The organism is Mesorhizobium sp. WSM4836 (genome assembly GCF_055811815.1).
This window is the reverse complement of sequence record NZ_JBVVQF010000014.1, coordinates 1-115,343: the sequence shown is the minus strand read 5'-3', so window position 1 is coordinate 115,343 and position 115,343 is coordinate 1. Positions and strand designations below refer to the sequence as shown.

At 59.2% G+C, this 115,343-nt stretch carries 99 protein-coding genes and 11 pseudogenes (1 of these 110 running past the window's edge); 42 read left to right on the top strand and 68 right to left on the bottom strand.

What is annotated here, in order from left to right; genetic code table 11:
- The 3 genes from eglC to AC0L2P_RS17950 all read left to right on the top strand — a co-directional run.
- Positions 1-1,253: the 3' portion of an endo-1,3-1,4-beta-glycanase EglC gene (gene eglC, locus AC0L2P_RS17960; RefSeq protein ID WP_473502644.1), read on the top strand. Its footprint begins 139 nt before the window's first position; only the last 1,253 of its 1,392 coding nucleotides appear in the window; its start codon lies off the left edge, out of view; it ends in the stop codon at positions 1,251-1,253.
- Between the two features lie 100 nt (positions 1,254-1,353).
- Complete coding sequence (locus AC0L2P_RS17955; RefSeq protein ID WP_473502643.1) at positions 1,354-3,099, top strand: type I secretion system permease/ATPase; 1,746 nt, start codon at positions 1,354-1,356, stop codon at positions 3,097-3,099.
- Positions 3,099-4,409 carry an HlyD family type I secretion periplasmic adaptor subunit gene (locus tag AC0L2P_RS17950; RefSeq protein WP_473502642.1) on the top strand — a complete coding sequence of 437 codons (1,311 nt, stop codon included), beginning with the start codon at positions 3,099-3,101 and terminating at the stop codon, positions 4,407-4,409. The genes AC0L2P_RS17955 and AC0L2P_RS17950 overlap by 1 nt, the downstream gene beginning before the upstream one ends.
- A 133-nt stretch (positions 4,410-4,542) precedes the next feature.
- Here AC0L2P_RS17950 and nadE read toward each other — a convergent pair whose 3' ends face one another.
- Together nadE and xth are read right to left on the bottom strand one after the other, a co-directional pair.
- Positions 4,543-5,391, bottom strand: coding sequence for an ammonia-dependent NAD(+) synthetase (nadE, locus tag AC0L2P_RS17945; RefSeq protein WP_473502641.1), 849 nt, complete (start codon positions 5,389-5,391; stop codon positions 4,543-4,545).
- 441 nt (positions 5,392-5,832) lie between these two features.
- Positions 5,833-6,615 (bottom strand): exodeoxyribonuclease III, encoded by a 783-nt coding sequence (xth, locus tag AC0L2P_RS17940; RefSeq protein WP_473502640.1) that lies wholly within the window; start codon positions 6,613-6,615, stop codon positions 5,833-5,835.
- Between the two features lie 760 nt (positions 6,616-7,375).
- Here xth and AC0L2P_RS17935 point away from each other — a divergent pair.
- Entirely contained in the window at positions 7,376-7,579 is a 204-nt protein-coding gene (locus AC0L2P_RS17935; protein ID WP_473502639.1) for a CsbD family protein, read from the top strand.
- Positions 7,580-8,345: 766 nt separating this feature from the next.
- Positions 8,346-8,876, top strand: a complete 531-nt coding sequence (locus tag AC0L2P_RS17930; RefSeq protein WP_473502638.1) for a Ros/MucR family transcriptional regulator — start codon at positions 8,346-8,348, stop codon at positions 8,874-8,876.
- A 315-nt stretch (positions 8,877-9,191) separates the two neighbouring features.
- Here AC0L2P_RS17930 and AC0L2P_RS17925 read toward each other — a convergent pair whose 3' ends face one another.
- A complete protein-coding gene (locus AC0L2P_RS17925) occupies positions 9,192-11,024 on the bottom strand; it encodes an adenylate/guanylate cyclase domain-containing protein (RefSeq protein ID WP_473502637.1) in 1,833 nt (610 codons plus the stop codon).
- 548 nt (positions 11,025-11,572) lie between these two features.
- On the bottom strand, positions 11,573-14,998 hold the full coding sequence (locus AC0L2P_RS17920) for an acyl-[ACP]--phospholipid O-acyltransferase (protein ID WP_473502636.1): 3,426 nt from the start codon (positions 14,996-14,998) through the stop codon (positions 11,573-11,575).
- Positions 14,999-16,191: 1,193 nt separating this feature from the next.
- On the opposite strand from AC0L2P_RS17920, the pseudogene AC0L2P_RS17915 reads away from it, so the two are divergent.
- Positions 16,192-16,731, top strand: a pseudogene (locus AC0L2P_RS17915) (type 1 periplasmic-binding domain-containing protein); the annotation flags it as partial.
- A 250-nt stretch (positions 16,732-16,981) separates the two neighbouring features.
- A pseudogene (locus tag AC0L2P_RS17910) lies at positions 16,982-17,158 on the top strand (NAD(P)-binding protein); the annotation flags it as partial.
- Here AC0L2P_RS17910 and AC0L2P_RS17905 read toward each other — a convergent pair.
- Positions 17,084-17,533: a S26 family signal peptidase gene (locus AC0L2P_RS17905; protein ID WP_473502705.1), complete on the bottom strand. Its 450-nt coding sequence runs from the start codon at positions 17,531-17,533 to the stop codon at positions 17,084-17,086. The pseudogene AC0L2P_RS17910 and the gene AC0L2P_RS17905 overlap by 75 nt on opposite strands.
- Positions 17,534-17,573: 40 nt before the next feature.
- A complete protein-coding gene (locus AC0L2P_RS17900; protein ID WP_473502710.1) occupies positions 17,574-17,756 on the bottom strand; it encodes a hypothetical protein in 183 nt (60 codons plus the stop codon).
- A gap of 7 nt (positions 17,757-17,763) precedes the next feature.
- Between AC0L2P_RS17900 and AC0L2P_RS17895 the strand changes: the two are divergent.
- Positions 17,764-17,891 (top strand): annotated as a pseudogene (locus AC0L2P_RS17895) (Tn3 family transposase); the annotation flags it as partial.
- 406 nt (positions 17,892-18,297) lie between these two features.
- On the opposite strand, the gene AC0L2P_RS17890 reads toward AC0L2P_RS17895, so the two are convergent.
- The gene (locus tag AC0L2P_RS17890; RefSeq protein WP_473502635.1) at positions 18,298-20,025 is read right to left on the bottom strand and encodes a tetratricopeptide repeat protein; all 1,728 of its coding nucleotides are present in this window, start codon (positions 20,023-20,025) and stop codon (positions 18,298-18,300) included.
- Positions 20,026-20,409: 384 nt separating this feature from the next.
- Between AC0L2P_RS17890 and AC0L2P_RS17885 the strand changes: the two genes are divergently transcribed.
- The gene (locus tag AC0L2P_RS17885) at positions 20,410-21,069 is read left to right on the top strand and encodes a response regulator transcription factor (RefSeq protein WP_473502634.1); all 660 of its coding nucleotides are present in this window, start codon (positions 20,410-20,412) and stop codon (positions 21,067-21,069) included.
- 33 nt (positions 21,070-21,102) lie between these two features.
- On the opposite strand, the gene AC0L2P_RS17880 is transcribed toward AC0L2P_RS17885, so the two are convergent.
- A complete protein-coding gene (locus AC0L2P_RS17880) occupies positions 21,103-22,941 on the bottom strand; it encodes a sensor histidine kinase (protein WP_473502633.1) in 1,839 nt (612 codons plus the stop codon).
- A 361-nt stretch (positions 22,942-23,302) separates the two neighbouring features.
- Between AC0L2P_RS17880 and AC0L2P_RS17875 the strand changes: the two genes are divergently transcribed.
- Positions 23,303-23,674, top strand: a complete 372-nt coding sequence (locus AC0L2P_RS17875; RefSeq protein WP_473502632.1) for a response regulator transcription factor — start codon at positions 23,303-23,305, stop codon at positions 23,672-23,674.
- A 132-nt stretch (positions 23,675-23,806) separates the two neighbouring features.
- Positions 23,807-24,052, top strand: coding sequence for a hypothetical protein (locus AC0L2P_RS17870; protein ID WP_473502631.1), 246 nt, complete (start codon positions 23,807-23,809; stop codon positions 24,050-24,052).
- A gap of 480 nt (positions 24,053-24,532) precedes the next feature.
- Here the strand turns inward: AC0L2P_RS17870 and AC0L2P_RS17865 are convergent, their stop codons facing one another.
- The 4 genes from AC0L2P_RS17865 to AC0L2P_RS17850 form a co-directional block, all read right to left on the bottom strand.
- Positions 24,533-25,789: an MFS transporter gene (locus AC0L2P_RS17865; RefSeq protein ID WP_473502630.1), complete on the bottom strand. Its 1,257-nt coding sequence runs from the start codon at positions 25,787-25,789 to the stop codon at positions 24,533-24,535.
- A 91-nt stretch (positions 25,790-25,880) separates the two neighbouring features.
- Positions 25,881-26,285 (bottom strand): hypothetical protein, encoded by a 405-nt coding sequence (locus AC0L2P_RS17860; RefSeq protein ID WP_473502629.1) that lies wholly within the window; start codon positions 26,283-26,285, stop codon positions 25,881-25,883.
- Positions 26,286-26,382: 97 nt separating this feature from the next.
- Positions 26,383-27,618, bottom strand: a complete 1,236-nt coding sequence (locus AC0L2P_RS17855; RefSeq protein ID WP_473502628.1) for an HlyD family secretion protein — start codon at positions 27,616-27,618, stop codon at positions 26,383-26,385.
- 15 nt (positions 27,619-27,633) lie between these two features.
- Positions 27,634-28,233 carry a hypothetical protein gene (locus tag AC0L2P_RS17850; protein ID WP_473502627.1) on the bottom strand — a complete coding sequence of 200 codons (600 nt, stop codon included), beginning with the start codon at positions 28,231-28,233 and terminating at the stop codon, positions 27,634-27,636.
- A 475-nt stretch (positions 28,234-28,708) separates the two neighbouring features.
- Here AC0L2P_RS17850 and AC0L2P_RS17845 point away from each other — a divergent pair, with 475 nt between their 5' ends.
- Entirely contained in the window at positions 28,709-29,098 is a 390-nt protein-coding gene (locus tag AC0L2P_RS17845; RefSeq protein WP_473502626.1) for an AI-2E family transporter, read from the top strand.
- A 447-nt stretch (positions 29,099-29,545) separates the two neighbouring features.
- Here the strand turns inward: AC0L2P_RS17845 and AC0L2P_RS17840 are convergent.
- Positions 29,546-30,476 (bottom strand): annotated as a pseudogene (locus AC0L2P_RS17840) (Tn3 family transposase); the annotation flags it as partial.
- 139 nt (positions 30,477-30,615) lie between these two features.
- Entirely contained in the window at positions 30,616-31,863 is a 1,248-nt protein-coding gene (locus AC0L2P_RS17835; RefSeq protein ID WP_473502704.1) for an alpha/beta hydrolase, read from the bottom strand.
- Between the two features lie 556 nt (positions 31,864-32,419).
- Between AC0L2P_RS17835 and AC0L2P_RS17830 the strand changes: the two genes are divergently transcribed.
- A complete protein-coding gene (locus tag AC0L2P_RS17830; RefSeq protein ID WP_473502625.1) occupies positions 32,420-32,908 on the top strand; it encodes a pentapeptide repeat-containing protein in 489 nt (162 codons plus the stop codon).
- A 283-nt stretch (positions 32,909-33,191) separates the two neighbouring features.
- Here the strand turns inward: AC0L2P_RS17830 and AC0L2P_RS17825 are convergent, their stop codons facing one another.
- Entirely contained in the window at positions 33,192-33,371 is a 180-nt protein-coding gene (locus AC0L2P_RS17825; protein WP_473502624.1) for a hypothetical protein, read from the bottom strand.
- A gap of 478 nt (positions 33,372-33,849) precedes the next feature.
- On the opposite strand from AC0L2P_RS17825, the gene AC0L2P_RS17820 reads away from it, so the two are divergent.
- Positions 33,850-34,377, top strand: a complete 528-nt coding sequence (locus AC0L2P_RS17820; RefSeq protein WP_473502623.1) for a hypothetical protein — start codon at positions 33,850-33,852, stop codon at positions 34,375-34,377.
- Between the two features lie 50 nt (positions 34,378-34,427).
- Here the strand turns inward: AC0L2P_RS17820 and AC0L2P_RS17815 are convergent, their stop codons facing one another.
- Complete coding sequence (locus tag AC0L2P_RS17815; RefSeq protein ID WP_473502622.1) at positions 34,428-34,580, bottom strand: hypothetical protein; 153 nt, start codon at positions 34,578-34,580, stop codon at positions 34,428-34,430.
- Between the two features lie 658 nt (positions 34,581-35,238).
- Between AC0L2P_RS17815 and AC0L2P_RS17810 the strand changes: the two genes are divergently transcribed.
- Both AC0L2P_RS17810 and AC0L2P_RS17805 read left to right on the top strand, forming a co-directional pair.
- On the top strand, positions 35,239-36,978 hold the full coding sequence (locus tag AC0L2P_RS17810; RefSeq protein ID WP_473502703.1) for a mechanosensitive ion channel family protein: 1,740 nt from the start codon (positions 35,239-35,241) through the stop codon (positions 36,976-36,978).
- 287 nt (positions 36,979-37,265) lie between these two features.
- Positions 37,266-37,406: a hypothetical protein gene (locus AC0L2P_RS17805; protein ID WP_473502621.1), complete on the top strand. Its 141-nt coding sequence runs from the start codon at positions 37,266-37,268 to the stop codon at positions 37,404-37,406.
- Between the two features lie 212 nt (positions 37,407-37,618).
- Here the strand turns inward: AC0L2P_RS17805 and AC0L2P_RS17800 are convergent, their stop codons facing one another.
- From AC0L2P_RS17800 to AC0L2P_RS17775, 6 genes are all read right to left on the bottom strand, one after another.
- On the bottom strand, positions 37,619-38,509 hold the full coding sequence (locus AC0L2P_RS17800) for an SDR family NAD(P)-dependent oxidoreductase (protein WP_473502620.1): 891 nt from the start codon (positions 38,507-38,509) through the stop codon (positions 37,619-37,621).
- Positions 38,506-39,285, bottom strand: coding sequence for a hypothetical protein (locus AC0L2P_RS17795; RefSeq protein ID WP_473502619.1), 780 nt, complete (start codon positions 39,283-39,285; stop codon positions 38,506-38,508). Before AC0L2P_RS17795 ends, AC0L2P_RS17800 begins: the two co-directional genes overlap by 4 nt.
- An 11-nt stretch (positions 39,286-39,296) precedes the next feature.
- Positions 39,297-39,884, bottom strand: a complete 588-nt coding sequence (locus tag AC0L2P_RS17790) for a protein-S-isoprenylcysteine O-methyltransferase (protein WP_473502702.1) — start codon at positions 39,882-39,884, stop codon at positions 39,297-39,299.
- Between the two features lie 200 nt (positions 39,885-40,084).
- Positions 40,085-40,657: a hypothetical protein gene (locus tag AC0L2P_RS17785; protein ID WP_473502701.1), complete on the bottom strand. Its 573-nt coding sequence runs from the start codon at positions 40,655-40,657 to the stop codon at positions 40,085-40,087.
- Between the two features lie 148 nt (positions 40,658-40,805).
- A complete protein-coding gene (locus AC0L2P_RS17780) occupies positions 40,806-40,940 on the bottom strand; it encodes an ABC transporter (protein WP_473502618.1) in 135 nt (44 codons plus the stop codon).
- Between the two features lie 194 nt (positions 40,941-41,134).
- Positions 41,135-41,707, bottom strand: coding sequence for a L,D-transpeptidase (locus tag AC0L2P_RS17775; protein ID WP_473502617.1), 573 nt, complete (start codon positions 41,705-41,707; stop codon positions 41,135-41,137).
- 188 nt (positions 41,708-41,895) lie between these two features.
- On the opposite strand from AC0L2P_RS17775, the gene AC0L2P_RS17770 reads away from it, so the two are divergent.
- From AC0L2P_RS17770 to AC0L2P_RS17760, 3 genes are all read left to right on the top strand, one after another.
- A complete protein-coding gene (locus AC0L2P_RS17770) occupies positions 41,896-42,651 on the top strand; it encodes an SDR family NAD(P)-dependent oxidoreductase (protein WP_473502616.1) in 756 nt (251 codons plus the stop codon).
- A gap of 854 nt (positions 42,652-43,505) precedes the next feature.
- Entirely contained in the window at positions 43,506-43,703 is a 198-nt protein-coding gene (locus tag AC0L2P_RS17765; protein ID WP_473502615.1) for a hypothetical protein, read from the top strand.
- Positions 43,703-43,918, top strand: a complete 216-nt coding sequence (locus AC0L2P_RS17760) for a hypothetical protein (RefSeq protein ID WP_473502614.1) — start codon at positions 43,703-43,705, stop codon at positions 43,916-43,918. Before AC0L2P_RS17765 ends, AC0L2P_RS17760 begins: the two co-directional genes overlap by 1 nt.
- Before the next feature lie 440 nt (positions 43,919-44,358).
- Here AC0L2P_RS17760 and AC0L2P_RS17755 read toward each other — a convergent pair whose 3' ends face one another.
- The 5 genes from AC0L2P_RS17755 to AC0L2P_RS17735 form a co-directional block, all read right to left on the bottom strand.
- Positions 44,359-45,141 carry an amino acid ABC transporter ATP-binding protein gene (locus AC0L2P_RS17755; RefSeq protein WP_473502613.1) on the bottom strand — a complete coding sequence of 261 codons (783 nt, stop codon included), beginning with the start codon at positions 45,139-45,141 and terminating at the stop codon, positions 44,359-44,361.
- An 11-nt stretch (positions 45,142-45,152) separates the two neighbouring features.
- Complete coding sequence (locus tag AC0L2P_RS17750; protein ID WP_473502612.1) at positions 45,153-46,244, bottom strand: amino acid ABC transporter permease; 1,092 nt, start codon at positions 46,242-46,244, stop codon at positions 45,153-45,155.
- Between the two features lie 3 nt (positions 46,245-46,247).
- Positions 46,248-47,363 carry an ABC transporter permease subunit gene (locus AC0L2P_RS17745; RefSeq protein WP_473502611.1) on the bottom strand — a complete coding sequence of 372 codons (1,116 nt, stop codon included), beginning with the start codon at positions 47,361-47,363 and terminating at the stop codon, positions 46,248-46,250.
- Between the two features lie 68 nt (positions 47,364-47,431).
- Complete coding sequence (locus AC0L2P_RS17740) at positions 47,432-48,472, bottom strand: transporter substrate-binding domain-containing protein (protein ID WP_473502610.1); 1,041 nt, start codon at positions 48,470-48,472, stop codon at positions 47,432-47,434.
- Positions 48,473-48,495: 23 nt separating this feature from the next.
- Positions 48,496-49,710 (bottom strand): trans-sulfuration enzyme family protein, encoded by a 1,215-nt coding sequence (locus AC0L2P_RS17735; protein WP_473502609.1) that lies wholly within the window; start codon positions 49,708-49,710, stop codon positions 48,496-48,498.
- Positions 49,711-49,786: 76 nt separating this feature from the next.
- On the opposite strand from AC0L2P_RS17735, the gene AC0L2P_RS17730 reads away from it, so the two are divergent.
- Complete coding sequence (locus AC0L2P_RS17730) at positions 49,787-50,686, top strand: LysR family transcriptional regulator (RefSeq protein WP_473502608.1); 900 nt, start codon at positions 49,787-49,789, stop codon at positions 50,684-50,686.
- Between the two features lie 73 nt (positions 50,687-50,759).
- Here AC0L2P_RS17730 and AC0L2P_RS17725 read toward each other — a convergent pair whose 3' ends face one another.
- Positions 50,760-51,146, bottom strand: a complete 387-nt coding sequence (locus AC0L2P_RS17725) for a hypothetical protein (protein ID WP_473502607.1) — start codon at positions 51,144-51,146, stop codon at positions 50,760-50,762.
- A 456-nt stretch (positions 51,147-51,602) separates the two neighbouring features.
- Between AC0L2P_RS17725 and AC0L2P_RS17720 the strand changes: the two genes are divergently transcribed.
- A complete protein-coding gene (locus tag AC0L2P_RS17720) occupies positions 51,603-51,779 on the top strand; it encodes a hypothetical protein (RefSeq protein WP_473502606.1) in 177 nt (58 codons plus the stop codon).
- 158 nt (positions 51,780-51,937) lie between these two features.
- On the opposite strand, the pseudogene AC0L2P_RS17715 reads toward AC0L2P_RS17720, so the two are convergent.
- Positions 51,938-52,051: pseudogene (locus AC0L2P_RS17715) on the bottom strand (IS481 family transposase); the annotation flags it as partial.
- Positions 52,052-52,295: 244 nt separating this feature from the next.
- Positions 52,296-52,424, bottom strand: a pseudogene (locus AC0L2P_RS17710) (hypothetical protein); the annotation flags it as partial.
- 156 nt (positions 52,425-52,580) lie between these two features.
- Between AC0L2P_RS17710 and AC0L2P_RS17705 the strand changes: the two are divergent.
- Positions 52,581-52,865, top strand: coding sequence for a DUF982 domain-containing protein (locus AC0L2P_RS17705; RefSeq protein ID WP_473502605.1), 285 nt, complete (start codon positions 52,581-52,583; stop codon positions 52,863-52,865).
- Positions 52,866-53,338: 473 nt separating this feature from the next.
- Here AC0L2P_RS17705 and AC0L2P_RS17700 read toward each other — a convergent pair whose 3' ends face one another.
- Positions 53,339-53,704, bottom strand: a complete 366-nt coding sequence (locus AC0L2P_RS17700) for a low affinity iron permease family protein (RefSeq protein ID WP_473502604.1) — start codon at positions 53,702-53,704, stop codon at positions 53,339-53,341.
- A gap of 1,264 nt (positions 53,705-54,968) precedes the next feature.
- On the opposite strand from AC0L2P_RS17700, the gene AC0L2P_RS17695 reads away from it, so the two are divergent.
- The 7 genes from AC0L2P_RS17695 (at position 54,969) to AC0L2P_RS17665 (ending at position 60,910) form a co-directional block, all read left to right on the top strand.
- Complete coding sequence (locus AC0L2P_RS17695) at positions 54,969-55,118, top strand: hypothetical protein (RefSeq protein WP_473502603.1); 150 nt, start codon at positions 54,969-54,971, stop codon at positions 55,116-55,118.
- A 100-nt stretch (positions 55,119-55,218) separates the two neighbouring features.
- Positions 55,219-55,401: a hypothetical protein gene (locus AC0L2P_RS17690; protein WP_023679139.1), complete on the top strand. Its 183-nt coding sequence runs from the start codon at positions 55,219-55,221 to the stop codon at positions 55,399-55,401.
- Positions 55,402-55,618: 217 nt separating this feature from the next.
- A complete protein-coding gene (locus AC0L2P_RS17685; RefSeq protein WP_473502602.1) occupies positions 55,619-56,551 on the top strand; it encodes a sugar ABC transporter substrate-binding protein in 933 nt (310 codons plus the stop codon).
- A gap of 65 nt (positions 56,552-56,616) precedes the next feature.
- Positions 56,617-57,672, top strand: a complete 1,056-nt coding sequence (locus AC0L2P_RS17680; RefSeq protein ID WP_473502601.1) for an ABC transporter permease — start codon at positions 56,617-56,619, stop codon at positions 57,670-57,672.
- Between the two features lie 3 nt (positions 57,673-57,675).
- Positions 57,676-58,455, top strand: a complete 780-nt coding sequence (locus tag AC0L2P_RS17675; protein ID WP_473502600.1) for an ATP-binding cassette domain-containing protein — start codon at positions 57,676-57,678, stop codon at positions 58,453-58,455.
- Positions 58,452-59,411 carry a cyclase family protein gene (locus tag AC0L2P_RS17670; RefSeq protein WP_473502599.1) on the top strand — a complete coding sequence of 320 codons (960 nt, stop codon included), beginning with the start codon at positions 58,452-58,454 and terminating at the stop codon, positions 59,409-59,411. The genes AC0L2P_RS17675 and AC0L2P_RS17670 overlap by 4 nt, the downstream gene beginning before the upstream one ends.
- A 23-nt stretch (positions 59,412-59,434) precedes the next feature.
- Complete coding sequence (locus tag AC0L2P_RS17665) at positions 59,435-60,910, top strand: amidase (protein ID WP_473502598.1); 1,476 nt, start codon at positions 59,435-59,437, stop codon at positions 60,908-60,910.
- Between the two features lie 14 nt (positions 60,911-60,924).
- Here the strand turns inward: AC0L2P_RS17665 and AC0L2P_RS17660 are convergent, their stop codons facing one another.
- Positions 60,925-62,211 carry an ROK family protein gene (locus AC0L2P_RS17660; RefSeq protein WP_473502597.1) on the bottom strand — a complete coding sequence of 429 codons (1,287 nt, stop codon included), beginning with the start codon at positions 62,209-62,211 and terminating at the stop codon, positions 60,925-60,927.
- Between the two features lie 778 nt (positions 62,212-62,989).
- On the opposite strand from AC0L2P_RS17660, the gene AC0L2P_RS17655 reads away from it, so the two are divergent.
- The 8 genes and pseudogenes from AC0L2P_RS17655 (at position 62,990) to AC0L2P_RS17620 (ending at position 69,690) form a co-directional block, all read left to right on the top strand.
- Positions 62,990-63,217: a hypothetical protein gene (locus AC0L2P_RS17655; protein ID WP_473502596.1), complete on the top strand. Its 228-nt coding sequence runs from the start codon at positions 62,990-62,992 to the stop codon at positions 63,215-63,217.
- Positions 63,214-63,609 (top strand): hypothetical protein, encoded by a 396-nt coding sequence (locus tag AC0L2P_RS17650; RefSeq protein WP_473502595.1) that lies wholly within the window; start codon positions 63,214-63,216, stop codon positions 63,607-63,609. Before AC0L2P_RS17655 ends, AC0L2P_RS17650 begins: the two co-directional genes overlap by 4 nt.
- A gap of 670 nt (positions 63,610-64,279) precedes the next feature.
- Positions 64,280-65,113, top strand: a pseudogene (locus AC0L2P_RS17645) (DUF5996 family protein); the annotation flags it as partial.
- Positions 65,114-65,196: 83 nt separating this feature from the next.
- Positions 65,197-66,174: a PA3715 family protein gene (locus AC0L2P_RS17640; protein ID WP_473502594.1), complete on the top strand. Its 978-nt coding sequence runs from the start codon at positions 65,197-65,199 to the stop codon at positions 66,172-66,174.
- Positions 66,175-66,298: 124 nt separating this feature from the next.
- Complete coding sequence (locus AC0L2P_RS17635) at positions 66,299-66,847, top strand: class I SAM-dependent methyltransferase (RefSeq protein ID WP_473502593.1); 549 nt, start codon at positions 66,299-66,301, stop codon at positions 66,845-66,847.
- A 303-nt stretch (positions 66,848-67,150) separates the two neighbouring features.
- Positions 67,151-67,371, top strand: a pseudogene (locus tag AC0L2P_RS17630) (DUF6429 family protein); the annotation flags it as partial.
- A gap of 739 nt (positions 67,372-68,110) precedes the next feature.
- The gene (locus AC0L2P_RS17625) at positions 68,111-68,365 is read left to right on the top strand and encodes a helix-turn-helix domain-containing protein (protein WP_473502592.1); all 255 of its coding nucleotides are present in this window, start codon (positions 68,111-68,113) and stop codon (positions 68,363-68,365) included.
- A complete protein-coding gene (locus AC0L2P_RS17620; RefSeq protein WP_473502591.1) occupies positions 68,365-69,690 on the top strand; it encodes a type II toxin-antitoxin system HipA family toxin in 1,326 nt (441 codons plus the stop codon). The genes AC0L2P_RS17625 and AC0L2P_RS17620 overlap by 1 nt, the downstream gene beginning before the upstream one ends.
- 227 nt (positions 69,691-69,917) lie before the next feature.
- Here AC0L2P_RS17620 and AC0L2P_RS17615 read toward each other — a convergent pair.
- Positions 69,918-70,102: pseudogene (locus AC0L2P_RS17615) on the bottom strand (3'(2'),5'-bisphosphate nucleotidase CysQ); the annotation flags it as partial.
- A gap of 308 nt (positions 70,103-70,410) precedes the next feature.
- Here AC0L2P_RS17615 and AC0L2P_RS17610 point away from each other — a divergent pair.
- Positions 70,411-71,997 (top strand): adenylate/guanylate cyclase domain-containing protein, encoded by a 1,587-nt coding sequence (locus AC0L2P_RS17610; RefSeq protein WP_473502590.1) that lies wholly within the window; start codon positions 70,411-70,413, stop codon positions 71,995-71,997.
- Between the two features lie 194 nt (positions 71,998-72,191).
- Here the strand turns inward: AC0L2P_RS17610 and cysQ are convergent, their stop codons facing one another.
- The 11 genes from cysQ to AC0L2P_RS17555 all read right to left on the bottom strand — a co-directional run bounded on the left by cysQ (position 72,192) and on the right by AC0L2P_RS17555 (position 86,426).
- On the bottom strand, positions 72,192-72,980 hold the full coding sequence (gene cysQ / locus AC0L2P_RS17605; RefSeq protein WP_473502700.1) for a 3'(2'),5'-bisphosphate nucleotidase CysQ: 789 nt from the start codon (positions 72,978-72,980) through the stop codon (positions 72,192-72,194).
- A 10-nt stretch (positions 72,981-72,990) separates the two neighbouring features.
- Entirely contained in the window at positions 72,991-74,928 is a 1,938-nt protein-coding gene (gene cysN, locus AC0L2P_RS17600; protein ID WP_473502589.1) for a sulfate adenylyltransferase subunit CysN, read from the bottom strand.
- 2 nt (positions 74,929-74,930) lie between these two features.
- On the bottom strand, positions 74,931-75,836 hold the full coding sequence (gene cysD, locus AC0L2P_RS17595; protein WP_473502588.1) for a sulfate adenylyltransferase subunit CysD: 906 nt from the start codon (positions 75,834-75,836) through the stop codon (positions 74,931-74,933).
- A 57-nt stretch (positions 75,837-75,893) separates the two neighbouring features.
- Complete coding sequence (locus tag AC0L2P_RS17590; RefSeq protein WP_473502587.1) at positions 75,894-77,459, bottom strand: O-antigen ligase family protein; 1,566 nt, start codon at positions 77,457-77,459, stop codon at positions 75,894-75,896.
- Positions 77,456-78,715 (bottom strand): tetratricopeptide repeat protein, encoded by a 1,260-nt coding sequence (locus AC0L2P_RS17585; protein WP_473502586.1) that lies wholly within the window; start codon positions 78,713-78,715, stop codon positions 77,456-77,458. Before AC0L2P_RS17585 ends, AC0L2P_RS17590 begins: the two co-directional genes overlap by 4 nt.
- Positions 78,603-80,975, bottom strand: coding sequence for a GumC family protein (locus AC0L2P_RS17580; RefSeq protein WP_473502585.1), 2,373 nt, complete (start codon positions 80,973-80,975; stop codon positions 78,603-78,605). The genes AC0L2P_RS17585 and AC0L2P_RS17580 overlap by 113 nt, the downstream gene beginning before the upstream one ends.
- Positions 80,976-81,027: 52 nt before the next feature.
- Positions 81,028-81,819 (bottom strand): polysaccharide biosynthesis/export family protein, encoded by a 792-nt coding sequence (locus tag AC0L2P_RS17575; RefSeq protein WP_473502584.1) that lies wholly within the window; start codon positions 81,817-81,819, stop codon positions 81,028-81,030.
- Positions 81,819-82,628, bottom strand: a complete 810-nt coding sequence (locus tag AC0L2P_RS17570) for a tyrosine-protein phosphatase (protein ID WP_473502583.1) — start codon at positions 82,626-82,628, stop codon at positions 81,819-81,821. Before AC0L2P_RS17570 ends, AC0L2P_RS17575 begins: the two co-directional genes overlap by 1 nt.
- A 374-nt stretch (positions 82,629-83,002) precedes the next feature.
- Complete coding sequence (locus AC0L2P_RS17565; RefSeq protein WP_473502582.1) at positions 83,003-83,494, bottom strand: hypothetical protein; 492 nt, start codon at positions 83,492-83,494, stop codon at positions 83,003-83,005.
- 768 nt (positions 83,495-84,262) lie between these two features.
- Complete coding sequence (locus AC0L2P_RS17560) at positions 84,263-84,736, bottom strand: hypothetical protein (RefSeq protein ID WP_473502581.1); 474 nt, start codon at positions 84,734-84,736, stop codon at positions 84,263-84,265.
- 373 nt (positions 84,737-85,109) lie between these two features.
- Complete coding sequence (locus AC0L2P_RS17555; protein WP_473502580.1) at positions 85,110-86,426, bottom strand: hypothetical protein; 1,317 nt, start codon at positions 86,424-86,426, stop codon at positions 85,110-85,112.
- Positions 86,427-86,623: 197 nt separating this feature from the next.
- Between AC0L2P_RS17555 and AC0L2P_RS17550 the strand changes: the two genes are divergently transcribed.
- Positions 86,624-87,409: a class I SAM-dependent methyltransferase gene (locus AC0L2P_RS17550; protein WP_473502579.1), complete on the top strand. Its 786-nt coding sequence runs from the start codon at positions 86,624-86,626 to the stop codon at positions 87,407-87,409.
- A gap of 29 nt (positions 87,410-87,438) precedes the next feature.
- Here the strand turns inward: AC0L2P_RS17550 and AC0L2P_RS17545 are convergent, their stop codons facing one another.
- From AC0L2P_RS17545 to AC0L2P_RS17460, 18 genes and pseudogenes are all read right to left on the bottom strand, one after another.
- A complete protein-coding gene (locus tag AC0L2P_RS17545; RefSeq protein ID WP_473502578.1) occupies positions 87,439-88,197 on the bottom strand; it encodes an FkbM family methyltransferase in 759 nt (252 codons plus the stop codon).
- A gap of 233 nt (positions 88,198-88,430) precedes the next feature.
- Positions 88,431-89,255 carry a glycosyltransferase family 2 protein gene (locus AC0L2P_RS17540; RefSeq protein WP_473502577.1) on the bottom strand — a complete coding sequence of 275 codons (825 nt, stop codon included), beginning with the start codon at positions 89,253-89,255 and terminating at the stop codon, positions 88,431-88,433.
- Positions 89,256-89,350: 95 nt separating this feature from the next.
- Positions 89,351-89,536, bottom strand: a complete 186-nt coding sequence (locus AC0L2P_RS17535) for a hypothetical protein (RefSeq protein ID WP_473502576.1) — start codon at positions 89,534-89,536, stop codon at positions 89,351-89,353.
- Positions 89,537-89,994: 458 nt separating this feature from the next.
- On the bottom strand, positions 89,995-91,149 hold the full coding sequence (locus tag AC0L2P_RS17530; protein ID WP_473502575.1) for a glycosyltransferase: 1,155 nt from the start codon (positions 91,147-91,149) through the stop codon (positions 89,995-89,997).
- 78 nt (positions 91,150-91,227) lie between these two features.
- Positions 91,228-92,292, bottom strand: coding sequence for a glycosyltransferase (locus AC0L2P_RS17525; protein WP_473502574.1), 1,065 nt, complete (start codon positions 92,290-92,292; stop codon positions 91,228-91,230).
- A 23-nt stretch (positions 92,293-92,315) separates the two neighbouring features.
- Entirely contained in the window at positions 92,316-93,566 is a 1,251-nt protein-coding gene (locus AC0L2P_RS17520) for an O-antigen ligase family protein (protein WP_473502573.1), read from the bottom strand.
- Positions 93,567-93,726: 160 nt separating this feature from the next.
- Complete coding sequence (locus AC0L2P_RS17515) at positions 93,727-94,749, bottom strand: glycosyltransferase family protein (protein ID WP_473502572.1); 1,023 nt, start codon at positions 94,747-94,749, stop codon at positions 93,727-93,729.
- A 121-nt stretch (positions 94,750-94,870) separates the two neighbouring features.
- On the bottom strand, positions 94,871-96,016 hold the full coding sequence (locus AC0L2P_RS17510; RefSeq protein WP_473502571.1) for a polysaccharide pyruvyl transferase family protein: 1,146 nt from the start codon (positions 96,014-96,016) through the stop codon (positions 94,871-94,873).
- Positions 96,017-96,018: 2 nt separating this feature from the next.
- On the bottom strand, positions 96,019-97,107 hold the full coding sequence (locus AC0L2P_RS17505) for a nitroreductase family protein (protein WP_473502570.1): 1,089 nt from the start codon (positions 97,105-97,107) through the stop codon (positions 96,019-96,021).
- Between the two features lie 2 nt (positions 97,108-97,109).
- The gene (locus AC0L2P_RS17500; RefSeq protein ID WP_473502569.1) at positions 97,110-98,426 is read right to left on the bottom strand and encodes a flippase; all 1,317 of its coding nucleotides are present in this window, start codon (positions 98,424-98,426) and stop codon (positions 97,110-97,112) included.
- Positions 98,427-98,578: 152 nt separating this feature from the next.
- Positions 98,579-99,832 (bottom strand): glycosyltransferase, encoded by a 1,254-nt coding sequence (locus tag AC0L2P_RS17495; protein ID WP_473502568.1) that lies wholly within the window; start codon positions 99,830-99,832, stop codon positions 98,579-98,581.
- Positions 99,833-100,103: 271 nt separating this feature from the next.
- Positions 100,104-101,066: a UDP-glucuronic acid decarboxylase family protein gene (locus tag AC0L2P_RS17490; protein ID WP_473502567.1), complete on the bottom strand. Its 963-nt coding sequence runs from the start codon at positions 101,064-101,066 to the stop codon at positions 100,104-100,106.
- A gap of 212 nt (positions 101,067-101,278) precedes the next feature.
- The gene (locus AC0L2P_RS17485) at positions 101,279-102,037 is read right to left on the bottom strand and encodes a glycosyltransferase family 2 protein (protein WP_473502566.1); all 759 of its coding nucleotides are present in this window, start codon (positions 102,035-102,037) and stop codon (positions 101,279-101,281) included.
- Positions 102,034-103,153, bottom strand: a pseudogene (gene gmd, locus AC0L2P_RS17480) (GDP-mannose 4,6-dehydratase). Before gmd ends, AC0L2P_RS17485 begins: the two are co-directional and overlap by 4 nt.
- 158 nt (positions 103,154-103,311) lie before the next feature.
- A complete protein-coding gene (locus tag AC0L2P_RS17475; RefSeq protein ID WP_473502565.1) occupies positions 103,312-104,589 on the bottom strand; it encodes a sugar transferase in 1,278 nt (425 codons plus the stop codon).
- A gap of 28 nt (positions 104,590-104,617) precedes the next feature.
- The gene (locus tag AC0L2P_RS17470; protein WP_473502564.1) at positions 104,618-105,937 is read right to left on the bottom strand and encodes a UDP-glucose dehydrogenase family protein; all 1,320 of its coding nucleotides are present in this window, start codon (positions 105,935-105,937) and stop codon (positions 104,618-104,620) included.
- A gap of 147 nt (positions 105,938-106,084) precedes the next feature.
- Positions 106,085-106,648, bottom strand: a complete 564-nt coding sequence (gene nusG / locus AC0L2P_RS17465; protein WP_473502563.1) for a transcription termination/antitermination protein NusG — start codon at positions 106,646-106,648, stop codon at positions 106,085-106,087.
- A 482-nt stretch (positions 106,649-107,130) separates the two neighbouring features.
- Positions 107,131-107,721, bottom strand: coding sequence for a biotin transporter BioY (locus AC0L2P_RS17460; protein WP_473502562.1), 591 nt, complete (start codon positions 107,719-107,721; stop codon positions 107,131-107,133).
- 114 nt (positions 107,722-107,835) lie between these two features.
- Here AC0L2P_RS17460 and AC0L2P_RS17455 point away from each other — a divergent pair, with 114 nt between their 5' ends.
- A complete protein-coding gene (locus tag AC0L2P_RS17455) occupies positions 107,836-108,744 on the top strand; it encodes an MBL fold metallo-hydrolase (protein WP_473502561.1) in 909 nt (302 codons plus the stop codon).
- A 13-nt stretch (positions 108,745-108,757) separates the two neighbouring features.
- On the opposite strand, the gene AC0L2P_RS17450 is transcribed toward AC0L2P_RS17455, so the two are convergent.
- Together AC0L2P_RS17450 and AC0L2P_RS17445 are read right to left on the bottom strand one after the other, a co-directional pair.
- Positions 108,758-109,543, bottom strand: coding sequence for a DUF1499 domain-containing protein (locus AC0L2P_RS17450; RefSeq protein ID WP_473502699.1), 786 nt, complete (start codon positions 109,541-109,543; stop codon positions 108,758-108,760).
- Between the two features lie 83 nt (positions 109,544-109,626).
- Positions 109,627-111,255: a fatty-acid--CoA ligase gene (locus AC0L2P_RS17445; RefSeq protein ID WP_473502560.1), complete on the bottom strand. Its 1,629-nt coding sequence runs from the start codon at positions 111,253-111,255 to the stop codon at positions 109,627-109,629.
- 178 nt (positions 111,256-111,433) lie between these two features.
- On the opposite strand from AC0L2P_RS17445, the gene AC0L2P_RS17440 reads away from it, so the two are divergent.
- Positions 111,434-111,820, top strand: a complete 387-nt coding sequence (locus AC0L2P_RS17440; RefSeq protein WP_473502698.1) for a hypothetical protein — start codon at positions 111,434-111,436, stop codon at positions 111,818-111,820.
- A 143-nt stretch (positions 111,821-111,963) separates the two neighbouring features.
- On the top strand, positions 111,964-112,353 hold the full coding sequence (locus tag AC0L2P_RS17435) for a DUF427 domain-containing protein (RefSeq protein WP_473502559.1): 390 nt from the start codon (positions 111,964-111,966) through the stop codon (positions 112,351-112,353).
- Here the strand turns inward: AC0L2P_RS17435 and AC0L2P_RS17430 are convergent.
- From AC0L2P_RS17430 to AC0L2P_RS17415, 4 genes and pseudogenes are all read right to left on the bottom strand, one after another.
- Positions 112,354-113,090: pseudogene (locus AC0L2P_RS17430) on the bottom strand (polysaccharide deacetylase family protein).
- A gap of 162 nt (positions 113,091-113,252) precedes the next feature.
- Entirely contained in the window at positions 113,253-114,176 is a 924-nt protein-coding gene (locus AC0L2P_RS17425; RefSeq protein WP_473502558.1) for a glycosyltransferase family 9 protein, read from the bottom strand.
- Positions 114,177-114,645: 469 nt separating this feature from the next.
- Complete coding sequence (locus tag AC0L2P_RS17420; protein ID WP_473502557.1) at positions 114,646-114,819, bottom strand: hypothetical protein; 174 nt, start codon at positions 114,817-114,819, stop codon at positions 114,646-114,648.
- Between the two features lie 161 nt (positions 114,820-114,980).
- Positions 114,981-115,148, bottom strand: a complete 168-nt coding sequence (locus AC0L2P_RS17415; protein WP_473502556.1) for a hypothetical protein — start codon at positions 115,146-115,148, stop codon at positions 114,981-114,983.
- Positions 115,149-115,343: the final 195 nt, after the last annotated feature.

Genomic DNA, 115,343 nt, shown 5'->3' with positions numbered 1-115,343 from the left:
CCGTCACAATGTATGGCGGTAAGGGCGATGATATCTATTATTTGTATTCCTCCAAAAATAGGGCGTTCGAGCTGCCCAACGAGGGTATCGACACCATCTCGACCTGGATGAGCTACAAGCTCCCGGCCAATTTCGAGAACCTGACGGTGACCGGCGACAAACATTTTGCTTTCGGAAACGAGCTAAACAACATCATTACCGGCGGCTCCGGCCAACAGACGCTCGACGGCTTGCGGGGCGACGACGTTCTCAAGGGCGGGTCCGGGGCCGACATTTTCGTCGTGACCCCCGGCAATGGCAGTGACCTGATCCTCGACTTTGGCGCCGACGACACCGCGCGCGTCGGAAGCTACGGCTTCACCTCCTTTGAGGAAGTGCACGCCAGCATGGTGCAGACGGGAGCGAACGTCCGACTCAATCTGTCCGATAGCGAGTTTCTCGTTTTCGCTAATAAGACGATCGACCAGTTCACCCCAGGCCAGTTCGACCTGGCCGTGGACAGGTCGCATCTGGAACTCACTTTTTCGGACGAGTTCAACACGCTGGACCTGTGGAATGGATCGAGCGGCACCTGGGATTCGAACTTCTGGTGGGGCGCCGCGAACGGCAGTTCGCTCACGAGCAACAAGGAGCTTCAATGGTATATCGACACCAACTACGCTCCGACGCGTTCCGTTAATCCGTTCAGCGTTGAGGACGGTGTTCTCACGATTACCGCCGCCCAGGCTCCCGCGGCGGTCCAGCCCTACATAGACAATTACAAATACACGTCAGGTTTGCTGACGACCTATGAATCCTTCGCGCAGACCTACGGCTATTTCGAAATCCGGGCTGACATGCCCGAAAAACAAGGTGTATGGCCGGCCTTCTGGCTTCTCCCGGCGGATGGCTCCTGGCCACCGGAACTGGATGTCGTGGAGATGCTCGGCCAGGATCCAAACAAGCTCATTATGACAAGCCACTCGAACGAGACGGGAACTCATACGATGGTGTCCTCGACGGCCTTTGCCGCGGATACGGGAGGGTTCCACACTTACGGGGTGCTGTGGACGGAAGACGAACTCGTCTGGTATTTCGACGACGTCGAAGTTGCCCGTGCCGCAACGCCTTCCGACATGCACGACCCAATGTATATGCTGGTTGATCTGGCGGTCGGTGGCCTCGCGGGAGCGCCCGCCGACGGGCTTGCGACACCTGCGGAAATGCAGATCGACTACATCCACGCCTACGCGCTGAACGATTGGCATATCTAGCCGCAACATCTGACGACGGCGGTATGCAGACGTTGTCATCGAGCCTGATTTTGGGCACGATCCTTGCGCCGGGGACCGAACTGGAACCGATGTGAAGGCGATGTCGCATTCCCATTCGTCCGAGCCGCCGCGAACAACGCTCGCTGCGGTTTTGGCTTCTTTCCGCCGCGCGATCGCTGGAATTGCCCTGATGAGCGGTGTCGTCAATGTTCTGGCGCTGACGGGCTCGTTCTTCATGCTGCAGGTCTATGATCGGGTCATACCCGGCCGCAGTGTGCCGACACTTGTCGGGCTTGCCGTATTTGCCGGCATGCTGTTCATTTTCCAAGGCGTTCTCGAGCTTATCCGGTCGCGGCTGCTAGTGCGCATCGGCATGGCTTTGGACGCGCGATTGAGCGGGCAAGTCTATACCGCCCTTATGCGTTTGCCGTTGCGCACCAAGCTCCCGGGCGACGGCCTTCAGTCGTTGCGGGATCTTGACCAAGTGCGTTCGTTTCTGTCGAGCACTGGTCCGACTGCGCTTTTCGACCTGCCCTGGATGCCGCTGTATCTGGCAATTTGCTTCCTGTTCCATTTCTGGATCGGCATGACGGCGCTGGCAGGCGCCATCGTTCTCGCCAGCCTCACCCTGCTTACCGAAGTTCGCACGAGGGAGCCTGCGAAAAGGGCAAACAGCCAGGCGGCGGCGCGCAATACGCTTGCGGAGGCGACGCGTCGCAATGCAGAGGCTCTGCAGGCGATGGGGTTTGGCGCGCGCATTGCCGAGCGCTGGGCAGGCGTCAACGCCGATTATCTCAACACCAACGCAACGGCCAGCGACCTGGCTGGCACGCTCGGGACGATCTCGAAGATCCTGCGCATGATGCTGCAATCGGGCATACTGGCGATCGGCGCCTATCTGGTCATTCATCAGCAAGCAACAGCCGGCATCATGATCGCCAGTTCGATTATGATGAGCCGGGCGCTCGCACCGGTCGAACTGGCGATCGCCCATTGGAAGGGTCTTGTCGGCGCTCGCCAGGCATGGACCCGGCTGACTCAGCTTCTAGCCCTGCTTCCTGAAACCACAACAAGTGTCTCGCTGTCGGCGCCGATATCTACTCTTGCCGTCGAAAGCATCAGCGTCACGCCACCCGGCGAGCGTCGTGCGGTTGTGCAGGATGTCGGGTTCGCGCTGCAGAAAGGCGCCGGCCTTGGCATCGTCGGACCGAGCGCGTCTGGAAAATCGTCGCTTGTCCGAGCAATAGCCGGAATATGGCTCCCGATCCGTGGGACGGTCAGGCTCGATGGAGCAACGCTCGACCAGTGGTCGCCGGAGGAGCTGGGCAATCACGTCGGCTATCTGCCGCAGGATGTGCAATTGTTCGACGGCACCATCGCCGAGAACATCGCGCGCTTCGAACCTCAGCCCTCATCGGACAAGATACTGGCGGCTGCGCGAGCCGCCGGCGTTCACGATCTCGTGGTCCATTTGCCTGAAGGCTACGAAACGCGGATAGGCGAAGCCGGTTCGGCGCTTTCGGCGGGCCAGAGACAGCGAGTTGCGCTCGCACGAGCCCTCTACGGCGATCCGTTCCTCGTGATTCTGGACGAGCCCAATTCCAACCTCGATGCCGAAGGGGAGGCCGCGCTGGCGGCGGCAATTGAGGGCGTGCGGGCGCGAGGCGGTATTGCTGTGGTGGTTGCACATCGGCCGAGCGCGCTTGCAAGCCTGGATCAGGTGCTCGTCATGGCGAACGGCCGTGTCCAGGCGTTTGGCCCCAAGAATGAGGTTTTGGGCAAGGTAACCCGTTCAGGCGGCGTTCCCTTAAAGGTCGTCTCCGGCCCTGAGGAGGCGACACACTGATGACGCCACACGCGGCATCCGCGATCGACCGGACCATTCGACGCTATCTCTTCGGCGGTGTCGCGGTCTGCACGCTTCTGGTTGGTGGGGCCGGATGCCTGGCCGCGGTTACGGAGCTTTCCGGAGCCGTCATTGCTTCGGGAAAGCTGGTCGTCGATTCCAGCGTCAAGAAAGTTCAGCACCCGACTGGTGGCGTGGTCGGTCAGATCCTCGTTCGAGAAGGCGATGCGGTGAAGGCGGGCCAGGTTTTGATCCGTCTCGATGAAACCGTGACCCGGGCTGATTTAGCCATCGTCACCAAGAGCCTGGACGAATTCGAGGCCCGTTTGGCCCGCCTTGATGCCGAGCGCGATGGCACTGAAACCATCGCCTTTCCAGCTTCGCTGACCTCGCGGCAGGACGATCCTGAGGTTCGGCGCGCAATGGCCGGCGAGCAGTCCCTGTTCGAGTTTCGTCGCCAGGCACGCGCTGGCCAGAAGGCCCAGTTGAGAGAGCGCATTGCTCAGCTCAGCGAAGAAGTTTCCGGCTTGACCGAGCAAAGGGATGCCAAAAGTCAGGAAATCAAGCTGATCGGGCTTGAGCTCGACGGCATGCGCAAACTCTGGGAACGCAAGCTGGTTTCAATCGATCGCATAACGACGCTTGAGCGTGATGCGGTCCGGCTTGAAGGCGAACATGGCAAGCTGACTGCGGCAATTGCGCAATCGAAGGGCCATACATCCGAAATCCGTTTGCAGATCATTCAGATCGACCAGGATTTGCGCAGCGAGGTGGCCACCGAACTCCGTGACGTCCAGGCAAAGCTCGCCGAGTTGGTCGAGCAAAAGGTCTCTGCCGAAGATCAACTCAGGCGAATCGATATACGCAGCCCGCAAACTGGCATCGTCCATCAGCTTGGCGTGCATACGGTCGGCGGCGTTATATCTGCCGGAGAGCTCATCATGCAGATTGTCCCTGTGACAGACGACCTGACCGTCGAAGCGCGCGTGGCACCGCAGGATATCGATCAGCTGACACCAAGGCAGAGCGCAACCTTGCGGCTTTCGGCCTTCAACCAGCGGATAACGCCTGAGCTAAACGGTGTGGTCACTGAGATCTCCCCCGATCTCAGCATCGATGAACGAAGCGGCACGAGTTTCTATACCGTGCGGGTCACACTGCCGCACACAGAGCTTACACGGCTGAAAGGTCTGACCTTGGCGCCCGGCATGCCTGTCGAGGTGTTCTTCTCGACCGGCAGCCGGACAATGCTGTCCTACCTCGTGAAACCTTTGGAAGATCAAATCCAGCGGGCATTCAGGGAAGAGTGAGTTCGCGCGCCGGCCTCGGCCATACGTGCCGGCACTCTCGACCGCATGACCCATGCGGAGCTGAAAGAGCAACGCATCGCTCCTGCGGAAGTTCAGGCTGCGGCAAGTCCATCGGTCGCATATGTTGAGACGACTATTGCCGATGCGCCAGTGTCGAACCCGTCATGGCAATCGGTGTGACAGGAAGCGCTCGCTTATGGGCTGTGCTGGAATGGGCGTGAAGTATGCGCCTGCGCGCCGCTTCGTTGATCTCCCGGCCTTCTAGGAAGTCGTCAATCTGATCGTATGTGAGACCATATGCATCTTCGTCAGGCCGAAGCGGGACGAGGTTCTCCAGGTCGGCGGTCGGGATCTTGTCAACAAGTTCAGGCGGAGCGCCGAGATGCGCTGCCAAGGCGCGAACCCTGCGTTTGTTCAACCCGGAAAGAGGAAGAATGTCGGCGGCACCGTCACCGAACTTCGTGAAGAAACCCATCAAGGCCTCAGCCGCATGGTCGGTGCCGATGACCAGCCCGCGCGCGGCGCCGGCGAGCGCAAACTCGGCGATCATGCGTTGACGCGCCTTGATGTTGCCAAGCAAGAAATCCTCGCGGCCGGCATCGCCGAGCTCGACCCCGGCCAGCCTGATCGAATCCAGCATCGCGTCGGCAGCAGGCTTGATGTCGACCCGGTGCACTTCATCCGCCGCAATGGCGTCCAAGGCCCGCTGCGCATCATGCTCGTCTGCCTGGGTGCCGTACGGGAGACGAACGGCCAGGAATCTGGCGTCATACCCTGTCGTTCGCACTTCCTCGACGGCGCGTTGAGCCAGAAGGGCGGCGGCGAGTGAATCCACTCCGCCGCTGATCCCCAGCACATAGGTGCTTAAACCCGATGCACGCAGGTAGGTGCTGAGAAAGTCCATGCGCCGGCGCGCTTCCAGCGCGACGTCGAAGCTCGCAGTGACGCCCAACGCTTCGATAATCATTTCCTGTTCCGTCATGCGCAGAGGTGCTCCCGAAGTCACAACATTCCATTCAATCGCGCGGCCACAAGGTCGGCGGTGGTCACTGTCTCGACCTGCAAGCCGCAGCGGCTCTCATGGATCGTCAGCATGCATAGTGAGTCGAGTCAGATCCGGAACATACCGCATCTGCGGCGATGACCACTGGCTTAGACCGAGTGCTACCATCACAGAGGCGAGCACGCGGACCTCCGTTTCCGCGCCCGACACGATGAGTGAATCAATTCCCGCACACTGCAGCCGAGCATGCAGTCACCCGTGCAAGCGGACATACTGTTTGTCCCCAGCAAAGCGGGCGGCACGAACCGCGCCAGCTCCAGGACAAGATCCATCAGGTGAGGACCAAGCCGATCGCGGGCCATCGTCTCCCGCCTTTGGTTCATGTCGGGAATTCCGATCAACCATCTGTACTCCTATCGTTCAATTGAGCTCGATCCAGGCCGGCACATGGTCGCTTGGCTTGTCCCACCCGCGAAGCTCGACATCCACACCGGCATTGCGAAGCCGGTCGGACACGGAGGGACTTACCAGGAGATGGTCCATCCGCAGACCGGAACTCCGATCGTAACCGCCACGGTAGGAGAAATTCCAATAGGTGTAGATGCCCTTCTCCGGATGGATGCGGCGCACGGCATCTATCCAGCCAGCTTGGAGCATTTTGGCGTAGGCTTGCCGACTCTCCGGGAAATAGACCGCATCGCCCAGCCATCGGCTCGGCACCACGGCGTCGATCGGGGTTGGAACGACGTTAAAGTCGCCGCAGAGAACGCTTGGCAGCCGGGCCTGGAGCAAACGCTGGCCGTAGCTGATGAGACGATCGAACCAGCGCAGCTTGTAGTCGAACTTTGGACCAGGCGCTGGATTGCCATTGGGCAGGTAAAGACAGCCCACGACGATCCGATCCACCTCGGCCTCGATATAGCGACTGTGGGTATCGTCTGGATCCCCGGGCAGGCCGCGTCGACGTTCCACCGGCTCGATTCCGCGAGCGAGGATTGCAACACCGTTGTAGGATTTCTGGCCATGCCAGATCGCGCCGTAACCCGCCTCCCTGATCGCTTCGGCAGGAAACTTGTCATCCGACGTCTTCAATTCCTGCAGGCACACGATGTCGCAGTAGCTTTCGCCCAACCACTTCAGGAGCACAGGCAGTCGGCCGTTGACGCCGTTCACATTAAAGGTGGCGATGCGGGTCACGTGCATGCCCTCTCATGACTGCTGGCGGCGGTCGGCGCAGGGGCAACGTGGCCTATGCCCAAGCGCTGAATCTCGAGCTCTTGATTTCGCCCACTTCGCCGGCGGCCTGTGCGGCTGAGGCTCACTTCCTGCCCAGCATGTCTTTGACCTTCTTGCGACCGTTGCCGAGCAATCTCACCGCCGACTTGAGGTCAGCTTTATCGCGCCGGTTTTGCTCGCCTCATACTTCATTTCATGGTCCTGCCCACCAGCGACCCTTGCCCGGTCCTGGTTGCGCCCACGCGTTGTGCCGGTGCTAGCCATTTCTATCTCCAACAATTGCCATTCCAGTATTCCAGTCACCAGACAACGTTGCCGGACTCTTCCGGTTCAATTCCCCGACGCGCGTGGCATGGAGCCAGCTCCCAGGCAGGGCATCGAATGGCCCATGTATTCGGATTCGGCATGTCGCTACCGCGGGCCGGGCCTAGCGGTCCGAAGCCTGGGAGGCTATTTCGACATGGATGATCTTGCGCAGGACAGCCGTGCTCATCTCGCTCAACACGTCAGGCTCCGCTCGTTATTTACGCTCGCCCACGGCGCCGCATCGCTTGTCGACGTGTAGCAAAGACCTTCGTGGGGGAGGTCGACGCATCCCAAAAGGCCCACCATCTCGCAATTGGCGACGTGACCTTTCCAACTGGAGACTGAACATCAGAGATTTTCGTCCCGGAACTCCCAGGCCGGACGACCGTTTCGCCTCATGTAAAACAATGGAGGATATGTCATGGACTGGAATCGGGTCGAAGGAAACTGGAAGCAGGTCAAGGGTAAGATCAAGGAACAGTGGGGCAAACTTACCGATGACGATCTTGATCGCATCGCTGGCAATCGCGATCAGCTCGAAGGCAAGATCCAGGAACGCTACGGTATCGAAAAGGACCGCGTTCGGCAGGATATTAACGACTGGTATGATCGGCAAGTCTGGTAGGATCGCTTTAGGCTGTCATTTATACAACAAGAGGCGCTTTTTACTCAACGGCGCTCATTGGTGCGCTGGCGCACTTGCAATGCCATGGCCAGCTCGTGTTGAGACAGTCAGGGGTCTGACCCACGGCGCCTCGCACGACGGCAATCGGCGTATCGGGTTTCGCTGTCAGTGGTCCCAGAGATCCAAACGGATATCCCTTGGTTAAGTCACCCTCACCTGCTTTGGACAGGCCTGAGGACGAGTGGCAGGACGATGGATTGCCTGGCGGTCTTGGCAGAGGCAGGGGCCGTAACTGCGCTCGAACTGTGGGGTGCGGTAGCGGCTTCGTTTTCGGCGGACGGACCATCGCCCACACTGGCGCCTGTGCTTGTGTCACCAACGTTGCCGCTGGCACTAACGCCTGCGTCCACTGATCCGTCATCTGCACCGACCGAAGCTCCAATATTTGCTCCGCCTACGCCGTCGACGCTCGTGCCCGTCCCCACAGATACGCCTTACACACGGGAATAGGACAGCGCTATCGCCGATGTACAGCTGTCAGCCGCTCGCGTCAGCCGAATAACCTGCTGTTGCCTTATTTAATCGAGCAGGCCGAGCAGGCTGCCGACATCGAGCGCCTCCCAATCTTGTCTGGAGCCGATGAAAGCGAAGCATGCCGGCTTGATATTTGCAACGAATGAGGTTTGTTGGCGGAATAACGAACTATTGCCTGATTGGCATAATGCCCATCCCGTTCAACGCGCGCATTAGACAAGAGGATAGCTCGATGACCGTTTCTCCCGACCAAAGCGACCAGGCCGATCTCGTATCAATTACTGCCGACATCGTTTCCGCTTACGTTTCCAACAATCCACTGCCATCCAGTGAGTTGTCGAAGCTGATCGGGGACACCTACGTCGCTTTGCAAGCGATCGGCACAGCTGTGGCTCCGGCCGCACTCAAGCTGGAACCGGCGGTGTCAATCAAGAAATCAGTGTCACCTGATTTCATCATCTGCCTGGAAGACGGGAAGAAGTTCAAATCCCTCAAGAGGCACATCGGAGTCCATTACAATCTGACGCCCGACGCGTACCGCCAGAAATGGAGCCTGCCGTCCGACTATCCGATGGTGGCACCGAATTATGCGGCCGCTCGCTCGGCCCTGGCAAAATCGATAGGCCTGGGGCGCAAGGCGGCGGCGCCAGTAACAGCTGCGGCGGAAAAACCAAAACGAGCCGCTCGCACGGCGGCAGCGAGGGCAACAACAGCAATCAAGTCTACGCCAAAAAAGGCTCGCAAGGTGTCCGTCAAGGCATAGCCTGCCGCACCTGAGAGAGGATTTCAGGGGACGAACCTCCGTCTTGGGAGGGTTTATAAGCCGAGCACTCGGCAACGCAACGGGCCAGATTTGCGAGAATTACCCTCGGTGTTGGTCTCGACCTGGCTCGCAGGGAGAGACCGTGAAGGGGAGCTTCGCTCTGCGGTAGCGGTCTAGACATGGGAATTGCGGCGAGCATCCTTGCGACTATCAGCTCTGAGCATTTCGATACCTGTTCAGGCCCACTGGACTGCCTTCCAGAAGCGAAGGGGTCAAGGCATGTCGCCTCGCCGGGCATCTTTGCAACCGCGACGATCACTCCGGCACGCCGGAGATGCACAGCGCCTCGACGTAACGCTCAGCGAACACCTCGTCCAGCCAGGGGTTGATCTGTCTCTGCAGGGTGAGCGTGTAGGTCGGGAACGCCTCCATCAGCCGCCGCGCCGCCGCCTGCGCCTCGTCCAGCCGGTTGAGTTTGACCAGCGCCATGATCACCACCCGGTGCGAGGAGCCGTAGTTCGGCATCTCGTGCAGCGCGCGCTCTCCCCATGCCAGCGCTTCCTCGTAGCGCTCGAGCATCAGGTAGCTCATCCCGATGCCGGAGAGCGCGATGCCCTTCTCGGGGTCGACCGGGCTCAGCCGCATTGCCCTGTGAAAGTGCTCGATGGCGACGAGCGGGCGGCTGGAATGTGCGTTCACCCAGCCGCTGCCCGTATGGCCCTGCGCCGAATTGGGGTTGAGCAGCAGGGACCGCTCGATCGTGAGCAGCGCCATCTCGTAGTCCTTCGCGCTGTAGGCGATCACCTGCGCGGCGAAGCGTAGGCTTGTGGGGTCATCGCGCGCTTCCGCCAGTACTTCTCGCGCCATGCGCGCGGCGACACGGATATCGTCGGGCTCGTGCCAGCACTGGCTCACGGACAGGCTGCGGATATAGGCGCCGAGTGCCTTCGCCAAGGTGAAGCCAGGGTCGATGCTGAGCGCCTCGTTGGTGAGCCGGCGCACGTCGGCAAAGCCTTCGCGCGTCATGCTGTAGAAGCGCGGCAGTGCGCGAAGGTAGAGGTCGTAAGCGCTGATGTACTCGGTCGGCTTCATACGCGCCTGCTTGATCTCCTCCAGCCGGATGCTCGGTTCGACTGCGCCGACGACGCTCTCGGTCACCTTGTCCTGCAGGTCGAAGATGTCGCTCACGTCGCCCTCGAAGCGGTTGGTCCAGACATGATGTCCGCTGATCGCGTCCACCAACTGCCCACTGATGCGCACCCGCGATCCTGCTCTGCGGATACTGCCTTCGAGCACGTAGCGGACGCCCAGCTCACGCCCGACCTGGCGCAGGTCCACCGCCCGGCCCTTGTAGGTGAAGGACGAGTTGCGGGCGATTACGAAGAAGGAGTTGACCCGGCTCAATCCCGTGATGATGTCCTCCACCAGCCCGTCCGCGAAGTATTCCTGGTCGGGGTCGCCGCTCATGTTGGTGAAAGGCAGAACCGCGATCGAGGGTTTCTCGGGCAAGGGAGGCGGTGCAGCCACCGAGGCGCCGGCGTCGATCTCGACGCGGTAGGCGCGAACGGGCCGCTCGATGTTCTTGAGGCGCAGGTTGCCCAGCGGCGTGAAGCCGCAATCGAGCTTGCCCTGAAGGTGATCGTAGGCGGTGCCCGAGACGACCACGGTGCCGGGATCGGCGATGCTTTCGAGGCGGGCGGCGATGTTGACGCCGTCGCCGTAGAGGTCGCCGTCCTCCTCGCAGACCACGTCGCCGAGATTGACGCCGATGCGCAAGCGAATCCGCTCTTCCTCGGGCTTCTCCGCCTCGTGTTCTGCCAGGGCTTGCTGGATCGCCATCGCCGAGGTCACCGCGTTAACGACGCTCGCGAACTCGCACAGCATCCCGTCGCCGGTGAGCTTGACAATCCGACCCTGGTGCTCAGTGACCAGCGGTTCGAGGAGGTCCTTGCGGTACATCTTCAGCCGCTCGAGCGTGCCGCGCTCGTCGCGCTCCGTCAGGCGCGAATACCCGACCACGTCGCAAGCCATGATCGCTGCGAGGTGGCGCTGCGTGGTCTCTGCACCGCTCAGCCAAGCGCCTGCACGCGGGCCGCCCCGTGTCCATGTCCTGCCAACTTCCAGACGCCCCATGTGCATGGTATCCATCTCTCCCAGTCGCCGCCCGTCGCCGATACAGAACGGAGAACGCAGCTCGACCTTGCCTTCACGAGACTTCGCTATCCCGCTTGCGAGGCGTGAACCGTTCCAGTCGCCGCGCTAACAGCCAACCGACGACACGCCCACGCAGACTCTGGGGATGCTGACACGCCACTCCCAGAAGGCCGGAGATATTTCCTGCCCTGTGTAACCGGTTGACGCCACCGTGGCGGTGCTTTTGTCACCGCGATGTAACGAGCGAGATGCGCTACGAGCGCGCGCATCAGGCATTACACCAGACGTTCACGCTTGGAGGTGCTGAGGTCGGCAGGTGGCGCGAGCTCGACCTTCAGCATGGTCAGCTGCAATGTCTGCTTTCGGGCGGAGGCAAAACCGCCTCTGCGGCCGACATTGAAACGCAAAACTGGCGTTCACTTCGTGATAGATGTAAGCCGGCTTCGATTCAGAACCGACCTCGGCCAAGGCTACCTTTGAGCCGAGACGACCTTAGTTGAATGTGATTGGGCAAACAGGCCGACTTCCTCAGTAGGCTATTGTCAAGCCGCTTGGGTTTTCATGTGTTCGCCGCTCACCATTTTGGTCACAGCGGAGAAATCGAGCTTGCCTGAGCCGAGGACAGGCACTTTCGCAACGACGCGCACCTCGGCCGGTACCATCAGGTCCATGGCGCCATTGGCCTTGGCGAAGAGCAGGAATTCGGCACGCGTGGCGTTGGCAGCCTCGGTGATGAGGATCAGCTTTTCGCCCTTGCGTGAATCCGGTACGGCGGCGACCGCCGAGAGCGAGCCTTTCCACAATTCGCCCGCCAACACCTCGACGGCGGCCAGCGAGATCATCTCGCCACCGATCTTGGCAAAGCGCTTGGCGCGGCCTCGAATGGTGATGAAGCCGACGTCGTCGACGGCGACGACGTCGCCGGTGTCATGCCACCCGTCTTCGAGCGGCTCGAGCACGCCCGGCTTCTCGGTGCGCAGATAGCCTGCCATGACATTGGGCCCGCGCACGAAAAGCCGTCCGCCATCCTCGACGCCAGGCACCGGGTCCAGGCGATACTCCATACCCGGCATGATTTTGCCGACACTGCCGGAGCGGTTGTACATCGGCGTGTTGATGGAGATCACGGGTGCGGTTTCGGTCACGCCATAGCCTTCGAGGATGCGCAGGCCAAACTTTTCCATATAGGTCGCGCGCGTCGAAGCCTTGACCGGTTCCGCGCCGGCAAAGCAATAGCGCACTGAGCGGAAATCGTAAGGGTGTGCGGTGCGGGCATAGCCGGCAAGAAACGTATCGGTGCCGAAGATGATCGTTGCGTTCGAGGCGTAGACCAACTCCGGCACGATCCGGTAGTGCAACGGCGAGGGATAAAAATAGACCGGCACGCCCGAGATGAGCGGCAGCACCGTGCCCGCCGTCATGCCGAAGGAATGGAAGATCGGCAGCACATTGAAGACCTTGTCGCCCGAATGGAAGTCGATCCGCGAAGCGGCCTGCGCGGCATTGGCGAGGATGTTGCGGTGGGTTAGCACCACGCCCTTGGGCGTGCCTTCGGACCCCGACGTGAACAGGATCACCGCTGGATCTTCGGGCTTGCGGGCGACCCGGGGTGCGCTTTTGCGCAAAAGGCCGAGCAGCTTATCCTTGAGGCCAATGGTGGCCCGCAGATCATCAAGCCACACAATATCGACCGAGCGGCCGAGTTCCTCGACCACGGAGCCAAGTTTCGCTTGTTCGACAAAGGCGCGCGAGGTCAGCACGGTGCGCACCTCGGCGGCCTTGCAAGCGCAGAGGATGTTGGCCGCACCCGCGGTGAAGTTCATCATCGCCGGAACCTTGCCGGCCGACATGACGCCGAGCAGCGTCGCACAGGCGCCGTTGGCGTTGGGCAGCATGATGCCAAGCGTCTGCTGGCCGGCATAGAGGTTCTTGAATTTGTCGCCAAGCACGGCAGCCGCTGTCAGCAGCTTGCCGTAGCTCAGCGAACCGGTAACCGGGTCCTGCACGGCGAGCTGCTTCATGCCGCGTTCGTTCGCCGTCTGGATGATCTTCTCTAACACAGTCTTGTCGATGTCCTGGGTGCGGAAGACGAGATCGGACATGACCTGGTAGAGGGCAGCACCCGCCGCGGCGCGGCGCTTCCGGCCCTTCAGATCCTGCAGTACTTCAAGTTTGACGGGCTCCAGAATGGTCACCTTGACCTTCGGGAACAGCCGGCGGCGCACGTGCAGGGAGCTCAGCCGCGAAAAATAGCTCTTCTCCAGCCCGTCGATGCGCACGGGGACGACCAGCGAGCCGGTCTTTTCGGCCACCATGGCGGCACCGTCATAGACCTTCATCAGGCCGCCGGTCACGGTGATCCGGCCTTCGGGGAAGATGACCAGCGGATCGCCGCCTTGCACGACCTTGATAAGCGTGCGGGTCGACATCGGCTTGGCCGGATTGAGCGGCAGGGCGCGGGCGAGCTTCATAAACGGCTTCATCCACCAGGCTTGGGCGATGGTGTAGTCGATGGCAAACACCGGCTCCTCATCCGTCAGCGTCAAAGCCAGCGGGCCGTCGAGGAAACTGACATGGTTGAGCGCCAGGATGGGTGCGGGGCCGGCCGCCTTGAGGTTTTCCAGCCCCTCCACCTCCAGACGATGGAAGGCTCGGAACAGAATGGAAACGAAGTCGCGGAAGGCGTTGGTTGGCAGATATCTCAGCATCAGCCAGGCGGCGACCACGTTGAGTGCGGCGAGGCCGAACAGGATACCTCCAGTGGAGACGCCCCCTGCTTGAATCGCGGCGACGAGTATGCCGCCCATCGTCATGAAGCCTGCATTGACGATGCTCACGGCGGCGACGACGCGAGCGCGGCTGGCTTCGGGTGCCCAGGCTTGTACGGCGGCGAAGGTCGGTACGACAAGAAACGCGCTGGCAATCGCCATGCCGGCAAGGTCGATCGCAACATGGACCGTGTTTGGTCCCGCGAAGAATGTTGCGAGCGTTTCGGCCCTGAGCGAAGGCTGCATGCTCCAGATGGTCCAGGCCAGGTCCAAGCCGAATAGTGCCATCAACGCCGTGCCAACCGGGGCCGGCAAGAGCACGATGCGGCCCTGCGACATCCATGCGGCTATGGCGGAGCCAATGGCGATTGAGACGGCGAACACCGCTAGATAGACTGTGACGGCTATCTCTCCGCCGCCGAGCGAATCCTTGACCAACGTAGGCAGGATCGAAAGGACAATCGCCCCGATCAGCCAGAACCACGACGTCATCAGTCCGGCGCGCCAGATCCGCTTGTCGGCACGCAAGCCGTTGACCTGTCGCCACGTCGAGCGAAAGACGTTTTTGTCTATAACGAGGTCGGGTGCAGCAGAACCGGTTGACGGAATGTATCGGCTGACAAACCAGCAACTGATGGCGAGGGCCATCATGATCGGCCCGAAGACCGAGACGCCTATGCCATCGGCCGAGACAACGCCTCCGGCGATAGTGCCGCCCAGGATGGCGGCGAAGGTTGCCGATTCGATCCAGGCATTGGCGCGGGGCAATTCCTTGCGCTCGAGATGATCCGGCAGGATGCCGTACTTGATCGGTGCGAACAGTGCCGAGATGATGCCGAACATGAGCAACGCGATCATCAGCACCGGGATCGACGAAAGCGCAATCCCAACGACAGCGACAGCCGCAGCGGCGATCTCGGTGAATTTCAACCGACGGGCGATGAGCGCCTTGTCGAACCGGTCGGCGATCTCGCCACCAAGGGCAGACAGGAGCAGAAAGGGAGCCATGAAGACGGCACCCGCCAAGGTGACCAGTGATGCCGCCTTGTCCGCCGCCAGGGTGAACAGAATAAGGAAAACCAGCGTGTTCTTGAGGAAATTGTCGTTGAAGGCGGACAGGAACTGCGTCCAGAACAGAGGCGCAAAACGGCGTGAAGTCATCAGATGACTGTTCGTATGGTTGTTCGTGACGATTTCCATAGCGGCGACTTCCATTGGGCAGACCGTTGAAGATCCTGGTCGGATCGATCAGCGGTCTTGCGCGGTTTGAACCTTTTTGTAGTGGGAACCCGATTACGCTTCGTTACTAAGCTCACATTGATTAGCAGCTTTTCAGTGTTGCCGGTTGATGAAGCGGCTGCCTCTTCCGCGTCTCGCGGTGTCTTGGTGATGGTTCAAGGTTTCCACGAGCCTGGTCGCGGCCATCGGGCAGAACCCCCTTGGCGGCAATTGCTTGCCCTATGAATCCAAAAGCGGCGATAGCGAAAGTGGCGTGATCAATGTTGCAGGCGCTTGAACCCTTGGGAGCGTAGCTGTTGGAGGTCATCGATATTGCCTTTTGGTTTCAGGTCTAGGTTGGGCCGGCGTTGGTCTGTTTCAGGTTCGATACAATCAAGCCGGCCTTCGACAGTCTTTCGCAGCCGGTCGAGTGTTGCTCCGCAGCGGCGCCCTGCAGAGGGGATCGCCAGCCATGTCGAGGCGCAAAGCCGTCGTTGAAATTTGATGGGACGAAGCTGGCCTATGGACCGAGAGCGGACTGGTCCCTTCGAACTCCGCATCTTCAACAGCGGCATTCAGGTCGAAGTGGGCAGCTACTCGCGGCGGCTAAGCGCCCAACACAACTAGCAGCCAAACATCGGTGAGGCAGCTAGCAGACGGCACTTGCGCCATGGACTGGGCAAATCGTGAATGGCAAACAGGCCAGCGTGGGCTGGCCCCTGTTGACATCGGGTACCGCGGTCCGAACCAGGTGGTGAGAGCTTCGAAGAGCCCCTCCTCCGTCCCCCGCCCGACCCAGGCAAGATAGCTATCGGCACGGATCTGCACGGCGGACGGAAACCGATCCGATCACCGGCAACTCCCAGATCCCCTCGTTGCTCGCATCGATGGTCCGGACATGATCGGCCCAACGTTCGGCTTTGACGGCGCCGGGCGCCCGAGGTTAAGCAGAACCGGCCGAGTGTCGAGCAGTTGCATATAGACACGCACCGGGCTCACTTGCGGTTGCAACCTCAATGTCGAGGATCCGGCGGCCGAGGAGCGGATGGCCGTCTCCAAGCTTGTAGCGATGGTCGAGACCCGACATTCGGCCGGCGGTGACAGGCCACGGCTCAGCTCGCTGACGATCGCGCTCAGCGCCTTGGTGCGGTCGCCAGTCGCTAGCCCTTGAGGTCGTGGTGACGGAGGCAATCATCCCCCAGTTCGGCGATGATGACCCCCTGCGGCCGGACGAGCTCTTTCTGTTTGGCGGCCGCAACGACCACGCAAGCCGCGAACGCATCGCCGCTTTCCATGCGGCCAAAAAGGCACTGTTGGGCGCCGACCCTGATGACGGAGTACAGTCCTCCGGCTATTCGCCTGACATAACACGGCGTGCCTTCGAGGCGTTTTGCCAACGCCATGGCAAGCTGCCGCGCGCGTTGTTCATCAATTCGTCAATCAATATGGAGGGTCTGCTGCGTTTCATGGCGGGCCGGCCCGCGGAGATGTTTAGCGAGCTTGTCGTCGGTTGCTACGACTATGACCCATTCGCCTCTTTTCTGCCCTTCCCTGTAATCATGGTGCGGCCGAATTTTGAGGCGATGATTGCGATGGCGTTCGAACTGATCAATGAACCGCCGACGGCCCCGCAGATTTTCCTGATTGCGCCGGAATTGATCCAACCCAGGTCGGCTCTGAAAGGGCCGTTGGACCCGTTGAAGGACATTGCTTGAGGCGCCCCGAGAACCGGCCTTCAGCCGGAGTCGATCCCGCCGGGCAGGGCTCCGGGAACTGGTCCTGTCCCTTGGCACTGGCAACCTGATTTCGGGCCAGTCCAACTGGCGGTTGCTAGACGTGTGACAACTCATGCGCCTAAGTTTGCTTAGGGCCCGCGCGCACCTGGCAAGCCCGCCCACCCTAGTCCCCGCTTACAATTTGGCGTCGCGAAGTGTTCCCGCGTGAAGAAGGCGAAGGACCGTGAACATGCGCGCAGTCATCATTGGCGCGGGGATCGCCGGACTTGCAGTTGCCAAGAGACTTCGACTCCTCGGATGGGAGACCGAGATTTACGAGCAGGCGAGCGAACTAAAGCCTCTGGGTGCGGGCCTCAGTCTTAGCGCTAATGCGCTTCGTGCCCTTCGTACGCTCGGCCTCTACGGAACGGTTGTTGCGGAGGCGCAGCCGATACACAGACTCGATCTTCTCGACGACGAAGGACAAGTCTTTCAATCGACAGATTTTCAGCGCTTCAGCCAGCGATATGGTCACCTCAGAGGTGCGGCTCCTCACCCAGACAGGAACCGCGCGACCGATGATCGAAGTGAGCGGCCGTGGCTCGAAGTAGCGGCCGTCAAAGCTGTCGGCCACGTCCCGATTCATCAGAAAGACTTCGCCGCTGGCGATCACGCGGCAGCCCCGCCAGACGGGCAGCGGCCGGGCGCGACTGTCACGCTGGCGCGCATGTGCAAGGGTCACGCCGTGGGCGATAATAGCGGTGCCCTGGCGGCAGACTTCCGTGCCTTTGAGTGCCAGCACGCGGTTCAGAAGCGGCACGCCGTTCGGCAGGTATTGACGCTCAGCCAGAAAGGCTGGCGAACGGTTCGGATGGCACGATCACGGCGATGTCAGCAAAGTCGGTTCTGCCGGCGGGCTCGACGCGATACAACTCGACGGGGACGCTTGCAGACGCGTTCCAGATGAAGCTCGGGCGATGGTCGATCCACGCCGGAGCGACGGCGAGGACCGCGCCACCCAGCATCGAGGCCTTGCGTCGGCGGTGCCAAGCCGGCCTCAACAGGGGTGAGGCAGCGCATAAGCTCAAGCGCGCGGTGTTCTTCCACGAGCGCGGAGAAATCCGCGATCGTCATTCGAGAGCCAGGCATTCCGCGCTTCTATCTTGACCGCGCAGCCACGCACCTGCGCATGGCGGGTCGGACTATCCCGAATGACCTGCTCAAACGTCTCGCCGCTGGCACGAGCTCTTCTCCAGTGGGATAGAAGAGATTAGCCGAAGCATCGAAAGTTTCGACCGGAACAATTAACCGCCTGGAGCCGCTTCCGGGGCCGGTACGAGACAAACCAAGTTACTGTCGAAGCTCTTCGCCACGCACTTGAAGCAGCGTGCGTCGAATTCATCCCGGAGAATGGAGGAGGTCCAGGCGTGCGGCTGCCCGTCGGCTGGATTCCAACTGAGTATTGCGGGCGCGATCGGCTCGTCTCCAAGTAGAAAAACGAATGGCTTGGAAGCGACCGTTGTGGAGGCTGAGTCCGGAGCTGCGCCGGCGTGACGCGGGTCTGTCCTATCTATTGGAGACCTGGGAAACAGGATCGTACCACGCGGCTTCCATGGGTAGGGTGGGTTGAAGCCCGGCGTCCGCCAGCGCAGTTTCGATTTCAGCAGCGAGGTGCGCATCGAGATTGCCGCCGCTCAGTTCAAGCAGCACGCCGCTGCCGTACTGCGGATTGATGTTCAATATGCGACCGATAGCTGCGGCCGCTTCTTCGCGGCGTCCGAGCCGCACAAGAGCGATGGCCCTGCACACAAACCCGTAGCTGACATGAGGGGATCGGATCTGCCTCGCTTCGGCAAGGGCGTTCTCGAAGCGACCATGCGCAAAGTGGTACAGGGAGATTGCGACGCGGCCCGAGTCTGCCGGAGACGGTTCTTGTTCCAGAGCCTGTGAGAGCAGGGACATACCCCGATCCCAATCGCCGAGCAGCGACCAGTGCAAGCCGAGGTCGGCCGCCACCTCGGTGGCGTTCGGATTAAGTATCAGCGCGGTTTGCAGTGCCTCTAGGCTTGGCTCCACATCCTGCAGGAACCAATGCGCCAGGCCTTGGGCGTGATGGGCGCGGCTGGAGCTCGGGGCGAGATCAACTGCCCTCCGGGCAAATTCGGCCGCTTGCCTGCGCAGTCTGGCAAACGGTTCACCATGCGCAAAACCGAATCGATGCCCGTCGGTATAGATTTGTGAAAGGCAGGCGAGCGCCTCCGAATGGCTGGGGTCCGACATGATGAGTCGTTCGAGGTGCTCGCGAATTGCCGGGAAAAGATCGCGACTATATGAGCGCCGATATGTGTAGAATCTGGTGAGGCACTCATATCCCGACAGATCTGCAGCCCTCTCATCTCCATCCAGCCCATATCCATTGACGAAGATCACCCCGAAGGGCTGAGCCAAAGCACGCACAATGCAGTCCGCTACGCTGTCGCGGGCCCTGAGAATGCCCCGTGGCTGCAACTCGTGTTCGAAGGTCTGTCCCCAGATGACCCTGCCCGTGCCCGCGTCGACCAGAATAGCCTTCACGTTGAGAACGTCAGCGAAGACGGCGGTGCTGCCCGACAACACAAAATCAATCCGCGCACTGTCTTGTTGTGGCTGCCTGCTCGGCTTCGAGTTGTCTTCGACCACGGCGGTGGGGCCGATGACGCAAAGCTCTGGAAATCGGCTCAGTCCAACCAGGAGTTGGCGTGTAAACCCTTTGCTGTAGTTGAGAAAGATGGACGAGCCGCCTTCGGCGTCGAATGGCATGACGAGGATCGACGATCCGGGACGACGTAAAGTCTTCGCGCGAGCGCGCGCGGGTAGCGAATATGGCTCGGCTTGGACCGCGAGGGCTTGCTGGAACTCCGGCACATATCCGCCCTTCGGCATTGTGAGCATCCACTTGCTCCTACGCTCCTTCATATAGAACCGTTCCAGCGACAGGCGCAGTCGCCTGGCTTCCATGCGCACGACGGGATCGAGCTGAGGATCGAAATTGGTGTCTCGACCGAAAACGACGGTGGCGATACTGTAGGCCTTGATGCGCTCCGCTCTGCCGGCGAGGGTCTCGTTGACTACGTATTCAAGGAATCGCCGGTTGCGTTCCGAAGCTTCGAAGTGAGCCGACCCCAGTATGCAGCGCAGTTCCGCACGGGCTTCCTCGGCCGAACATTGCCCGGAGTCGCTGACCTCGGCGATGGTGCCCACCGTGGGTTCCGCAGACGGAATTGCCATCAGTCGCACTTTGGCTGCGTTCATCATGCTGGCCCCTCGATGGCTTGCCTGAACTATTCTGAATCAATTCGAAACTGGTTAGGCGTGAACTTCAACGTGTGGTTTAAATGAATGAAAAAATTGCAGTGCGATCACAATCTGACTCTACCTACCCCACAACTATGGCTTCGCTCGACGTTGACTTTCCAGCCAATTTTTATCAGACTATTGGATTGAGGCGATCTCCTCTATTGGCCGTGTGTGCCTTGTACCCAAGGACAATGTACTCAAGGAATAAATGAATTTTGGGTAGAAGGCCTCCATTGTCCGTCGTCTGTGCGGTCGTCGAGGTGCGCCCCATTCGCGCGGGACTGAAACGCCATACGGCAGCGTCTCGATCGTTTCGGCTGCCCACCCCGCCAGGGTGCAATGATGAGCCAGGTGATCCATATCGTCGACGACGACGCGCCGTTCCGCGCCGCGACGGGGCGGCTGCTGCGGCTGAGTGGTTACTCGGTCGCCGAATACGCATCGGCGGAGGAGTTCCTTGATCACATTCGCCGCGGTGGCGAACCTGGCTGCGTCTTGCTGGACATAAGCCTGCCTGGGCTGAGCGGGCCGGACCTGCAGGCGCGGCTGGCTAAACTCGGGTCCCTGTTTTCGATCATCTTCCTCACTGGGCACGGGGACGTGCCAATGACCGTGCGAGCGATGAGGGCGGGCGCGGAAGACGTCCTGACGAAGCCCGTCTCCCAGCAAGTGCTGATTGACAGCATCGGCCGCGCATTGGCTCACTACGAAACGGAGCACGCGCGCCAAGAATGGCTGAGGGATGCGCGATTCCTGCTCGAGACGTTGACACCGCGGGAGCGCGAGGTCTTTGAGTTCGTTGTCCGCGGCAAGATGAACAAGCAGACGGCCCACGCGCTCGGCATCACCGAGCGGACGATCAAAGCCCACCGGCAGCGTATTTTCGACAAACTCGGCGCCCGTACGGTCGCTGACGTCGTCTCATTGGCGGAGCGGTTGGGTGTCTTGGCCGATCCACTCGCCCCGGACAGTTCGCGCGCAGAGAGCGGACGTCCGCTTTAATGCGGATTCGAATTGGATCTCGTGAGGCTTATGTCATCGGACCAGAGGAAGTCTAATTCGGAACGATGCACCGCCGCGATCCCGATTTTTCACATGTGTCAGCCCATAGTGCGCTTCGACGATGGTGCGCGCGATGGACAGCCCCATGCCCATGCCTTCCGCCTTGGTGGTGAAGAAGGGTTCGAAGACCTGTTTCAATTGGTCTTCGGGAATGCCCGGTCCGCGATCAGACACGCTCAACTCGGCAAACTGTTCGACGCGCGAAGTCCGGATGCTGATGATGCGACTTCCGACGGGCGTCTCCTTCATCGCGTCCATCCCGTTCACGACAAGATTCACTATAACTTGTTGAAGTTGAATGCGGTCGCCGAGGATCGGAAGCGCATCCGCTGTGATCACGCTGCGGACTTCGACCTTTCGCTCGCGCGCCAGCGGCAAAAGAAAGTCGACGGTGTCCTGCGCAAGCTCGTTGAGATCGAGACTTTTGAGTTCGAATGGTGCCTTCTTCAGGAGGCTGCGCATCCTCTGGATAACGTCGGTGGCGCGCTGGTTATCGTGTGAAATATCGCTGACGATTTCCCCGAGTTCAGCGATGTCGGGGCTCGGCGATTTCAGAATAATTGCTGCGCTCTCGGTGCTCATCAGGATCGCGCTGAGCGGCTGGTTTATTTCGTGCGCGATCAAGGCGGTCAGTTCGCCAACGGTCGAGAAGCGATTGACACGAGCAAGCTCTGCCGTGCGCTGCCGTGACTGAACTTCGGCGAATTTACGCTTGCGGTGTTCACTAGCCAGGACCGCGATCAGTCCGGCTTGCAGCAGGACAAGTGCGGCAACGGCCTCAATTTGCAAGGAATACCGTTTCCAGAGGGTTGGCTCGCGAAACATGACCTCGCTTCCCGGTGGCAAGCGGCTCTCGCTGATATTCCAGCGCTGAAGCTGTCGCCAATCGTATTTCGGTTCTGAGAATCCGACCGGAGGAACTTTGATATCAGCTGCCTTCTCTCCTCCCAATATTCGAATGGCAACAGTAGCAGTCGCTCGGGCACCCTCGGCCGGCGAAGACATCGGGCCGCCAACAATCTCACCGGCAAAGAAAGACTCGTCGAACGAGAAAATAGGAGCGTTGGCGACCTCATAGATGCGCCTCAAGGGCTCCTTGTCTCCATAAACGGCGCCTGTGCCGTCCACCATCATCTGCTGGAAAAAGATTGCGCTGTTAGGCGGCAGACTCGCAACCTCCTTCAGGGTCTCCTCGAACGGCCGCTCGTTATAGAAGCGCAATTCAACCTTGTTATCGAGCAGTGGCTTCAGTTCTCGTTGCACCTCGCCGATCCAAAATCGCTCTGGGGGAGAGTCTCCGATTATCACAGCGATGGTCTTCGTCTCCGGTAACAGCCGCAAAATGTTTTCAAAAAGAAGGACATGATCGACGCGCGTCCCAACCACGGCGTCTTGCGAGGACAACATGGATCGATCGACGCGGCGCATTTCAACTGCCGCGAGCAGCATCGGCGTTGTCGGAACCAGGTTTGCCTTGTGTTGCTGGAGGAAGCGAGCCGCGGGTGCACCAAGAGCGATGACCAAATCGCATCGTCCTTGAGAATAGAGGGCGTTTAGATATTCAACAAATTTGGCCTCGGCGGCGGCGTCGCCATTCCGGGCCGTGACGAGCGAATATTCTTGAATGTCCAGCGGCCACTGCGACCGTCGGTTCAGTTCATTGCGGATATGTCTGCTCCACGTGCCCCACGGCTGAAAATTCGGCCCATACGAGTGGACGACCATGATTTTCTTCGGCTGAGCGGCAGTCCCGCTAATTGAAGCTAAAAGAACGACGAGGGCGGCGATCAACATATTGACCAGCCGCTTCATTCTCAACGTCCCCGATGCGGCCATGCCGGCTCCAAGGCTTGCGATCAGCCCGTCGAGGATTCGCGTCGCCCGATGAGAGCATCCGAGATAACTGGACAGCCACCGATGATAAGCCAGCACATTATGAGATTGCAGCTATTGGTACGCTTTGGCAAGACTTTGGGCTCCTACGCGCCAACGCCGATCACGGGCACGTGCTTACCGGGACCGTCGATTTGCTCGAACTGACCCGGGCACCCACGTTTTATTTGCTAGCTCCACTTGTCCTCCGGGACAATACCATTTGCTTGACTGCGCCTGATATCCACTGAGTGGGGACGCCTTGCGGCTGGCCGCGCATTGAATTTGGAGGATCTCTCGATTGCCAACCGGAAAGCTGATCCACGTCGTCGAGGATAATCCCGGATTTTTGAAAGGGATTAAGCGCTTGCTCAACGCTCACGGCCTTGAGGTCCAGACGTTTTCCTCTGCCGAGGAGTTTCAGGCCGAAGCCGATCCGAACGAAGCGGCGTGCCTAATCCTGGACATCCACCTGACCGGCATGTCGGGTATCGAGCTTTTGAACTGGCTGTCTCGATTGGGGTCCACAGTCCCCGTCATTCTCGTGACCGCTAACGACAGCGAAGTGACCCAGCGCGCAGCAATGGCAGCAGGTTGCAATGCATACCTTCGAAAGCCGTTCCCGTCGAGCGCGTTGATGAAGGCACTTGACGACGCGGGTCGGGCCAAATAGCGGGTCTCCGCACTAACCTGCCGGCTACAGTAATTTACTTGCCCAGGGTGCTGTCAACTTCAAGAATTGGATCAAGTGACAGGTCACCTGTCGCACCCCTGAGGGACAATGAAAGCACCCAAGAGCCGGTCCATGCCGCTGACGGCCGCGATGGTCCGGTTTGTCGATGTTGCCGAGTTAATCAAATCGCGGTCCATAGCGGACGAGGTTTTGCGAGAGCTTTGCGAAGACTATCGGCTGGCACGGGAAACGCTGACGCGAATGAAGAAGGAAAAGCCGCGCCGTGCGGCGGAGGTCGCTGAGTACATCACGTTGGTCGCCGAGCTCGAAAACGAGATAATCCGACATCTTCTCGGGCCGGAAGAGATCGGCAAATGAATCTGAAATAAGGCGGCCACGGCGGAGGCCATGCTCCAATCCGGAGGCACCGCAATCCTGACACAACTCGAAAGGACCAATAACACATTGTACGACCGCTGACTCAGCGGCCCCTTTGCTGCTCCTGTTGCGAGCAGTGCCAACGCCCATGCGGCGAGCGCGATCGTCAAACGCATTGCGACCTCCTGGAGTCCGAATCAAACCTCAAGGCCCAATGCGCCGCGTGACGGCAACCTATGCCGAAACGAAGCGATAAATATAGTATTACTGCCGCATCTTGCGCGGAAATCACTGTTATCGACCATAACACAGGTTAAGGTTTCACGGCAGAGTTGAAATCTCATTGAGTAACTTTCTCAGATCTCAGCGAATCCCGTCAGCACATACTGTCATATGCGGACCGAGCAACGTGGCCTTGGCGGGTGGACGCATTTTCGCAATTTCGTCATCCTGATCGACTGACGCACGGGCTTGTTCACTTCACCTTTCGACTATGCCAGTGCGAGGATCGAGCCGGATCGATTCGGGCGTACCAACCCGGTCGGTCGGCAGCGTCCTGAATGCCCCCTTGGTAGCCTGGGACACCGGAGCACGGCTGAGGATGCCCAGCGCGTATGCCGCGAGCAATGCGTGAGGGAGAGCCGTAGCCAGGAACAGGCTCTCCGGCCGCATCTCGGCCATCAAGGCGGCTCCTAGCACCGGCCCGACAATTGTGCCGAAGCCATAGAACAGCAGCAGACCGCTCGACACCCTGACGAACTCTTCTGGACGGGCTTGGTCGTTGGCATGTGCCACGGCGACCGAATAGAGGGTGTAGGCCAGGGCAACGTATGCTGCGGTGGTAACAATCACGAGTGCTGCCGATCGGGGCTGGAGCGCGAAGATGAGCAGTCCGAAAGCGGCCGCTCCGACAGCCGCTCCTGCCATCACATAGCGGCGGTCGATCATGTCAGACAGCCGCCCCGACGGAAACTGGAGAGCGGCACCGGCAAGCACAACTCCGCTGGCCATAAGTGCGATACCCGCGTTGCCAATCCCGATGCGGGCACCATACACGGCACCGAGCGTCCCGCAGGCTCCGTTGGCAATGCCCGTCATGAAGCAACCAATCAAGGCGAGCGGGGAAGTGGCATAGAGACGTTTCAGATCGAGAGCGACATCCTCAAGTGGCGCTGGTGTCGCTGCCGATGATACTGCCGGTGGGATCAGGGCCAGGCAGAAGAAAATCCCCGAGACCATGAACATGGACGCGTCCGCGATGTCACCGAGGGCGACGAGCATCTGGCCTGCCACGATCGAGACGTAAGACACGATCATGTAAAGGCCGAAGACGGTGCCGCGGTTCTCATTGGTCGCCTTCTCGTTCAACCAGCTCTCGACGACCATATAGGCGCCGGCCATGACGAAGCCTGTGAAGGCGCGAAGAGCGATCCAGACATACTGCTCGACCATCAGACCCGTCAGCAGCGCGATGACTGCACCCGATGCGGCAAAGGTGCCGAACGCACGCACGTGCCCGATCCGACGGACAAGCCGAGGCGCAAAGATGCAGCCGGCAACGAAGCCGCCGGCCCAGGCGGTTCCGAGCAGGCCAAGGGCCGCGGTCGAGAAGCCTTCAGCCTGCCCGCGCAGCGGCAGGAGCAAGCCGTTCAACCCTGCGGCGGCAAGCAGGAAACCGGCGCCGCGAAGAAGCGACAGGATGGGGCGGTAGCCGAGCGGTAAGAGGTAACCCAGCATCTCTCGCGCCATTTACTCGAGTAGACCAGCATCTCGCGCCGACTATGAGCAGCACAAGAATTCATGGGTAACTTGCGGTAGCGCGGTCCAGCTACAGCAAGCGTGAAGCGGGCTGGCCTCGCCTCAGCGACGAATAGCGCGATTCTTTCATCCCGGAGGTGATCTGCGAGGCATTGGCCACCAGTCCCGCTCTCGCCGCGTCCTCGTTGGCAGCGTCGAATGCGACAACCCCGCGCACGGCTATCTCCGCCACGTACACGCTGTTGTTGATCCTTTTGCCAGATCTCCGGGTGGTCGAAATCTGGATGACTTCATCGCCCACTAGCGCGGCGCGGTCGTCGTTGGGCAGCGCAACGAAGCATCCATTTATGCAGAACTCGATGGTTTCTCTGGTGCACACCCTGACTTCGGTTCGAGCTCCGTGCTCGGTCACCGTGAAAATGAACAGTTCCGCATAGAGGTTCCTTACTGTGGCTCCGATCGCCTGACTTGCCATGACCAGCGGCAGAACGCACAAACCGGCAAGGAATACCCGGGAGCAGGCTTTGTGCGCTCATCTCAATCGCCTCCGATCCGCCTCCGACTTGCTGCGCTCAATGCCCGCCCGAAAGCACGAGCGTCTGCACCGGCAGCAGCAGCGCCTGGATCCTGAGTATCAGTGCATGCACCAGGCCGACGGTGTCGATGACGTGCAGGAATGCCCACTTCGACGTGCTGAGCCCCGGATCATCGAGCTGGTCGTGATTGCTAGTATATGCGTTGACGATGCAGGTGCTTCCCGGCGGGATGTCATCAAGGCCTCCCTGATAGAGCGCCTCCATAAAGACCGTGACGGTTCCCGGCGTGGTCACCTGCTGCGGATCGATCAGCCGGTCCGATGCCGCGACCTGGCCGCTTGCGATAAGGTCCTGGACCTCAGTCACGACCAGCGGAATGATCTTCATCGGGTTCGAGATGCAAGCGGCCTCGCCGACCATGCCTGTTTTCATGACCTGGGCCTCAATCTGGACGAAGCCGGCCACCAGCAGCTCGCGACCAGCCTTGGTTGGGATAAGCACGCCGGCGGATCGCAGCATCGGATTGACGATATCTCCCTTGCGGAGCGTAAACTGCTCCAGCGTCCCGTCCACTCCCGCGTAGACAGTGGTTTTGTCTAGATCCACCTGCGCCTGGGCGAGTGCGGCTTCGGCGCTGGCCCTTTGCGCCGGCAGGACCGAGGCAATCTGCGCCTTGGCCGACTGCTTGCTCGCCAGCACGACCGCCACCGAGGCTTGCCGGCCCTCGACGATGTTCTGAAGCTTCTCGATTTCGCGCTGCGCAACTGTGGCGGCGTTCTTCCTTAGAAGCTCGGTCTTAGTCGCGAGTTCGTCCGCCGCCTGCTGGTAAGCGCTCTGCGCTTCCTGGATCTTAGCGTCGGCCCCGGCGAGGTCCGTCTTGGCGAGTTCGAGCGCGGCGTCTACCTCCGCAATACGCCTTTTCGCCGTGTTGAGCGCGGCCTCCTCCTCGGAGCTGTCGAGCTTGAAGATCTTCTGGCCCGCTTTCACCTTGCCCCTGAAGGGTACATAGACCTCTTCGACCCGGCCCGAAATCTCTGGCAGGACGGGCACGGTGCGGAAGAACGTGACGGCGTTGCTCGTCGAGGGATGGAAGTAAAGAATGAGCGTAAGCAGGCAGATTGTTAGCCCCAGGCACGCGGTTATGCCATAGCGAAGCTCGTACCATACCGAATAGAACGTGATCTCACGCCCAATCCGTTTGCCCTGTACAAAACGGCGAACAAGAAAATCCGGCAGGATCGTTACGAGCGAGCAGAGCATCACTTCGATCATGGCTATGCCCCTTCCCTAGTCAAGGCGCGCCGCTTGCCGCCGGGCTTTCGCCGCGGCAGCGGCCGCTTGGTTGTCGGAAACCGGCGGCTCGGGGTGACCTGCTTCGGCCGCTGTCGCACGAGCGAGGGCGCCGTTCTCGACCTGACGCGATGTGATGCCGGCCTCATGCAGTTGCAGCGAGCCAGCCGGCGCGACGGGGGCGTGCGGCCCCGACGCTGCGCCTTCCTCATACGCAGTAACTCGCGTCCCGTCCGCCGCCGCAATACCCAGACGCCGCCCGGCCATTTTCGCCAGCGACTCCGCCATCTCCGCCAGGGGCGTCCAGAAATCGGGAATGGGCACCAGTGCAAGCAGCAGCGCGCCGACCCAGAACGCATTGTTGTGCGTAAACAGTGCTAACAGCGACATGACCGCCACGAGTTGGAACTGGATCTTGCTCGACCCGTGGCCGATGCGCTCGGGTATGGAGTGCAGCCAGAAATACATGACGCCCAGGAACATGACCAGGATGATGAGGAATACGGCCACGCCGTAGACCAGATAATCTGTTTCTCCCGGCGCGGTGATGAACGACGGTATGAAATGCGGTGCCGCGGGGTTGATCGTGTCGGACATCACCGCCACTCCTTCTGGCTGCGCTATTAGGAGCACTGGCGCAGCGACCCGTATCGGCGCACTTTTCGGATACGGTCGAAGTTGATCAGGCCAGACTCGTTGCGTCAACGCGCGTTATGTATCGTCCGCGTAACTACGTCATAGTTTGGCAGCAAATTCAATCTCTTTAGGCGGGCATATCGGCGTCCAATCGGGGGCTACACTAGGAATTGGGCGAAGGCGCGCGCGTCAGCGGCGGCGGTGCTGTTGTTCTTCCCGGCGGGCGAGCCTACCAGTTCGACTGGAGCCACGAGATCGTCCTGCTTAATGGCGTGACGGCGACCTGAAGGTCGTCCCATTTCCGGCTCTGCCACGGCCGCATGTTGTTCGTCAGGGCCTGTCCATGCGACACGCCAGCTAATGGGTACCGTGCGCACGATCGGGCCTTCGCAGAATTGTTCTCGTAATCCGACATCGCGCCGGCCGGACGGCATTGATGTTCGTCTTGTGCCTGATCCAACTGGGCCCCGGCCTAGTCCTCGTTCCAGCCGTGATCTGGATGTACTATTCTAACGATATGCTGTGGGGAACGGTGCTGCTGGTGTTCGCCATAGTCGCGATGACGGTGGACCAATTCATTCGTCCCGTGCTGATAAGGCGAGGCGCCGATCTGCCCATGCTCCTCATACTCAGAGGCGTCGTCGGCGGTTTGATCGCATTCGGGGTGTTGGGCATCTTCATCGGCCCGACAGTGCTCGCTGTCACCTATACGCTTCTGAACGCCTGGATGGCTGAGGGTGTAGGGAGCGGGGTCATAACGAGCCAGGTCGAGAAGTCTCTTGCGGCCAGGCGGAGGCAACCCAGAAAACCGGCGGCAGTATCCTAGGGAACTGCCCACTCCGCTTGGCCCTTGGGCCGGACGCAAAGTACGTGGTAGGTGCCGTGGATTGCCTCGGCACCCGCGGTGATATAACCCCGGATCCCAATCCTATGCCGCGAGGCCGCGCACATAACCGATTTGCGGCCTGGGTCCTCACCGAGGTTCTCCCTTGACATCAGCATGCTTCTGCCCGGCGGATAAGGCGGACGGCGTTCGCTGCTCGCGATGTACCGGTGCCTTGATGACGGCGCCGCGCGAGCGCGAGGTGATGCAGCGATTGGCCTGGATACTGGCGCGATGATCGTGTCCAAAGCGAAAGCGATTGCCGGGAACGATCCGGCCCGAGCGCGATGCGCCGTCTGGTGAGCGCGGATGGTCTGCGCAACGCGCAACGTGGGATCAGAACAAGAGCTGCTCAAAATCGTACGCTAAGGTCGAACGGATATGAACAGATCATGCCGCCCGTCGGATTGGTGGTGGCAAGCGAAGCGATCTAAAGCCTTCGGGCATCTGGTGCTCAGAATCCCAGGTGTAGCTGCCGATTAGGTTAATGTGTTTCCCAACTGAGCGGCGAGACGTGTTTGAGCAGGTCATTCGGGATAGTCCGACCCGCCATGCGCAGGTGCGTGGCTGCGCGGTCAAGATAGACGGTGTTCCAGTGGACGATGGCGCTGACGACGAGATTAAGACCGGAAGCGCGGAACGCCTGGCTCTCGAATGACCGGTCACGGATTTATCCGCGCTCGTGGAAGAACACCGCGCGCTTGAGCTTATGCGCTGCCTCACCCTTGTTGAGGCCGGGTTGGCACCGCCGGCGCAAGGCCGGGCTCGAATACAATTCGATCATGAACAGTGATCGCTCGATCCGGCCGAGTTCCCGCAGCGCCTTGGCCAACTGGCTTTCCTTCGGAGACGCCGAGAGCTGCTTCAGGATTGTCGAGGGGACGACGGCACGCGTCGTGATCGACGCCGTCAGATGTAGCAGGTCATCCCAAAGGTCAAGGATCAACGCGGTGTTGATTGGTGCGCCGATGTGGTTCGTCAGCGCCGGGTAGGCGTCGCCTTTCTCGAATGTGTGGAACTTTCGATCTTTGAAGTTGCGTAGCCGGGGCGCGAAGCGTTTGCCGATAAAGGCGAACAGCCCGAAGACGTGATCGCTCGCGCCGCCAGTGTCAGTAAAATGCTCCTGCATATCCAGGATCGTATCCTGGTCGAACAGGCCATCGAGCACGTAGGCCGCTTCGCTCTCAGTGGGGCTGATGGGCAAGATACTGAAATAGCCGTACTGGTCCGACAGGTGTCCGAAAGGTGACTGTAGAATTTCGATCCCGGTTCGCTGCCATAGTGTGACGTTACCGCGTTTTGCCGCTCGGTCGCTCGCACGGATGGTGGGGACGATAGCAGTAGAACGCGATCGGTTGTCGGTTGCGGAGGCGGCATCGACTGCAGCCATTGCTATGTCTTCCGGCATTTGAAGGAGCGTCATCGTTTTTCATAGCCATAGCTCCTCCCCCCGTCAGCGACTATTTCTTGCACCCTTTGGTAGGATCGCACTTCTTGCCACCTGCGTCTGTTTTCTTGCTGGCTTGCCGGCCAGTCAGGCCCTCGACCTCGTTGCCGTAGTTTTCTCTGGTGTTCTGATCGACCATCGCAACAGGCGCCGCAACCACCAATCCTGCAGCATTGCCCGCCGCCGCCGCCGCACCGGTCGTCGCTTGCACGATGCTGTCGCCGAGACCGACCCTGCTGTCGGTCAGGGTCTGGCCGTCGGCCATCCGCGCCCCGATCAACTGCACGATCTGCGGCGAGGCGGCAAACTTGCCGTGATTCAGGCTGTCGCCGGATTTGACCTTCGTCAGATCGATGACAGTTACATTCTCGCTTGCGAGCTCTGCCTTATAGGGGGCCTCTTCCGGATTGATCGATCCGAGCCGGGGGATATTGCCCCAAATCCGCCGCGAGAATGCCAGGGCGCGATCGTCCTGAGAGACAAAGAGTGTAAATTGCGGGTGCTGTTTGCCCATGTCGGCGATCTGGGTGCGAAAAACGTCGACATCGACGTCGGGCGCAGCAAGCATGACGTTTTTGAACTTCGCTGGCAGGCCGCCGTTGCGGATGGCCATCTGACGCAGGGATTCCAGCGCAAGCCAGTTGCCCATCGAATGAGCCAGGATCGAAACCTCCTTTACCTCGGGATCGCGAGCCAGGTACTGGAACAGCAATTCGACCGCATCTCGCGTGTAGTTGGTGCTTTCGCGATCAAAGCCATAGGCCAATGTACTGCCCCGCGACGGCCAGGTGACCAGGATCGGGGCGCTGCTTGTGCCCGTGTCCTTGGCAATCTGGGCAAAGCGATAGACTGCGTCTTCGAACCGATTGTTGAACCCGTGGATGAAAACCAGGACACTATGGTCCGGGCTCTTCCTGACAGAGGCGTGCAGCCAACCCTTGGCCGACTGCACCGACAATTCTTCGGCTTTCAGAACCGCGAAATCGGTTGCCGGATTCGATGGCAGCTTCTTGGGCCAGGCGACCTCGCCGACCTTGCGGACCGACGCCGGCGGGATCGACACCGTCATGTCGGTAAACGAGGGAGCCATTCCGCGCTCGCCCGTATACATCTGCGCTGGGTTGGAAGATCGGCGGCGGGTGGTCGCTACCAGCATGTTTATCTTGCTCGATGACGGCGAGGTGTCGGCGACAGGCAACAACACATTCGTGGGACGCGATGCGCATCCACAAAACAGGCCGACCAAAGCGAATGCCAGCAGTGCATTGACGACACGGCCGACCTCGTACGTGCTTAACGAACTGGCTTCCAAGACCACCCCTCAAATATGTGACCCCAATCCGATCTGGCGCACCATTCACGGGCGGCGTCAGTAGGTATGAACAACGACGTGGGAGTCTCGCAACGTAAGTTTCACTTCCGCAGATGCTGCCCAAATCGACTGTCCATTTTCTCCCCCTCGCGTCCGGGACTGAAATGAACCGCGGCGGCATAGAGAAAACCCGATCTGCCGCGGCAAGCACCAGCCTGTGAATCAATCGTCATCGTGACGGCAAACGGCGAAATTGGCGCACCGCCGCCAAGAACCGCTTTTTGTCTGCCAACCGGCGTTCCGTACCGTTCATTGGTTCGTATTGTCTCCCCGATACTCCGGACCGAGCCGGTAGCGAAACGTAAGTTACGTGGAGGGCGAGGTAATTTTCTGATTGTAAGCCGTTCGAAGAAACGGTCCTCGGGAGAGAAGACCAGTCTAGGGCGCCCTGCCCTCGACAACGATCGTTAGTAGCAATTACCGGAATCGGCTTCCCGGGGCGAGCATGGGCGATAGGACCTGTTTGAGTGATACCCATTGCCATAATACCGGTCGCCATAATACCGGTCGCCATAATACCGGTTGCGGTAATACCGGTCGCCATAATACCGGTCGCCATAATAGGATCCGCCATAATAGGCTCCGCCATAATAAGGTCTGCCGTAATAGGGTCCGCCGTAATACGGATCGCCGTAGAAGCCGTTTCGGTAATACCCGCCGTAGTAGCCGTTGTTGTTGGCGATCATGCTGCCGAGCAGCGCTCCAGCGACAAATGCGCCGGCGGGGAACCAAAAGTCGTTGTGCCTATGGTATCCCGGACGATAGTGGCGGTAGCCGCGATAACCCCCGTACCAGCCATCTCGAACTTGGATTACAACGGACTGCGCGCTTTGTGCCTTGGGCACGAAGATCGGTGCGGCATCAACTGGAACAGTGCTCGTTAGTGCAAAAGTTGCGACCAGGGAGGTCGCTACGCCTGACAGGAGCCTCATGATCGCGTCCTCGCTGGTGGCTGTCGCCAACCGCATCCGATCTATCCGCTGTAATCTGGCAGGGGCGCACCCCTCCCAGTCCCTCCTTGACACGCGAGCCCCCGAAAAGGGAGGTAACTAACTGTAATCTCGCGTAAGGTGGCAAGTAGGAACGACAAATTCTCGGTCGGCTGGACCGACTTGCTTCGCGAATCTCTAGAGCTTCGGGGCATTGAAACTCGGCAGCAACTCGGGGAAGCATTACTCTGAGTAGTTGTATCTCGATATAGTTGTATCTCGATGAAGCTATTGAGCGGGCAAAAAACGGATTTCAGCCGGGCCGGTGGTGGACGCGGCCCAACTGTCCGAGACCTGGACCACGATCGTATTGTCCTCCACATTGGCCGCCTTGATCGTGTCGAGAACTTTGCAGTGATCCAGCTTCATGATCGCATCGCCGTAGAAGCGATGCGCGACTTCCCCCAAAGTCAGCATCCGCCAGTGTAGGGTAATGGATGTTGGTGAGGCCGACATAGAGAAAGGAAGATGGTTGCTTCGCTTTCGCCTCGCGGCCGATGTAATCCACCGCCGCATCGGTGATATCACACTCGATCTGGCGGCGGTACTCCACCGTATAGGGGCCGCACCTTCTCCGCAACGCCGTTCGCGTCGGCGTCCCAGGACTCTGCCGCGGCGATTGGCGGCGCGCGTGAATATCCGCAGAAAATTGTGCTAGAAAAAACGCATGTGGCTGGAACAAAATCAGCCAGCTTTGGTGAAGGACGTTCGCCTGCAAGATGTCAAATTCTTTCTCGGGTCGCTCAGAAAAGCTGGACTGGAAATCGCCGATTGATTTAACACGGGTAGCATACAGTTAGTTACCTTCCCTAAAGAGCGGAAAGGCAGCAGTTTGAACAGGCGCCGAAATTCCTATCACACGAGGGGAATATTTATGCGAATATTTATGCGAAACTTCATGACACTCATCGCGGCAACGTCAGTAACGCTTTCGTCGGCGTTGGCAGCCTACGCACAAAGCCAAAACCCCCTTCCCAAGGCCAGCGATGTGCTTGTCCGATATGGGGACGACATCGAGGGCTGGACAGTCTATGCAAATAAAACCCGCGGAGATTGCTTGATCGTACGCCAAGATGGCCCAAGTGCTGTGCAAATGGGCGTTACCGCGAATCAGGAGGTCGGGTATCTTGGCGTGTTCACGAAGATAGATATCGGCCTTCAGAACGGCAACCAGTCGCAAATCTTCGTCTCTATGGCCGGCCACCTTTATAGTGGTGTGGCCACTAGCACGAGCGGCGAACTCAAGGGCGGATATTCCGGCGGCTACATCTTGACAGACGACCCGAAATTCAAGCGCGACGTGGCGAAGAAATATAAAATGATCGTGTTCCCGGAAACCAAGGGGACTTTTGTCGTCGATCTGAAGGGCACTTACAAGGCAATGGCAATGGGCCGCAAGTGCCTCCAGCACTGACCGCCCGCCCGGCAGCTTTCCACCCACAGGCTGAAATTCAAGCTGAGATGCTACTGGTCACGGCAGCCCTCGAAGCTGGCGTTCTTGACACGTTGATGCGCCTCGACGACCTGACCCAGCTTGACCAGCTCGGCAACGCGCGGTTGGACCATCCCCGCCACACTGGCCGCGAGCGGCGCGACCGTGATTGGCGGGATTGCCATGAGCATCGTCGTTTCAAGTTCTCGTTCTTGGTCAAGACAATCCACGGCAGTGTCACGACAATCCACGGCAGTCGATTGCCTCTCACATCGCGGCCCATGGGTCACGCCAATCGCAGCCTTTATTTCGTGTGGCAGATAAGATCGTTTTCGAGCTGGCTGCGATGCGCGTTGGTGGCGAGGCTATGGCCGTTACCGTAATTTACCTTCCGCGACGGGATGGGATTTCGCATTGTGGATCCTTGCAGCGCTCTGCGCCAACAGCAACGCACAGAATCAACGCGAACGGGAGCATCCTCACCACGATGACGCTACTTTTTCCGAGTCGCGGCGACGTGTCTTTTCAGGTTAACTTGTCGCTTCGGACCATCACCTGGGCGGAACGCCAGGCGTGGCATTGGGGAATTCAATGATATTGCGACGGAGCGGATGGTCGGTTGCTAGTGCCATAACCTGCGGGCTTGTGGGGGTCGCATCGACTCGCGCTGTTGCACAGGTGGCTGGCGCCCCAAAAACCTCAATTTCGGACGCGCTGCTCCGGTGGGAAGCTTTGGTGCACGCGCGTTTTGCCGCTCTGTTGCAGGCCATACCGCGGATACCTAAGGAATTTGCACGCGGTTTCGAAGTCGCTGGAACCGAGCTGAATTCCGGACGGCCGGGGATGACGCTTGTGATCATCGCTGCGCTTATCCTGGTCGGTTATCTGGTCGAGTGGGCGGTCAAATGGATGTTAACTGACCGCTCTTCGCTTGGCGTCCGGCAGGGCGACTCCGCACCCCCGCTGCACCGGGCAGCGCTGAGTGAGATACCGCCGCTTTTAGTGTTTGCCGTCGCGAGCGTCGGTCTTTTCGTGATGTTCGACTGGCAACCGTTGCTGAGAAAGACAGTATTGACCTTTCTCGCCGCCTTCATTGTCTTTCGCATAGTGCGCACGGCAGCGCGCTTGGTCCTGACACGCGAGGAGGAATCACCCTCCAGCGATGTCTCTTCAGACGTCATGCAAGATCGAGTTGGAGAAGCGTCGTATTGGCTAAGCCGCATTAGCCTGTTTGCCGGCATTTTCATGTTCGGCTGGGCGTTCGTCAGCTTGATGTCGCATCTGCAGTTCTCGGACGACGTCCGACGGCTTGTCGCCTATGCCTTCGGTCTCGGGCTATTGGCCGTGGCCGTGGAATTCGTCTGGCGACGTCCGCGCATCACGCCTGTCTCTCGACATCAAGCTTCCCTTCTCACGCTCTTTCTGGCCGGCCTTTGGTTGCTCTGGGTGTTCGGCATGTTTGGCCTGCTGTGGCTCGGCATCTATGCCTTGCTGTTGCCCAAACTTGTCGCCGGCGTTGGACGCCTTAGCCAGAGCTATGCAGGCTCATTCACCGGAACCAGCTGGCGCGCTACACTTGCCAAGGTCCTGATCGGCCGCGGCGCACGAGCCATCGTAATCGTCGCTGCAGTCGCCTGGCTGCTTTTTGTGGCACGCCTCAATGTCAGCGCAATTTCGGACGACTCAGTATCTGGCCACATAATTTACGGCGTTTTCAATGCGGTAGTGGTCCTGCTGATTGCCGACCTAGTGTGGACGTTAGCCAAGGCTTACATCGACCACCGCGTATTTGTGGCGGAGCAGGTCGGTGCCGAAGACGCTGACGAACGTGCGCGCGCCGGTCGCCTGAGAACCCTTTTACCAATCCTCCGCAACAGTCTCGGCGTGCTGATTCTGACGGTTGCAGCACTGACCGTCCTATCCGGACTTGGCGTCCAGATCGCCCCGCTGATCGCCGGAGCCGGTATTTTCGGCGTTGCTATCGGCTTCGGTTCTCAGACCCTGGTGAAGGATATCTTGAGCGGCGTCTTCTATATGCTGGACGACGCATTCCGCGTTGGCGAATACATCCAGAGTGGGAGCTACAGAGGAACTGTGGAGTCGTTCAGCCTGCGGTCCGTCCGACTACGGCATCACCGCGGGCCTATTTTCACGGTGCCGTTCGGAGAACTCGGCGCTGTGCAGAACATGAGCCGCGACTGGGTCATGGAAAAATGGACCATCAGCATCACCTACGATTCCGACGTCGAAAGGGCGCGCAAGCTGATCAAGAAAGTTGGTCAGGAACTTGCTGAAGACCCGGAGTTCGCGGCAAGCACCTTGGAGCCTCTAAAGATGCAAGGTGTCGACAGTTTTGGCGAATTCGCGATTGTCCTGAAGCTCAAACTCATGACGAAGCCGGGAGAGCAGTTCGGAATCAAGCGGAAGGCCTTCATGATGATCAAAAAAGCGTTCGAGGAAAATGGCATACGCATCGCGGTGCCCACGGTTGAGATTTCCGGTTCGACGGACAGCGAGGCGGCCGTGGCCAAGGAATTCTTGCGCAAGCAGAAGGCCGCGCAAATCGCCAACGCATCAGTATAGTCAGCAATACGCCATCACGCAGGAGCAGCGACGATGGAACATGCCCGGTTTTTCCGGGGACCTTTGTCGTCGATCTGAGGGCACTTACATGGCAATGGCAATGGGCCGCAGGTGCCTCACGTATTGACCGCCCGCTGGCCAGCCTTCCACCCACAGCTGAAAAATCATGACTGAGATACTGCTGGTCACAGCGTACGCATCCGGTGAAGACCGCAGACGTGCGTATCTGGTGGCCATGAGGACCTGAGCACCGGAGTGCTGGGTCAAGCTTTCGATCGGGAGACGCGATGATATTCTTCGAGGAGGAGTTTGACCTCCTCGATGCCTTCATCGGTGAAGACCAAGATCCCGTCGTCATCATTGGCGCCGTACATCCAGATGACGCCGCCCTCGGGCTCCAGACCGAGGGTCAGTTCGCGGAACCATAAAGACTACATCGTCCGTCATCAGGCTGAGCACAGTTGCGTGGGTCGCCACGCCGGCTCGCGGCCATCCAGGTCTCGACCAGCCACCGGATTGCTCTCTCATCTTCCGTCATTACTTTCTCCATGGTCTGTGCATGACCTAGGAAAATCGGCATCGATTTTCGAAAAGGATCATGCCTCCGATTGCCTGGCTCGGATCGGTCTGCCCATATCGGTCAGGGGATAATTCCCCGAGGGCCCCGGCGTAGCTGGAACTGGCGGGTACCGCAGCATTTTTTGAACTTCATACCTGAACCGCAAGGACATTGATCATTGCCGCCGCGTTGCAGCCGGCCGACCAGGGGCAGCAGCGCTGCCGAAGGCAGGAGCGCTGCCGCAAGGGCAGCCAACTTGGCCGAGATTCCCGGTACGACGAGGCGACGACCGGATTTGAACCCTCGCCACGCCCGTTCGGCCACATACTCCGGATCCACCTTGGGCAAGATGTTGAAGAGCACCGTCTGATTGGCGCCTGACCTTGCGAGAAACTCCGTCGACACCGGGCCTGGTGCAACGCATGTGACCGTCACACCAGTTCGGCGCAATTCCTGGTGAAGCGCCTCTGAGAAGAAGCGCACGAAAGCTTTGCTAGCGAAGTACAGAGCCATATACGGCCCGGGAACGAACCCGGCCACGGAACTGAGATTGAGCACCCCGCCCCGTCGGCGCGCCACCATTCCCGGCAGAAAATGGAGGGTCAGTTCTGTGAGGGAATGTACGTTGAGATCGATGATGCCGAGTTGACCATCAATAGGCAGCGCCGTCGTCGCGCCCCGCAGGCCATAGCCGGCGCTGTTGACCAGGACATCACAGACCAGGCCATGTGCGGACAGGAAGCTCTCCAGGCGCATTGGCGCATCGCCTGCCACGAGATCCAACTCGAGCGTGAATGCCTCGCCACCCCTCTCCCGAACCTCAGACGCCGCGACGGCCAAACCCTCGGGCGAGCGGGCAACCAGCACAACCGCACCGCGCTCCCGTGCAGCGACGCTCGCAACTGCCCGGCCAATTCCACCCGAGCCGCCAATCACGACAACGGCTGGCCGGAATTCACCGTGCGAAATCACGTCGCGTTCCTCTGTCTTGCAGGAGCGTCAACACTTTGGCCGAGCAGCATCACTTCATTGGCGACAGTGCCGTTCAGGATCTTTTCGAATCTCTCCAGTGCTCGTGCGACGTTCGCTCCATCCATGACCCGGTGATCGTAGTGGATGCGGACATTTACCGATCCGTCTTTGCCGATCGGACCGTAGTTGAGAAGAGTGGTCAGTGGTGTCAGCGGGTTGAGTGATTCCGCACCGAGACCAGAATAGACGGACAGTTGGAAGGTACCGAAGTAATTTGACCTTTGCCGGGCGATGTTCAACCCTAGCCACATAAGCAGCCACCTGACTGGCGCGGGCGCACTTGCCATCCGCAAGGCACGCCGGAACTCCGGGACCTCCAGGATCGGCCGTGATCGAGCCGCGTGGATGGATCCCTCAAGTTCCGTGATGGAGTAGCGCTCCGGGCGCTTGATGCAGCTCAGCAGAACGGCCGGCTCGCCATCATATTCGCGCTCGTGGGCAATCGAGGCTACGCTTGCCGGATACTCGTAAAGCTGCGGCCAGGGCAACTTGACATAGGCGCGCCGCAGCTCCGGCATCTCTAGGGCAAGAAGCGCATATCCTTTCAGGAAGATCGCGGTCCACGAGGGCCTGGTCTGCTGCGCCATTCTAGCCCTTACGAGTGGGCCGAGGTTCATCTGACGCTGCACCGCGATCCGTGGCACGCCGATCGAAAACCTCATTAGATCGCCAACAAGGCGCCGGGGCGCGGAAAGCTTGAGGGCTCGGCCTCGCATCAAACGTACCTCTAATAAAGATAAGGGACTATTCGCTTGGTCTTTTCCATATAGGCACGGTATTGCGGGCCGAAATTCTCCAGCATCATACGCTCTTCCTCGTCCACTCTCAGCAGGAAAAGGACTGCGAACCCAATCAAACCCGATATGCCCGCAATCCAGTTCGGCAGCAGAAAGACCTGGCCGAGGGCCATGAGCAGGAACGAGGTATACATCGGGTGGCGGACCAAGGCGTATGGTCCGGCGCAGATGAGTTCATGCCGTTCGCGGATCTCCAGCGTAATCGACCAGTTCCGGCCAAGTTCCTTGTGGGACCTGCGAAAAACCCATAGCGCGGAGCAGAAGATGATTGTGCCGAGAGCCACGGCCCACGCGCTGGCCGGGTGGTCAGCCGCTGCGGGCATGCCGGTGACAACATAGAAGGCAGGCAGGATTGCGAGGCCAAACAGAGCAGATGCAAGCCCGACGATGTCGGAACGTGAGCGGTAGCCAGTTACAATTCGCACGCGCCTTGCCCGGCGCTCGAAGGGATACCGGATCACGTACCAAGCAACGATGCCGATCACCCAAATGACCTCGCCAAGTGAGGCTGCCGCAATGCTCACTTCAGGTCACCAGCGCCCTTTCTGCGATCGCGACTGTAGCAGCTGCCCCTGAGTATGGCCACTTCACCCATCGCCTCGATTTCGTCACCGGCCGACCTTCAGGCGCAGCGATCCTCTCCGAGTTAGTCCGCAGACGCGAAAGCCGGAGGGGCAGTACCGATCGCATTCGGTCCCATTCATCCCTCGAATCTTGGTTATGTATTCATCTCCCGAAGCTCGGTTATGAATTGTTGCGGCCGGAGCTGAATGGCGGGAGTCTTATATCCCATGGAATGAGCGATGTCCGCCACGAAGCCGTTGCAGTTCAAGACCGTCGCCTGCCAGACACGCGAGCTCGCCTGCAGCTTGCGGATGTAGGCAACGACTTTGTCGTATTCGGCCCGGGTCAATATGATTTGCCAGCTTGCGGATCTGTATGGTTCTTCCAGATCACCGTCGCTCCACCCGGTTTCGGCTGGCACCGGCACGACATGGCCCAGAACATAGGGAACCGCACTGTTCGAAGCCGGGTGAAGGCCCGCGACTTGGGGATCGATCATTCTCCCGGCCCGGTCCAGGCGCCCAAAAACTGCGTAGGTGTGGCCGTAGCTTAGGGCGTAGCGGGAGCGGAACTCGATGAAGTATCGCTCGTCCTTTTTTTGAGGCGCAGCTCCGCCATCGGTAGAAGATACGAAATTCGGCTGGGGCGGCAGGTCTTTCGTCTGACATGCCGCTGCCGGGAGGGCCACCAACGCCACAAGCAAGAGACGGCTATTTACAAGCGTCATCGCCGCGTCCATTCCCGAACTTCACAAAGCACAGACATAATGACAGCCTATGCACGCCAACCGCGCCGTAGGCTATGAAGCCGGCCAAAGCCCCGGCTGCGTATGTATGGGGAAGGGCTTGGCACCCCTTCCCCATACAAGCCGGTCCTTACTTAATCACTGGTTCCTCTACTGGAGCGGGCGCCGGAGCCTTACCCTTTCCTTTGCCGATCCAGTCGTTCGCGCAGCCGCTCAGGCTGGCAACGGCGAGCACAGCAACCATTGCAATCAGTATCCTGTTCATCAAGCAATCCTTTCCCCGGGGGCGGAATAGCCTATAGAATCGCCACAAAAACGATATGCAGCCTCACCAAGTTAGCTGCGATCTACACCAACGCCTAGTGCAGAAATGACACAGTTGCCACCCGGTTGTCGGCGGCACCTTTGCGGACGTGCTGGCAGGGTTCACCATCCAACGGAGATCAGGCCTGCCCACCATCAAACAACCACCACCGTCGTGCCCAAAGGAGTACGGTCGTAGAGGTCAATGACGTCGTCATTTATCATACGGATGCACCCGTTCGATACCGCTGTGCCTATCGTCCATGGCTCGTTCGTACCATGTATCCGGAAGTGGGTGTCGCGCCCGTCGCTATAGAGATAAAGGGCACGCGCACCAAGCGGGTTGTTTGGTCCGCCAGGGACCCCCCCTGCATACTGCACCAGGCGCGGCTTGCGCTGCATCATGCTGGCGGTGGGTGTCCACGACGGCCAGTCCGCCTTGCGGCCGACGGTCGCTGTACCCTTGAACGAAAGTCCCTGCTCGCCCACGCCGACGCCGTAGCGCGTCGCCCACCCGTCCGTCTCGACGGCATAGAGAAAACGTTGCGAAGTATCGACGACGATCGTTCCGGCCGGCTCGTTTCCGTCGTACCGCACATGCTGCCGTCGGTAACGAGGATTCAGGCCCTGCCTTGGTCCGAACGCGGACGAAATCGACGTACATCCGGAGACCATCAGAGCCAGGCTACCCAGCACGAGCCCCCGGCGCGCAATGTGGTGTTCTTCCATTTTTACCTGCTAGGAAACTGGTCATCTACCGCCGCCCTCGTCTCTAGCATTCCAAGGCCCGCAGGCCAAGTCTCGCTGTGTGGTGGCAAAATGAATTCACAGGATTGATAAGCGAATTGGAGCGAAACTTCTTGCGATGACCGCCTGCCTCTGTTCGGGTATGTCAAAATGGGCATAGGACAGAGCCGATGAAGCCTGACTTCCATGGTAAAGTCGCGATTGTGACCGGCGCAGGCTCCGGAATAGGCGCGGCTGTTTCACGGCAACTCGCGCAAGAAGGAGCCGAGATTGTTGTCGCCGACCTTGATGCCGAGGCCGCGCACGGCCAAGCCGCCGAAATAATCTCGCAAGGAGGCAGGGCCTACGACTTTGCGGTCGATGTCACGGATGCGGCAGCCGTGGAAAAGCTGATCGAGTTCACTGTCCAGAAATGCGGCGGACTGGACATGGCGGTAAACAATGCAGGTATCGACGGCATTCGAAAAGCAACGGCAGACTATCCGCTCGACAACTGGCACAAGCTGATAAACGTCAATCTAAATGGTGTTTTCTACAGCATGAAGTACGAAATCGCCGCGATGCTGGATCGAGGCGGAGGTGCTATCGTGAACATGTCCTCCGTTCTCGGTTCCGTCGGCTTGCCAACTGCGTCCGCTTACACGGCAGCGAAACACGGGGTCGTTGGATTAACCAAGGTTGCGGCGATTGAATATGCGAGGATGGGCATCCGGATCAATGTCGTCGGCCCCGGCTGGATCGAAACGCCTCTTTTATCGGAGCAAATGGAGGCATTAGCCAGCCGGCGCATGGCAGGTCTTCAGCCGATGGGCAGGCGCGGGAAACCGGAAGAGGTAGCGGCTCTTGTATGCTTCCTCTTGTCCGACCAGGCCAGCTTTATCACTGGGAGCTACCATCTGGTGGACGGAGCTTACACCGCCCATTAGCTGCAGTGGCTGGCCGCAGTTCGTCCCACTTGAATAGCGGGCGGGCCGCGCCGAGACGGCGGTCATGCTATTGCTGCCCGTCGACTGTGAGAGACGCCCATCTGCACGGAGTAGGCGGACTTTGGGGAGCCGACCTAAACTAAGCGCGGTTCCGGCGAGGGCCGGTCGTCATCAACGTATCCGAGGCGCATTTCAGTTGCCCTCACGGCGCGGCTCCGCGGAGAAGGTTGGATCCCGGATCCCCCTCTACCCAGTTTTCTGAAACTGAACAGGCGGCGGCAACACCTCCGCTACGCAGCCAGCCTGACTTGCTCGAGTTCATCAAACAGATGCCGGATTTCTGGGCTTGGCGCGAGACAGCAAGTTCGAAAAGCCTCCAAGAACCGCAGGCCAATAGCGACGTCAAATTCATAGTCCCCATATAACGAGACATTGTTGTTCACGAGGCTGAGCTGGACCGACGTGGCATCTGGCTTGGCTATGACGCTCTACTCGCAAAGCTTGGACTCGAGGACGCGGCGCCTCGGGAGAGGTAAGGCCCGCTAGCGACGATGATCTTCCGAGGTTCGTCGAACGCGGCAACTGCTGTCCGATGGTCTTCCGGGGATCGTCAAACGCAGCGCTGAGAATCAACCCTTGCCGTTGAGGCGTGGGACGTTCAAGGCCAGGGTCCGTAAGCATGCACCCGCACTCCAAACATTGCCATTGCACGAAGACGCGTGCCGAATAAATTTCACCAATGTTCCGGACTGAGCGGCTAAGCAACCGTGAGCAAGCGTACGTTTCTTACATTCAATTGAAGCCAATCAGGAATAGACTATTATCCACCGGGGCGTTTTTTTGGGGTGGGTTGGATGAGCAATGTGCTAAAGGTGACTCCTGTTCTAGAACAAGCAATCGCGGCACTTCTAAACAGGGCCGAGTATGGCGGCACAGTTTCGATCAAAGCGGCACTGAAGCAAATTAGGGAGGTTGCGCCTTATTTGGTCGCATCCGACGAAGAGCTAACTGAGGCGATCATCGAAGTATCTGCTGCCATGGGCCTGGCTTAATGAGTGGCATAGCCTATCCTGGCGATTTGGCTTTGTTGAAACAAGTCTTTGATCGTGTCTGTGCCGAGGCAGATATCTCGGTTAGTAGCGAGCAGGCGGAGCGCCTGAGCATGACCGCAATGGCACTCTTCTCAGACGGCGAGTTCGACGAGGCTGTTCTTTATGAACGCCTTCGGCTTGTTGCCCGCTCTCTGCCGAGAAAGGACCAAGCCTGACTCCCATCATCGGGAAGCCCTAGCGAGCGTTGTCGCTCCATATGAACCTTGTCGATCGACGACGTAGGCCGATCAGGGCAAGCGATCCCTGCAGCAATACTGTGAGGCGACGGCTTTGCTGCGTGCGCCGAACTTCCCTGCGCGCCGGCGTTCCACCGCCTGAAAAAGCCCGCCGCACGGTTGGGTGCGGCGGGGCCGGACGGGCGCTGTTGCACCACCCCGTCGAAGCCAGGTGAAACACGCCACACGCTTTTCCAATTTCGGTCGAAGGGAGTTCTGCCGGGCCGAGCCAGGCCCTGGATGTGCTCGAGATTGCCAAGGGCATGGTCCGAGGCAGGCGATCAATTGCTGATGCCGCTGCTGCCAAGGGCATCTGGTGCGGGATCTCGGAGAGATGCCTCATCGATCCGCAGCTGATGAATTCTCGCTGTGAGACCGAGCTAGTTCAGCATCTGGGCAAGGAACAGTTTGCTGCGCCGGTGACGCGGATGCGAGAAGAATTCGGAGGGCGTGTTCATCTCGACGATCTCGCCCTGGTCCATGAATACGACGCGGTCAGCGACCTGGCGGGCAAATCCCATCTCGTGCGTGACACACAGCATGGTCATGCCATCCTCGGCAAGCGCGACCATGGTGTCGAGCACTTCTTTGACCATTTCCGGATCCAGTGCCGACGTCGGCTCGTCGAAGAGCATGATTTTTGGGCTCATACAGAGCGCGCGCGCGATCGCAACCCGCTGCTGCTGACCGCCTGAAAGCTGGCCGGGATATTTGTGCGCCTGGTCCGGAATCTTCACCCGTTCCAGATAATGCATGGCGGTCTGCTCGGCTTGCGCGCGCCGCATCCTGCGCGCCCAGATCGGCGCCAGCGTCAGGTTCTCCAGAATGGTGAGGTGCGGGAACAGGTTGAAATGTTGGAACACCATGCCGATGTCGCGGCGAATTAGGTCTATCTTCTTCAAATCATTGGTGAGTTCGACGCCGTCGACGACGATCTGTCCCTGCTGGTGCTCCTCCAGCCGGTTGATGCAACGGATGATGGTCGACTTGCCCGAGCCCGAGGGCCCGCAGATCACCAGCTTTTCGCCGCGAAGGACTGTCAAGTCGATGTCCTTCAGCACATGGAAGTTCCCGTACCACTTGTTCATCCCGGTCATTTCGATTGCCGGCGGATCGTCGGGATCGGGCATGGGCGGAACGCGCTTGGCGGCGGACGATAACATCACAACATTTCCTAGTGAGTGGTGGGGCCGCGCCGCTCCAGGAAGTCGGCGAAGCGGGCGAATGAGAACGAGAGTGCAAAGAAGATCGCGCCGATAAACAGGAACGTCTCGGCCGCTGGCGATGGCCAGTCCGGGTCGGCCAGCGCCGCTTTGCCGGAGCTGATCAGGTCGAACAGGCCGACGACCAGGACAAGGCTGGTGTTCTTGATCATGACGATGATGGTGTTGGCCAGCGCCGGGATCGCCACCCGGATCGCCTGCGGCAGAATGACCAGATATTGCGTGCGCCAGAAGGGCAGGCCGAGCGCCGCCGCGGCCTCGTACTGGCCATTCGGAATGGCCTGCAGACCGCCGCGGATCACCTCGGCGAGATAGGCCGCGGCGAAGATGGTGAGGGCGACCAGCGCGCGGACGAACTTGTCAGGCAACAGGGCCTCGGGCAGGAACAGCGGCATCATGATCGATGCCACGAACAGGATCGACAAGAGTGGTAGCCCGCGCACCGATTCTATCAGGACCACAGCGCCGATGCGTATCATCGGCATTGTCGAGCGCCTGGCCAGCGCCAGGAGGATGCCGACGGGGAAGGCGACGCCGATGGAAACGACGGTGAGGATGAGTGTGACCGGCAGGCCGCCCCAGGACGAGGTCGGAACCTCGGTCAGGCCGAAACCGCCGGCCATCAGCCAGAAGATCAACACGAGCGCAACCACCCAGAGCGCCGCCAGCCGCGGAGCCCAGCTTGCAGGCCGCACCGACCAACCGAGCAGCGCCAGGATGAGCAGACACACGAGGGCAGGACGCCAGCGCTCGTCGAATGGATAGATACCGAACAGCAGCTGGCCCGACTTGGCGTAGATGAAGCTCCAGCACGCTCCGGCGGCCACCCGGCACGCGCGTGGACTGGGGTCGAACAGCACGGCGTCGATTACCATCCAGTGCAGCATTGGCGGCACCGTGGCGACGAGCAGAACGCCGAACAACAGCGTCAGGACGGCATTGAGCGGCGTGCCGAACAGGAGAATGACTGACCGCCGCAAAGCGCCGAAGCGGATCTGTCCTGGCATTGGCTCGGCCGGAAGGGGAAGAGACAGGGCCTTCATGGTTCAGCGCTCCACGATGGCGATGCGACGGTTGTACCAATTGGCTGCGCTCGACAGGCTCAGGTTGAGGGCGAGATAGACGCCGAGGATGATGAAGACGCCCTCGATTGAATGGCTGGACTTGCTTATTATGGTGTTCATGACCGCGAGGAAGTCGGGGTAACCGACCGCGATCGCCAGCGTCGAATTCTTGACGACGTTGATAAATTGGCTGTTGAGCGGCGGGACGATCACCCGCAGCATCTGCGGGATGATGATCAGACGCAATATTTTGCCGCGCGGCAGGCCGAGCGAATGACCTGCGTCCCACTGACCGCGGCCGACCGATAGCACGCCGCCGCGCACGATCTCGGCGACGAAGCCGGTGGTGTAGATGGTCAGCCCGATGAGGATGGTGCTGAGTTCGGGCGTCAGGTCCTTGCCGCCTTTGAAATTCGACCCGGTGAAGGTCGGCCAGTCGACGGAGAACCTCGCGTCGGCAAACCAGAGCCCGGCAACGCCAACCGCGAGGATCACGGGCGCGGCCAGCGGCGGCAGCCATCCTCGTCTCGCCGCCGCCCAGCCGGCGGCCGCCAGTGCCAGGGCGAGAGCAATGACGAGCAATCCCGGGGTGGCGACGTCCATGCTGACAGCCGGCACAACAAAGCCGCGCATGGAGGCGTAAACGCCTGGCAGCGGATTGAACGCTTCGCCGACCGGCGGCAGCACCTTCCACCACAGCGAGTAGAGAAAGATCAGAAGCACGATCGGCGGTGAATTGCGTGCAACCTCCACCCATACGCGGCAGGTGCCCGCCACCAGGGGATTGTTGCTCAGTCGGGTGATGCCCACGACGAGGCCGAGCGCGGATGAAATGACGATGACGACCGCGGAGATGAAGACCGTATTGGCCAGCCCTGTCGCGATCGCCCAGTAATAGGGGTCCCGCGACTTGTAAGTGAGGATTGCTTCGGAGATGACGATCCTTGACGGCATCGTCAGGAAATCGAAGCCGATCGGGATGCCGCGTGCCCTGAGATTGGCAAAAGTCGTGCTGACGAGCAGGGCAACGAAGGCGGCAGCCACGGCCACCAGGGCACACTGGATGATAATCGATCTGGTCCTGGCGTCGCTCAGCATTTCGACCTCGACGGTTCGCGGCGTTGGCAGGGAAAGGGAACGGCGGGCGCGTCCCCTTCATGTGCAGCTCAATCCCAGGGGAAAGGATAGTTGAGGCCGCCGTCCTTCCACAACGCGTTCAGGCCGCGCTCAACCTTCAGCGGGCTGTCCTTGCCGAGATTGCGATCCCAGATCTCGGCGTAGTTGCCCATTTGTTTGATGACGTTGTAGGCCCACTTGTCGTCCAATCCGAGCGGCTTGCCAAAACCGGGCTCCTCGCCCAGCACGCGTTTGACTTCTGGACTGCCCGAGGCAAGCTTTTCATCGATGTTTTGCGAGGTGATGCCGTTGGCCTCGGCCCAGAACAGCGCATTGAGTGTCCAACGCACCACGTCGAAAAGCTGATCGTCATCGCGGGCGACCGCGACTCCATTGGGTTCGGCGGCCCTGCCGACCCGGATGATGTCGTAGTCGTCCGGGTTCTTGGCCACAGAGGCACGCTGTCCGGCTGCCGCGGTGCCGTCCGTGACGTAGGAATCGCAGCGGCCGCCAAAGAAGGCGTCTCGCGCTTGAACGGTCGAGTCGTAATATACTTTCTCCATCGCGATCCCGAACTCTTCCTCGGTTTCCTCGATCGCTTTCTCGGTCAGGCTGCCACCGCCCTGCAGGCAGACGGTCTTTCCGTCAAGCAGTTTGGGCTCGGTAATATTATCGGCCTTGCGCACGAGCATGCCGTCCGTGTCGTAAAGATTGATCCAAACGAAGCGGACAACCGTATCGCGACTATAGGTGATGGTGGATGTGCGCGACAGAACGTCGATTTCCCCAGTCTGCAGCGCAGCAAAACGCTGGCCTGCGTTAAGGGGTACGTAACGGATCTTGTCTCTGTCGCCGAGGATGGCGACTGCGAAAGTGCGGCAGATGTCGGAATCGAAGCCGCGATAATACCCCTTCTCGTCCGGCCGGGAGAGACCGGGCACGCCCTGGCTGGCGCCGCAGCTGACATAGCCGCGCTCCTTGATCTTGTTGATGACCGCCTGCGCGCTGGCGTCCACGGCGCCCGAAGTCAGGCTGGCCAATCCAATCGCCAGACCCGTGAGCCATTTCAGACCTCGATTTTGCATAGTCATTCCCCTTCTCGTTGAGATTGTAATCATTCGGCGGCCTTGGCGTCGGTTGCTGCGGTTCCGTTGCGCCGGGCTTCAGCAAAGAGTTCGAAGGCCTGGGAAAGGTCAGCCAGAAGATCTTCGAGCGCCTCAAGGCCGATCGACAGGCGCCAGACCGGGCCGGGCTTCAGCCAGTCGAGGCTGGCGCGGCCCTTACGCGGATCGCTGACGGCAATCAGCGAATGCACGCCGCCCCAGCTTGCGCCGAGCCTGAACAGCCGCAGGCGACGCAGAACATCGGATTGCAGTGGCGCCAGTTCCGGCCGCAGCACGAAGGAGAACACGCCCGACGATCCGGCGAAGTCACGCTTCCAGACCGCGTGGCCGGGATGGCCAGGCTCCGCGGGATGTAAGATCTGCGCGACTTCCGGGCGTTCCGATAGCCAGGCGAGGATCTTGCGCGCGGTGCCGTCCGCATGACGCATGCGCACCGGCATGGTCATCAGGCCACGCTCGCAAAGCGCACAATCCTCCGGTGAGACGCCATAGCCGAGGAAGCGCGCTGTATCCTTCAGGCGCCGGAACAGGGCATGGTCATGCACTGCGAGCGAGCCCATCAAGAGGTCGCCATGGCCGCCGGCGTGTTTGGAAAGCGCCTGCATCGAGATGTCGACGCCATGAGCGAGCGGCTTGAACAGCAGATGAGAGGCCCAGGTGTTGTCGGCTGCGACGAGCGCGCCGGCTATGTGGGCCGCGGCCGTGATGGCGGGCACATCCTGGACTTCGAAGGTGGCCGAGCCAGGCGATTCTACCCAGACCAGCCGCGTTCTGCCGTCGATCATGGCCACGATGCTCGCGTCCAGCCGTGGATCATAGGACACCGCCTCTATCCCGAGGGGGCCAAGAAAACGCTCGGCCATGTCGCGCGCCGGGCCATAGAGCGTCTCCGGGATCAGAACCCTTTCGTCGCCACGGCAGACAGCCATGGTGGCCAGCGTCATGGCCGCCATGCCTGACGGGACGACGAGAGCCCGCGATCCGCATTCCAGCACGGCGATATGATCTTCGAGCTGCCGGCTGGTCGGTGTGCCGTAAAGTCCGTAGCTGAACCCGTCGTAAAGACGCTCGACGCGACGCTCGAAAGACTCCAGATCGTCAAAGACCACGGTCGAGGCCCGCTCGACCGGCATCGTCACCGCCTGGAACGGTTCCTCGGAGCGCTTGGGAGGATGGACATGTGAAGTGTCGTCGCGTCGGTTCATAGGCGCAGATTAGCCGGCTCACCCATTGCCATCTATGACCGCAGCGATAAAGTTAATTCGCTTTTGATATGGGCTGATGATGAACCTGCGCGACATCGATGTCTTCAACGCGATCATGATCACGCGTGGCGCCGGCGCGGCGGCCGCGCTGCTAGATACCTCGCAGCCGGCCATCAGCCGTTCTCTAGCCAAGCTGGAGGCCGAACTCGGCTTCAGGCTTTTCGACCGCATTCGTGGCAGGCTGGTGGCGACACGCGAAGGGGAGTTGTTCCATGCCGAGGTAAAGGCCAACCTGGTCGGGCTCGACCGGCTCAAGCTGCGGGCGGCCCAGATCAAGGAGGTCGGAACCGGTACCATCCGCGTCGCCTGCCTGTCGGCACTCGGGCATGGGCTGGTTCCGCGCGCCATCGTAGCATTCTCGCGCCGGCATCCGCAGGTGCGAATCAGCTATCAGGTCCGCACCTCTAATATCGTGCGCGACCTGGTGGCCTCTGGCAGTTTCGATATCGGGCTCGCGGCCGACGAGGTCGACACCAGCGGCGTGCTGCACAGCATCTTCACCACACCGCGCGCCGTCTGCGTGATGCCGAAGAACCACCGGCTGGCGCGGAAGCAGATAATCACACCGGCCGATCTTGCCGACGAGGCCTTTCTGGCATTGTCACCGGAAGATACTGCTCGGCTCGCGATGGACAAGATCCTGGCCGCACATGGCGTGCGGCCGCGTATCCTGATCGAAACGCCCTACGGCCTGACCATCGCTATCCTTGCAGCGAAGGGAATGGGGATCGGGTTGGTCAATCCCACCGTTATTGCGGACGGCATGATTGGCGGTATTGTGGCCAGGCCATTCGAGCCAGCCGTCAATTTCCGCGCGCTAATCCTGCGCCCGCCGGACGGCATCAATTCGACCTTGATCACCGACTTCATTGCCGAACTCTATGCCGCTCGCAATATGCTATCGAGCGAGGCATAGGCAACTGGCTGGACGCCTGGTTCTAGCTGCACACGAATGCCATCGACGAGAAGCAGGACAGGCAATCCCGGTCCTATCCCTCCCCCATCGTCGAGCGGAGAAGGGCTTGCATATGCTCTGCCAAGTCGAGCTCACCGCGCGCCGCAATCTTCAAAAGATATCGGGCCTTGGCCCGGCGATCACCTTCCCTGACCGCAGGATAGGCACATACAGCCAGCAGCGCCCTTTCCTCAGCCCGGCTGGCTCCGTCGTGGTCGCGTTTACTGCCGCCTCTTTCGTGGATCGCCTTGCCGAACGCTGCGTACGTTGCCTTGTGCGCATTGATCCGCGCCCGCAGATCGCGGGACCATTCCCGGTCCTCCCGTCGCGGCTTTGTGGCGAAAGCCAATGCCCCAACCGTCGAGGCGATAACGGCGCTGCCGGAGTTGAGAAGCAAGGCGCGGCGATTGATCCTGGACATGGTGAACTCTCCTCTTCACTTCATGGGAGGCCGCCAGAACGATGTCGTAGGATCGGCCAGCTGCGCTTCCACAGTAGCATGACTGCCGGCGCATTCATGTCAGGACGGATGTCAACGTCGGATGCGTTTGCAGCCAGAGCATAGCTGGCGCGACTGCACGGATCGGCATCTCGCGAACTGTTCGATCAATTGTCCGCTCGGCCTCGCCCCAAAGAAAGGATCGCCATTCCCGAAAAACTCCACGACTTCGAAGAATTGCGATCCCTTGTCCGTTGGCCGTCGTCTTGGTGATTGCTCCATTTTGGCGTAAATGATGCGGCGCGGCTCACGCGGCTTCCTCGGCGGTGATGGCTTTCATCACCCGTTCGTGCATCCATCGTCCGGCCTCGTTAAGATGGAGCTGCCAAGCGGCTTGCGACGACGGCGACCAGGAAAGCCGTTGGCTTTCACCGCCCCTTGACTGCCTTCCTCCTCGCTACCGGCTATGCCACAAGGCTCTGGCGCCCCGTTCTCCGCGGTCATGCCGCAACCGGCGACATCATCGCCCCGATCCGGCACACAACGGGCATGAACTCCCGTCTCGACGACGCGGGCGTCGCCGCCGTTGCAAAGGCGATCGTCGCCATCCGCTGAACTGCATGCCCAAGCGAGTCAAAGCGACCCACATCTGACTCCTGCCTCTGTCAAGCAAGGACAGCCGTGCGGTGCTCGCGACGCTGACATTGGCTCTACCCGGCTAAACGCGGCGCGAGACATGGGCGCGTCGGACCATACCTCGACGCTTCGTTGCCCTTCAAGGCGACGATGACGGCCTCCTCCTCGAGCAAGAGCACTGTCGATCTAGGCTCCCTCGGACCGGTCGGCAAATCGGCCACCGAGGGCAATGAGGGGCAATTCTTCCACTTGAGACCAGATCCGCAGCTGGTTCGCGACCGGGATCATGAAACGCCCAGCGCCTTCACCATCGCCGCCGCCAGTGTCGGCGGCGTAGTCAGCGGATTCCGCAGCCGCACCTTGCCGGCGACCCAGCTCGATCACCGCTGGGGATGCCGCCGGCACCTCATCGGAAACCACGACAACTTCGGCGAAGCCCGTCTCGCGGGCTCCGACCGTGCGGCGCCACTTATAGATCGGGCTGGTCGCGACATCGTACTGAGGCGCCACCGCCGCCACTGTGGCCCCCGGGCGCGCGAATGCCGCGGCCAGTATCCGGCACTGATCCTCTTCACTCCAACGACGACGCCGCTCCGGCCCGATCAATAACGTCACATGGCTCATGCTGTGCTGCTAACTACGCTCGTAAGGACGACCTTAAGAGCGCAGCCCCGCTACCGTGCCATCCTGCCGCAAGGCGGCTTCGCCGGAGCCGTACCGTTCATGCAACCTCCGCCCTCTCTTCGCGTTTAGCCGCGTTCAATCCTGGCGAGCGAGAAAATGCCGGCGTTCATTCCGTTCACAATTTACCTAAATTGCAAACCGGTGGTGGTTGCTTCAATATCCGATGCTGCGAAAGCGCTTGAACAACCATGGCCATACGTGGCCAAGCCGCGGCGGCTCGAAGCCGTCCGAATGATCAAGGAATGCTTGGCCGGTCATTGCGACCAACAAGCTGCGATCGATGCCTTCAAGGCGGCCGCAATCGAACAGGGACTTTTTACGAAAAGGCCTCCGAGCGTAGGCCTCACGAAATTCGACGCGGTTCTTAGAGATATGGTGTGAGCTCATACCGCTCTGGCCATCTGAACCGCTGGAAGGCTTCGCCGGCATCGCTATGCCGACGGATTCCGCGGCGTCGGCATTCTCTGGAGAATGCGGCAGCGCTCGACGGAATGCGCTTCCACATAGCGCGGGCCAAGCCGGGAGAACCTGCCCATGGCTTGGAAGTGCTTCCGCCAGGTCGGCGAAAAGATGCACTCCCACGGAATACGATAGGCCGCTATGATTGCGACCGCGGCACAACCAGTTCCTCGAGCTGCTCCTGACTGCAAGTCCGGCGAGCCCGCTCGCGTCCATTCCGATTTGCAACGGCTAGTTGTCTTGCCGACTACCACACAATGCGCATGCGTTAGATTAGCCGCCCTTATAGACTTACCGCTGCCGCGCATCTCGTTTCGCTTGGCCGCCGCCGGCGGGATCTTGAGCGACGGCCTCCTGCCGGACTCAGCTTGCCCATGATGGCTTTTGAGTTGCGCTCACGCGCCAGAGACTCCCCCGTGCTTGGTTTCTCGATCAGCCGCCACGGCTTCCATTTCGAGCCGCGCCAAATGGGCCCTGATTTCCTCAGGCTCGGCGTGCTCCAGCCCGACGACATTGTTCCTCGTTTCCTTCAATGCAACGATAATCTCATCGAGCTTGGCATGGATGGCAGCAGTGTCGCGATAACCCTGGATCAGAACAACGCCGGTAATCACAATCGCAGCTACTGAAAGCGCATAGGTGATTACGCTTGTTAGGCCGAAAGGGACTATCGCAGTGCAGGCTATCATGGCCACGATGATCAGATAAAAGCCGGGCGGCCGGGACAGAAAGTCAGCAATTACAAAGAGAAATCGGTTCATGTGAATCCCCAACACAAGTGATGTAATCCGGTTGGGCCTCGATTTTGGGTGCTCGTCAATCCGGTCCGAAATGCGGACGGCTCTCGCCTACGAGCCAGCGGAATGAGGCTCCGGGACTGCGCGTGAACGGTTGCTGTGCAGTCGTCCTTACTTTCCCGCTTATGCAGGAGCGTGGCGTCCCCATCATCCTCTCCGGATAGGACGCGAGGGTTGGCGCTAGAGACACCGTCGTTCGTTCCCCCTTTATGGTTCTTCTCGGACTGGCCCCTCGCGTCCGCCTCGGGTTGCGGCTTACCAGCCAGCTCTTTTTCAAAACGCGGGTTTTTCGACATGGCTCTCTCTCCATTGAGAAACGCCAACTCGATGTGAGGAGCAAAGTTCCGCGGCCGGAACCAACGTCGTGCACGTTGCTTAGTCACCTGCTTCCGCTTTTGTACCTCGTGCGCAGAGGCGGTGATTACCGGCAGTTGCGGGGATCGGCTGGAACTCACAGCACGAAAGCTTGCTCTCACGCCCAAAAGGACAGATTAGCTGACTAACTGATTCACGCAGTCGGACTGAAATGGCAAAGAAGAAACGAAAGCTCGATGCGCGTCAGGTGTCACCTTCTCCAGAGGAGACTCAGGAGGCGGCCTTCTATGCGCGAAAAAATGCGGCTGACGAAGGACGAGGCGCTCAAGTTCATCCGCAACGCAAAAGTGCTGACCTCGGCCGCCGTCAGATCCTAATAGCCGCAGTCTTCAGACCGCGTTCTGCCGTGCCTCTCGCTGGCGCCTTAGTTCGTTGCGCTTGGCAGCCCGGTCGAAGTCGTCATGCCCCGATGAAAGGATCTTGGCGAATGCGCCTTGCTCCGCAGCCTTAGTCGCCTTCGTTCGGTCGAAAGCTAGGTGGGACAATCAGGGTGCGCAAACTTGTCATCACTGATGTTGCCGCTTCACCCCAGCTTTTAAGCGTGCGCCCTTCACCATTCCTTCACTTTATTAGCGCACGTTCATATACGGACATGTCGATGTAGCTTGTACGTGCCCAAAGCCCTGGCGCAACGACCCAGCGCCGGGGCTTTTTTGTCCGCCTGGTAATCCGCGTGTTCAATCCGCGGTCGCTCTCGATTCGAGCGCGACCGAATTACGCCGCAATGTCCCTTAGGCAAGACGCTGTGGGGCGGCACCGCGGTGCGAAGCGCGAGTGCGGAGGAACTTTCTGGCACTCCGCCAATTATTGTGCATGTCCCAAACAGCACACCCAGAACAGCCCGGACAGGAGCGTGAACTGCGCAGTCGCCCTTGAAGGCGCGCTCGCCGCTCTGGTGTCCTCTTGCATCGAGCAAGGCTGGACGGCTGAAGAGACAGCCACCGCACTTGTCTACCTCGCCAGGGAACACCTCGACCAGCTCAAGGCGACGCCATCGATTTAAGCATAGTGACATTTCGACGTCGCGGTGTCGGATTATTTGCATGCAAACCAGTTTTGCGACGCTATCCTCCCATCCTCAACGAAGATTTTGGGAGGAATGCATGGCTGCGCATGAGCAACATGCCGTTGAAATCATTAGGGACAAAGAGTGGTCGGTTCGCGTGACGGTCAACGGCACCACCACCACGGTCCCTTTTACATCTGAGAGCTACGCGCGTTCGTTTGCAGACGGTCAGGCCTTCCGACTGGGCGTTCAGGTCGCGGAGATCAAGAAAGCGGCCTAGCTGCGCGCTCGGCCCAAGACCGCACGGCTATTGAAGCCCGAGTCACCAAAGCCTGTTGAAATTACCCGTTGCGCCGCATAAGGGCTTGTGCCTATAGTTAGTACGTGGCTCGCACGAACAAACAGACTGACTGTGACGACCTTTAGATGGCGCCCTCGCTGGGCTGCTGCCCGGTCTGGAAGTGGGCCGGAACACTCCGTCAACAGGGATACGCACAGTGAACCGCTTTCAGAAACTCTCGACCGCAGCTCTCGTCGCAGCATCCTTCACGTCGGCCGCCCTCGCCGCGAATGACAAGCTGACGATCGGCATCGTCACCTTCTCGACCTCCGACGTCGACACAAACCAGATGGTCGACACAATGAGTCAGGAAGCAAAGTCCAAAGGCTGGTCGGTGGAAACGCTCAATGCCAATGGCGATCCCTCGCAAGCGATCACCAGCATCAAGCAACTGGCAACCAAGAAGGTGGACGCCATCATCGTCACGGTCTTCGATTCGACCGGCCTGGCGGCAGGGCTCCAGGCGGCGGCGGACGCAAAGATCCCGGTGCTTTCGGCGGGCGGCGGTATGGCCGAGGGTATCGCGCTTTCTGCAAGTACCGGTGCTGCGCAGCCGCTGATCGACCTGATGCTGAAGGACATCGGCAAGTCCGGAACTGTACTCGACCTCACCTACCATCCTGGGATTCCGTGCCGCGAACGAGCCGACGCCTTCGACGCGGCGGTCAAGGCAAATCCGGGGCTCAAGGCGACCTCGCACGAGATCAGCATCCCGGGTGCTGCCGAATCCTCGCAGGCCGCGACCAGCGCCTGGCTTGCAGCCAATGCCAACGCCAAGGGGCCGTTCGCCATCTTCAACTGCTATGACGACAACGCTATGGGCGCGATCGCGGCGCTGAAGCAGAACGGCCGCAGCGACGTGAAGGTCTATTCGTTCAACGCCACGGCACCCGCTGTCCAGGCCGTCAAGGACGGGACGATGACCGCCACGCTCGGTGTCGATCTGACGTCGGCAGGCAAAATGCTAGTCGATCAGATTCCCGATATCCTTGCAGCCGGCGACCAGTGGAAGCCCAAATCCTTCGTGCCGGGCTATACGCTCGTCACCAAAGAGAACGTCGATAAGTTCATGAAGGACAATCCGCAGTAAGCTCTGCCGATTGAGGTCTGGTCCGGACTTGCCGGGCCAGCCGGAATGCCGTCATGAGAGCCACCATGTCCGCTGATCATTCACTGCCCGAACCCCGTGCTCCGGCAGATGCGCCCGGCGTGCAGCCCTCAATGCAGTCCGGCCATATCTCGCCCAGTGCTCGACAGCCGCGCGCGTTGCTCATGCGCCTGCTCGGGACCTACGGCACCATCATCGTGCTGGCGTCGATGCTGGGGATCTTCTCGGTGCTGGAGCCAGGGACCTTCGCAACCGTCGGCAATTTTCGCAATATCGTGAACGACATGGCGATCGGCACCATTGTCGCGGCCGGTCTCACCGTGCCACTCGTTGCTGGTGATTTCGACCTCAGTATCGGCTATGTTGCGAGTTTCTGCGGGCTGTTCGTCGTCGGGCTGTTGAGCAGCAGCGGCTTGCCGATCCTACCCGCCATCTTCCTTGTAGTCGGCCTCGGAACGGTCATCGGCATTGTCAACGGCATTGTGGTTTCGAAGATCGGCGTGAACGCCTTCATTGCCACGCTTGGCACGGGCACTATCGTGGTCGGGCTGAACTACGCCTATTCGGGCGGAATTCCGCTGCAGCTCACGCAATCGCGCGAATTCACCAATATCGCGATCGGCCGGATTGCCGGAGTGCCGCACCTCGTCATCATCATGGCCGTCGTGCTTGCGCTGCTGTGGGTGATCCTCAACCGCACAGTGCAGGGCCAACACATCAAGGCAATCGGCGTCAGCCCGGAATCAGCGCGCCGCGCCGGCGTCGCCGTCGATCGCAGCCGCATCGTTGCCTTCGCCATCGCCAGCACCTGTGCTGCTATCGGTGGCGTGCTGATGGCCTCCAATCTCGGCTCCGGCCAGGTGACGGCGGGTGACAGCTTCATGCTGACCTCGTTCTCGGCCGCCTTCCTCGGCTCGGCGGCGCTGCGAGAGGGTCAGTTCCATATCCTCGGCACCTTGATCGGCGTGCTGACGGTCGCCGTCGGTAACAACGGGCTGGCCATGATCGGCGCGCCGATCTTCACGCAATTCCTGTTCACCGGCTGCCTTCTCGTCGTCGCCGTAGCGCTCGGCGGTATTGGCCGCCGCTATGCGAGGGGATAGGCCATGGCGCAGAAGATGCTGCTCAGCCTGCGCCGGATCTGCCGCAGCTTCGGCGGCATCCAGGCACTCGACCACGTTTCGCTGGACGTCGCCAAGGGCGACATACTCGGCCTCGTTGGCGACAATGGTGCCGGCAAGTCGACGCTGATCAAAATTCTGGCCGGCGCGCAGGACCCGACGTCCGGCGAGGTGATCCTCGAAGGGCGGCCGCAAAGGCTGTCGCCGCCGTCCGAAGCGCAACGCCTCGGCATCGAAACGGTCTATCAGGACCTGTCGCTGATCGGCACGTTCACTGCCGCCGAAAACTTCTTTCTCGGCCGAGAGATTGCGCTTGGCCGCGGCCCGGCGCTGCTGCGCTGGATCCGCCGCAAATCGATGGGCGACATCGCGATGCGCGGCCTCGAGGAACTGCACATCGACATCCCCGGGGTGCGCAGCAAACCGGTGGATCGCATGTCCGGCGGCCAGCGCCAGTTGGTGGCGATCGCGCGCGGTGCCTTTTGGGGCCACAAGCTGCTGCTGCTCGACGAGCCTACCGCGGCGCTCGGCGTGCGCGAATCCCGTGAGGTGCTCGACCTCATCAAACGACTCGGCGCCCAAGGGCTGACGATCGTCATGGTTACCCACAATCTCGATCATCTCTGGCAGGTGTGCAACCGCGTGGTGGTGATGCGCAGGGGCCGCAAGGTCGCCGATCTCGCAAGTTCCCGCACCAATATGGAGGAGGTTGTTGCTTACATCACCGGCGCCAGGCAGCCGGCGACCGCGCAGGCGGACGCATGAGCGCGAGTGAAACGATGACGCTGCGCCGGCTGCTCGCGGATGCGCCGAGCCGCTGGGGGCATTGGGGTGCCGACGACGAGACCGGAGCGCTCAACTATCTGACCGCCGACGAGGTCAAGCGCGGCCTGGCGTCAGTGCGGGACGGCCGCACCTTCACCCTCGGCGTGCCGGTCGCGACCTCCCAGGGCGATGCCGTCTTTCCCGGCCGCTGGCCGGCGAAGCACTTCATGGTCGCCGACAAGGCCGGCTTCGAGAACGGCCACTGGCAGCCGCTTGCCGGCGGCCTCGAATTCGCAGACGACTATGTCACCGGCTTCGCCCAGGCCGGCACGCATTGCGACGCGCTCGGCCACATGTGGTTCGACGACACGCTTTGGAACGGCTTCGCAGCAAGCAGTACCAATGGCGGCATGACCAAGGCCAGCATCATGCCGATCGCGGAGCGTGGGATCGTCGGACGGGGCGTGCTGCTCGATGTCGCCCGGTTCCGCGGCAAACCGGTCCTGGAGCGCGCTGAAACATTCACGCATCGCGACCTCATGGAATGCGCCCGGGCCCAAGGGGTCAATATCCTGCCGCGCAGCATCCTTCTCGTTCGCACTGGCTGGGTCGGCGCACTGGCGGCGGGAAACCAGGGCGTCGGCGATGGATATTGGGAACCCGGACTGACCTTCAGCCTCGACCTCGTGCGCTGGTTCGACGAGATGCAGATCCCCTGTCTGGTTACCGACACGCTAGCCAACGAGACAACCTACGAGCCCGAGACCGGGCTAATGCTGGTGCTGCACGCCGCGCTGATGCGCAATCTGGGCGTGGTGTTCACCGAAATGGCATCGCTCGATCTGCTGGCCGCCGACTGTGCCTCGGACCGCCGCTACGAAGGCTTCTACTGCGCCAGTCCGGTCAAAGTGAGCAAAGGCACCGGCGGCGCGGCAAATCCAGTGTTCATCAAATAGCACCCAACACGGTGGAATGGCTTATGACTTCTGCAGACGACCAGATCTGTTTCCTGCCGGCCACGGAACTGGCCCAGCGCATCCGGCGCCGCGACCTGTCGCCAGTCGAAGTGACCGAGGCCTATCTGCGCCGAATCGAGGCTCGCAACCCATTGGTCAACGCCTATACGCTGGTTCTCGGCGATCAGGCGATGGAAGCTGCGCGTGCAGCCGAAAAGGCGGTGATGACAGGCGGTCCGCTTGGACCGCTGCATGGCGTGCCGATCGGCATCAAAGACCTCGACGATATGGCCGGCGTGCCCACATCGATGGGTTCGTGGGCGGTGCACGACCCGGTGCCCAAAACAAGTGCTGTGGCGGTCGAGCGCCTGCTCGACGCAGGCGCGATCGTGCTCGGCAAGACCAACACGCCGGAGTTCGGCCATAAGGGCATCACCGACAATCTGCGCTTCGGGCCGACCAGCACGCCCTTCGCGATCGGCTATAACTCCGGCGGCTCGTCCGGCGGCAGCGCGGCAGCGGTCGCCGACGGCATGGCGGCCCTGGCGCAAGGCACGGACGGTGGCGGTTCGGTCCGCATCCCCGCCTCGTTCAGCGGCACCGTCGGCTTCAAGCCCTCTTTCGGCCGCATTCCTTCGGTGACTCGCCCCGACGCCTTCTTATGGGGACATCCTCTGGTCCATATCGGACCGCTGACCCGCACCGTTGCGGACGCCGCGCTGATGACCAAGATCATGGCCGGGCCACACAACCGCGACCCGTTCTGCCTGCCGGATGACGGCGTCGACTATGTCGGCGCCGTTGCCGGGCGGACGCCGAAACTGCGCGTCGCCTACAGTCCGCGACTAGGCAATTTCCCGGTCGACGCTGAGGTCGCCACTGTCATTGCCCGTGCCGTCGATGCAATGCGAGGACATGGCATCGAGGTTGACGAGGTCGAGCTCGATTTCAGGGCGGATCACAAGGAACTGGCGGCGCTTTGGGTGCGCACGATCTCGATCCACTATGCTGCCATCGCCGTGTACTGGAAACAGGAGGGCATCGACCTGATGGGCGAGCACGCCAAGGTGCTCACCCCGCAGTTCCTGGCCATGCTGGAGGGCGCCTACAAGGTGTCCGCCGTCGACCATGCGCTCGACGATCTTTTGCGCACCGGCGTCCATGACGGACTCGAGGGTGTATTCGAAACTCATGACCTGATCGTCTCGCCGACGCTGGCGGTTCCGCCCGTCAAGAATGCCCCCGACGGCAACACGATCGGGCCGACATCAATCAATGGGGAAGCGGTCGATCCGCTGATCGGCTGGTGCATGACCTATCCGATCAACTATACTGGCCATCCGGCGATTTCGGTTCCGGCTGGCCTGACGGCGCAGGGCCTGCCCGTCGGCCTGCAGATCATCGGCCGGCGGCACGCCGACGAAACCGTTCTGGCGATGGCGGCTCAGTTCGAACGTATGCAGCCCTGGTTCCAAAATTATCCGGGGCTCGCAGGATAATTGTCTTGGCACAGCTAGATCGGAAGCTGCAGCAGCTCGGAAATGACCAGGCCGGCAGCGCCTAGCAGCGCGGCCCGGTCACCTGCATCGCCGGCAATGAATTCGATGGCGCCACCCGGTCGTGGCGGAACCATTGCGCGGACATGCTCCGCGATTGCACCGAGCAGGCGATCGCCGCCGAGCACTACATCGCCATGCATGATGAAAATGTTGGGCGCGACCGTCTGCTGCAGATTGGCAATGCCGACCGCGACATTGCGGGCATAACGGTCGAGCAGCTCAGCCGCCCCCGGCAGCCGCCGCGCCGCCATGTCGACGAGGCGGGCCGAGTCGATCAGGTCGGGTTCGGGCAGAGCCGCGCGGGCGGCCTCGCGCCGGAGCCAGCTCAAGGTGGCGATTGTGTCCCAGCAACCGCGCCTGCCACAGCGGCAGGGCTCGCCGTCGAGCTGCACGAAAGTGTGTCCGAGTTCGCCGCCTGCACCTGCCGTGCCGCGGTAGAGATGGCCGTCGAAATAGAGTGCGCCGCCCAGCACTTCGCCCGTGTAGACGACCGCGAACTGCCTGACGCCGCGCCCGGCGCCGAACCAGCGGTCACCCACCAGCAAGGCGCGCGGATGATGGTCGAGCTTGACTGGCAGGCTGAAGCGTCGCCCGAGCTCGTCGGCAAGCGGGTAGCGGTCCAGCGCCGGCGCGAGGTTGACAGCGACGATCGACCCGCGATCGGTGTCGACCATGCCGCCGACGCCAACACCGATGCCGAGGGGCTTGCGTCGCGCCCTCGAGAGCGTGTCGCCGACGCATTCGGCGATCGCCTCGATGATTGGCTGGACCGGCCCCCTGCCGTCCGGCAGGGCGATCTTGCGTTCCGACTCGATCTTGCCGTCGAGCGTCGCCACGCAGGCATGCACCGAATCCGGCATCAGCAGCACGCCGCAGATCGGACGGGCATTGGGCGAGAACCATAGCGGCCGGGCCGGCTTGCCGCCGCCTGGACTGGCAGGAATCGGGTCGCTCTCGACCAGCACCTGATCGTCAATCAGCGGCTGCACGATTCCAGAAATGGTGGTGCGATTGACGCCGGCAATGCGCGCCAGTTCGGCGCGGCTGGTCGGTCCGAGATCGAACAGGGCTTGCAGCACACGGCCGCGATTGGTCGAGCCGACCATCGAGGAAGACAGCAGCGCCTTGCGCCGGCGCGAAACCCGCTCCGCGCCGGACGCATCGCCGGGCGGCGTGAACAGAGCGCTGCGTCCGCCATTAGGGCGCCAGTCGTCGGCATCGTCCATCGTCGAGTTTTTCATAAGGGGCATCCTGCCAGCTCTTCTAACCCAGGACCTTACCGGTTTCGAGCACTTTGTGCGGGCAAGCAACAAACTATGCATTGCCAGGACGAGATGCATCGCCAAGGTTGAAAGATACCCTTGCGTTCCGTTGTAGACTAATGAAGCAGTGATGCGAGCCGGCGAGCGTGGTCCCCTACGTTGGGCGCCGTTTCGAAACCAAGATGTTGTGTTGGCGGAGACGGTGGTTGCGATGGGGACTATCGCAGAAATCGTACAGTGCAGGAGCAACGGCCTGGAACCTTTGGCGCAGCGAACGCGAACGTAAAAGATCGGCAACGACCGTCAGACCCTCACCAAGGCAGTGAAAAAGGTGCGAGATCGCCATTGGCAAACCCGCCGCACTCCACCACGAGTTGAGCATTATCCGGCCTTACGTTCGCTTTTTACACACCGTTGACGAGAAGATCGCCCGCTCCTCCCAAGCTGGCGAGAGGCAGGCTCGAATCTGCCGCCAGATCCCATAGCGCTTTGCCCAACGGCGAATGGCTTATCATCACGGCGCGCACAGTCAGCCGCCGATTTGATATCTCGCACTTCGTCCGGCCGCATCAAAACGGATCGAGGGGCGCGCCCTGTTTCTGGCAGCGAGCGCATTGGTCATTCGGCCCATCGCGCTTTTGTCGGCTGCAATGACGGTCGGGCCTTATTGGCAGCGCTCATCACTGGTAGAGGAACTGCGATACCCCGTTTCGCCCGACATCAGGGAACGATATCGGCCCTCATGTATTGGAGATCCATGGACACTATGGAACCCCAGGGCCACGGGATAGCGGCCGATATTTTGAAATCGGAAGTTGCCAATGCCAGGCACCGCATCCGCCGGACCGAGCTCGCGCTTCAACGCACTCAGGAAATGCTGGCCGAGAATCTCGCGCTGTGCAGCAGGATACGAACTGCGGTCGCGGCCGCAGACCGCTTGGTGAAGAACGATCCCCCCAGCTTTGAAGGACCTGGGGCGGGTTGAACTGGGCCGGCGTTTCATTCGTCGCGACCTTCAGGCCACCGGCGCCACCATTCACGTTCCACAACTGTGCCCGCCACATCGACGTCTGGGCTGCACGCTCGCAAACAGCCGGAACCAAGGGCGACCACAAGCGGTTTACCAATCGAAGGGACCGCAATGGATTCGGAAAAATGGAACTTTTGGACATGGAACTGGCGAGAGCCCGACAGCGGCTTAACCGGGCCGAGCGCTCCCTCGAACGTGCAAATGAAATGCTGGATGAAGGCCGCGGTGTCGGCATCAACATCGCGCTGTGCAGCAGGATCCGGGCTGCGCGACGACGCGTGGTCGAGGCGAGACTACGTTTGACGAAGATCGATCCTGGCAGCATGGACGCAGCTCGCACAGTTTGAGCCTTTCGAATCTAGCGGCAGAGCGATAGGTCGCAGGCGGGCCAGCAGCTCTGCGCGGTAGCGTGGGTCCGCCGCGAGCGGTACGCCGGCTCGGTGAGGCGCACGACCCGCGCGGTGCAGCGCCGGCATTGCCGTCGGAAGCGCTTGACGAGCTTTCGAAGGCATTGGCTCAGATCGGCGAACTGAAGCGTCTCGTCGGACAGCAGGCGGCTGACCTCGATTTTTTTTCAAGAAGCCTTGCAGCACGTCGGGAAAGCGCACCAGCGGAGCGGCGCGCCTGGCGGGACTACAGCTACCGGTCATCCAGTCGATGATGGTGTCCGGGCTGCAAGGCGTGATCGCGATCGAGCGGATGTGCGGGCTGGCTGGCGTGAGCCGGTCAGGCTATTACCGGTACTGGCAGGCCTCGTCGCCACGCCGCGAGCGGTTCGTTTTCGAAACACATTTGGCTGAAGGGGACATTTCGGCAAAAGACATCAGTCGCCGACTGACTCATTGCCGGTAATATGAATACGGGAGGTAGTGAGATTCTATCCAAGCTCAATGGAATAAGGTTGGCCCAATGAATGAACGCATCCAGGAAAGGTGGCCGGATATACCGTACGGTCCTTGGCGCAGCACGTGTTCCGCGCTGTACATTCAAATCATAGGGAAATAGCGGCTCGCCCGCTCATCGTGGGTGAACCATTCCTGGCATGCAACCCTTTACACTGACGCTCGCGGTTTCACGACCGGGCTAGTGCCAGATGGACCAGGCGGCATCGAATTGAGCCTCGATCTGATCAACCATGAGGTGGTCGGACGAGCAACCGATGGGCGCATTGCTCGGTTCCCGCTTGAGCCGATGTCGGTCGCCTTCTTTCACGGGCGCGCGTTGGATCTCATTCGTAGTCTCGGTGGGACACCGGAGTTCCATGGCAGGCCGAATGAGATTCCGCTGGCTATTGCGTTCGCCGAAGACAGGATGGAACGCCCCTACGATGCCAATGCTGTGACACGGTTCTTCAGGGCATGTGTGGCAGTGACGAACGTGCTCCAGATCTTCCGTACGGCGTATCTGGGCAAGGTCAGCCCGGTGCATCTCTTCTGGGGAAGTTTTGACATTGCCGTGACACGTTTCTCCGGTCGACACGCGCCCTCACATCCAGGCGGTATTCCGGCCCTGCCTGACGAAATCACCCGAGAAGCCTACAGCCACGAAGTCTCGTCAGCTGGCTTCTGGCCAGGTGGGGGTGCAACCGACTTTCCCGCGTTCTATTCGTATGCATACCCGATGCCGACCGGTTTTGCAGCTGCAAGAATTTCTCCTGAAGCCGCATATTACGATGAAAACCTTGGAGAATTTCTGCTGCCCTATGATGCGGTCCGGCTTGCCAACAATCCAGAAGACATGCTGATGACCTTTTTGGATAGCACGTATCGCGCCGCTGCTGAACTCGGTGACTGGGACAGGACTGCGCTTGAGTGCAAGATCGGGAAACCTCGACAACCTCGGCCAATGTGAGACGCAGAGATTCGACTGAACTGACGGCTTTTCCCGACTACGATTGTCGTCGTTCCGCCGCTATTCAGCATCAAGCCGGAGACATGTGGGACGCGGAGGCGGCACTTGCCAAGAGCCACACGGTCATCGTGCCGGACCTTCCCACGGCTTCCGTTAGCCTGTGCGTCGCCACCAATCTCGCGTATGCATGCCTGCCGCATCCGGCGCTGCGACGTGAGAACCTCATGCGAACATTGCTGCGTGCCCTCTTCCTTTTCTTCGGCTTCGCCGCCGCCAGCCTGGCACCGGCCAGGGCCGCGGCGGGCGATTGCGGCGATGCAGCCGCGCTGGTGCAGCAGGCCTATCCCAAGGCCCGAAAGAGCGCCGACGGCACCTCGTTCACGCTTGGACCCCACACCAGCATCACCTCAACGCTTCCGGAAAGCGATGCGACATTCGGCCTGATCTGCAAGACTTGGCCCGCCCACGTCGACCTGCTGTTGGTCGCAGTGCCGCTGATTGACACCGCTAACGGCGACCACCTGCATGTCGGCGATATCGAGCTTCTGGTCGTCGACAGGAAGAGCCTGCGGGTGCGCCAGCGCCTGCTCCAGCCCGGCCTAATGACGGATGACATGATTGTCATCGAAAAGGTGGAATTCGATACCGGCCGCTATGCACTGGCCCCCGGCGTCACCGCATTCGGCCTGCGCATCGAAATGGCACATCATTCGCTGACCGCTCCGTTCACTGAAACCGACCTGCGGCTTTACGCTCTCGTCCGCGGTGAACTCCACGTGGTGCTCGACGGCTTCGTGGTGGCCGGCTCTGGCGGCGATAGCGATGGCAGCTGCGCCGGATCCTTTCGTTCCAGCGAGGTCAGCCTGGCGATGAGCCCGGTGAGCCATCAGGGCTATCACGATATCACCGCGGTTGAGCGGTCGAATACCGATGATCCCGCCCCCGACCAGAATGGCGAATGCCAGTCCCATCCCGGCAAGCCCGTGAAGCGGACCTACCGGCTGCGCTATGACGGCAGCCGCTATCCGGTTCCCGCCGCACTCAATGTGATGGGGTTGTGACGCGGCCGCACACATCCCTGCCTTGGTTCGTCAATGTGATCAATTCCAGTTGAATGGCTATCGACCATTAATTCTCTCGTGGTAGGAGGCGCTCAAGGGGGCTCTTCCCAAAGGAGCTGATGATTTGTGGTGGTCAAGATTCAAAAGGGGTTTTGCAGGAACGTGGGACGACAGACTTGACGGGCTATTCTCCGCAAAGGTCGACTACGCCGGAAAATCCATTCTCGATGTTGGCTGCAATATGGGTGTTGTCGCCTATGAGATATCCAAGCTGAAACCCAGCTCGATCCATGGGATCGACATTGCCAAGCCGCATATCGAGACTGCAAAAATGTTATTGAGTGGCTCCCCGGTACATGCCCGGTTCGATCGCCTAAACCTCGGCAGCCGGCGTCTCGCCAATATCCTCCTACCGAAATACGATATCGTCCTGCTCTTGGCCGTCTACCAGCACATGCAGCGCAACATCGGTAGGGAAAAGGCGCGGAGCGTGCTTTCCAAGATTGTCAGGCGCACCTCAAACGTTGTTGCCCGCGTTCCGCCTGGAATGGATAGCGAATTCATCGAAACGCTTGGCGAGGAGGGATTTCAAGTCAGGAGCGCGTACACATCGCCTCTTGGTAGTCATGTGCTCGTGCTTGAGAAACCCGCCTTAGGAACTCCGCAGCCATAAGACGACGCATCGCCGGTGGTGTTAATCTACTGGACGTCCATGGGCCAGCAGCAGGCGCCGACCCGCTGCCTGCTGCCGGGTCCCAACAGGGCGGGCTCACGGGTCTTGCTGGAGGTCGAGGCTTTCCGGAGTTCGATTTCATTGCCGTTCGCCAGACAATGCCTTTCAAACGCGAGTATCACGTGGTGCCGATCCGCGCCCTCGGTGGCCGCAACGCCGGGCCGATGTTCCGGCAGCCGCCGGGCGTTATTGTAAGTCGGTGTGCGCCGCGGCAGACGCTGTTTCGTGTGTTAGACTGCCTGCATGGAAATCGACACCGACAAGATCGACGATGCCGCTCTGGCCCTGCTTTGGCTAACCCTGAACAGAGGCGCGCCTGGAAGGGATTGGATTGGGATGCTCTGGATCGCCTGCACAAGAAGGGGCTGATCTCGAATCCAGCAAGCAAGGCAAAGTCGGTGATTCTGACTGATGAGGGCCTGCGACGCGCGGAAGAACTGTTCCGCACCCTGTTCAGGCGGCCGGAGCCACGAGCGTGGGTGTTCCGGTTCCCCGGCCAGGGGGCGCGCAGCGCCCATGGGCCGGGGGCATGGCTATGATTTCGGGCGACGGTTTTGTGGTAGGTTTCGGGCGTGGCTTAACGAATCGTCGGGAACGGTTTGAGCTACTTTGAAGGTTCGGCGCGCGCGGCGATCCCCTCATACCATTGCGCCTCATCTGGCGATGGCTACTTTGCTCTTTAGGAAATGAAGGATCTGATCGTCTCTGCTTCGACAGCTACTTCGAATCCCGCAAATCCACCTTCCGCAGGGGCGGATGTTGACCACAGCAGTCCCCGCTCGATCGGGTGGCATTGCCAGCGAGCTTCAGACGCTCCCTTACGCCCTTTGATGTCCGGTCGATGACGCTGATGCGATCCTCTGTGATCCGCCGATCAAACCGTTGAGTCTGGGAAGCGGCAGGCGCGAGCCGTTTGCGTCGATGCCTGAACGGCCCAGACCCACGCTTGACCGACTGGCCCACAACGATTGTCTCGGCCCCGTCATCCGCTTCGCCGTGCATTCGCATTCCCGATTGTATGAGGGACACCGCGGTAGCCGCGCCATGCCGTAGGGTCCGGGTTCCGAGTACGCAACGAGCGTCATACGCAATTGCGTATACTTCTTCTTTATACGGGATCGCGTATGCTCCGCGTTTATACGGGATCGCGTATATTGACGATTAATACGCGATCCCGTATATTGCTCCTTGGAGGGACCCATCATGACCGACCAGATTGCTCGCAACGCAAAACAACTCGGCGCCATCCTACGCCGCGCGCGTAGGCAGGCCGGTCTTACGCAAGGGTCGCTTGGTAACCAGATCCGTCTGCGCCAGGGCACAGTGTCCCGCCTCGAGGCCGGCGAGCCCGCCGTGCAGCTCCGCACCTTGATGGCCGCCCTCTCCGCCCTCGACTTGGAACTCGTGGTTCGAGAGCGCAGCAAGAGCAGCTCCGCTGACATCGAGGACCTGTTCTGATGGCACGGCGCCCGGCACACATCCCGCTAAATGTCTTCCTGAACGGGCGCCTGGTGGGCGTGCTGCGCAGGGAATCGACGGGTGCCATCGACTTCCAATACGCCCACGAATGGCTGGACTGGCGTGGCACCTTCCCGGTGTCGCTCTCGCTTCCCTTGCGGGAGGACCGCTATATCGGCGCGCCTGTGATCAACGTCTTCGACAACCTGCTTCCGGATAGTGATGCGATACGCAGGCGCATTGCCGAACGTGTCGGCGCCGACGGCACGGACGCATACAGCATGCTCGCCGCCCTCGGCCATGACTGCGTTGGCGCGCTGCAGTTCCTACCCGATGCCATGGATCCAGGCACTCCCGGCAGTATCGTTGGCAAGCCGGTCAGCAACGAGGACGTGGCCGGGATAATCAAGAACCTGGCGGCTGCTCCCCTCGGCCTTGGCGAGGATGAGGATTTCCGCATCTCGATTGCTGGCGCGCAGGAAAAGACCGCGCTGCTGCGCAAGGACGGGAGTTGGTTCAAGCCAGTCGGCACGACGGCGACCACTCATATCCTCAAGCCGCAGATTGGCCGGCTGCCGAATGGTATCGATCTCTCCAATAGCGTCGAGAACGAGTATCTGTGCCTCAAGCTGCTCCAGGCGTTCGGCGTTCCCGTCGCCCAAGCGGAGATCGCTGATTTCGGAGAGCGCCGCACGCTGATCGTAGAGCGCTTCGACCGGTGGTGGGCCCGCGACGGCCGCCTCCTGCGCCTGCCGCAGGAGGATATCTGTCAAGCGCTGTCGGTGCCGCCCACTCGCAAGTACCAGTCCGATGGCGGTCCCGGCATGCGCGAGATTATCGAGCTTCTGAAGGGCAGCGATACGCCTGATGAAGACATCGCCGTCTTCTTGCGCGCCTGCATTTTCTTGTGGCTGATTGGCGCGACCGACGGCCACGCCAAGAATTTCAGCATCTTTCTCGGCCCTGGCGGAGGATTCCGCATGACGCCACTCTACGACGTGCTCAGCGCCCAGCCCAGCCTTGATGCCGGACAGATTGCCCGCAAGAAGTTCAAGTTAGCAATGTCGGTCGGCAAGAGCCGGCACTATTCGGTGCCTGACATCATGCCCCGCCACTTCATGCAGACCGCTGACCTTGCCGGAGTGGGTAGGCGTGCCATGCGCAGAATCTTCGAAGATATTGCTGGAAACGTGGAGAAGCAGGCCGACACCGCGATCGTCTCATTGCCGCATGGCTTTCCTGAACAGCTTGTCGACTCGGTCAAGTCGGCTATAGGCAAGCGCGCCACCCTTCTCGCTGACAGCAAGGCTGACGCCGTCCATTGAGGTGCGAAACGAACCCGCTGCAGGGCTAAGCATTTTGCCGACCGAACCAGGCTGAATCGACCGACGGGCGATCAAGCGGGTGAGGCGGGCACCCGGGTCGCGGCCAGAAGTCACTGAAACACATTCGTTTTCGCGCATGTGCTTGGTACTGCGCTTACGTTGCGGCGATCAGGTCTGACGCGTTCGTTTGGTTGCGCAATCATCGTCCGGCCAGATTTAGCAGCCTTGCCGCTGGCGATAAAATGCCGATTGGCGAAATCCTCGTCGTCGCTCCGGTTGCGCTTACCGCAGGCGAGCGGCCCACCGTCCAGATGCGCGTCATGCGGCCGGCAGCGCGCGGTACCGCGTCACCCGCCGCGGTGTCCCATTCCATAGTGCGGCCGAAACGCGGATAGATTTCGCAGGACACTTTCTTTTCCGACCCGCTCTCCGGCCGCAGAAGTCTCAACCTTGCCAGAGGTGAATTTTTTGACCCCTGAGCGGTGATCGCGGTGCGCATTCCGAGCCATAACCGACTTTGCGACATCCCCTTCACTGATTCATTGCCCGTCTAGCGCCAGAATGCGAAATCCACTGTGAGGGTCGGAGCTTGGCAACACCGCTCAACGTCGGTCCGACGTTGCAGGGCTGACGTGTTTTCATCAAGCCAAGACCGACTCTAGTACCGTGCCGGGAATGAGCTATAGTTCAGACACTAATGACGGCCGGGCGCTTGCACAAATGGCTGGACTGGGTGAACAGATTGCGCGTCAGCAGCGCACCATGGGACCGCTCCTGGTGGCGGCAGTGGTCATCGGCCTTATCGGTCTGCCCGTCGCAGCCTGGCTCGACCTGCGAGACCTATCGGAACGGATGCTGCGCAGGCAAGCCAGCGAAATCAGCCGGATCATCGACGAAATGCGCGGATTCTACGGCAGCGACGTCGTGGGACGCGTGCTGCAAGCGAACGGCGCCGTGACTGCGACGCACAACTACCGGGACGTGCCAGGTGCGATCCCTATTCCAGCAACCCTCTCGATTGAACTCGGCAAGCGCATCAGCGCTCACGATGGGGCCGTCAAATATCGGTTCGTCTCGGATCTGCCTTTCAAGGGTCGCGCCCCCCACCAGCTCGATGTCTTCGAGCGGAATGCAATCTTTGCTTTGCGCGCCAACCCGAAGGAGCCGATCATCGAAGTCTCGGGTTCACTGTTTGACCGGCAGGTCCGCGCCGTGGCGCCTGTTATAATGGGACAAGTCTGCGTGACCTGCCATAACTCACACCCGGACAGCCCCAAGACGGACTGGAAGGTGGGGGATGTCCGAGGGATCCAGGAGATATCAGTCAATCAGCCTATCGCTGCAAACGTCCTCACCTTCAAGTATCTGCTCCTATATTTCGCCTTCGCGGCGGCGGCGGGCCTGACCTTCATTCTCCTGCAGCGTCGGCAGTCAGCGTTGGTGCAGGGCATCAACAAGGAGCTTTCCGAGGCAAACGACTTCCTGGCCGCGATTTCATTGAAGATCGCCAAATACCTTTCGCCTCAAATTTATAAAAGCATCTTCAGTGGCCAGAAGGACGTCACAATCGCGACCGAGCGCAAGAAGCTCACGATCTTTTTCTCCGACGTCAAGGATTTCACCGCCATCGTGGAACGGCTCCAGCCCGAGGACCTGACGCTTCTCCTCAACGAGTACTTCACCGAGATGTCGACAATCGCGCTCAAACACGGCGGCACCATCGACAAGTTCATCGGCGACGCGCTTCTTGTGTTCTTCGGAGACCCCGAGACGCAAGGCGTCGAGGAAGACGCGAGAGCCTGCTTGCGCATGGCTGTCGACATGCAGCGTCGGCTGGAGCAGTTGAACAGGGTATGGCATGACCGCGGAGTTGAACGGCCCTTCCGAGTTCGCATGGGCATCAACACGGGCTATTGCAATGTTGGGAACTTCGGTTCCGATGATCGGATGGACTACACGATCATCGGAGCCGAAGCGAACTTGGCTGCCCGTCTGCAGTCGATTGCCGAGCCCGGCGGCATCTGCCTCAGCTATGAGACTTACGCACTCGTGCGCGACCTTGTCCGGGCGCGTCCGTTAGCACCGATTGCCATGAAGGGGATCAGCCGGGAGGTTGTCCCTTACGAAGTGGAGGGCCTCCTGGGTGAACTCGCCCAACGCCCTCAGGTCATCAGCGAGCACGCGACTGGCCTCGACTTGTTCCTCGATGTTGAGGCAATCGACGAGAACGGGCTCGAGCGGGCGAAGAAACGACTTTCGGAGGCGCTCCTGGCCTTAACCATCCGAAGCAAGCCCGCCGCATTCTAGGTTTCTTCAACGTGATGCAATTTGGACCGTGTCTAGCCACACAAAATCAATGTCGGGTTCAACGCCGTCTCATGCGCCGCCGGTCGGCTGGTATCACGGTGGGCCTGGAACTGCGCTCCGTGGCGACAAATCGTACGACCGAAGAACGCTGACCAGGTCTGACGCGTTCCTTTTTTTGGTCGCGCAGCCGTCGTCTAGCCAAGTCCTGCAGCCTTGCCGCTGGCAATAAAATGCGGGTTGGCGAAATCCGCGTCATCGCTTTGGTTGCGCTTGCCGTAGGCGAGCGGCTCACCATCCAGCGTGCGCGTCATGCCGCCGGCGGCACGTAGCACCGCGTCACCGGCCGCGGTATCCCATTCCATGGTGCGGCCGAAGCGTGGATACACGTCCGCCTCGGCGCCGGCGACGAGGCAGAATTTCAGGGACGAGCCGACCGAGACGATCTCGGCCGCGCCAAGCGCGCGGATATAGGCGTCGGTTTCCGGCGTGTTGTGGGACCGGCTGGCAACGACTGTCAGCGGCGCCATACCGGCCCTTGCCGAAATCGGCTGGCGATCGACGATCTCATAGTCGTCATTGATCTCGATCGCTTCCGCTTTGCCCGGCCGGCCGGAAAAGAAGCGGCCGGTGCAGGGAGCGAAGACAACGCCGATCTCCGGCACGCCATGGCGAACCAGCGCGATGTTGACAGTAAAATCGGTTCTGCGGTTGACGAACTCCTTGGTGCCGTCGAGCGGATCGATGAGGAAAAAGGCGTCGCCCAGATCCGGCGCCATGATGCCGGCCGAAGCTTCTTCCTCGGCCACGCATGGAATTTCGGGAAACGCGGCGCGAAGCCCGGCAAGGATGATCTTCTCGCTCTCGCGATCGGCCTCCGTCACTGGCGAACGGTCCAACTTGCTGTCGACCGCACAGCCGGCACGAAAGACGCGCATCACCTCGCGCCCTGCCGCCAAGGCAAGGTGCTCGAAGACGACGAGCATCGCTTCGTCGTCAGATACCGCCGCCGTTATCATATTGGTCTTCGGCAATGTCCCGCTCGTTCAGCCAGTGTTCCAGGGCCTCCACCATCTCCTCGGCCGATCTGCCGAGTGTCTTGAGATGGATTTCGGGTTTTTCCGGCGCCTCATAGGGTGAATCGACGCCGGTGAAATTCTTGATCTCGCCGTTCAACGCCCGCGCATAAAGGCCCTTCGGATCGCGCCTGGCGCATTCCTCGAAGGGTGTGTCGACAAACACCTCGACGAATTCGCCGTCGGCCATCAGTTCGCGCGCCATGCGCCGCTCGGCGCTGAACGGCGAAATGAACGACACGATGACGATCAGCCCGGAATCGGCCATCAGGCGCGCGACTTCGGCGACGCGGCGAATGTTTTCGACACGATCGGCGTCGGTGAAGCCGAGATCGCGGTTGAGCCCATGACGGACGTTGTCGCCATCCAGAATGTAAGTATGACGGCCGGTGGCGAACAGCTTCTTCTCGAACAGATTGGCGATGGTCGACTTGCCCGAGCCCGAAAGCCCGGTGAACCAGAACACGGCCGGCCGCTGGTTCTTCATGTCGGCGCGGGCGCGCTTGCCGACATCGAGCGACTGCCAGTGGATGTTTTCGGCGCGGCGCAGCGAATGCAGGATCATGCCGGCGCCGACCGTGGCATTGGTGATGCGGTCGATCAGGATGAAGGCGCCGGTGGGGCGGTTTTCGGCAAACGGATCGAAGGCGATCGGCGACCGCGTCGAGATGTTGCAGATGCCGACTTCGTTCATTTCAAGCGACTTGGCCGCCTCATGGGCAAAGTCGTTGACGTTGACCCGGTATTTCAGGTCGGTGACGGTGGCGCTGGTCTGGTCGGTCTCGGTGCGCAAGATATAGGAGCGGCCCGGCAGCAGCGCATGTTCATCGAACCAGACGATGTTGGCGGCGAACTGGTCGGCGACCTGCGGCCGCGCCGCCGGCGACACCAGCATATTGCCACGAGAGACCTCGACCTCGTCGTCGAGGACGAGCGTGATGGCCTGGCCGGCGATAGCCTGCTGAAGATCGCCGCCATGCGAGACAATGCGCCTGACATGCGAGGATTTGCCGGATTTGGCGACGACCACCTCGTCGCCCGGCGCAACCGAGCCGGAGGCGATGGTGCCGGCGAAGCCGCGAAAATCGAGATTGGGACGGTTCACATATTGGACCGGAAACCGGAACGGCAGTTCGACCGCAGCCTCGTCGACCGAGACGGTTTCTAGATGTTCGATCAGCGTCGGGCCGGAATACCAGTCCGTCCTGGCGGATCGCCCGGTAACGTTGTCGCCGTAGCGGGCCGACATCGGAATGGGCACGATCGTGCGGAAGCCGAGCTCACGTGAGAACTGCCTGTAATCGGCGACGATCTGCTTAAAAACCGCCTCGTCGAAGCCGACAAGGTCGATCTTGTTGACGGCGAGCACGATGTGGCGGATGCCAAGCAGCGAGGCAATGATCGAATGTCGCCTGGTCTGACGCAGTACGCCCTGGCGGGCATCGATCAGCACGATGGCGAGATCCGCCGTCGAGGCACCTGTCGCCATGTTACGCGTGTATTGTTCGTGGCCGGGCGTGTCGGCGACGATGAACTTTCGCTTTGGCGTGGCGAAGAAGCGATAGGCGACGTCGATGGTGATACCTTGCTCGCGCTCGGCCTCGAGGCCGTCGACCAGCAGCGCGAAATCGACGTCATCGCCGGTGGTGCCGTGCTTGCGCGAATCGCGCTCGAGCGTGGCCAACTGGTCCTCGAAAATCTGCTTGGTGTCGGAAAGCAAGCGCCCGATCAGCGTCGACTTGCCGTCGTCGACCGAGCCGCAGGTCAGGAACCGCAGCAGCGACTTTCGTTCCTGCGCCGCCAGATAGTCGCGGACTGCGTCGGTCGGGGCGAGGCTCTTGGCCATGATGTGGCGCATACTCAGAAATACCCCTCGCGCTTCTTCTTTTCCATCGAGCCGGCTTCATCGCGGTCGATCAGGCGACCTTGCCGCTCGGAAGTGCGCGCCGTGAGCATTTCACCGACTATAGCTTCCAGAGTGTCGGCATCCGAGTCGAATGCGCCGGTCAGCGGATAGCAGCCGAGCGTGCGGAACCGCACCATCCGGTTCTCAACTGTTTCGCCGGGCCGCAGCTGCATGCGCTCGTCATCCCTCAGGATAAGCATGCCATCGCGCTCGACGACCGGCCGCTCCTTGGCCAGATACAGCGGCACGATCGGAATGTCTTCCTGGAGAATGTACTGCCAGATGTCGAGCTCGGTCCAGTTCGACAGCGGGAACACCCGGATCGATTCACCGGCAGCGATGCGGGTGTTGAAAATCTTCCACATCTCCGGCCGCTGGTTCTTCGGATCCCAGACATGCTGGGCGTTGCGGAACGAGAAGATGCGCTCCTTGGCCCGCGATTTCTCCTCGTCGCGTCGCGCGCCGCCGAAGGCAGCGTCAAATCCGTATTTGTCGAGCGCCTGCCGCAGCGCCACCGTCTTCATCACATGCGTGTGGATGTTGGAGCCGTGGTCGAACGGATTGATGTTGTCGCGCACGCCGTCTTCATTGACATGGACCAGGAGGTCAAAACCGAGCTTTTGCTGCATCTGGTCGCGAAAGGCGATCATCTCGCGGAATTTCCAGGTCGTGTCGACATGGAGAAAGGGAAAGGGCGGCTTGGCCGGATAGAACGCCTTCATCGCCAGGTGCATGAGCACGGACGAATCCTTGCCGACCGAATAGAGCATGACCGGCTTGGCAAAGGCGGCGGCCACCTCGCGAAAAATATGGATGGATTCGGCCTCAAGCCGCTGAAGGTGCGTAAGTGCGATATTCATGGACTGTGAGCGTTCTTTCGTACCGATCCACGGAAGGGCCTGTAACGAAGGCGACCCTCAGCCGCCCGATTCAAACTGCACTTCCGGATAAATCCGTTTCTTGTGCGGGCGTTCTAGCAGATCGTTCCTGACCAGAACAATGCAACACACGCCCGCGGCCGAATGGTTCGGGAACGAATTTTCCATAGGGCCGGCAAATCCGGGAAATTTCTGCTCAGCGAGCGATAGCGCTCGTGACGGGCAGGAAAATGTTGCCTGAGCCTCGGAACCGGGGCGCCAGGAGCGGCTCGCCTCATAGCGCCCTCCCCATGAAGTTCCGATGGGAACGACTAGCTTCTCACCGTTGTGGTCGATCTCGATCATCTCGCTCTTACGGCCGAAGCGTTCCGCAAATCCTTTGTGGAAGATGATGGCGTTCATATAGGCAAACGTCATTGCAAGCGCCTGGGTCCGCAAGGGATAATCGACGAGGGAATGGACGAGAAGGAAAAACACCGAGAGAAAAGCTGCCTTTTGAAGTGGGTCGCGGCGAATTTTGACTAGCCGCCCAAAAAGTAATCCAAAATATAAAGCCATCAACAGAATTGCAATTATTCCCCCTTCGAAGGTTATTTCTAGGTAATCGTTGTGGGCATGATTAACATACTTATTAAAGATCATTCCTTCTTTTTCGTATATCTGATAGGCTTTTTGGAAATTCCCAAACCCAATGCCAGTGAACAAATTCTCTTTGATTCCCTCAATAGTGGTGCGTGCAAATTCTCCTCGCCCGAAATCTGGGTCAATAACTTCGGCCTCGATCTTCGTCCATGCGCCTATCGTAAATACTGAAAGTGTTATGAAAACGGCAACGATGCCAATCCCACTCACCCTGGAACGCGTCGAAAGGAAGACCATGGATAGCACGGTGATCGCTAATCCGATCAGGACGCCGGCACGCGAACCGGCAGCCAAAAGCAGCAGCAAAAGCGTGGCCAGCCCGAGCGATCCGGACAAAAGATGCCCTCGAAACAGACCATAATAAACGACGAAGGGGATAGACACAAAAAGTAACGCCGCAAAATGATTCTGGTTGGCAAAAAGCCCGGCGTTTATCGTGAAAGGCAATAATCCCTCTATAGCGACGTCGTCCGACAGCGAGTACTGAATCGCTCCTGCCAATCCATTGCAGATAACACCCATAAAAAAGAACGGCAGAAGGGCTTGGACCTGCTCGGCACGCAAACGCAAAACGCTCAAACAAAACGCCGCCAATGCCACCAGATACAGCAGACATTCGATCGTCCGTCCAACGCCGACACTGACAAAACGAAATCGGGTTTCTCCAACCAGCCCGGAATCTGCGAGCAACAGCTCCGGACGCAATCCGCTGAATATCGCCGCAGGCAGCGGAAGAATTTGCAAAACCACCAGCGCCACAGCGAAGATAAGCAGCCACAGCACAACGTGGGGGATTCTCTGACCAGAGCTCTGTGAAAAGACCGCCGCCGCCGATACAATTGCCGCGACCTCAATCAGCGTATCCGTATAAAGGCCGCTTGCAGTGCCGCCGCCGATCAGCAGCGCTATAAACAGAACCGACCCAAGGAGATACTTTTCCCATTCCGACGGACGGTCACTCAAGATGAAAGTCTCTCGATGCTCAATTTGTGCATTACCAGCGTGCCGAAGTAGCGGAAGCGCCAGCTCTCGGCAATGGCGGCCGTCTCCAGCCGTAACAATTGCATGGGGCACCCAGCCGGTCTAATCGAAAAATCCTGACTGAGCGCCTGGCGATTGTATGTACCCTCCGGAATTTTAAATCGCGCTGTTTCGCTGGCTTGCCCCACGCACTTTATCGACCAGAACAATTCCTTTGGAAGTTTCAGATTCCGTGCAGAGGCTATCAGAGAAATCTTGTAAGAGCCGGGCGGCAGTTGGATATACTGCTGAAGAGCTGTATTCTTGACGGGCGTATTCAGAAAGCGGACCGTCGCCCCACCCTCGCCTTCGACCGCACCTTGAGATGTTGCAAATGTAACTTCCAGTCCCGACTGATCGCGGAGTTGCCAATCGAAATGCTTGCCGCTGTAGACCGGTTCAAAGGTGCTGTTGAAAATATATCCACCCAACTTCCGTTGCTCATCGGTCAGGCTGAAGAGAAACAACCGATATGCCGATTCATACTCTTTCTGAAGAATATAGCCGCCGATAACTGCCGACAATTCGTTCGATTTCGGTGGAGCGTCCGACCCTTTCAAATCGAGCAACAGCCGGTTTGCGGAATCGAGCCCTTCGGGAGTTCTGCGGAGAGTGGCGAACAGATTGGTTCTCCAGGGCGCCTCCGCCTTGATGGCTGCCAGAACAGCCTGGTATCCATCGGGGCTCGAGAGGATTGTCGGCAGGCCCTCGGCGATCGCCGGAAATCGATCTGGCCATCGCCTTAGCAACATATCGATCTCGCGGACAGCCTTTGGCAGATCTCCGATTTCAATAGAATGACCAATGGACCTCTGGAGCGCGTGAATTTCGGTCTTGGACAACTTTCTAGCTTGATCGAAGAGCTCATAGGCTTGGTCTTTTTCACCCTTTCGGTACTTGATCTCGCCGATCAGGCTGTACAGACGCGCGTCCGCGAGATCAAAGGGAAGCGCCCTTCCGGCCTTACCGAGTAATGCATCGAAATCAGGAGCGTTGCTTGCGTCGTTCAGGTCGCTGGTGATTTCGCTTATCAAGGCATTAACGTTCAGCGGATCCAGCGCGAGGGAAACGGTTGGCGTTTCGGTTTCAAGAAACCGACTTAGCCCGATCGATGAAGCCGCTAACACTAGAACGAATGCGGCGAACCAAACGCCTGAACGCCGGAGATTTTGCATAAGCGGGCTGGCTTGCTCCGTCATCGACTTTGCCCTCAAGTTTCGGGGTGCCGTAATCGTAATACTGGGAGTTCATGTATTTGTAGCCATAGTTGTAATCGAACTTGTTCACTGCAAACTTCGACATCGCGGCCCCGACCACATTCGCGCCGGCAGCTCGCAAGCGCTTCAACGCCGTCTTCGCCGACTTGCGCGTCACCTGATTGGTAGAAATGACCATCAATGTGCCCTCGGCAAGCCGGCTGAGGATGGGCGCATCCGATAGGCCGACGACCGGCGGGGCATCGATTATCACAAGATCGAAGCGCTTGCCGAGATTGGTAACGACCAGCGCCATTTTTGGCGAAGAGAGAAGATCCGCAGGGTTCGGCGGGATCGTTCCGGAAGTCAGTACGGTCACATTAGGATATTTCGTCGCCCTGAAAATGCTTGCCAGATCCTCCTTGCGGACGGTGTTGGTCAAGAGATTGCTCAATCCGATTGTGTTGTCGAGACCAAACAGCCGATGAAGATTGGGCTTTCGAAGATCGCTGTCGACGATGAGTACCCTGGCACCGAGCGCGGCAAAATCCTGCCCGAGCTTGAACGAGGTGGTCGACTTGCCTTCCGAGGGTTCCGAACTCGTGACCAACAGCGATCGCGGCGCACCTTCGGCGCCGGAGAACTGCAATGACGTCCGAAGCGAACGGTAGGCTTCGGACAGTCCTGATTTCTGATCGGTGATGCTGGCTATGAGTTCCCGGTCATCGACAAGCGGCAGGATGCCGAGCATAGCCAGTCCCAGTTCCTTTTCGATTTGCTCAGGATTGGTGAAGGTATTGTTCAGCAACTCGATGATGTAAATAATTGTCGCGCTGAGCGCGAGGAAAAGAGCCAAAGCGACCGAAAGATTGATGCTCAGTCGTGGAGAATAAGGGTTGTTAGGCGGTGTAGCGAAATCGATGATTGCGGCACTTTGTGTCTTGAGTTCAGAGCTGACGCCGACCTCATTCAGCTTGGCAATAAGATTATCATACTGCGACCTATTCGAATCAACCTCACGCTTCAGAATTGTGTATTTGATGTTTTTATCGTTGAAGATAACCTGTTGCTTTTCCATCTCAGCGAGTTTGGACTTAAGGTCAGATTCCTTGCTCTGAGTCTCCTGGTATTTCTGTCGCAAGGAATCAGTTATCGTTAAAACGCCATTGTTATAAAGCCGTTGCAACTCCTTGATCTGCGCCTGAAGCTGCTGCATTTCTGGAAAGCCCGGCTTCAATATGCCCAACTTCTGCTGATACTGGCTGGTCAAATCCGCCAGTTTCTCGGTGATCTTCCGCAGACCTTCACTCTCCAGGACTGGGCCGAGACTCGATCCGCGACCCTTGTCTATCTGGTCCACCATCCGTCCAGCATCGAGACGCTCCTGGATTGCTGTCGCGAGAGCGGTATTCAGAGCCTCGATGTTCGACCCTATCAGCGATTTGTCGTCGCCTGTTATGGTAATGCCTACGTCCTTTGCATAAGCGACCAGATTCTCTTCGGATTCCTGAAGCTTTTGCTTTACCTGCAAGACCTGTTCCTGGATGAACTGCCGTGCCAGGTCGGAAGTTTCGCTAGTCTGGTCGAGGCGTTGATCTATGAAACTTTGCGCCACTTGATTGGCGATATCACTGGCGTATTTCGGTTTCTGATCGATAAACGAAATCGTTAGCAGGCTTGTGTTGGTAACCAGATTGACTGTCAGATCTTTCAAAATACGCCCGATCGCGATGGCCTCGCGTTCCTCCGGGGTTTTCTCCTCTATGGATGGCGATTTCGAGATTCCGAAGGCGCGATAGAAGACATTGCTCAAGGAGAAGTCCGACGTGGGAAACAGGAAGTCCGGCTTCTCGCTGAGGCCCAACTGGAACACCACTCGTTGCGCCAAAGCACGGCTTTTCAGCTTTTCACGGGCAGTCAGAAAGGCCCGGACGTCAGCGTTTTCGGAAACCACTTCGATGTCCTGGAAGACCTTTGCCGAAGGAACCAAAACTTCCAATTGCGCTGTTGCCTGATACTTAGGCGTCTGCATCATGGTAACGATGACGCCGGCGACAAGCCCGGCCGCTGCCATCATGACGAGCAGCCAACGATACTGGACAGCGTAAAACAGCAGCCTGAGCGGATTAAAGCGCTCGTCCTGTTCGGAGTGATCGCGACCATACGGGCTATAGTTTTGCGCACCGTCATAATACAGGTCGGCAGACAAGGCTTGGCCATGTCTTGGGCCAGCAATTTGATGCTGTCTATTGCGATCGAGCATGGTGCGAAGCAATCCTACGGTTGTCTGCGTCCTGAATTCTGACGGGCAATGACTATATACCCGGGATCACCGCAATTCGGGCTGCACTCGAGGCGACACCGAGAGCATCCTTGAGATTGCTCAGCGCAATTTTTGATTTTGAGGCGAAGACGACAATCTTGTCGCCACCATATATGCGTGGATTGCGGCTCTTGCCGGCGCGAATCTGCTCCACATTGTAATTTGCGACCAGGGTATTTTGGCCGACATTACGATAGACAAAGACTTTTCCTGCATCGGCAACGGGCTTGAATCCTCCAGCAACGGCGATCGCATCGATGAGAGAAGAATTGGCCGACACCGGAAAAATACCGGCCCTGGCAACTTCGCCGTCGACGGTAATGCGCTGCCCGATCGATTCCTTAACGTAGACCGACACATCGGGCGACTGCAGATAGTTGGCGCCGTAAGCCGTTTCGATTTCCTGCTCCAACTGACGGACGGTCTTCCCTGCCGCGGTAACGGTTCCGATAAGTGGAAGCGAAATTTGCCCGCCTGCGTCGACTTGAACGGTTCTGTTCAGATTGTCGACTTGGAACACATTCACCTCCAGCACATCGTTGGGCGACAAGGGCTGCTCGTCGCCGTTCTGGCTGTTTTGCGGCGCAGGCAGTTCCTTTACGACCTGCAGGGCGCCGCCGCCGGAGAGGGGCGCCGACGATGACGTCAGTTGCAGCGCATCGACCGATGTCGGCGAAGACGATGATGTCGTCGACGAGGTGCTCGTGCAGGCAGATATCGAGAGCGAAGCAAGCAAGGCACATATCGCGCCCGTATAATTTTTTGCGAGATGAAACACGCCCATTACGCTGCCCCACCCTTCAACAGGCGGCCCAATCCTGCAAAGCGACCGAAATTGCCGGGGCTTGGCTTTTTCGAGCGTGCCTTTCCGACCGGCTCGAGGGGCCGGTTCGCCAATATTTCGCCTGGGCGTTTCAACACCATATTGCGGGCCTCATCTTCCCCACATCGCTTCGTAGCAACGGCAACCGCCTGCGAAAGCCCAGGGCGCCGGCGGGTGACGCCATGGGTGTCCGAAGCGATAATATCTACTCTACCCTCGTCAATCAGCTTTTCCGAATAGTAAAGCGCCGTGCGCCCAAAAGCACCAACAATCGAGTCTGCGGTAAGTTGAATTAGGCAACCCACTGCATTCAATTTCTCAACAACGTCGTAATTTGCCTTGATCCATGTCAGCCGCTCAGGATGGGTAAGAATCGGAACGAACCCGGCGTTTATGAGGCGCAGCGCGAAATCTTCCAGCTTTGGCGGCAAGACGTGATGCGGCGGCTCCAATAAAAAATAGCGAGATCTGTTCAAGGTCGGCACGCTACCCAGCGCCAATTGCTCTGGCAGATCCGGCGCTATATGCACGTCGGCGCCAACGTAAAGAGCAAGCGGTATTTCGGCGCGGCGCAGCGCCTGTTCCAATTCTTGAACCGCGAGGGCAATATTTGCCGATCTGTTTTCGTACATGCCCGGCACGATATGCGGCGTACATGCCATATGCGTCGTTCCGTCGGCCACCGCCAGCCGCGCCATTTCCAGCGATTCAGCAAGACTGGGCGAGCCGTCGTCAAGACCGGGCAAGATGTGGGAATGCAGGTCGATCATAGGTGGCCGCACTGAAGCAACGTGACGAGTTCTCCCCGAAAACAGGTAAATGCGCCACCCGCACGATAGCGAATGACGCATCTATCAAGCTCATCCAATGCTGCAGAATCCAAATCCAAGCTATTCGCCGACAGCGCTGTCGTCATCGTGCGAGCCGATGTCCAGCGTTGCCGCGCCACCTGTCACAGGGCCGCCCAGCGATGCGAGGCGAACTCGCCGCGCACGAAGCGCATCCGGCTTCAACTCAAGCAACAGCGCTTTATGGTTGACGCACTCCATCGATACCCCGACTCCAGCGGCGCGCCAGGGCGGCACAGAGGCGCCGGCAACACACTACAGCACGAGCAATCACACGCCCCCATACTGTATTAAGTCTAACGGCTCACGCCGCCGTTGCCGTCACCATCATCTTGCGTAGCAGCAAGAATACCAGCCGCACCAACCATGCCCCCAAAAATAAAGAGCGGAGTGTTGGACCGGCTGTTGTCGCCCGGGGGAATCTGAGCCGTATGCTCAGAGCCCAGCATTCTCAGGCAGATATTGTTCCCGACACGAGAAATGTCGAGGCTTGAATTCGCAGGCACATCCAGGCTGCAGCCACCGACATTGACGGAAGCCGATCCCTTAGCACCGACCACTATGCGGCTGCCGAAATCCAGCGCATTTCCCGCTTTTGCCGGGCCATAGCCCGCGGCTTGCGAAACCATTACGTCGCCATTAGCGCGCCCGACGGAACCAATCGAACTCGCCGCTCCCTGGTAGGGAGTCGTACAGGTGCAAGACGCATCCTGAGCGAAAGACGAAACCGGGCCGAAACCGATCGTGGCAACAAATCCGGCTAACGCAACTTTTACAGTGAGGTTCATTCGTTTCGATCCTTTTTTCCCGCCGCACCTCGGCCCCACCCGGGCACCAAGGTATTGAATAAGCGCGTAACAGCTTTTTACGTTGATTCCAACCTGCTTCGCAAATGCGAGATGATTTTTGGTTTCTCCTGTGTTTCATTGGACACACTCGCTTGCCGCAATATCTCGTGGGCGTCTGAGGGCCATCGCGCCGATGCTTTGGCACAGGGATTGTGGTCGACTCTATTTAGCGTGGGGCGTTATCGCACATTCTGTCTTTCGTTTTGTGACAGGCAGTTGGCGAAGCCGTGAACTACGAACCCTTATTGGCGAGATTGTAGGTCGAACCCGCCCGCGCCGGCTGTCCGCACAAGATGAGCACCCTGGACAAGCTCCCGACACGCAACATCGACCTGTCGCCGTTGAAATCGATGATTGAACTAGCCAAGGGCAAAGGATCTTTCCGTGTGCGTCGGCTGCATCACACCAAGGCAGATCGGCTTAGCGGAACGCTAAACAGTAGCGCGAGCGTGCATGTGCAACCTTAGTGCCAGAAGGTCAGCTGCGGCCGGCACATATGGTAGATGAACAAATCCGCCAGTTGACCCACGAATTGGTCGTTAGTGGATGTGGCAAGCCATCCAAGACGATAGGCGCTGATGTCACTCGGAGCCGCGCCAGAGGTCTCGGCGATCGCAGCCGACGGCCGGTACAGCATATGGTTGACTGTTTAACGTCGGGCATGTCGCACATTCTGTCTTTCGTTTTGTGACAGTCAGTTGTCGTGAACTACGAACCTGACAGGCAAGGCTTGTAGGTCGAACCCACCTGCGCCGGCTGTCCGCACAAGATGCCATTCTCGGCAAGTTTGGCGGCCAAATCCGCGCCATCGGACGTGAGGCATTGCACAACGATGGCATCACCAAACTTTGAGGCGACATTTCCGTCGCAAGGCGTCCCCATGCCGACCGGCTTGCAGGTCAGGGCGAGCCCTTGGTAGTCCCGGCGCGCCGCGTCCGTTACGATCGCCCGTAGGGATTGGGGCTTGGTAAACGCCACGCCGCACAAAACGATCTTGCGGCCGGCGACGCGAAGGTCATCGACTGCCTGGATGGAGAGCTTGCCCTCAAACGGCTCAAGTGCCGCTGCCGGGTTTGGGGGTTGCGGACGAACAGGCTTCCCTTTTTTGACGACAATGAGAAAGAAGCCAACCACAAACGCCAAGGCAACGAGTGCTAATAAGCTTAGTTTCTTGAACGACAAAAATCCTCACCCCCGCCGCGGCCAAGCACGTGTCACTTATTAATCACCTCTGGCGGAGACGTCCGGACGACTCACGTGGTCGCATCCATTTCAATCGAAGAAATTCGTCAACTGCGCTATCGAGCTTCGCCGAGGGTGCTGTCCTGCGGCGGGACGATCCAGATGTGCGGGAAAGCTAAACGCGGACCAATGTCAAGGAGAGGCACAGAGGATCCCCCGGAGAAACCAGTCTGCCGTGGTCTATGGCCGCGGTTCACAAGCCTCCTGGCTTCCACTGGCGGACGGTCGTCGACGTGAGCATGCGGCCCATCATGACGCGCAGACAAATTCGCACTGCTGGCCATGCCGCGCTCAATCGGCTGTGTGCCTCGGGTCAATAGATCTGCAGCCCTCGCCTGTTCAGGACCGCCAGCGTTGTGTGCCGACCGTCGATACTGATCTGGGCGTTGAGTTGACCGCACTGGACGGGGTAGGTTGTGCGCTTGTCGTCACTCTGCCACGGGTTGATCGCCATCACGATGCATTCGTCTTCGTCCACCATCACTTTGCGGATCAACGCTTCTTGTGCTTTCCATACTTCATGGGCAGGTCGGTCGATCAGCAGCCGGCCGCGGGCTAATTTCTCGGAAAGCGCGCCGACCCTGCTCAGTGACCGGACAAAAAGCGGTAGCTGCTCGTAAGGCTGTTGCGTCCCGGTTTTCACCTGAGGCTCATAGCCCCACAGAACGATGCCCTTGGCGCCACTGAAATAGGGCACGATCGCCATCGCCTCGACCAGATAGGATGGGAACTCCTTCCCTTTCAACGCACTGTTTGCGCCGTGAAATCGCAGCCACTCATAGGCATAGAGCGGCTTCTCACCTACGGACCGGGTGCGCAGATAATTCTCCTCGACATTGGTCGCCATGTATAAGACAGCGTCAGGCCGATCATAGAAAACGTATATGCTAGCCACGTAGAAATCGACGTAAGGCTCGATATACTTCCACAGTCGCCAATCCGACTTGTGCGTGCCGTCGTTTTGAGCGGCAGCCGGGGAAATGCTGCGGTGGAATGGCTGCACACCGTATAGTCCAACGCGAGCCGTGGGATAGCTTTCCTTTGTCCATTTCAGCGGAAGCCAGAACCATTCCGCCCACTGTTTAAAATAGGCTTCGTCGAAGGCTTCCCTCGACTTCGCGCCAGAAGCTTGCCGTGGCGCCTTGTGCTGCCAAGCGATCTTGGTGTCTTCCTCAAAGGGGAATTCTATGTCCTGGACGTAGATCCCCTTCGGGGGAGCCCGTTGGATGTTTCGCCGGATGATGCGTTCGAAGAACATTGGTTTCTGCCACGGATTGACGTGGTGACTACCTATTGCGCTGGTGATGTTCTCGCGTTGCCCGCCGGGAAAGTCCGCGTAAGTGTTCAAGATTGTCACAGGCTCGAACCCCCGGGCGTAGGCGTTCTTCGCTGCTTCACCCTTCGAGCCATCGATCACGTTCCAGTATGCCTTGAGATCGCCAGCCATGGAGAGCTCAGGAATATTTGCCCAGCCGACGTCCTGCGGCGACTGCGCAAGGCTGCTTCTTCCGCAAAAGGCAAGAAGGGCAAAGCCCACAAAAATCCCCGCAGAGGTCACCACTGCGAAGCGACGTTTGATCTCTGCTCTTTTCACAATTGCTACATCCGAGGTCCGAGTCGCGTTGTTCATTTTGACTACCTGACGTGGCGTCGCCGGGAAGAACCTAACCAACCAAGTCTTGCTTTATTCCCAGGAAACATGCCACCACAGCATGGGATCAAGCACTTAGGCGGCAGATTTCCAAAGCTTGGTTGACGGGCAACCCTGTTCATTTGATTATGGATTTGGTACCCGCCAGCAAGAAATGACAACTCAGAAAGTCGGACATGAGCCACGGTTTTGAATCCAAGACTTATCCAGAAATGCTCGCTGGCGGCTTCAGTCGCGTTGACGGAACAATCCAGTTCTACACGAGAGTGAATGCCCTTCTTTCAGAGGACATGGTGGCCATGGATTTCGGATCCGGACGCGGAGGATGGTACACCGACGAGAAGCTGCCTTACCGCCGTTCCCTCCGGAATCTCAAAGGCAAGGTGAGAAGGGTAATTGGGGTCGACGTTGATCCGGCCGTATCGGAGAACCCCTCCATAGACCAAGCTGTGGTCTTCGATGGGTCTCGTATACCGCTAACCGATGCCTCGGTTGATATCATCATCGCCGACCACGTTTTCGAGCACCTGCCCGATCCTGCCAATACAGCCGCGGAACTCGACCGGATATTGGCGCCAGGTGGCTGGATTTGCGCGCGGACGCCAAACAAGTTCGGCTATGTGGCGCTGGTCAACCAACTGCTGCCGGAGAACGCAAAATCAGCAATCCTGCATTTCGCCCAGCCAGGTCGCAAGGACGAGGATGTCTTCGAAGCCCATTATCGCCTCAACACCAGATCGGCGTTGCGGCGTCACTTTTCCGGATATGAGATCGCCTTGCATTCCTGGGAGGCCGAGCCGGCCTATCATGCCGGCAAGGCAGCAATCTTTCACCTGGTGAGAGCCTGGAGTTCACTGGTTCCGAGCGGCATGAGCACGGCGCTTTTTGCGTTCATGCGTAAATCCCAGGTCGGAACCCGACAGCCTGGAGTTCTTGATGAAGGCAAACGCCGCGACCGTTAATCAGCCGGGCAGGTGATGTTAAACGCCCCTCAACTCTGAATAAACCTACTGGCCTTCTCCGCAGGGATAGCAATTGTATTCCACGCCGGACTCTCAATATCGGAATTTGGCAGGAGCGGTTTGGCACCGTCGAATAGCCGATAACCGCTCCCGACCAGGATGCCACCAACTTCAACGGAGTTACGAGGGGAAACCTCGATAGCCAGGGCCGGACGCGCGTCTCTCAAGAAGCGAGAACTCGCATCAAGCAATTCCGCCTCGGCCCCTTCGACATCGATTTTCACGACATCAGGCGATGGCAACAACCTAAGGCACTCATCAAGAGACAGACACACGATGGTTTGCAGCTCACGGACACCGCCCGCCTGCGAATTTCCGTATTCGGCCAGCGCATTCGAGGCTCGTGCCCGGCTGGCAATGGCAAACGACCTGAAGCCCATTACGCCCGCCATTCCCGCGGGGATGATCAGCAGCTCTGCGGCTTCACTAGGCTGAAGGCTAGCGGTGCGGCGCAGCAAAGCCACCAGGGAAGTGTCTGGTTCGAACGCAACAACGCGCCCTTTTGAACCGACCAAACCAGCCGCGGCGACGGTGAAAAGCCCAATGTTGGCGCCAATGTCCCAAACGGTATCGCCTTTCCTTATCAACATTCTCGCCGCCGAAAGAAGGTCTGGGTCGATTTGGGAAATTGGCTTGAAGAAATATCGCAACCCTCCGGCCGTAGAGACCATAATCGGCAAACCGCCAAATTCCTGAGGCATTTGGCGGCGGCGTACCTGATCACGCATCATCCGTTCCAACAAAATTCTAAGTTGGCGCATCAGAATACGAGACCCACACGCAGAGAAGCTCTCATTTACGTTCCTTTCCACGCAGAAATTTACGACCGAATCGTTTGAAAATGCCAAATTTTGTAGCAAGAGTACTGAAATTCAGCCGGACCATCGATAACCCGAATTTAAAAAATTATGTGAATAAGAAACATGCCCCCCCGATACCACCATCTAGACAAATACCATACTTAAGTCTTTTGCGACCCGCCATAATGCGAAGAGTGAGCGGCTTTTGCATCTATCATGATTTCGTAAGCCAGCCTAAGACAGGCAAACTGGTACCCTGCAGCACCGTCCAATATTCCAAGTCGGACAATATAAAGATAAATAAAAACTAAGAATGGGCGTCCAGGAATCCTGTAGGCCAAGTTCTTCTGTGCTTCGCGCCTGGCGCCGGGATCTCTAGACACTAAAAATTTTACTATGCCCAACGTAATTGGCGTTGCCCTAGTCAGTCTCGCTTCCATCGTTGAGTAGCGATTGTGCCTTTCCAGCCACCAGTCCAAGCCCTTATTAAACGGAAAATGGAGAATATGGCCCTCAAGCTCCTTGGCAGAACCGTCGGCGCGGTAACTCTCGTTTACCTTGCGCTCTACCAGAACCCTTCCGCGGCGAAATACCCTAGGGAACCAAGTAGGATATCCTGAGGAGCGTCGAAGCCAGCGATCCAGAAACAGGTCCTTTCTCCGAACCCGAAACATAGCGACGCTTGCATCTGCTGTCTCAATGTGATGTTCGATCTCCGTTGCTAGCTCATGCGTCATCCTTTCGTCCGCGTCAAGCATAACAATCCACTCATCAAGGCCGGGCAACGTTAGACCAAAATTTCGTTGATCTGCGTAGTCAGTAAAAGGTCGAGTTACAACCACCGCTCCCATCTCCTCTGCTATCTTGGCAGTACCGTCGGTACTTTTCGAGTCAAGTACATAGATTTGCTCCCGCCAAGGTATTGACGCTATGCAATCTGCAATGTTGATTGCCTCGTTGTAGGTCAGAATCAAAACTGATGGCATTCACGTTTACCCACGACCTGGATTTCCGACCACGACAGTACCTTCATCCACGTTCGAAACAACCACGAGGGTGATGGCGATCTTTGACTTTAAGGTCAGCGTGTACCGACGCTCCTGGCCGGGTTCCCAACAACAACCACATTCGGACCGACGTCACGTACGACGACAGCCCTGGCTCCGACCACGGCTCGTTCACCAATTGTGACTCCCGGACCGATGAATGCATCGGCGCAGATCCATGCCCCGGCACCAATGGAGATCGGCGGTTTTGTGAGCGGCATTCGAGGATCCCTGTGGTCATGCGAACCCGCGCATAGATGTGCACCCTGCGAAATTGTGGCGGCCTCCCCGATACTGATCTTTCCCAGGGCGTAGAGCACAGCCCTGTCCCCAATGGCAGCGGAGTCACCGATGACAAGATTCCATGGAATGGCGATTCTCACAGAGGGATAAACATGCACGTCCTTGCCGACGGTCGCGCCGAACCGCCTGAGCAAAAACCGCCGCCATCCCCACAGAAGCCTTGGGCTCACCGAGAACAGTGGCCCCGTAAGAGCCCAGAGGGAGCGACCCAGCTTTTCCTTCCTGGACCACTTCCGTGACGCCCGATTGGCGGCTACATGCGAGGCTAAATTAGCGGAATCCATCTTGTCCAATCATCCAGAGGCCGTGGTGGCCTCCTTTCTGTTACTGCTGGCTGCGAGCCTGGCGCGAGCGAGAGTTTGGTTCGAAGCACCGATCATGTATCAGTGAGCACAAAGTCCGGCTGCTCATCGCTTTTGACACACCAGCGATAGACATGGGCCATGTTCACAGCGATCCTCTGCCATGAGAAATCGCGTTCCATCCATGCCCGGCCACGCGATCCCATTGCATCCAGGGACCTGCGCGGCATCGCCATAGCGGTTTCCAGGGCCGCGGAAAGTGGCTCTATTCCATGATCTATCCACCAACCGCATCCATGTTCGGCGAGCCCCTTCCATGGCGCACCAACGGTACAGATTACCGGTGTCGCATTCGCTAGGGCTTCGGCCACCACCATACCAAAATTTTCATTCAAAGTAGGTAAAACGAACAAGTCGGCATCCTGATACGCTTCTTGCTTGGCCTCGCCAAAGACGGCATCTTCAAAAACTACTCTGGCCAAACCGAGCGCCTTGCAGCGTCGTTCCAGTGCCTCCCTGGTCCCTTTCTCGGAAGGACCGACTATCCGAAGTCGCCAATTGCCATGCGCCACTTCTATACGTGCCCATGCTTCAACAAGACGATCAATTCCCTTCTTGGGATGTATTCTACTCAGGCAAAGTACAGTTCGCGTTCGTTTACCCTCTTTTGGCCTCCCGGCCAATAAAGGCAAATCGATTCCATTCGGAATAATTGCCACCGGCGCGGTCAGTCCAAAAGCACGTAGTTCTAGACACTCCTGTAGACTGGTAGCGTGGAAGCAGGTTGTGGAGTGAAGTGCGCGCTTCTGTGCCATGCTCCAAAAAGCCCGCTTTCTATAATAAGAAAATTGAAGCGCAACTTCACCCAACATCCCTCTGGGAGATACAATCAATGGTCGCCCATATCGCGCCGCGCTCCAGCCTGGGTAGACATTCGGCATCAGCCAGAGCCCATGCGAGTGAAAAATCGCCCCGGAGCTGGCTAATTGATCCAACGCCTCGTGAAGCTTTCTTGAAAAACACAGTCTCTTGGCGACCGGTACTTGGCCAAAATCGCACGGAAAAACGCGAGAGCGCGCACCGTTCGGGTCCGGTTGCCCTCTCGTCGTCGTGCTCCACAGCTGCGATTCGATTCCCCGTTCACACAGAGAATCCGAAAGCCGCCGAACCGAATAGCTTGGACCAGAGGCTTCCGCAGCAACTGATGCCACAACTTGCACGACCTTCATATGACCGACCATCTCTGCAACCAGATCGATCCAGCCGCCTCAAGAAACACGACACCGAATTCTCGGCCGTCACTCTAATCACATCTCGCTGTGCATTCTGTCGATAAACCGAGCAACAGCATCGGCGAATGGCTGCGGCCCAAATTTCGTAGCCACCGACCGAGACGCGCTTTCTGCTTCCTGCCAGTGGTGCGTGTCCCAGGAAGCGATGGACCGCAGGGCGCGAGTGATGGCATTCACATCACCGGGACGAAACAAAACCGAGTTGCTTTTCGTTGCAAAGTCCGAGGCCGCGCCTACAGATTGTGACAAGGCAAGAGCGCATCCGCTGAGTACAGCTTCATGCGCCACCAAACCCCATGGCTCGGACAGGGATGGAAGGACTAGACAGCGCGCGTTCCGGAATACATCAGCAAGTTGCGCCGGCTGAAGAAAATTGGAGACCTCGATCAAGGGATGACGAGGGAGTTGGTCCCGCAATGGCCCGGCCCCACAGATCTGAAGCGACCAATCCGGATTATCAGCAGCGAAGTCGACAAACGCCTGCGCCAGGGCTACAACGAACTTCACCTGCACCAGTCTTCCAACGAACAAAAAGCGCTTGGGGCGAGAATGTAGGGGTGCGCCCCCGTTGAACAACGATGGGTCGGCGCCGTACAGTCCCTGGAGCACCGTACCTGGCCGATAACCCATGCGCTCGGCGTATATTGTTCCCGAAGCCCCTGGCACAAACACACCATCGAAGCGCCGTCTCAAAAGAACGCTATGTCGTATCGGATCAAGCAGGTGCTGGCGCAGGGTACCTTGCCAATTCGAATCGGTTTGCAAGATTACTTTTCCGCCGTTGGACCGGCAGCGGGCAGCGAGTGAATTGAAGGCCGGCCAGTGAAATCCCCCTTGAAAAAATAAGTCGGGACGGCGCATGCCCAAGCGCGTCCAGTCGGCATTGGTGTCCCGACCATCAATCCAGTGTACAGCCTGACCGAGAGAACGCTCCATGCCTACAATCGGCACAACCGGCCGGGTTCCAATCACTGTCACGCGTCCAGGAAATCGGTCAATTACGAGACGAATGCATCTAGCTGCATAGTCTGGAAGACCAGACCAAGCGAACGCAATCGATTCGATGTTACGTGTCGTCATGGCTATTTCCGTCTATTTTGTGTTCATCGCAGGTGCCTAACACCAAGTCCGCTTGCACCATAAAACTTGTGATGCGGAGCGTTCAGGGATCTTTGTGCGCCGACTAGAGAACCAGCACCAGCAATATACAAATAGACCATCATTGTATGTGAGGAAAATACGCCAAGGAATACTGCCTCAAAGACGCTTATGGCGAGAATCAACACAATGGCTGATAAATATAGGTCCACCTGTTCCGTATCCAAACGACGATTCCTTAATCTACTAATGCTGGAAAAATACATAACAGAAGATACAAGAAACATCAACATAAATACCAACGCTATCACTCCCCCACTGGACGCTGCAGATATCCAGGAACTTACAGTAAAATAATATCTTGCCGGCTCCTCGCTTGGCTCGCTCCCGACGAAGGGACTTTTAAGAAACTGATTCCATCCCGCAATCCAGTACTCAGATCTAGTATCGGAACGACCTTCCACAAAACGGGATCGAATTAAGTCTGATATTGATTCATAAAATGAGAAGTAGGCCAAAGGTAACACCAAAACGGATAACATCAACACATAAATTATACGGCGCCGGTCCAAGAAAACCCGACAACTTATAAGAATACACAGCAGCGTCCCAAAAAAACCTAACCGAGATCCTGATTGATACTCGAGAAAAAGGACACACGCCAACATGGCTCCCGCCGACACTCCAACAATGCTTTTTACTCCATAACGAACGACACAATACACTAGCGCCGGTACGCACAAAGCGCACACCATCGCCAAGTGCTGTGGGTTTGCGGTCACGCCGAAAAATCTCCCACTAAACTTGACAGCCGAGCTACCGGGAAAATAGATGTAGGCATACACATTGCAAGGCAAAAAAAGAATTGAAAATATGTAGATAACTTTTACAACATAAGGCATGAGGTTTAACCCCTCAAAGCTCTCTCGTTCGTAGGATGATGCACATACTACAAACACTAATATTTGTATAGATATCGCAAAAGACCCTAAGATAAATATCTCCGAGTTACCATAGAGAAATAACTTAAAAATAATGAACACGTTAACTGCTGCGATGTAAATTGACGCGTTTCGCCAGTCTCTACGGCGAATCCCCTTCCCCAACATTAAGGTTACGACAACCGCTATCAACATAGCTCCAAGTGACAGATTCCGCCCTTGAGCAAAAAGAAGTTCAAGCGGAGCATTCATAGGGGGGTATAGCTGACCTTCGAAATCTTGCGCCTTCGCAAAAGCCGCAAACCAGAGAGCCATACCAGAAGTCGCCGCGGCAACCGAGCGCCCCCGGGACCATCGGCTTTTCCTTCCATTTACCATAAGAATCCTTGTTCCGAATACAAGTCTGTGTAATTGCGTACATTCCGTCTGACACTTGGAAAATACCTCGTTTTGGTCAGAAGGACCTTGACAATAATCAACTCCTTCCTGCGAGACCTGCATTTATAACCTGGATAAAAGTCCGACGCCATTCACCAATCTCGCCATCGTCGGGACCTATCTGGTGACCGGCGGTAGACCGTCCCGCGATTAAGACCTTCGCCAATTGCTCCGTGGCCCCGTATCTCACTGGAATAAAGGGGATTCCGGACTCCGACGCCAGCCGAGAAACCACTGCCCCCTCACGAGTGATAGGTACCGAGCCCAGTTGTACTGCTCGACCAAAAATGCCGGAGGCCTGGTCATATGCCGGATTATAACATGCCCAGATTAGCTCTGAGGTACTTATCAAACTCAGCAGTTCGGCGTCAGAAAGAAATCGGTCGATCACGACCCCTCCTGCATCAGAAAGCTTTTTTAACACGCCGCGGGTGTGCGAGTTTGCCGAGCCCGCCACCACAATCTGAGCGTGTTCCTTGATTTCCGGAAACTGCTCCAGAGCGTCGGCAAGGAACTCCAAGCCCTTCCCGGCATTCAAAACGCCAACCGCAGTGCACAAGCGCTTGCGACCTGCCATCGATCGAAGTTGGGCAGATAGGCTGGTCTCCTTTGGAGATAGAACGGATACACCGTCATGCAAGTCCCAATACTCTGGGTCACGCACACCTGCAGTGGCCACCTGAGCGTATCTGGCCACTACATCGAACGGGGTTATGGCTACAACTGTGAGTCCTGGAAGGTGTCGCAAAGCCCTGAAAAGCAGCCATTTTAGATGGTACTTCAGCTTGCCAGGCATGAAACATTGCTCTGGCCGCAGAAACAACGCGACCGTATTCTTACCGATAAGGCTTCTTACTAAAGAGAAACAGACGAATGAAAATATATGCTCGTCGAGCGTCGCAAACAATAAGTCCCTGCAAGATACCAATTTATAAGCCATCCTAAAAGTAATACTCCCAAAGGCTCTTTCCATTCCAAAGATATCACTTAGCGTAGTCAAATATGATTTCCTGTGACCGCCACAGGTTTTCACATAGACCACTCTCTCGACCGTTTCCAAAAGACCTAGCTCCGATCTAACAGCCAGATTCCAGTCGCCGAAGGCGCGGATCAAATGCGTACGGGAGAACCCCAAAATGGGCATAGATACCCAGTTGACATGATGTTAGCAACGACGCAGGTCAGGCAGCCTTGTCAAGAAGCTGGAACACGTCCTTCCACATCTGCTGCACACCGTCCTTGATTCGCGCCCCGGGCTCTGCGAGTCCAGCTGAGAGCGCGGCGCGTTGACCACCGTCGATGAGGGCGCGAAGCTTGGCGTTGAGACCTTCCTCGCTAGCCGACACATCGGCCAGCATATTCTCGCAGCCATAATCCTCGAACAGGGCTCGGTATTTATGGCTCCAGCCCGTGCCGACCACTGGCACTCCCTGGGACAAGGCGCTGATCAGGGCATGGTAGCGGCTGCCGACCAGTCCGCTGCATTTGCCAATCAGGCCTTTTGCCTCGAGAGGATCGCCTGCCGTCCATATCTGAATGGGTTCGGAGAGCTGTGCGTTGACATGCTCGGCCAACACTCGATCCCCGGCGCCCTCATGAATCAAGAAGAACGGAGTCATTCCCGCCCACTGAAACATACTCGCCACTTGACGTAGAAAGCCCGCATAATTGCCGCTTACGTCACCGCTGGTTTTGTCGACCATCCGCGCGTTCGGCACGATCGCCACCAGTTTCTCGCCTCGCGGAGGATTGGCGGGCGGACGAGCTACCAGCAGATTGGTGAAGTCGGGCGCAAGCCGCATCGACGCACGGCCGCCTACCGCATCGACAAGATTTTCCATCGAGTATTTATCCCGGGCGAAAATCAGGTCCGCGTGGTCGGCAACGACATTTATTGCGCGGCGAATGCGATCCGTACCAAACGGACCTAGTGCCTGAGGCAGCAGAATGAGGCGCTTGCCCGCGCGCTTCCAAGCGACGGCCCGGCGGGCCAAATCCTCGGTATGTTGCGGGCCCCATTGGTCCGAATAGGCTAGGCCGGCGGCGTCGAGGATCACATCCACCTCCGTTCCCGTCACAAAGCCGAAACGATGACGCAACTTGCCCGGGGCGAGTTCGACGATCTTGCCGAGATCGACGCCACGTCGGACTAGCTCCGCCCTATGCCAAAGACCATATCGCGCCCGGAGTTCATATGGACTGGTCGCGTCAGGCGCCATCGCAACCCGCGCAGCGGGGAACCGCGCCTTCACTTCCTGTGAGGCCGCGATGAGCATCATCGCCGCCCCCTTGTTCTCAAATCCGGCTTTTCTGATTTCAAATGTCAAGGTCATAGCGCTTGAAGCAAGAGGTCCGCCCCTTTTTTCTGAGAATATGGTATGTGACCGTCCCGGTCGGCGTAGCCCACCGCAATGAACATGATCACCCGCTCATGGGTCTTCAATCCCACGGCCGCCTGCAAGGCTTTTTCGCGTTCGTCGACATCAGGCCAATTGATTGCGCAGGTCGACAGGCCCAGTGTCTGGAACGCGAGCATCAACTGAGCCGAAGCGAGAGACGAGTCGATATAGACCAGGTGCCTGTCGCGCTCATGTACATAGTAGGAGAGGTCTCCGACAACGAGGATGAGACATGGGATGTTTTTCGAAAAACCGCCCGTCCCGCCGGCAAAGGATGCAATGTGAGCCGCCTTTTCGGGATCCCGGAACAATAGGAACGAATAGGGCTGGCGGTTGCAGGCGGAGGAAGCAAGAGAGGCGGCCGAAACGGCCTTCTCGATAAGATCTTCAGGAACCGGCGCAGGAGAATACCATCGAACCGAACGCCGTTCCGAAAACAATGTATACAGCTGATCGAAGCTGATGTCGCTGCGTGTACGGCCCGAGCTTGGATAAGGCACGAAGCTTGGTGCCGGCGTCTGACCTGGCCATGCGAGGAAACGCTCCTTTGCCTTCTTGATCCTGGGCGTCTCGGCTACTATCGAGAAATAGGTCGTCAGGACGTCAGCTGCCCATTTCAGCTCATCGCGGTCGAGCGCTGTTCCAGCCGCGCCGCGCAGGAACAGAGATACGGTGGCCTCGATGTAATCCTCCGCAAATACGGCCCTCCTCGGGCGCATGATCAGCCCCTTCTCAAGACGATGTATGTTGCGGCGCAGCTGCGACGAGCTCCTCTGGACGGCGATGTCGCTGTTCCGATTGGCAACGATCCCAGACAAAACGGCACGATGCTCCCGATAGAAGCGACCGCTGAAAAATGTAAAATAGACCGACGCAAGGAACCCGCTGCGGCTCGCGGGCCGGATCAATCCGGCGCGCAGGCGGTCGAGCAGGACCACGAAAAGTGCCCGAGCCGCCTGGCGGGGGGAACGCCTTGCGAACCTCTGGAAACGTGCCGCTTTGTCGATGAACTCGGTCATCTTCAGCCACTCCTGAATTTTCGGTAGAGTGTCATTAATTTTCGGAGGCCGCGCCATGGTTGAAACAACGATCTGGTCATCATGCGGAAGATCGGCTGTGTGTCGGAGGACAAGACCAAGGCGAAGTAGGATGCGGCCGCGTAGGAGAAAAGAGTCGCAGCAGCCGATCCTATGCCCCCAAATTGGGGTATGAGCACTAGGTTCAGGCCAACGTTGAGCAGCGCCCCGGCGCCTTGGGTCATCATAGAGAACTTGGCCATGTTCTTAATAATCACCCAGCGACTAAAGCCTTGGCGTAGGAATATGAACGGCAACGATAATACGTGAACCAGAAAGATCGGGACAGCGGGGGAGTAGGATGGACCCATGGCAAGATTGATCGTTAGCGGGCCGAGAGCTAACAGGCCGACCAGCACGATCAGCGCCGAGGTCGCGAGAATGTCGAACAGATCCTGCAAGCGTTCCGCAAATGCCGCTGGATCCCCGGCATTTATCTGCACAAGTTTTGGAAATACCGTGCCGACGATCGCCGCCGGAATGAAATAAAGCGCCTCGGAAAGGAGCGATGCGATTGAGTATATGCCGACCGTTTCGGGGCCCTGCATGGCCCGCAGCATCACCTGATCTATCTTAAGATAGATGACTGCGAACATAGATCCCACGAAGATCATCACGCCCTCGCCAAGCATAGTCCTGGCCCGCTTCATCGAGAAAGACCAGGTGCCTAGCCGTGGACCTCCACGCCGCAGGAACATTACGATCAGCAGTATGGCTCCGATCGCCGCGCCTAGGGTCTGGCCCACTCCCACGGCGACCACCCCCGCACCGGCGAGAACGGCGCCCACCTTGAATGCCCCCCCCGCCACCGCGCCGGCGAGGTTGGAAACGACGGCATAGCGCGCCTCGACGCGCGAGCGGAACCAATTGCCCAGCACCGCGCTGATCGGCTGCATGGCGACGGCAAGGCTTGCCAGCACGAACAGCCAGCGTTCCTCGGGAAGATTACCGGGCATCAGCAGCCCGAACGTCAGGATCCCCAGGACGGCCAAAGCGAATCCGGCGCCCTTCATGACGAACGCAATGGCAAGCGTTTCGGATTGCATCCGGCGCTCGTCGAGCAGTTCACGAATCAGAAGCCCGTCCAGCCCCATATGGCCAACGATTCCGAACAGGGCGACCAAGGACATGACATAGGCGTACATTCCAAACTCTTCGGGCCCCAGATATCGCGCGACGACGACTGTGACCAGAAGGCCCAGGACCCGCGCAACAAGGCTGTCGGCCATCATCCAGGCGCTGTTGAAGAAATAGCTCTTCATTCAGTCGAAGCGGCATGCGTCAGAGGAAGACAACGTGTGACCTTGGAAGACATGCTGCCAGCCAGGCAATCCGGCGGAATGCCCGAGGACGCTCTGCGCCGCGATTGCGGGGCGCGCGCCAATCCTCACTGCTTCACGGTGGACATCGCGGATCATGTTTGATTGCCCATCAACAAAGATTCGTAGAGGTCAATATGGAGGCGGGCGATAGCCTCTGGTGAGTATCGGTCGATTACGGCGGCGCGTGCTCTCAATCCGAAATTCTGCAGCAATGAAACTGGCAAGGCCCGTGCCGTCTCAACAGCGGCCGCTACTGCGTCAGCGTCACCGTGCTTTACCAGCCATCCGGTCTGCCCGTGGGTGATGATCTCCTCGGCTGGCGTTTTGACGAGCCCGATGACGGGAGTTCCGCATGCCATTGCCTCGACCGTGACTTTGCCGAACGACTCCTGAAGTGATGGCATCACGAACACGTCAGCCGCCGAGTATATCTGGTTAAGAATGACATCGTCGCGGATGAGGCCAAAGCCTGTGCAGTTTTCAGGTACCGGATCGACCAGTTCGGCAAGTCCCTTGCCAAATAGGCACCAGTGAACATTCTTGTCATTTCGGTAAACATTAAGAATGTGACGCATGATATCCGCACCTTTGCGTGGATCAGCCAAATTCAAGGCACCGGACGCGATTACAAATTTGTTCGCTGGGAGTCCCAACGCGCTACGCGCCTGCGCTTTGTCCATTGCGCGAAGCTGGCTCATATCCACGCTGTTTGGGATCACATGTATATCGCGCTCGCGCAGCACCGTACTCTTTCGGGCCTGCTCGGCGATCGTCTCGCTGATCGCAACGAACACTGATTGAGGCCCGTAATGCTTGACCTTGAACGCAACATCGTCGGATGTAATCGTCTCTTCGCCTCCGCCCAAAAGTGGGCACTGACCACAACCGCTGGCATATTTCTCGCAAGTTCCTGAGAAGTGACACCCGCCGGTAAATGGCCACATGTCGCGCAGCGTCCAGACCACCGGCCGCCTTTCGCGCCTAATTGCGCGCCAGAATGCCGGCCCAAGCGTTGGCGCGTGGGCCCATTGAATATGAATAACATCAGCTTGCCGATATTCTGGGGAATTGTGGAGACGAAGGCCGTGGGAGATGGGATGGAAACTCGCCGGGATGTCGCCGAACCGCCGCATTAAATACCACATGTACAAACGGTTCTTAACACCCACAGGAATACGTTGCAGCAGGGGAACTCTCCTCGCGCATAAGTCCTCCGGAAGATCCGGCTCAATTCTCCCTAGGATGCGCGAACGAATTCCTGCCTTCAATAAGGCTTCGTGCACCGCGCGAGTTCCTCGGCCTGCACCAGAGTTGAGCGCGCCGCCAATAATCTGAACAACATTCATGGTGTTCCAATTTCCATGCGACAGCCGTCTTATTGGTTGCTTTGACGTTGGAAAGCTCCTGATTGGAGCCGGTCTCACTCTCAAATCAGCCTGCCCCATTGTTTCGAGTTAAGGCCCGGCGCCTGCACGGCTGAGTATCGCGTCGGCCGTCCGGATCAGCTCTGAATGCGCATCGGGCGGCGATTCGAACGAACTCATCGAGCCTTGGAACCTCGCCGCAACAAAAGTGCCCCGCCTAGGCACCATTCGGTTTGACATCCGTGACTACAATTTATACGGCACTATATAAGGACTTAAAGTATTCCGTTGTTTTTCTTAACCCATCGTGTAATTTAACCTTCGGCTCCCATTTAAGTATCTCTTTGGCCAATGAAATATCCGGGCGGCGGCGGGTCGGGTCATCGGCCGGAAGAGGCTGACGAACCAATTTTGAACGAGAGCCGGTGATTTCCAGGACAGCTTCTGCAAGCTCCACCATCGTATATTCAACTGGATTACCCAGGTTGATCGGCCCGGTAACTGTGGCATCCGTATCCATCAACCGGACAAATGCTTCGATAAGATCGTCGACGTAACAAAATGAGCGAGTTTGGCTCCCGTCGCCGTACAGGGTAATGTCTTCACCGGCCAAGGCTTGCGATATGAAGTTTGAGACGACCCTGCCGTCCCTCAGGTGCATGCGGGGACCATAGGTGTTGAATATTCGCGCAACTTTGATGGCCACGTTATGTTGCCTGTGATAGTCGAAAAATAGCGTTTCGGCACACCGCTTTCCCTCGTCGTAGCAAGAACGCGGGCCGATCGGATTAACGTTTCCCCAATATGCCTCGGTTTGCGGATGCACGACCGGATCTCCATACACTTCGCTGGTTGAAGCCTGCATGATTTTGCACCTCAAGCGCTTAGCCAGGCCCAGCATGTTGATCGCCCCGTGTACGGAGGTCTTCGTCGTTTGCACCGGATCGTGCTGATAGTGAATTGGCGACGCAGGGCATGCCAGATTATAGATTTCATCCACTTCGACATATAAGGGGAAACACACGTCATGACGCATAAATTCAAAACGTGGGTGATCGTGAAGGTGGTCGATGTTTCGCTTTGTTCCGGTAAACAAATTGTCCACGCAAATGATCTCGTGACCTTGCGACAATAGCTTGTCTATCAAATGAGACCCCAGAAAACCGGCACCACCAGTCACTAGAATGCGTTTTCGGCTATCATAAATACGGGCCATTGTACCTTACTCGTGGAGGTTAAGATTATGCTGAAGCAATCCGGATCAGCTCGGTCCCGCCCATTGTTTCTGGCAGATAAAATATGATGCGCATTGACGCCGCTGAAGGACCAACTGCCAATGTACAGTCTGTCCGAATTCCCGGCATGCAGAAACGGGTAGTCGGCGTCAATATCTCCATCACCGCCGAAAAGAAGTCAGCGCAACGCAAGCTACGATCCAATTCGTGCTGCAATGAACTGGCCGACCTTGCGAACGGGCTTCGCGACCAGCGCATAATCGACCGGACCGGAACCGAGCCATTTGCGCCTGGAATGCAAGGCTTCGATATTATGAGCTACGTGAGAGCGAATGCCCTTGGTACTTTTGCCGCCTTGCATCATGTCAATCATGACCTGATCGATAAGTGCGGATTTGAACCCGAATGACTCAATGGCACGGAGCATCCAATCGTAGTCTGATGCGACCTTTAGTTCGAGGTCAAAGTCGCCCACGGCTTCCGCCACAGTTCGCCGCACATAAAACGTGGGGTGAGCGGGCATCCATCCGGTCCGAAAGCCCTTGGCGGGTCGGGCCGCAGCACGCCAGCGGCGCACGACCCGCTTGCTCAGATGGTTTTCGACAAAATCCAGGTCGCCATGCACGATATCGGCTGTCTCCAACCCTTCGGATATCCGTCCCAGCACTGTGCGATTGTGAAAGCAATCGTCTGAATTCAGCACGCCTACCGCGTCTCCGGTATAGAGACGCAGCCCCTTGTTGAGTGCATCATACATTCCGCTGTCGGGCTCGCTGACCAGCCGGATCTGGTCCGGTGGGTAAGACCGGACAATTGACAACGTCTCATCCGAAGAATTGCCGTCGATGACCACCAATTCCTTGTCGCCATGATGCTGGGCCAGGAAACTATCGATCGTATGCCGGATTGTCGCCGCGGAATTCCAACAAACGGTCAAGACCGAGATTTTCATGTCGACCCGGTCCAACGTCGCTTACTGTGCCGCCACGCGAATGCGGTCCTCGTCGAGGCGCCGGTGCTCGGATTCCCGTCTTACCGTTTCGAGGTCGGACTGAACCATTTCCTGGACCATCGTGGCGAGCGACGTCGTCGCCTTCCACCCGAGAACGCGCTCCGCTTTCGAGGCGTCGCCGATCAGAAGCTCTACCTCGGTCGGCCTGAAATAGCGCGGGTCCACCTCGACCAGAACGGCGCCCGATTTCGCGTCGATGCCTTTTTCGTCGACGCCCGAACCGGCCCATCGGATCTCGGTCCCGACCTCATTGAACGCAAGCTCGACAAAGCGGCGGACCGAGTGCTTCACCCCGGTTGCAAGGACATAATCATCTGGCACCTCATGCTGAAGAATTCTCCACATGCCTTCGACATAGTCGCGGGCATGGCCCCAATCGCGTTCCGCCGACAGATTGCCGAGGTAGAGTTTGTCCTGAAGGCCGAGGCTTATGGCGGCAGCCGCGCGCGTGATCTTGCGGGTGACGAACGTCTCGCCACGCATCGGGCTCTCGTGATTGAACAGGATGCCATTGGATGCATGGATGTCGTAGGCTTCGCGGTAGTTCACTGTGATCCAGTAGGCATAGATCTTTGCCGCCGCATAGGGTGACCGGGGATAAAAGGGCGTCGTCTCCCGTTGCGGGATCTCCTGCACCTTGCCGTAGAGCTCGGATGTCGATGCTTGATAGAAACGCGTCTTTTTTGTCATGCCAAGCAGCCGGATTGCTTCGAGCAGGCGCAATGTGCCGATCGCGTCGGCATTCGCCGTGTATTCCGCGGTCTCGAAGCTCACTTGCACATGCGATTGCGCAGCAAGATTGTAGATCTCGTCGGGCTGCACTTCCTGGACGATGCGGATGAGATTGGTGGCGTCGGTCATGTCGCCATAATGTAGCGACAGATTTACATTCATTTCATGCGGATCCTGGTAGAGATTGTCGATGCGACCGGTGTTGAACGACGAGGAACGCCGCTTGATTCCGTGGACATTGTAGCCCTTTGCCAAAAGAAGTTCCGCCAGATACGCGCCATCCTGGCCGGTTATGCCCGTAATGAGCGCGGTCTTTCTAGTCATTGTGCTTCTCCAGTGTCGATGGGACAATATTTCTCTACGCTAATCAATGCGATGTCGGGCATTCCAGATACCCTATTTCAAAAAGCCAGTGCTTATCCCCATCTGTAAGGCACGTGAGTGGCGCCTTGGCTGCGTCGACTAGCGATCTTTGCCGCTTGTCAACGCGCGCCAAATCCCGTCAGCATGGTTCGGATGGTGCGAAACACGATCAGCACGTCGAGCCAAGGGGAGAAATTCTTGATGTAGTAGAAGTCGTAGTGAAGTTTTTCGAGGACATCGTCGACGGCCGCGACGTGGCCCTGGTTGACTTGCGCCCATCCGGTAATGCCAGGCCGCACGATGTGCCGGTAACGATAGAACGGAAGCTCCGCTTCGTACCATTTCGACAGTACGAGCGCTTCCGGCCGCGGACCGATCCAGCTCATCTCGCCACGCAGGATGTTGAAAGCCTGCGGCAACTCGTCGATCCTGGACTTTCTCAAGAACTGCCCCAAACGGGTGATCCGTGCGTCGCCGGCCTTCGTGATGGCCGCTTCCTTCTCGTCGGCAGCCGTGTCGCTGAGCTTCATCGTTCGAAACTTGTAGACCTCGTAGGGATGGCCTCTGTAGCCCATTCGCTTCTGTCTAAATAGCGCTGGTCCAGGCGAATCAATCTTTACAGCAATCGCCACGAACAACAGCAAAGGCGAGAAAACAACAAGCACAAATAGCGCCGAAGCCCAGTCTATCGCCTGCTTTATTTTCAGGTACGCTTGGTTTGGATTCAACGAACCTAGAGTGTTTTCAGACAAGTGCTCGATCTCTACCCTGCCTGTGAGCGACTCGCTTATTTGCTTGACATGGTAGACCGGCGTTCCCGAGAGCGCGCTGTCGGCAATATACCGCTCCCACTCATCTGAAAGGTCGGCTCGAAGATCGGCCACCACCCCGGTCGCGTACCCAACGATTGTATCGGGCGAATGAATCCTGTGCCAGCTAACGCCCGGTATGCTGTCCAGCCTGTCGACGTCTCCGCCGGGAATTATCGCCAATCGGTGTGCATCGATCCGCCGGGTGGCCAAGCTCAAACCAAAATACCACAACGTCGATTGAATGAAGCTCGCTGCGGCCTGGAACCGGCTGTAATCGAACCTGAAGAAGAAGATCGTCGCGAACACCAGGCCGTAGGTCAGGGCGAAGGTTGGCAGAATATAGCCAGCCGCTGCAACGCCCGGAAAATTGCCGATGCGTTTATAAAAGAAATAACCTGTCGTGTGAGCGATAAATGCCGCAAAGATCGTAGCCTGCAGGTTCGGTGACCGGATCACATCCTGATCGACCGACAGGCGGATCAGCGCCGGCAGCAGAATCGCGAATGTCAATCCGCCAAGCAGCTGGAAGCGCATCCGGAGCAGCAGATGCCGTTTGTTAGGTAAATGGATACTGGTGGCGATCACTTTGAATCCCGCGAATCAACCCGGACGTTCACCTGACAAGATGCCGCTCTCGGCCAACGCTGGAATAGGCTATCCCTTGCCTGACGACGTCCTCACCGCGGTAGACGTTTCGCAGGTCGACCATCACCGGCGTCGCCATAATTGTGCGGAGCCGCTTCAGATCCAGCGACCGGAACGCATTCCACTCGGTGACGATGACGATTGCATGCGCGCCGTCGGCCACCGCGTAGGCGCTTTCCCCGAATTCAATGCCTTCTATCATCTTGCGCGCCTGCTCCATGCCGACCGGATCATAAGCCTTGATCGAAGCGCCTGCATCCTGCAGTGCCTGAATGATGGCCAATGAGGGGGCATCGCGCATGTCGTCGGTGTTCGGCTTGAACGTAAGGCCAAGGATACCGACAGTCTTGCCCCGCACCGAGCCGCCGCAGGCCTCGACCACCTTGCGCGCCATCGCCCGTTTGCGCTGGTCGTTTATCGAGACCGTCGTCTCAATCAGCCGCACGGGGCTTGCCGCGTCCTGCGCGGTCTTGACCAGTGCCAGCGTATCTTTGGGGAAACAGGAACCGCCATAACCCGGCCCGGCATGAAGAAATTTTGAGCCGATGCGGTTGTCCATGCCGATGCCGCGCGCGACGTCCTGCACATCGGCTCCCAACCGTTCGCAGAGATCGGCAATTTCGTTGATGAAGGTGATCTTCATGGCCAGAAACGCGTTGCCCGCATATTTGGTAAGCTCAGCCGTACGCCGGCTCGTATAGAATATCGGCGCGACATTCAACGAGAGCGGGCGGTAGATCTCGCCCATCACGGCTTTGGCCCGTTCGGCATCGGTCCCGACAATGATGCGGTCGGGTCGCTTAAAATCCTCAATCGCCGATCCTTCGCGAAGAAATTCCGGATTGGAGACCACCGCAAAATCGGCGCTGGGATTTTGCTCGCGGATGATCCGTTCCACCTCATCACCGGTACCGACAGGGACGGTCGATTTCGTCACCACGACCGTAAATCCTTTGAGCGCGCGGCCAACTTCGGCTACCGCGTCGTAGACGAACGAGAGATCGGCAAAACCGTCGCCACGCCGCGACGGCGTGCCCACGGCAATGAAGACGACATCCGATTGAGAAACGGCATCGGCCAGATTGTCGTCGAAACGCAAGCGGCCTTGCGCGGTATTGGTGGTGACGAGCTCGTCGAGCCCTGGTTCGTAGATTGGTATCTTCCCAAGCTTGAGCTTGGCAAGCTTTTCAACGTCACGATCGACGCAGCAGACCTGATGGCCAAAGTCGGCGAAACAGGCGCCCGAAACGAGGCCTACATAGCCGGCACCAATCATTGTTATTCGCATATTGCGTACCCTCAATCAGCGCCGACGAGAGGATCTCGCCAGACGCCCACTCCCTACCGAAGCACGGCTACCGCACTCCCGGGTGAAAACCCGAGAGCAAATCCTACAACAATTTACATCGCCTCGCCGCACTTTGACGCTTGCGATTTATGCGATTGCTACGAGATCCCTGGCATCAAGGTCGACAGGGATCTCGCCATTCATGATGGCAACCAGGACCCGAGCCCTTCCGGCTGGATCGAGCCGGTCAAGGCGACCGATCATTTCCGCGAAAGGGCCGGAAAGGATCCGAACCGAAGCCCCGGCTGCGAGGCCGCTGCTGAAATCGAGCAGGCCGTGCCTGCCGGTCAACGCAATGAAGCGCTCTACCAGACCGGAGGGGACAGGCAAAGGCCGGTCCCCTTGCATGACGAGGGAACGCACACCGAACGTTCCGTTGATCGAGCGCCAACGTTGCAACGCGATGTCGATGGCGATGAACATATAACCGGGGAAATAAGCCGCAACTCGTGTTTCGAGCCGCCGGGCGTGACGCACGGTTTTCTCGCAGCGAGGCACAAAGGGTTGGAATCCCTGGATCCGGAGATGCCGCTCGGCGACATGCTCCTTCCCGGGAAAGACGCTGGCCGCATACCAGCGAGTTGCCGGCGCGGCGGTCGGCTCAGGCGACAGGGTGGCCGCGTTGCTCGTTGTTTTTTCCGCGCTACTCACGTGTCTTCCTTCGGCGGTCGGCGGCATGATCTCAGGTCAACGGTTACGACAATGTGTGGCTACCAGCAAGCAACCAAGCCACTAGAGTCAAGGCCGTTGGGTTAAGAATTTCCTACACATTATCAAGAAATTTAGCTGTGCCTAAATAATCGTCGAGCCGCTTTCTTTTTCAGCTGGCTGAGATGCTATGTCGAGCAATTTATTTCCATACGTAGGTGCCTGGTTACGCTGGTCGTAACGAATCGCCCGTTGGCTCTGGTGCTTAGTCCGTCGACTTGACGCGAATGTGACGGCTCGCCGGAGGCGTCGCGCTACAAGCCTGCCGGCAGCGAGAAATATCCTGCACGGCAACACCAACTACGGCGAAAAACCATTGTCGCGCAGAACAGGTTAGCATCGAGTCATGGGGGTTCAGGCAATAACATGGTGACAGCGATGCAGCGTGCAGTTCCGTTTCTTACTTCAGTTCCGCTCGACCCGCTTCACGAACGCTTCAGCAGCGACCAGACAGCCGGCACCAGACTCGCGGCCAGCGCAACCTTGATCAGATCACCGACGATAAAGGGCACTACCCCGAACTGCCACGATTTTTCCGGGCCGATCAATAGCGCCAGCCAGGCAAAGCCCATTGCCATCATGACGATCTCGGCCACCAGCATGGCGTTGAACAGCTTGATGGGATGGCGATCCCAGCCACGGTCGGCAGCCCAGCCGACGATCGCCGCCATGACGACGAAGCCGGCCAGATAACCGCCGGTCGAACCGAGGATGTAAGCGATGCCGATGCCCTTTTCCGGCGTGCTCTGGAAGACAGGCAAGCCCATCGCGCCCTCAGCCATGTAGAGAAGCAGCGTGGCGACGCCGAGGCGCATGCCGAACGCGGCGGCAATCAGCAAGACAGCAAGCGTCTGCATCGAGATATCGACCGGTCCGAGCATGACCTTGGTCTTGGCCGACAAGATCAGCAGCAGCGTTCCGGCGATCGACAGCAACAGCTGGCCCGCCAGCCGGGCCGCGCCCTTTTCAGGCAAAGCGAGAGAAATGAGCGGACGCATCGTCGTTGCAATTGCCATGGTCTTCCCCGTTCCGGATTGCCGCCGAATGCGGCCTTGCGTTTTCCTATATTGGCTTCCGTGCTATGCGGCAATCGGTTTTGCCCTCGCCCCAAAAAAGGTCGCGACGTTCGCATGGCGCTGAAATTCGATGCACGTTTCGATCCGGCCTACGGCCAGGGCGTTGCCGTTGCGCTCGACGTACTTCGGATCACCGCCAAGAACCCAAGCCCGTTCACCTTTCACGGAACCAACAGCTATATCGTCGGGCGCGAGACGCTGGCGGTGATCGATCCCGGACCGGATGACGAGGCGCACTTTCGAACACTGCTCGAAGCGATCGGGATCAGGCCGGTCAGCCATATCTTCGTCAGCCACACGCATCGCGACCATTCGCCGCTGGCGGCGCGGCTGAGGCAGCATACCGGTGCGGCAGTTCTGGCGGAAGGCCGGCATCGCCCGGCGCGGCCGTTGCGCACCGGCGAGGTCAATCCGCTCGATGCCAGCGCCGACACCGACTTTGTTCCTGATGTCGCGCTGCCGGACGATATGGTGATCGACGGCGACGGCTGGGCGATCCGGACGGTGCTGACGCCCGGCCATACCGCCAATCACGCAGCCTTCGCGCTGGAGGGAACCGGCATCCTTTTCTCGGCCGATCACGTCATGGCGTGGGCAACCACGATCGTCGCGCCGCCGGACGGTGCGATGGCCGACTACATGACATCGCTCGACCGGCTGATCGAACGCGACGACCGGCTGCTGCTGCCGGGGCACGGCGGGCCGGTGACCCAGCCGCGCAACTTCATGCGCGGACTTAAAGCGCATCGCAAAATACGCGAACGGGCGATTCTGGAGCGGATCAACAGCGGCGACCGGACAATCAAGGACATGGTGGAGGCGATCTATCGCGATACCAACCCGCGCCTGCATGGTGCGGCCGGCCTGTCGGTGCTTGCCCATCTGGAAGACCTGGTGGCGCGCGGCCTGGTCCATACCGACGGCGCGCCGTCTATCGACGGCACCTATTCGCCGGCAAAGTAGTACCCTTCGGATCTCATTCCGCCGGCACCACGCCCGCCTGGCCGGCGACTTCCTGGTCGAGCTCGGCAAGGAAGTCGGTGATGCGCGCCGCATTGTCGCCAAGGTCATGGCGGCCGTAACGCGAGGCCGAGCGCATATCGACCATGACCGCATCGCCGTCATCGATCACGCGGATGGCGACATCGGCGGGGAGGCCGAGCAGGAAGCTCTTGGCCAGCGCATCGACCGTCACGTCGCTTTGTGCTGCTGCGTCCGGAAACGGCGCCGCGAGCTGCCAGCCGCGCCGATCGAGTACGGTTTTGACCGCCTCCAGAACGCGATCGAAAGGCAAGGTGTAGCTGCGTCCGGTAACAAGCGGATAAGCTTCGGTTTGCAGGCGCTGCTCGCCGGGCGTCGGCGGCAAAAGCTCGTTCATATCCTTTGTCCGGGTAGAAATATCGAGCGCCGGCGGGTCATCGAAATCCGTCGAAATGTCGCGCAGCGGCGGATAGGTCGCCGCCCAATAGGCCGCGACAGCGTAAGGGATGAGCGCCAGAAGCGCCAGCAAGGCGCCGGCGGTCAGGTCTTGGCCGCCGCGATCACCGAAATTCCACAGTCGCGCAAAGGCAAACCCGGCAAACAAAAGCGCAAACGCGGCCAGCAAGGCGACAATGGCAAGCACCCACAGGAATGCCGACGTCTCGACGAGGTCATAGTGATGGCCGATAAGAACCGTCAGCAGCAGGACCGCCGAAAAGGCGCCGGCGCGCCGCGACCAACCGGCAGCCCTCGACGTCTGTCGCTCGGTAATTACCGTCATCATTTTCCGCGCTGCCCCAACTCGAACAAAGGCATAGTGCCTTTCAGCGGCGCCTTGAAGGCGAAAAGACGCGGCATCTCCGGTCAATCCGTCGGCAGGTGATAATCCCGGAACTGCTGGCGCAAGTTAATCTTCTGGATCTTGCCGGCAGCGGTATGCGGGATTTCGCCGACAAAGGCGACGTCGTCCGGCATCCACCACTTCGCCACCTTGCCGTGCATGAAAGCGAGGATGTCCGTCTTGGTCGGCTTCCTGCCCGGCTTGGGCACGACCACGAGCAAAGGCCGCTCGCCCCATTTGGAATGCGGAATGCCGATGGCGGCGGCCTCCGCCACATCGGGATGGCCGACCGCGAGGTTCTCGAGGTCGATGGACGAGATCCATTCGCCGCCCGACTTGATCACGTCTTTGGCGCGATCGGTGATCTGCATGTACCCGCCGGTGTCGATATGGGCGACGTCACCGGTATCGAACCAGCCGTCTTCATCGAACTGCTCGGATCCGATGCCGCCATAGTAGGCGCGCGCGACGGCCGGCCCGCGCACCTTGAGCCGGCCGAAGGTCTTGCCATCCCATGGCAACTCGTTGCCGACGTCGTCCGTCACCTTCATTTCGATGCCGAACGGCGTAAAGCCCTGCTTCTGCTGGACGCCTAGGCGGGCCTCGCCCTTTAGCCCGGCATAGTCCGGCTTCAGGGTGCACAGCGTGCCGACCGGCGACATCTCGGTCATGCCCCAGGCGTGGACGACCTGGACATTGTAATTGTCCTGGAACTTCGTCGTGATCGCGCGTGGACAGGACGCGCCGCCGATGACGACCTTCTGCAGATAGGGTAGCTTCTTGCCGGTCTCTTCCAGATGCTGGAGGAGCATCATCCACACCGTCGGCACGGCGGCGCTGAAGGTCACCTGCTCGGTGTCGAGCAACTCGTAGAGCGAAGCGCCATCCATCTTGCAGCCGGGCATGACCAGCTTGGCGCCAATCATCGGCGCACTCTGGGCAAGGCCCCAGGCATTGGCATGAAACATCGGCACCGCCGGCAGTACGGTATCGCGCGACGACATGCCCATGGCGTCGGGCATCGCGGCGATCATGGCGTGCAGCACGTTCGAACGATGGCTGTAGAGGACGCCTTTCGGGTCGCCCGTGGTGCCCGAGGTGTAGCACATGCCGGCGGCGGTGTTTTCGTCGAATGTCTTCCAGGCGAAGTTGCCGTCGGCTTGAGCAAGCCATTCCTCATAGGCAACGACATTGGGCAGCGCAGTCTTCGGCATATGCACCTTGTCGGTCAGCACGATAACCTGCTTCAGCGACTTGACCGCGCCGGCGATCTTTTCAAGCAGCGGCAGGAAAGTCAGGTCGACGAAGATCGCCTTATCACCGGCATTGTTCATGACCCAGGCGATCTGCTCGGGAAAGAGCCGCGGGTTGAGCGTGTGATAGATCGCGCCGACACCCATGATGCCGTACCAGGCCTCGATGTGGCGCGCGGTGTTCCAGGCCAGGGTCGCGACGCGGTCGCCAAGCCCGAAACCGTCACGCTCGAGCCGCTCGGCAACCTTGAGGGCACGATCATGGATTTCGGCATATGTGCTGCGCACGATCGGCCCCTCGATCGAGCGCGACACGATCTCGCGTCTGCCGTGCTGTCTCTTGGCGTTGTCGATCAGCTTGTGGCAAAGCAGCGGCCACTCCTGCATCAGCCCGAGCATCTTATTCCTCCCGTTATTTTTTGCGCCATTGTGGGACGAACTGACGGATTGTCCAGCCAGGACCGGGGCTGGAGCGGTGCATGGAGCCAAATGAGGCCGAATTCGCCACAATCCGGCCATGCTCGGGGTTAACGTTGATTAACGGGCGGGGCGCGATTGGCGAATGAAAGAGGTTCGCATGGACGCGCAGCTCGACGACAAAGCCCTCGAAAATACGCTTGCCGAAAGCTTGGCCGACCTAGTGGCAGCCGATATCGCTGAGGCCGATCTGGTGCCCGACGCCAAGACCGTTTCCGAAGATGAATTCGTCGAGGTCGTCGGTGGCGCCCTCGAAGCGGTCGGCGGCACGCTCTTGTTCAAGATGTGCGTCGAGAACGAGGGTGAAAGCCAGCACGTCGCTGCCGCCTGCATCGGCGATGGCGGCAACCGCCAGTTCCTGCTGCTCACCTTGCCGACCAGCGGTGGAGCGCTGAAGGTCGAGACCACCTCGAAAAGCACCAATCCGGTGGCCGGCATTGCCGCCGCCTATGCCGGGCTGATGGACGCATTCCAGGCCGCCGCCTGATTTCCAGGCGGGATAGCGGAGGAATGCGCAAGACTGCCGCCTGCGGGCGACGCCCGCCTGGTGGCAGGCAGCTCTTGCGCAACGCGCTTGCCAGACACATCTTGGGCCAGACACATCTTGGGGTTGAGGCAAGGAGATCCGATATGGACCATATCGCAAACCCGTCACCAGGCTTTCAGCGCAATCCGGGCAAAATCATCACCGTCGAGCCTTACAAGGGCACCGTAACGGTGCGCGCCGGCGACACCGTCATCGCCTCGTCCAACGAGGTCAAGGTGCTGACCGAACCGCCCTATTCCCCTGTTTTCTACATTCCGTTCGACGACATCGATTTCAAGCAGCTTGGCAGGACCGAACACTCGACCCACTGCCCCTACAAGGGCGATGCAAGCTATTGGAGCGTGTTGCCCGCCGGCGATGCAGGCAGGGATGCGATGTGGGCCTATGAGCGGCCTTTCGACGAGATTGCCGATATCCGCAACCACGGCGCGTTCTATCCGAACAAGGTGACCATCGCGGCCGCGCCCGACTGATCAGTCGGTGGTGCCTTCATCGCCGACGCCGTCGGCATCGTCGGGCCGCACGAAGGTGAGGCCCTTGGCCTTCAGCGCCAGGAGCCCCTGCACCACGCCTTCGCCGGCGGCATGGGTCGGCTGGTTGATATGAGCGATGATGACGTCGCCGTCCTTTGCCGCGGCAATGCGCCGGGCGGTCTCTTTTGCGCCGAGCAATGAGCCGCCATCGCCGTTGTTGAGAATCCGGCGATCTTGAAACCAAGCTTGCGTATCATCGTGATTGCCGACGGGCTGTATTCGGCGGTTGCGCCGCGAAACCATTTCGGTGCCGGTTCGCCGGTCACGGCAAGAGCGGCAGCACCCGATTCGACCTCGGCCAGCACGGCCTCCGGGCTACCGGCACTGCGAATGCCGTAGATCTTTTGCGGTGTGTCGACGGCCGGAACGTGGCGGCCGCCATGATTTTCCAACTCAAACAGTTCGGGATGCGCCCGCATGATCTCGACGGCCGCGGCATTGTGCTTCAGCCAGATGCCGGTGACGAAAATGGTGGCGGGAATCTGGTTTTCCACCAGCGCCGACAGAATCCGTGTGTCGGTCCTTCCGCCGCACGCATCGAGCGTCAGCGCGACGGGGCCGCTGCCCACCTCGGCCTTGATGTGCAGCGTCGGTGCGACGAGCAACTGGGCGTTGCCAGGAGAGACAGCCCACAGCGATATCGCAACGGCGCAAAAATACTTTTGGAACAGGCGCATCGATTATTTCCAGGTCGGCCGGATCAAAGTTAAAGCGGCGACCCCAAGACCGGGATCAAGGCGGAAATCGGGACGATGCCCCTGCAAAAGCGTCGGCAGCGGCAATTTGACCGTCGCCCTGACCTTTGGCAAGCGCGAGGTCACAATGCGTGCTCCACGTCCTTAACCGTACGTGAAAGCATCGCGCACCGCGTCGACCACCGCTTTGACCTCAAGTCGCCAGACGCAGCAAGCCTTGCTCGGATCGGGCCTCGCTCCCAGAAACAGGCGTGCCTTGCCGAGGACCGCCAGCAGCGTTGTCAGCGACAGCGCACCGACCACGTTGACGACCGGCGAAGCGGCCTTGGCGACGATGCGCTCGGCAGATGTCCGTTCACCGGGGCCGCCGACAAGCAGGAAGTCCAACCCGGTCTGGCGTGAGATCTCGTCGATCGCCAGCGCAAAACGTTCCGGTTGCCATTGCCGTCCGCGGAAGCTCGCTCCCGCATGAACGGCTATGAAGGCGTTACGCCGAAGATGATGGCGTTCGAGAAGCGCCAACCCCATGGCGGTCTCCAACGGCAGCGGCTCAATCTTTGGGACCGGCGCACGCAAGTGCACGCCGAGTGCCTTAAGCGGCGAAAGATAGCGGTAGAGATAATACTGACCACCAAAGCCAAACGGCTTGGCCAGGACGTTGGCGGGCTGGCGTTCCATCCAGCGCAACGGTTTTTCGGGAGGATCATATCCGACGCGGGTCTTGGCGTTGACGAGCCTGACGATGATGCGTGAGGTTTTAGAGTCGGCCAGGTCGATGGTCAGGTCAAACCGGAACCGGCGCAGAGCGCGCACCATGGCATAAAGCTCGCTGCCGCGCTCCAGAGGGGTGCCACGCATCCGTACGCGCCGGAATGCCACCCCGTCCGAGGCGATGCCATGAGCCATCAGGAAGCTGGCAAAGCTTGCCTCGCAAAGGAACACGATCCTGGCCTTTGGATATTGGAGGCGCAGGTTTCTGGCGAGCGCGGAGGCGAGGACAAGATCGCCGATGAATTTCGTCTGGAGGATGAGAATCGAGCGGACGTGCGTGGGCGGGTTCTGCAACATCTGTTTCTGGCGCCGGGGCGGGTTCGGGGGCCGGAAACTGGGGAGAAACGATGTCGGGATTTGGAGCCGACACACGCAGGTTCGCGTGAATTACAAATCGGTAAGGTCAGAGGCCGGTGGACTCGAACTCCTATCCGCGGCCGTTCTTTGCAGCCTGCACCGCCGCTTGCGCGGCGCATCTATTGGTACCAGATCGGCCAGATTACGGTCGCGGCGGCGGTCCCAAGATCGGCAGCCAGGTTTACAGTGCGTGCTCCGCGGCCTTAATCGTGAAAGCGCTCGCGCAAGTGCGCGAACAATCGCTTGACCTCCAACCGCCAGCCGAAAGATCTTGTTCGCGCTCAACCAGCGGCACTGTTCTTTGGCAACACAGTGAAAAATCGCTCGAGCGTGGCTTCACGACAGGGCTATTGCTTGCCCTGACTCTGACTCCCACGCAAACACTGATCCTGGTCAGAGCGAGGTGGATTCACCGGAGGTTGTCCTGCGGCTTCTGGTGAGAATCCTGGCTTTTCGACCACCAGACAAAATACAGTGAGCCCATCTTCATCACAGGCACGCGGCGGTCGCGCTCCCGCGCCCGCAACTCACGATAGGTCTTCATTTTCAGAGTGCCGCCAGGCAACCTGATACGCACTGCCATCGGTCCGCCTTCCGTTGTGCAACGCAGCAATTGTGTGCAATGCGGTAAATGGAGACGTTCGGCAGGGGAAGAGTCAACAGCAGCATCATCAACTTATTTTGCGAGCTGGCCCGCCGAGGCCGGGGCGGGCTTTCCCAGGCACGGTCGGAAGAATTGATGCGTCACCCTGGCGACTGATCGTCAATCAGGCGCTGGCGGTTCGACCACCAGGTGAAATAAACCCGGCCGATCTTGATGACGGGTATGCGGCGGGCGCGCTCGCGATCGCGCAATTCGCGGTACACTTTCACCTTCAGCGTGCCGCCCGGCATTCTGATACGCACTGCCATCGGCCCCGCCCCATTGTGCAATGCAGCATCAAGAGCTTCCGCGACGGAAGAGTCAATGCCTGCCGCTGACTTTTTCTGGGATTTGGCGAGCGGCTTCGGAGGTTTTGGCGCGCACGGCGGTTCCTGATCCTGCGCCAAGGCGCCAGTCGGGATCGTCGGGTGCGCGGGCTATTTCCTGGACGAGGATTTGTTGGG

Excerpts from the sequence above, each read along its gene's own strand:
- AC0L2P_RS17955 (WP_473502643.1), top strand. The coding sequence starts at position 1,354 with ATGTCGCATTCCCATTCGTCCGAGCCGCCGCGAACAACGCTCGCTGCG.
- AC0L2P_RS17950 (WP_473502642.1), top strand. The coding sequence starts at position 3,099 with ATGACGCCACACGCGGCATCCGCGATCGACCGGACCATTCGACGCTAT.
- nadE (WP_473502641.1), bottom strand. The coding sequence starts at position 5,391 with ATGACGGAACAGGAAATGATTATCGAAGCGTTGGGCGTCACTGCGAGC.
- xth (WP_473502640.1), bottom strand. The coding sequence starts at position 6,615 with ATGCACGTGACCCGCATCGCCACCTTTAATGTGAACGGCGTCAACGGC.
- AC0L2P_RS17935 (WP_473502639.1), top strand. The coding sequence starts at position 7,376 with ATGGACTGGAATCGGGTCGAAGGAAACTGGAAGCAGGTCAAGGGTAAG.
- AC0L2P_RS17930 (WP_473502638.1), top strand. The coding sequence starts at position 8,346 with ATGACCGTTTCTCCCGACCAAAGCGACCAGGCCGATCTCGTATCAATT.
- AC0L2P_RS17925 (WP_473502637.1), bottom strand. The coding sequence starts at position 11,024 with ATGGATACCATGCACATGGGGCGTCTGGAAGTTGGCAGGACATGGACA.
- AC0L2P_RS17920 (WP_473502636.1), bottom strand. The coding sequence starts at position 14,998 with ATGGAAATCGTCACGAACAACCATACGAACAGTCATCTGATGACTTCA.
- AC0L2P_RS17900 (WP_473502710.1), bottom strand. The coding sequence starts at position 17,756 with ATGCTGGGTGGCGCGGTCCTCGCCGTCGCTCCGGCGTGGATCGACCAT.
- AC0L2P_RS17890 (WP_473502635.1), bottom strand. The coding sequence starts at position 20,025 with ATGATGAACGCAGCCAAAGTGCGACTGATGGCAATTCCGTCTGCGGAA.
- AC0L2P_RS17885 (WP_473502634.1), top strand. The coding sequence starts at position 20,410 with ATGAGCCAGGTGATCCATATCGTCGACGACGACGCGCCGTTCCGCGCC.
- AC0L2P_RS17880 (WP_473502633.1), bottom strand. The coding sequence starts at position 22,941 with ATGAAGCGGCTGGTCAATATGTTGATCGCCGCCCTCGTCGTTCTTTTA.
- AC0L2P_RS17870 (WP_473502631.1), top strand. The coding sequence starts at position 23,807 with ATGCCGCTGACGGCCGCGATGGTCCGGTTTGTCGATGTTGCCGAGTTA.
- AC0L2P_RS17865 (WP_473502630.1), bottom strand. The coding sequence starts at position 25,789 with ATGCTGGGTTACCTCTTACCGCTCGGCTACCGCCCCATCCTGTCGCTT.
- AC0L2P_RS17860 (WP_473502629.1), bottom strand. The coding sequence starts at position 26,285 with ATGGCAAGTCAGGCGATCGGAGCCACAGTAAGGAACCTCTATGCGGAA.
- AC0L2P_RS17855 (WP_473502628.1), bottom strand. The coding sequence starts at position 27,618 with ATGATCGAAGTGATGCTCTGCTCGCTCGTAACGATCCTGCCGGATTTT.
- AC0L2P_RS17850 (WP_473502627.1), bottom strand. The coding sequence starts at position 28,233 with ATGTCCGACACGATCAACCCCGCGGCACCGCATTTCATACCGTCGTTC.
- AC0L2P_RS17845 (WP_473502626.1), top strand. The coding sequence starts at position 28,709 with ATGTTCGTCTTGTGCCTGATCCAACTGGGCCCCGGCCTAGTCCTCGTT.
- AC0L2P_RS17830 (WP_473502625.1), top strand. The coding sequence starts at position 32,420 with ATGGGCGATAGGACCTGTTTGAGTGATACCCATTGCCATAATACCGGT.
- AC0L2P_RS17820 (WP_473502623.1), top strand. The coding sequence starts at position 33,850 with ATGCGAAACTTCATGACACTCATCGCGGCAACGTCAGTAACGCTTTCG.
- AC0L2P_RS17815 (WP_473502622.1), bottom strand. The coding sequence starts at position 34,580 with ATGGCAATCCCGCCAATCACGGTCGCGCCGCTCGCGGCCAGTGTGGCG.
- AC0L2P_RS17810 (WP_473502703.1), top strand. The coding sequence starts at position 35,239 with ATGACGCTTGTGATCATCGCTGCGCTTATCCTGGTCGGTTATCTGGTC.
- AC0L2P_RS17805 (WP_473502621.1), top strand. The coding sequence starts at position 37,266 with ATGATATTCTTCGAGGAGGAGTTTGACCTCCTCGATGCCTTCATCGGT.
- AC0L2P_RS17795 (WP_473502619.1), bottom strand. The coding sequence starts at position 39,285 with ATGCGAGGCCGAGCCCTCAAGCTTTCCGCGCCCCGGCGCCTTGTTGGC.
- AC0L2P_RS17785 (WP_473502701.1), bottom strand. The coding sequence starts at position 40,657 with ATGACGCTTGTAAATAGCCGTCTCTTGCTTGTGGCGTTGGTGGCCCTC.
- AC0L2P_RS17780 (WP_473502618.1), bottom strand. The coding sequence starts at position 40,940 with ATGAACAGGATACTGATTGCAATGGTTGCTGTGCTCGCCGTTGCCAGC.
- AC0L2P_RS17775 (WP_473502617.1), bottom strand. The coding sequence starts at position 41,707 with ATGGAAGAACACCACATTGCGCGCCGGGGGCTCGTGCTGGGTAGCCTG.
- AC0L2P_RS17770 (WP_473502616.1), top strand. The coding sequence starts at position 41,896 with ATGAAGCCTGACTTCCATGGTAAAGTCGCGATTGTGACCGGCGCAGGC.
- AC0L2P_RS17765 (WP_473502615.1), top strand. The coding sequence starts at position 43,506 with ATGAGCAATGTGCTAAAGGTGACTCCTGTTCTAGAACAAGCAATCGCG.
- AC0L2P_RS17760 (WP_473502614.1), top strand. The coding sequence starts at position 43,703 with ATGAGTGGCATAGCCTATCCTGGCGATTTGGCTTTGTTGAAACAAGTC.
- AC0L2P_RS17755 (WP_473502613.1), bottom strand. The coding sequence starts at position 45,141 with ATGTTATCGTCCGCCGCCAAGCGCGTTCCGCCCATGCCCGATCCCGAC.
- AC0L2P_RS17750 (WP_473502612.1), bottom strand. The coding sequence starts at position 46,244 with ATGAAGGCCCTGTCTCTTCCCCTTCCGGCCGAGCCAATGCCAGGACAG.
- AC0L2P_RS17745 (WP_473502611.1), bottom strand. The coding sequence starts at position 47,363 with ATGCTGAGCGACGCCAGGACCAGATCGATTATCATCCAGTGTGCCCTG.
- AC0L2P_RS17740 (WP_473502610.1), bottom strand. The coding sequence starts at position 48,472 with ATGACTATGCAAAATCGAGGTCTGAAATGGCTCACGGGTCTGGCGATT.
- AC0L2P_RS17735 (WP_473502609.1), bottom strand. The coding sequence starts at position 49,710 with ATGAACCGACGCGACGACACTTCACATGTCCATCCTCCCAAGCGCTCC.
- AC0L2P_RS17730 (WP_473502608.1), top strand. The coding sequence starts at position 49,787 with ATGATGAACCTGCGCGACATCGATGTCTTCAACGCGATCATGATCACG.
- AC0L2P_RS17725 (WP_473502607.1), bottom strand. The coding sequence starts at position 51,146 with ATGTCCAGGATCAATCGCCGCGCCTTGCTTCTCAACTCCGGCAGCGCC.
- AC0L2P_RS17705 (WP_473502605.1), top strand. The coding sequence starts at position 52,581 with ATGCCGGCGTTCATTCCGTTCACAATTTACCTAAATTGCAAACCGGTG.
- AC0L2P_RS17700 (WP_473502604.1), bottom strand. The coding sequence starts at position 53,704 with ATGAACCGATTTCTCTTTGTAATTGCTGACTTTCTGTCCCGGCCGCCC.
- AC0L2P_RS17690 (WP_023679139.1), top strand. The coding sequence starts at position 55,219 with ATGGCTGCGCATGAGCAACATGCCGTTGAAATCATTAGGGACAAAGAG.
- AC0L2P_RS17680 (WP_473502601.1), top strand. The coding sequence starts at position 56,617 with ATGTCCGCTGATCATTCACTGCCCGAACCCCGTGCTCCGGCAGATGCG.
- AC0L2P_RS17675 (WP_473502600.1), top strand. The coding sequence starts at position 57,676 with ATGGCGCAGAAGATGCTGCTCAGCCTGCGCCGGATCTGCCGCAGCTTC.
- AC0L2P_RS17670 (WP_473502599.1), top strand. The coding sequence starts at position 58,452 with ATGAGCGCGAGTGAAACGATGACGCTGCGCCGGCTGCTCGCGGATGCG.
- AC0L2P_RS17665 (WP_473502598.1), top strand. The coding sequence starts at position 59,435 with ATGACTTCTGCAGACGACCAGATCTGTTTCCTGCCGGCCACGGAACTG.
- AC0L2P_RS17660 (WP_473502597.1), bottom strand. The coding sequence starts at position 62,211 with ATGAAAAACTCGACGATGGACGATGCCGACGACTGGCGCCCTAATGGC.
- AC0L2P_RS17655 (WP_473502596.1), top strand. The coding sequence starts at position 62,990 with ATGGACACTATGGAACCCCAGGGCCACGGGATAGCGGCCGATATTTTG.
- AC0L2P_RS17640 (WP_473502594.1), top strand. The coding sequence starts at position 65,197 with ATGTGGGACGCGGAGGCGGCACTTGCCAAGAGCCACACGGTCATCGTG.
- AC0L2P_RS17625 (WP_473502592.1), top strand. The coding sequence starts at position 68,111 with ATGACCGACCAGATTGCTCGCAACGCAAAACAACTCGGCGCCATCCTA.
- AC0L2P_RS17620 (WP_473502591.1), top strand. The coding sequence starts at position 68,365 with ATGGCACGGCGCCCGGCACACATCCCGCTAAATGTCTTCCTGAACGGG.
- AC0L2P_RS17610 (WP_473502590.1), top strand. The coding sequence starts at position 70,411 with ATGGCTGGACTGGGTGAACAGATTGCGCGTCAGCAGCGCACCATGGGA.
- cysQ (WP_473502700.1), bottom strand. The coding sequence starts at position 72,980 with ATGCTCGTCGTCTTCGAGCACCTTGCCTTGGCGGCAGGGCGCGAGGTG.
- cysN (WP_473502589.1), bottom strand. The coding sequence starts at position 74,928 with ATGCGCCACATCATGGCCAAGAGCCTCGCCCCGACCGACGCAGTCCGC.
- cysD (WP_473502588.1), bottom strand. The coding sequence starts at position 75,836 with ATGAATATCGCACTTACGCACCTTCAGCGGCTTGAGGCCGAATCCATC.
- AC0L2P_RS17585 (WP_473502586.1), bottom strand. The coding sequence starts at position 78,715 with ATGACGGAGCAAGCCAGCCCGCTTATGCAAAATCTCCGGCGTTCAGGC.
- AC0L2P_RS17580 (WP_473502585.1), bottom strand. The coding sequence starts at position 80,975 with ATGCTCGATCGCAATAGACAGCATCAAATTGCTGGCCCAAGACATGGC.
- AC0L2P_RS17575 (WP_473502584.1), bottom strand. The coding sequence starts at position 81,819 with ATGGGCGTGTTTCATCTCGCAAAAAATTATACGGGCGCGATATGTGCC.
- AC0L2P_RS17570 (WP_473502583.1), bottom strand. The coding sequence starts at position 82,628 with ATGATCGACCTGCATTCCCACATCTTGCCCGGTCTTGACGACGGCTCG.
- AC0L2P_RS17565 (WP_473502582.1), bottom strand. The coding sequence starts at position 83,494 with ATGAACCTCACTGTAAAAGTTGCGTTAGCCGGATTTGTTGCCACGATC.
- AC0L2P_RS17555 (WP_473502580.1), bottom strand. The coding sequence starts at position 86,426 with ATGAACAACGCGACTCGGACCTCGGATGTAGCAATTGTGAAAAGAGCA.
- AC0L2P_RS17550 (WP_473502579.1), top strand. The coding sequence starts at position 86,624 with ATGAGCCACGGTTTTGAATCCAAGACTTATCCAGAAATGCTCGCTGGC.
- AC0L2P_RS17545 (WP_473502578.1), bottom strand. The coding sequence starts at position 88,197 with ATGCGTGATCAGGTACGCCGCCGCCAAATGCCTCAGGAATTTGGCGGT.
- AC0L2P_RS17540 (WP_473502577.1), bottom strand. The coding sequence starts at position 89,255 with ATGCCATCAGTTTTGATTCTGACCTACAACGAGGCAATCAACATTGCA.
- AC0L2P_RS17535 (WP_473502576.1), bottom strand. The coding sequence starts at position 89,536 with ATGCCGCTCACAAAACCGCCGATCTCCATTGGTGCCGGGGCATGGATC.
- AC0L2P_RS17530 (WP_473502575.1), bottom strand. The coding sequence starts at position 91,149 with ATGAAGGTCGTGCAAGTTGTGGCATCAGTTGCTGCGGAAGCCTCTGGT.
- AC0L2P_RS17525 (WP_473502574.1), bottom strand. The coding sequence starts at position 92,292 with ATGACGACACGTAACATCGAATCGATTGCGTTCGCTTGGTCTGGTCTT.
- AC0L2P_RS17520 (WP_473502573.1), bottom strand. The coding sequence starts at position 93,566 with ATGGCTCTCTGGTTTGCGGCTTTTGCGAAGGCGCAAGATTTCGAAGGT.
- AC0L2P_RS17505 (WP_473502570.1), bottom strand. The coding sequence starts at position 97,107 with ATGACCGAGTTCATCGACAAAGCGGCACGTTTCCAGAGGTTCGCAAGG.
- AC0L2P_RS17500 (WP_473502569.1), bottom strand. The coding sequence starts at position 98,426 with ATGAAGAGCTATTTCTTCAACAGCGCCTGGATGATGGCCGACAGCCTT.
- AC0L2P_RS17495 (WP_473502568.1), bottom strand. The coding sequence starts at position 99,832 with ATGAATGTTGTTCAGATTATTGGCGGCGCGCTCAACTCTGGTGCAGGC.
- AC0L2P_RS17490 (WP_473502567.1), bottom strand. The coding sequence starts at position 101,066 with ATGGCCCGTATTTATGATAGCCGAAAACGCATTCTAGTGACTGGTGGT.
- AC0L2P_RS17485 (WP_473502566.1), bottom strand. The coding sequence starts at position 102,037 with ATGAAAATCTCGGTCTTGACCGTTTGTTGGAATTCCGCGGCGACAATC.
- AC0L2P_RS17470 (WP_473502564.1), bottom strand. The coding sequence starts at position 105,937 with ATGCGAATAACAATGATTGGTGCCGGCTATGTAGGCCTCGTTTCGGGC.
- AC0L2P_RS17460 (WP_473502562.1), bottom strand. The coding sequence starts at position 107,721 with ATGGCAATTGCAACGACGATGCGTCCGCTCATTTCTCTCGCTTTGCCT.
- AC0L2P_RS17455 (WP_473502561.1), top strand. The coding sequence starts at position 107,836 with ATGGCGCTGAAATTCGATGCACGTTTCGATCCGGCCTACGGCCAGGGC.
- AC0L2P_RS17450 (WP_473502699.1), bottom strand. The coding sequence starts at position 109,543 with ATGACGGTAATTACCGAGCGACAGACGTCGAGGGCTGCCGGTTGGTCG.
- AC0L2P_RS17445 (WP_473502560.1), bottom strand. The coding sequence starts at position 111,255 with ATGCTCGGGCTGATGCAGGAGTGGCCGCTGCTTTGCCACAAGCTGATC.
- AC0L2P_RS17440 (WP_473502698.1), top strand. The coding sequence starts at position 111,434 with ATGGACGCGCAGCTCGACGACAAAGCCCTCGAAAATACGCTTGCCGAA.
- AC0L2P_RS17435 (WP_473502559.1), top strand. The coding sequence starts at position 111,964 with ATGGACCATATCGCAAACCCGTCACCAGGCTTTCAGCGCAATCCGGGC.
- AC0L2P_RS17425 (WP_473502558.1), bottom strand. The coding sequence starts at position 114,176 with ATGTTGCAGAACCCGCCCACGCACGTCCGCTCGATTCTCATCCTCCAG.
- AC0L2P_RS17420 (WP_473502557.1), bottom strand. The coding sequence starts at position 114,819 with ATGGCAGTGCGTATCAGGTTGCCTGGCGGCACTCTGAAAATGAAGACC.
- AC0L2P_RS17415 (WP_473502556.1), bottom strand. The coding sequence starts at position 115,148 with ATGGCAGTGCGTATCAGAATGCCGGGCGGCACGCTGAAGGTGAAAGTG.